We start from the raw sequence: 94,200 nt of genomic DNA on the forward strand, positions 1-94,200 counted from the left end.
GCCATCACGCGACGGGTGCGGCCGGAAGAACTTTGCCGTGTTCAAGGCCTGCGTGATTTCCCGGCGCTGCGTGCCTTGGCGCAACTGCGTTCGCACCTTGATGAGAGTGGCTGGGTCTGGGGTGTCAGCGGCAGTGCCGGGTTTGAGTTGGCCAGTGGGTTTGCCGCATTGCACGAGGGCAGCGACCTCGACCTGATCCTGCGAACGCCGCGGCCGTTGAGTCGTACCGACGCGCAGGCGCTGGTGGCCATTCTCGACACGGCCGTGTGCCGCGTGGACCTGCAGTTGCAGACCCCCTTGGGCGCCGTTGCCTTGCGCGAGTGGGCCGGCACTGCGTCGCGGGTCCTGTTGAAAAGTGCCACTCAGGCCAGTCTGGTCACTGCCCCGTGGCATCCACAGGAGCAGGCAGCGTGAGCAGCTTGCTGGTGTTCCCCGGCCAGGGTGCGCAGCAACCCGGCATGCTGGCGCGTTTGCCTCGGGAAACGTTGAACGAGGCGAGCGATTGGCTCGGTGAAGACGTGACGCAGCTGGATTCTGCCGAAGCACTGCGGTCGACGAGGGCGGTTCAGCTTTGCCTGCTGATCGCTGGCGTCGCCGCTTCACGCCAGTTGGCCATGGCCCCGGACTACGTGGCCGGCTTGTCGATCGGCGCATATCCGGCGGCAGTGGTGGCGGGTGCCTTGGGTTTCAGCGATGCGCTGCATCTGGTCAGCCTGCGCGGTGAGCTGATGCAGCAGGCTTATCCACAGGGCTACGGCATGACCGCGATCATCGGTCTGGAGCTGGCCACGGTGGAAGATTTGTTGGTGCAGGTTCACAGCGCTGATGCGCCGGTTTATCTGGCCAATATCAACGCCGATAACCAGGTGGTGATTGCCGGCAGCGACGCGGCGATGAAAACGGTCGCGGAGTTGGCGAAAGGTTGCGGGGCCGGCCTGGCCAAGCGTCTGGCAGTGAGCGTGCCGTCCCACTGCCCATTGCTTGAAGCACCCGCGCAACAGTTGGCCGAAGCCTTCGCCAAGGTGCCGCTGCAAACCCCGAAGGTGGGCTACCTGAGCGGCAGCCGTGCGCGTCCGCTGATCAAGCCTGAAGCCTTGCGTGACGACCTGGCTTTCAACATGTGCCGCATCGTCGACTGGCGCGGCACGGTACAAAGCGCCTACGAGCGCGGCGTACGTCTACAGATCGAACTGCCGCCCGGTGCGGTGCTGACCGGGCTGGCGCGCCGGGTGTTCGAGCAGGGCAGCGTGATTGCCTTTGACGGTGCGCGGCTCGATACCCTGCAGGCGCTGATGCGTGAGGAGGGAAGCCGCCACTCCTAAAACTCAGGCTTCGAACAACAAAAACAACATTCGAAATGCACTTTGAGGACTACGACAATGATTATTTACGGTGTGGCGCTGTTGGCGATCTGTACGCTGGCAGGGGTGATCATGGGTGACATGCTCGGCGTGTTGCTGGGTGTGAAATCAAACGTCGGCGGCGTCGGGATCGCGATGATCCTGCTGATTTGCGCACGGTTGTGGATGCACAGGCGTGGCGGCATGACCCGGGAGTGCGAGATGGGCGTCGGCTTCTGGGGCGCGATGTACATCCCGGTGGTGGTGGCGATGGCGGCGCAACAGAACGTGGTCACGGCGCTGCACGGTGGTCCGGTGGCGGTGCTGGCGGCGATCGGTTCGGTGGTGGTTTGCGGTTGCACCATTGCCCTGATCAGCCGGACCCACAAAGGCGAACCCTTGCCCGATGAACCGGCGGATGTAACGCCGGTTGGCGCACCGGCAGGAGGTCGCTGATATGTGGGATCTGATCAAGAGCGGTTTGGAACACAACGGTCTGGTCACCGCATTCGCCTTCGTCGGCGTGATCATGTGGGTGTCAGTGGTGATCTCCAAACGCCTGACCTTCGGACGCATCCACGGTTCGGCGATTGCCATCGTCATTGGCCTGGTGCTGGCCTGGGTTGGCGGAACGATGACCGGCGGGCAAAAGGGCCTGGCGGACTTGACGCTGTTTTCCGGCATCGGCCTGATGGGTGGCGCCATGCTGCGGGACTTCGCCATCGTCGCCACGGCATTCGAGGTGCAGGCCACGGAAGCGAGAAAGGCCGGTTTGATCGGCGTGATCGCGCTGCTGTTGGGCACTGTGCTGCCGTTTATCGTCGGCGCGTGCATGGCCTGGGTATTTGGTTACCGCGATGCGGTGAGCATGACCACCATTGGCGCCGGTGCGGTGACTTACATCGTCGGCCCAGTGACCGGAGCCGCGATTGGCGCCAGTTCCGATGTGGTGGCGCTGTCGATTGCCACCGGCCTGATCAAGGCGATCCTGGTAATGGTGGGCACGCCGATGGCAGCGCGCTGGATGGGCCTGGACAACCCGCGTTCGGCGATGGTGTTCGGTGGGTTGGCTGGTACGGTCAGCGGCGTGACCGCCGGCTTGGCGGCGACGGACCGGCGCCTGGTGCCTTATGGCGCGCTAACGGCCACGTTCCACACCGGGCTTGGCTGTCTGCTGGGGCCTTCGCTGTTGTTCTTCATTGTTCGCGGGATTGTGGGCTAGGTTCAGGGGCTGAGTTGTCGGGTCTGACGCTTTCGCGAGCAAGCCCGCTCCCACATTTGGAATGCGGTCGAATGTGGGAGCGGGCTTGCTCGCGAAGAGGGCGACACGGTTTCAAGCCTGGCGATTGGCATACATCCGACACTCCGCCAGCAATGCCAGCAGGTTCGGATCACGCTCCTTGGCCTTCAGGAACACCACGCCAATGTGTTGCTGCAAGCGGTACTTTTCCTGCAACGGGATCAGCTTCACCCGGTTCTCGTACACCGCCGCAATCCGCCCCGGCAGCAACGCATAACCCACGCCCGAACTGACCATGCTCAGCAGGGTGAAGATGTCGTTGACCTGCATCGCCACCTTCGGCTCGAACCCTGCCTGCTCGAATACCCGCTTGCCGTCCTGATGGGTGGCGAAGCCCTGGGTCAGGGTGATGAAGGTTTCGTCGCGGACTTCGGCCAGGTCGACTTCAGTCCGTTGGGCAAACTTTGAATCGGCGGGGGTGGCGAGGAAGATGTCGTCGGAAAACAGCGGGATCTGCTCGCAATCCGGATCGTTGACACTCTCGTCCAGCGACACGAGGGCCGCATCGACTTCCATGTTCTTGAGCTTGTAGAGCAGGTCGATGTTGGAGCCCAGAATCAGGTCGATGTTGAGTTCGCTGCGGCGGATTTTCAGGCCCATGATCAGTTGCGGCACGGTCTTCACCGTCAGCGAATACAGCGAGCCCAACTTGAAACGCTCGGCCGAGAACCCGGCGGCCTCGCGGGTCAGGCGCACGCTTTCGACGACATCCTGAATCAGCTTCTGCGCCCGCTCTTCCAGCACGTAAGCGCTTTCCAGCGGTGTGAGGTTGCGGCCTTCGTGCTTGAACAACGGGCAGCGCAAGGCACTTTCCAGGGAATGGATCGCCCGATGCACGCTGACATTGCTGGTCTGCAATTCGGCGGCGGCGCGTGCCAGGTTGCCGGTACGCATGAAGGCCAGGAACACCTCGAGTTTTTTCAGGGTCAACTCTTCATCGATCAGCATGGGGCGGACTCTTTTTGGTATCGGTCAATTGTGCCCGTTAAACACTGAGCGTTGTAGGAGCTGCCGAAGGCTGCGATCTTTTGATCTTGATTTTCGCTGCCCTTGAAGCTGCTGAAGATCAAAAGATCGCAGCCTTCGGCAGCTCCTACACGGGATTGCGCTATACGGAAAGATTGCGCTTTTAACCTTGAGGCCTGAGCCTTGCGCGTTGCGCTGATGAAATTTGAGGTGAGCACCACATGTATCACGGAGAAAGACTGAACGCCTGGACGCATCTGGCCGGGGCGGTGGCGGCGTTTATCGGCGGGGTGTGGCTGATTGTGCTGGCCAGTCTCGACGGCAGCCCGTGGAAGATTGTCAGCATGGCGATCTACGCCTTTACCTTGCTGGTGCTTTACAGCGCATCGACCGTGTACCACAGCGTGCGCGGGCGCAAGAAAGCGATCATGCAGAAGGTCGATCACTTCTCGATCTACCTGTTGATCGCCGGCAGCTACACGCCCTTCTGCCTGGTGACCCTGCGCGGGCCGTGGGGCTGGACCTTGTTCGGGATTGTCTGGGGGCTGGCGCTGATCGGCATCCTGCAAGAGATCAAGCCGCGTTCGGAGGCGCGGATTCTGTCGATCGTGATTTATGCGGTGATGGGCTGGATCGTGCTGGTGGCGGTCAAGCCGCTGCTCGCGGCGCTGGGCGGCGCCGGGTTTGCGTGGTTGGCCTCGGGCGGGGTGTTGTACACGGTGGGGATTATCTTTTTTGCCCTGGATCATCGCCTGCGCCATGCCCACGGGATCTGGCATCTGTTCGTGATCGCCGGGAGCTTGCTGCACTTTGTGGCGATTTTCTTTTATGTCCTTTAAGGCTGTACCGGGGCCAACCGATCCAGTTGCTCCCGGGCTCGGCGGCTGAATACCTGCAACAGGTCGTTCAAGGTATGGGGCGGCGGTTCGGCGGCACGGGTCACTGCGTACAGGGTGATGGGTAACGGCGGTGCCAGAGGGCGGATCATTGTGTTGGCGGGAGAGGCGCCAAGGGCAGTGAACGGATCGATCACCGCCAAGCCCGCGCCGGATTCCACCATCGCCCGTGCCAGTGAGTAGGTTTGCACGGCGATGCGTACCCGGGGCGGCGGTTCGACCGCTTCCAGGTAACTGTCGAGCCGCGCGGCCAGTGGGTCGGCGCTGGACAAGCCGATCAGCGGCGCATCCGCCAGCGCCATCAGCGGCAACGGTTTACCCACCTCTTCCTGAGGCCAGTAACCACTCGGCGCCAGCGCCACCAGCACGCCGGACGCCAGCGCCTGGGCCTTGAGCCCCGGGTGATCCGGGCGTTGCAGGGTCAGGGCGACATCCACTTCGCGCATCAACAGGTTCTGCACCAGTTCGCGACTGTGGGCACTGGAGAGTTCGCAAGCGATGTCCGGGTAACGCCCGGTCCATTCGTGAATGGCCGGCGGCAGCAACGACAGGGCAAGCGCCGGGGTGGCACCGATGCGCAGGCTGTGGCCCGGTTCGCGGCGCAGGCTCTGCGCCAGGCGTCGCACGCCTTGCAGGCTTTCACTGACCTTGTCCACTTCACGCTCCAGCTCCAGCGCTTCCGGCGTCGCCTGCAACTTGCCGCGTACCCGCAGGAACAGCGGGAAACCCAATTGTTGCTCGGCGTGCTGCAACACCTTGCTCACCGCCGGCTGCGAGACATGCAGCAATTGCGCGGCAGCGCTGATCGAACCGGTCTGGCGGATGGCCTGGAAAATCTCGATATGGCGAAGGCGCATGGCAAGTCCATAACCTTTGTTTATGGGTTTGCCATCTTTATGCATTGTTCAACGTCTGTCACCTGGCTCTAACCTTGGCCTCGTCTTCACAACGGTTTTAAGGACGGACATGGCTCAGCGTGTGTGCATCATCGGTGGCGGTGTGATTGGCCTGGCAACGGCCTATGCGCTGGTGCGCGACGGCTTTGAAGTGACGGTGGTCGAGGCACGGGATTCGCTGGGCAGCGAAACCAGCTTCGCCAACGGCGGCCAGTTGTCCTATCGCTATGTCGCGCCCCTGGCCGACGCCGGTGTGCCTTTACAAGCCATTGGCTGGATGCTGCGCGGCGACTCACCATTGAAGCTGCGCCCGCGCTTTGACCCGGCCCAGTGGCGCTGGATGGCATCGTTCCTCGGCGCCTGCCGGCGCTCGGTCAACCGCGAGAACGCCTCGCACCTGCTGCGCCTGGCGCTGTTCAGCCAGGACACATTGAAGTCCTGGCGCGAGGACGATGGGCTGACGGGATTCCAGTGGCGGCGCAATGGCAAACTGGTGACTTTCCGCCAGAACAGCAGCTTCGAGCGTGCGCGCCAGAGCCTGGCCGACCCGCAGCAACAGCAGGTGTTGTCGCCGGCCGAATGCGCGCAACTGGAACCGGCGCTGATCGATGCGCCCTTTGTCGGGGCGATCTACACCCCGGACGAAGAGGTGGGCGACTGCCACGGTTTTTGCCAGCAACTGGCCGCCCGGCTGCAAGCGTCCGGCCGTTGCGAGTTTCGTCTCGGGCAAGCGGTAACCGGCATCCGCCACAGCAACGGCAGCGTCAACGCCATCGAACTGGGCGAGCAAGTACTGCCGGTCGATCAACTGGTGATCGCCGCCGGTCACCGCAGTCCGCTGTTGGCGCTTCCCGGGCTGCAACTGCCACTTTATCCGCTCAAGGGCTACAGCCTGACCGTGCCGATCGGCGCCGGTCACCGGGCGCCGGACGTGAGCATCACCGACTACGACCGCAAGATCGTCTATGCCCGCATCGGCAAGCAATTGCGAGTGGCGGCAATGGTCGACATTGTCGGCTTCGACCCTGCTTTGGACCCCAAGCGCCTGGCGCTGATCAAGCGTCAGGCCCATGACACCTTTCCAGATGCCGGCGCCTATGACGAAGCCGTCGAGTGGGCTGGCATGCGCCCGGCCACCCCTAGCGGCGTGCCGTTGCTGGGCGCGACGGCGTATCGCAACCTGTGGCTCAACCTCGGCCACGGCGCGCTGGGTTTCACCCTGGCATGTGGCAGCGGGCGCTTGCTCAGCGAACTGATCGGCGAGCGCCAGCCGTCCATTGACCTTCAGGGTTTCAGCCACCGGGCCGCCTGAATACTGATTTCTGAAGAGGACACTGCAATGACCATTACCCGACTGCACAGCAACCCGCGCCTGTCTGGCGCCGTGACCTTTGGCGACCTGGTGTTTCTCTCCGGGCAGGTGCCGGGCGATGCCCGGGATGCCAGCGGCCAGACCCGTGAAGTGCTGGCGAAAATCGATACCTTGCTGGCCGAGGCGGGCAGCGACAAGGATCATCTGCTCAGTGCGACCATTTACCTGAAGAACATCACCGAGGATTTCGCCGCGATGAACGAGGTCTGGTCGGCCTGGCTATCGCCGGGGCAGGCACCGAGCCGCACCACCGTGCAGGCCGAACTGGCCCGTCCGCAGGTGCTGGTGGAAATCACCGTCATCGCTGCACGCGTCTGATAAACCAACACCCACAACGGAGAATAACAATGCAAAAAATCACGTTGCTCGCTTGTACGCTTGGCCTGTTGCTCGGCAGTCAGGTTCAAGCCAATGAAGCGCCGCTGACCGGCACCCTGAGCAAAATCGCCAGCGCCAACAGCATCACCCTGGGCTATCGCGATGCTTCGGTGCCGTTCTCCTATGTGGGCGATCACAGCGGCAAGCCGATGGGTTACTCGGTGGATCTGGCGGGCAAGATCGTCGAGCGCATCCAGCAGCAACTGGCGCTGCCGGACTTGAAGGTGAAGTACAACCTGGTGACCTCGCAGACCCGTATTCCACTGGTGCAAAACGGCACCGTGGATCTGGAGTGCGGCTCCACCGGCGTGACCGCCGAACGACAGAAGCAGGTGGCGTTCTCTTATGGTTTCATCTACGTCAAAGGCCAGTTGCTGACCGCGAAGGACAGCGGGATCAAGAGCTTCGCTGACCTGCGCGGCAAGAACGTGGTGACCACCGCCGGCACCACCAACGAGCGCTTCCTGAAAAGCTACAACGTCGATCACAAGATCGACATGTTCGTGATCAGCGCCAAGGACCACGGCGAAGCCTTCCAGATGCTGCAGTCGGGCCGGGCGGTGGCGTTCTACATGGACGACGCGCTGCTCTATGGCGAGCGCGCAAAGGCCAACGACCCGCACAAATGGGTGGTGGTCGGGGAGGAGCAATCGCGGGAGATCTACAGCTGCATGGTACGCAAGGACGATCCGCAGTTCCTGGCGCTGGTCAACGGTGCGTTGGCGGATCTGTACAGCTCGGGCGAGATCAATGGCATCTACAAACGCTGGTTCGAGCAGCCGATCCCGCCGAAGGGTTTGAACCTTGAATTCCCGATGACCAGCGAACTCAAGGCGATCATTGCCAAACCGGTGAGTGATCCGGTGCAGTAGCAGCCAGATCGGCCTCTAGACCGTGTCGCGGCCATTCGCGAGCAAGTCGGATCGCCGCACCGCCGCTCCCACAGAATGCGTTCCAATGTGGGAGCGAGCCTGCTCGCGATGAAGCCCTAGAAGTCACCCCAAAGCTGCTGAGCCACCGCCAGTGCAACAACCGGCGCCGTCTCGGTACGCAGCACTCGTGGACCGAGGCGGGCGGCGTGGAAGCCGCCGGCCTTGGCCTGATCGACTTCGGCATCGGACAAACCACCCTCCGGGCCGATCAGGAATGCCAGACTTGAAGGCTTGGCATGGCTCACCAGCGGTTCGGCCACCGGATGCAGCACCAGCTTCAACTCGGCTTGCGTCTGCTTCAACCAGTCAGCCAGCAACAGCGGTGGATGAATCAGCGGTACCCGTGAACGGCCGCATTGCTCGCAAGCGCTGATCGCCACCTGACGCCAGTGCAGCAGGCGTTTGTCGGCGCGCTCGTCCTTGAGCCGGACTTCGCAGCGTTCGGTGAAGATCGGGGTGATTTCGCTGACGCCCAGTTCCGTGGCTTTCTGAATCGCCCAGTCCATGCGCTCGCCCCGGGACAGGCCCTGGCCGAGATGGATTTGCAGCGGCGATTCAATCTGCCCGGTGAAGCTTTCATCAATCTGCACCACCACGCGCTTTTTGCCGACTTCGACCAACCGGGCGCGAAACTCCTGGCCCGAGCCGTCGAACAATTGCAACGCATCGCCCTCGGCCATGCGCAGCACACGGCTGATGTAATGGGCCTGGGCTTCGGGCAACTCGTGCTCGCCGGTGCTCAGGGGGGCGTCGATGAAGAAGCGGGACAGTCTCATGATGAATCTCTAAAAATTGGATCGGAGTCGCATTTGTGGCTGACGGGCCTCTGTGGCGAGGGGGCTTGCCCCCGTTCGGCTGCGAAGCAGTCGTAAATCGGCCATTGCGTTTTAACTGATGTAACGCAATTGCCGAATTTGGGGTCGCTACGCGACCCAACGGGGGCAAGCCCCCTCGCCACAAGGGTTCTCCGTTGGCCTTAGCCCGGATCACGGAACCCCGGATGGAAGTCCTTCGGCACCGCCACGCTGACGCTGTCACGGGTGGCGATGTCGATCCCTTCACTGGCCACTTCGGCCAGGAAGTCGATCTGTTCCGGGGTGATCACGTACGGCGGCAGGAAATACACCACGCTGCCCAATGGGCGCAGTAAAGCACCGCGCTCCAGGGCGTGCTGGAACACCTTCAGGCCACGGCGTTCCTGCCACGGGTAAGCCTCTTTGCTGGCCTTGTCCTTGACCATCTCGATGGCCAGCACCATGCCGGTCTGGCGCACTTCGGACACGTTCGGGTGATCCACCAGATGCACCGTCGACGAGGCCATACGCTGCGCCAGGGCCTTATTGTTCTCGATGACGTTGTCTTCTTCGAAGATGTCCAGCGTCGCCAGGGCCGCCGCGCACGCCAGCGGGTTGCCGGTATAGCTGTGGGAGTGCAGGAAGGCGCGCAGGGTCGGGTAGTCGTCGTAGAAGGCGCTGTAGACTTCGTCTGTGGTCATGCACGCCGCCAGTGGCAGATAGCCGCCGGTCAGGGCCTTGGACAGGCACAGGAAGTCCGGGCGGATGCCGGCCTGTTCGCAGGCGAACATCGTCCCGGTGCGGCCGAAACCGACGGCGATTTCGTCGTGGATCAGGTGCACGCCGTAGCGATCGCAGGCTTCGCGCAGCAGCTTGAGGTACACCGGGTGGTACATGCGCATGCCGCCGGCGCCCTGGATTAGCGGCTCGACAATGACTGCAGCCACGCTGTCATGGTTCTCGGCCAGGGTCTGTTCCATCGCGGCGAACATGTTGCGCGAGTGTTCTTCCCAGCTCATGCCCTCGGGACGCTGGTAGCAGTCCGGGCTCGGCACTTTGATGGTGTCCATCAACAGCGCCTTGTAGGTCTCGGTGAACAGCGGCACGTCGCCCACCGACATCGCCGCCATGGTTTCGCCGTGGTAGCTGTTGGTCAGGGTGACGAAGCGCTTCTTGCCCGGCTGACCGCGATTGAGCCAGTAGTGAAAGCTCATTTTCAGCGCGACTTCGATACAGGACGAGCCATTATCGGCGTAGAAACACCGGGTCAGGCCTTCCGGCGTCATCTTCACCAGGCGCTCGGACAACTCGATCACCGGTTGATGACTGAAACCGGCAAGGATCACATGTTCGAGCTGATCGACCTGGTCCTTGATGCGCTGATTGATCCGCGGGTTGGCGTGCCCGAACACATTGACCCACCAGGAGCTGACCGCATCGAGGTAGCGTTTGCCTTCGAAGTCTTCCAGCCACACGCCTTCCCCGCGTTTGATCGGGATCAGCGGCAGTTGTTCGTGATCTTTCATCTGGGTGCAGGGGTGCCACAACACGGCGAGATCGCGTTGCATCCACTGATTATTCAGGCCCATTTTCACTCTCCTGGAGGCGGTCCGTGACCTGCGCGGACAAACAATCGGGCAAGCCTATGCAATGCGTGCCACGGGGACAACCCATTGTGTCGAAAGAGCTACTTTGTCCTGGCCGATAGACGTTGCTGGCAGGTGCCTGATAGCTGACGTATCCTTCGCGCTTCTTGAGCCGTCTGGCTCGCAAAAACTGCTGTTTTCCTCGTGTGATTCCGGAGTTCGCTGAATGTCTGTCGGTTGGCTGCGCGCCTGTGCGCTGGTGGTGTTGGGGCTGTTCAGCGTGTCTGCGCTGGCCAAGGATAAAACCGCGATCGTGATCGGCGGCGGCCTGTCGGGCCTGACTGCCGCGTACGAGCTGCAGAGCAAGGGCTGGCAGGTCACCCTGCTGGAAGCCAGGTCAAGCCTGGGCGGTCGTTCCGGCATGGCCACCAGCGAGTGGATCGGCAACGACAAGACCCAGCCGGTGCTGAACAAGTACGTATCGAACTTCAAGCTGAGCACCACGCCGGCCCCTGAATTCGTGCGGACCCCAGGCTACCTGATCGATGGCGAGTATTTCTCTGCCGCCGATCTGGCGACCAAACAACCGGCCACCGCCGAGGCGCTCAAGCGCTACGAAAAGACCCTGGATGATCTGGCGCGCTCGATCGATGACCCGCAGAACCCGGCCGCCAACAACACCTTGCACGCGCTGGATCAAGTCAACGTGTCGAGCTGGCTCGACAAACAGAACCTGCCGGCCACCGCCCGCCAGTTGATCAACCAGCAGATCCGTACCCGCTACGACGAACCTTCGCGCTTGTCGCTGCTGTACTTCGCGCAGCAGAGCCGCGTCTACCGTGGCGTCTCCGATCGTGACCTGCGTGCTTCGCGCCTGGTCGGTGGCAGCCCGGTGCTGGCCCAGGCCCTGGTCAAGCAGTTGAAAACCATCAAGACCAACTCCCCGGTCTCGGCGATCATTCAGGATAAGGACGGCGTGACCGTCAAAGTCGATGGCGTTGGCTATCAGGCTGACTACGTGGTGTTGGCCGTGCCATTGCGCGCCCTGAACAAGATCCAGATGACCCCGGCGCTGGACGCCCAGCACCTGGCGGCGATCAAGGGCACCAACTACGGCTGGCGCGACCAGATCATGCTGAAGTTCAAGACGCCGGTGTGGGAAAGCAAGGCGCGCATGTCCGGCGAGATCTACAGCAACACCGGCCTGGGCATGTTGTGGATCGAGCCTGCCCTGAAGGGTGGCGCCAACGTGGTGATCAACCTGTCCGGCGACAATGCGCGGGTGATGCAGGCGTTCGGCGACAAGCAGATGGTCGATCAGGTGTTGATCCGCCTGCACGCGTTCTATCCACAGGCCCGTGGTTCGTTCACCGGTTATGAAATCCGTCGCTACAGCACTGACCCGTCGACTGGTGGCGCCTACCTGGCCTTCGGCCCGGGCCAGATCAGCAAGTTCTGGCGTCTGTGGGAACGCCCGATTCAGCGCGTAACCTTCGCTGGCGAACACACCGATACCCTGTATCCGGGCACCCTGGAAGGCGCGCTGCGCACCGGTCAGCGTGCAGCCAGCCAGGTTGAAGACCTGGCGGCGGGCAAGTCGTTCGAGCCGGCCAAAGTAGCCCCGGCAGCGGCTGCTGCGGCAGGCGCTGGTGCGGTGGCGGCGAAGAAGGGCAACTTCTTCAGCAACCTGTTCGGCGGCTCGGATGACGAGAAGAAGCCGGAACCGGCCAAGGCACCTGAGCCTGTTGCACCGCCAACACCTGCTCCGGCGCCAGCCTCCGCCGCGCCGGCACCGGTGGAAGCACCGAAGCCTGCGGCACCGGTAAAAACCGAGCCAGCCAAGAAGGCTCCGGCCAAAACACCAGCCAAGCCGGCCGCCAAGACCGAAGCGAAAAAAGCCCCGGTCAAGGCACCCGCCAAGAAAGCCGAGCCGGCCAAGAAGCCAGTGGCTAAACCGGCTGCGACTCCGGCAACGGATGCCAAGGCGCAGTAACGTTCAGGCGTAAAAAAAGCGCGGCTCAAGGGTCGCGCTTTTTTTTGCCTGGAAAAAGCCGGGACCAGAATCGAATAAATCTTTTGATACAGGTGTTCTCTGGTTTGTATTCACTTTTTCTCACAATTTCGACTTTAATCTTTCCTTAACTCGCAGGCTTCAGACTGTTGATCGTATTTTTCGATATTTCAAAGCAAATTTTTCCGCTTTAATTCGATAGATAACTCGATACTCTTGGGCCAGCAATTACAAGGATCCAGGCAATGCAGCTACGTAACTCTTCCTCCCGCTACGGCTGGGTCAGCATCCTCATGCACTGGGGCGTGGCGCTGGCCGTGTTCGGTTTGTTCGCGCTTGGGTTGTGGATGGTCGGGCTCGACTACTACAGCACCTGGCGCAAAGATGCGCCGGACCTGCACAAGAGCATCGGCCTGGTGGTGCTGGGTGTGATGCTGCTGCGGGTACTGTGGCGCTTCATCAGCCCGCCGCCGCCAACCCTGGCCAGCTACAGCCGCATGACGCGCCTCGGCGCAAAGTTCGGTCATGGCTTTCTGTACCTCAGTCTGTTTGCCGTGTTGATTGCCGGTTACCTGATTTCCACCGCAGAAGGTGTCGGTATCCCGGTGTTTGGCTTGTTTGAAGTTCCTGCTCTGGTATCCGGATTGCCGGACCAGGCAGATACCGCTGGCGCGATTCACCTCTATCTGGCGTGGGTGCTGGTAATTTTTTCCGGCCTCCATGCGTTGGCAGCATTGAAACACCACTTTATCGACCGTGATGTGACCCTCAAGCGAATGCTGGGTCGCAAAGCCTGAAGTTCAACCTCGACTCCCAAGGAAAACAAAGCATGTTGAAAAAGACTCTGGCCGCTCTGGCAATCGGTTCGGCCCTGTTGTCCGCTGGTAACGTAATGGCCGCTGACTACGTGGTCGACAAAGAAGGCCAGCATGCCTTCGTCGACTTCAAAATCAGCCATCTGGGTTACAGCTTCATCACCGGTACTTTCAAGGACATCGACGGCAAGTTCAGCTTCGACGCTGCCAAGCCTGAAGACAGCAAGATCGAGTTCAACGTGAACACCGCCAGCGTGTTCACCAACAACGCCGAGCGTGACAAGCACATCGCCAGCAAAGACTTCCTGAACGCCAGCAAAGCCACGTTTGTTTCCACCAGCGTCAAACCCACCGGCAAAAACGCCGCTGGCAAGGACACTGCTGACGTGGCTGGCGACCTGACGATCCTCGGTGTAACCAAGCCAATCGTGGTCAAGGCCACTTTCCTGGGTGAAGGCAAGGATCCATGGGGCGGCTACCGTGCAGGCTTTGAGGGTACTTTCAGCCTCAAGCGTTCCGATTTCGGCAAGCAGAAAGACCTGGGCCCATCGTCCGATGCGGTTGAGATGTACGTGAGCTTCGAAGGTGTCAAAGCGAAATAACTTTCGCCGCTGACAAAAAAAACGCCCGCTGCTCCCCGAGCGCGGGCGTTTTTTATTGCCGTACACATGCTCCTACACAAGCGGGTTGGTGTGCCAAAAAAAATGCCCCGGACCTTGCGGTTCGGGGCATTTTTTTATTGCAGCGATAACTCAGCGATTGCGGGTCAGCAATGCCGGTTTTTCACCACGAGGACGGCTTGGCAGTTGATCCAGCTGCTCAGGTGTCGGGAAGCGGTCGGCTTTCGATTCCTTGTGCATGATCTTCGGTGCCGGGCCACGCGGGTTCTGCACGGCCGGTTCCGAACGAGGCTGGTCGTCACGGGCCGGGCGGCGATTGCGTGAGTCTTCGCGGCGGGCCTGGCCATCGCGCGGTGCGCCACTGCGAGGACCGTTACGCTTGGCCGGCGGGGTGCCGGTGCTGGCGCCATCGCTGTTGCGCGGACCGTTCTGGCGACCTTGTGGCTTGCCGGAACGTGGAGTGCCTGCGGCGGTGCCCTGTGCCGGAGCACCCGGACGGCGACCACGGCCTTGCGCGGGTTTCTGCTGCGGTACGTAGTCGACGCGGTTACCGAAGTTATCGATATCGTCGTCCAGGAACTCGTCCGGGGCACGGTCAGCGGCGGCACGTGGCGGTTGGCTCGGACGCTGTTCGCGAGCCGGAGTGCCTTCACGTGGCTTTTGCTGACGGGCAGGGCGCTCGCCGCGTTCGCCGGCCGGTTTTTCCTTGCCCTTGTCCTTGCCTTTGTCCTTGCGACCACCGCCGCCACCGCTGCCGTTCGGGCCGTCGCCACGCGGGCCACGCGGATTGCGCGGGTTGCGCATGTCCGGTCGTTCGCGCACTTCAGGCTTTTCGGCCTCGATGGTGCTTGCATCGAAGCCCATCAGGTCGCCGTCGGCGATTTTCTGCTTGGTCATGCGTTCAATGCTTTTCAGCAGTTTTTCTTCGTCCGGGGCGACCAGCGAAATCGCCTCGCCCGAACGACCGGCACGACCGGTACGGCCGATACGGTGCACGTAGTCTTCATCGACATTCGGCAGTTCGAAGTTGACCACGTGTGGCAACTGGTCGATGTCCAGGCCGCGGGCGGCGATGTCGGTGGCCACCAGGATGCGCACGGTGCCGGCCTTGAAGTCGGCCAGGGCTTTGGTGCGGGCGTTCTGGCTCTTGTTGCCGTGGATCGCGACGGCGCTCAGGCCGTGCTTGTCCAGGTACTCGGCCAGGCGGTTGGCGCCGTGCTTGGTGCGGGTGAACACCAGCACCTGTTCCCAGGCGCCAGCGGTGATCAGGTGCGCCAGCAAGGCACGCTTGTGGCTGGCCGGCAGGCGGAATACGCGCTGTTCGATACGCTCGACCGTGGTGTTCGGCGGCGTGACTTCGATGCGTTCCGGGTTGTGCAGCAGCTTGCCGGCGAGGTCGGTGATGTCCTTGGAGAAGGTCGCCGAGAACAGCAGGTTCTGGCGTTTGGCCGGCAGGCGGGCCAGGACCTTTTTCACGTCATGGACAAAGCCCATGTCGAGCATGCGGTCGGCCTCGTCCAGCACGAGGATTTCCACGTGGGACAGATCGACGCTGCCTTGACCGGCCAGGTCGAGCAGGCGGCCAGGGCAGGCCACCAGCACGTCTACGCCACGGGACATGGCCTGAACCTGCGGGTTCATGCCGACACCACCGAAGATGCAGGCGCTGACGAACTTCAGGTCACGGGCATAGACCTTGAAGCTTTCATGCACTTGCGCGGCGAGTTCGCGAGTCGGGGTCAGGACCAGCACGCGCGGCTGGCGCGGGCCGTGACGCTGGGATTTGTCCGGGTGACCGTTAGGGAACAACCGCTCCAGGATCGGAAGGGCGAAACCGCCGGTTTTACCAGTACCTGTCTGTGCCGCGACCATCAGGTCGCGACCTTGCAACACGGCGGGAATGGCCCGCTGTTGCACCGGAGTAGGCTCGGTATAGCCCGCTGCCTCGATGGCGCGGACTAAAGCCTCGGAGAGACCGAGGGAAGCAAAGGACATGAGTAATCCTGTTTTAGTTAGGGCTTGGCCCAATGGGAGTCTTGCCTGGCGCGAATGGCGTTTAAGAGGACGCAATCCCGTCCGGTCCTGCTGGGTCTCGAAGGCTCGTCTGCAAGCGCTCGCGCGGGCTGAAAGCTGCGCAGTAGCGGGGTTGAGATGCCTTTAACGATTCCGGGCGTCCGGGCGTGAGCCTGGCGGGAAGGCCGGAGTATAACAGAGCAATCACTGCGCGCCGCTTTCCTGCTGCTCAACGGTTTTTTCCGTGGCGGCCGTGGTCTTTTCAGTTTTCATGTTGACGGCCGGTTCCGCGCCATAGCGGGCACTCAGTTCGGCGTAGGCGGGCTCGCGCTTGAAGCGTTTGAGTTCGGCACCGAAACGTTGCACCAGCAAGTCCATGCCCGCATTGCGCCGCACCGCGAGAAACTGGCTTTGCTGGCTGATGATCGTCGGGTTTTCGGTGATCTTGTCGCGGATGCCCAGTTCATCGAGCAAATGCTGGCCGACCCGGCGGTCGGTAATCAACAGGTCAATCCGCCCGCGCAGCAGTTTGCCGAAGTTGGCTTCGTGGGTGGGCGCCGGCTCGCGAGTGAACAGCGTGGAGTCGCTGAAGTCCTTGCTGTACAGGTAACCCGGCGAGGTGCCGATGGTCAGGCCGCGCAAGTCATCAAGGGTGCGAAACGGATGGGGCCGGTCATTGGCGTAGAACAACACGAACTGCACTTCAGACAGCGGTTCGCTGGGGTAGAGAAGGGTCGCATCACGCTCATCGCTGTGAAAGATGTCCAGCGCGCCGTCGGCCTGGCCTGATTCAAGCATCGACAGGCAGCGTTTCCATGGCAGGAACTGCCACTCCACTTCGATGCCCAGGCGGTTGAAGACAATGGCGGTGGTTTCGTAGTCCAGGCCCAGTGACTTGCCGTTGTCCTCGTACACATAAGGCGCCCACGGCTCCGTGACAATGCGCAACTTCTCGCCCCGGGCGGCGAAGCTCAGGCAAGTGAAGGCAAGTACGGCGATTAACTGCGTGATCAAAGGCATGGGCTTGAGATTACGACGAGAAACCGGAAAGAGCCAGAAACTCACCGCAGATGCTCTAACTCGGTGGATTGCTGCACATTTATAGTGCGTTGAAGCAAAAAAATCGCAGCCCACGAAAGCTCCTGTAGGAGCTGCCGCAGGCTGCGATCTTTTGATCTTGCTTTGCTTAACGCGGCAACTTCAGGTTGTTCCACACCGCCAGGCTCGCTTCAGCCTGGTTCAGCGTGTAGAAGTGCAGCCCTGGAGCGCCACCCTGCAGCAGTTGTTCGCACATCTCGGTGATGACCTGTTCGCCAAAGCGCTGAATGCTCTGGGTGTCGTCGCCGTAAGCTTCCAGTTGCTTGCGGATCCAGCGCGGGATCTCCGCACCGCAGGCATCGGAGAAGCGCGCCAGCTTGCTGTAGTTGGTGATCGGCATGATGCCCGGCACGATCGGGATGTCCACGCCCAATGCCCGCACGCGTTCCACGAAGTAGAAGTAGCAGTCGGCGTTGAAGAAGTACTGGGTGATCGCGCTATCGGCGCCGGCGTTGGCCTTGCGCACGAAGTTGGCGACATCGTCTTCGAAGTTGCGCGCTTGCGGATGCATTTCCGGGTAGGCGGCGACTTCGATGTGGAAATGGTCGCCGGTTTCTTCACGAATGAATTCAACCAGGTCATTGGCGTGGCGCATTTCGCCACTGGCCATGCCCATGCCCGAAGGCAGGTCACCGCGCAGGGCGACGATACGCTTGATGCCGGCGGCCTTGTACTGGGCCAGCAGACCACGCAGGTCGTCTTTGCTGTCGCCCACGCAGGACAGGTGCGGAGCGGCAGGGATTTTGACTTCGCTTTCCAGCTGCAACACGGTGTTCAGCGTGCGATCACGGGTCGAACCGCCGGCGCCATAGGTGCAGGAGAAGAAATCGGGGTTGTAGAGGGCCAGCTGACGAGCAGTGGCGAGCAGCTTTTCATGCCCAGCATCGGTCTTCGTAGGGAAGAACTCGAAGCTGTAGCGACGATCTTGGGACATGGGAATACCCTTGAAAACGCGTAAGCCTGTGAGGCTTGCATATCCCATGTGGGAGCGGGCTTGCCCGCGAAGGCGGTGGGTCAGTCGACATTAATGTTGAATGATAAACCGCCTTCGCGAGCAAGCCCGCTCCCACAGGGAGAGCAGGCAGCAGATCCGATCAGTAGCGGTAAGCGTGCGGCTTGAACGGACCTTCGACGGTCACGCCGATGTAGTCGGCCTGGGTCTTGGTCAGTTGAGTCACAACGCCGCCGAAGCCACGGACCATTTCCAAGGCCACTTCTTCGTCGAGTTTCTTTGGCAGTACTTCAACAGTCAGGCGCTCGGCTTTTTGGGCTGGCGACAGGTCGGCGTACTTCTGGCCGAACAGGAAGATCTGCGCCAGAACCTGGTTGGCGAACGAACCGTCCATGATGCGGCTCGGGTGGCCGGTGGCGTTGCCCAGGTTAACCAGGCGGCCTTCGGCCAGCAGGATCAGGTAGTCGTCGTTCTGTGGGTCGAAATCGCCAGCGCCGGTGCGGTGGATCTTGTGAACCTGTGGCTTCACTTCTTCCCATGCCCAGTTCTTGCGCATGAAAGCGGTGTCGATTTCGTTGTCGAAGTGGCCGATGTTGCAGACAACAGCGCGCTTCTTCAGGGCCTTGAGCATGTTCGAATCGCAAACATTGACGTTGCCGGTGGTGGTCACGATCAGGTCGATCTTGCCCAGCAGTGCCTTGTCGATGCTGGCTTCGGTACCGTTGTTGATACCGTCGATGAACGGCGAAACCACTTCGAAGCCGTCCATGCAGGCTTGCATGGCGCAGATCGGGTCGACTTCGGAAACCTTGACGATCATGCCTTCCTGACGCAGGGACTGAGCGGAACCCTTGCCCACGTCACCGTAGCCGATGACCAGCGCTTGCTTGCCGGACAGCAGGTGGTCGGTGCCGCGCTTGATGGCATCGTTCAGGCTGTGACGGCAGCCGTACTTGTTGTCGTTCTTGCTCTTGGTCACCGAGTCGTTGACGTTGATGGCCGGGATTTTCAGCTCGCCCTTGGCCAGCATGTCCAGCAGGCGGTGAACGCCGGTGGTGGTCTCTTCGGTCACGCCGTGGACGCGATCCAGAACCTGTGGGTACTTCTTGTGCAGCAGTTCGGTCAGGTCGCCGCCGTCGTCGAGGATCATGTTGGCGTCCCATGGCTGGCCATCCTTGAGGATGGTCTGCTCCAGGCACCACTCGTACTCTTGTTCGGTTTCACCTTTCCAGGCGAAAACCGGGATGCCGGCTGCGGCGATGGAAGCGGCGGCCTGATCCTGAGTCGAGAAAATGTTGCAGGACGACCAGCGCACTTCGGCACCCAGGGCAACCAGGGTTTCGATCAGCACGGCAGTCTGAATGGTCATGTGGATGCAGCCGAGGATCTTCGCGCCCTTGAGCGGTTGCTCTTCGGAGTACTTGCGGCGCAGACCCATCAGGGCTGGCATTTCGGACTCGGCGATGATGGTTTCGCGACGGCCCCAGGCAGCCAGGGACATGTCGGCGACTTTGTAATCGGTAAAATCTGCAGGCGTGATAACAGCGCTCATGAAGAGCCTCCATTCGTAATGTATGCGAATGGGCGCCGTTGTGCGTTTAGTGTCTGGCTTATGGCCAGGCAACGCCCCATCCGAGCCTGACAGGTCGAACCTGCTGCAGCGCCCCTCGGACAGGTGGCGGGAAAACGGTATCAAGCGATGATGACCGTTTTGAAACGGTGGCGATTATAGCGGGCTATGCCGATCTTCCAAAGCGTTTCTGTCGGTCAATGTCCGAACGGTAATCGAGACCATAGTCGATGCTCAATAGAGCTCTGGGTCGGGCTCTGCCATGATGGTCAGCATCATTCGGCAAGACGCTCAGGAGTGAACATGAATTTCCATACCCGCAAGTGGGTAAAACCCGAAGACCTCAATCCTAACGGCACGTTGTTCGGCGGTAGCCTGCTGCGCTGGATCGACGAAGAGGCGGCGATCTACGCCATCGTCCAGTTGGGCAACCAGCGTGTGGTGACCAAGTACATTTCCGAAATCAACTTCGTCAGCGCCTCGCGCCAGGGCGACATCATTGAGCTGGGCATCACCGCCACCGAGTTCGGCCGTACCTCGATCACCCTGACCTGCGAAGTGCGCAACAAGATCACCCGCAAGAGCATCCTCACGGTCGAGAAAATGGTCTTCGTCAACCTCGGTGAAGACGGCTTGCCGGCGCCCCACGGCCGGACCGAGATCAAGTACGTCAAAGATCAGTTCCAGGACGATGACGCCGTTCAGTAAGATCGGCGTCGTTTTCTTCGCGAGCAAGCCCGCTCCCACATTTGAAACGCATTCCAATGTGGGAGCGGGCTTGCTCGCGAAAGCGGTTCTGCATTCGCTGAAGATTTGTCTGGGCACTGAACAGCCGTGAACCCCGCGTGTCGTAGCTAAATAGCCCGCCACTGGTTGCGCACATCATGAACTCGGCACAAGACGGCAAGACCCCGAACCTGTCGGCGCAAGAAGAGCACGAAGTCGAAAAGAGCCAACCGCCCCGTGCCGCGGTGTTGCACGAGATCATTCGCACCCAGGGCGATCAGGAGCTGGAGCGCAGCATTGCCGCTTTGTGGTGGTCGGCGCTGGCGGCGGGGTTGACCATGGGCCTGTCGCTGATGGGCATGGGCCTGCTCAATTCGCGCCTGCCGGACGGCGAGGGATTCAAGGTGATCGCCAGTTTCGGTTATTGCGCCGGTTTCCTCGCGGTGATCCTCGCTCGTCAGCAACTGTTCACCGAAAACACCCTGACCGCCGTGCTGCCGGTGATGACCAAGCCGACCCTGGCCAACTTCGGCCGTCTGCTGCGGCTGTGGACGGTGGTGCTGATCGGTAATCTCTGCGGCACCTTGCTGGTGGCGTACGTGATGCTGGAGCTGCCGATTTTCGACAGCAAGACCGACGTCGCCTTCCTCGATATCGGCCGCAAGGTCATGGAAAACCATGCCAGCCAGATGTTCGCCAAGGGCATCGTTTCCGGCTGGATGATCGCGACCATGGTCTGGATGATTCCGTCCATGGAGAGCGCGAAGATGTGGATCATCATCCTCATCACCTACCTCATGGCGCTGGGAGACTTCACCCACATCGTCGTCGGCTCGCTGGAGGTTTCGTATCTGGTGTTTGCCGGCGAGTTGCCGTGGAAGGACTTCTGGCTGGTGTTCGCCGGGCCGACGCTGGCGGGGAACATCATTGGAGGCAGCTTTATTTTCGCGCTGATCAGTCATGCGCAGATCCGTAGCGAAAGCGGACCACCGAAAGCGTCAGCGGATCAGAGCGAAGCTGCTGATCCGAAGACGATCAAAAAACCATCAAGGTGATGCTCAGCCCACTACATTCAGCGCAGCCGCAACGCGACGCTGGCGATAGATGAAGAACAGCGCGGTCAGCACGGTCAAGCCGCTGACCAGTGCGCCGGTCCACGGCAAGTCCGCCAGATTCGCGCCGCTGGCCACTACCAGGCCGCCAATCCATGCGCCGGCGGCGTTGCCGAGGTTGAAGGCACTCTGGTTCAACGTTGAGCCGAGGTTCGGTGCTTCATGGGCCTGATCGATGATCAGCAATTGCAGGATCGGGCATAGCGCGAAGGCGAACGTCCCCCACAGCACCAGTGTAATTGCCGCAGGGATCACCGATTGGCTGGTTTGTGTGAATGCCGCCAGCACCACCAGCACCGCCAATGCCATGCCCACCAGCGATGGCAGCAAGCGGCTGTCCGCCAGGCGACCGCCGAGCATGCTGCCGGCGGTCAAGCCAACGCCGAACAGCAGCAACATGAGGGTGACGCCGTGGGGGCTGACGCCAGTGATGTCCTGCAGGATCGGCGCGATGTAGGTAAACACACTGAACAGGCTGGTCGAGGCCAGCACGCTCATGCCCAGGGCCAGCAGCACGTTGGCCTTGCCCAGCACCTTGAACTCGCTGGCCAGGTTGGCTTTATCCATCGCGATGTTTTTTGGCAGCCAGACCCATTGCGCAATCGCGGCCAGCACGCCGATCACCGACACCGCCCAGAACGTCGAGCGCCAACCCGCGTATTGCCCGAGCGCGGTACCCAATGGCACGCCGAGCACGTTGGCCAGGGTCAGGCCGGTGAACATCATGGCAATCGCCTGGGCCCGTTTGTTGGGGGCAACCAGGCCTGCAGCCACCACCGAACCGATGCCGAAAAAGGCGCCGTGGCAGAGTGCCGTGATCACCCGCGCGGCCATCAGTGTGGCGTAGTTCGGTGCCAGCGCGCAGAGCATGTTGCCGAGGATGAACATCAGCGTCATGCCCAGCAGGGTGGCTTTGCGTGGCATGTTGGCGGTGCCGACGGCGAGGATCGGCGCGCCGAACACCACACCCAGGGCGTAACCGGTGATCAGCAATCCGGCATCGGGAATGCTGACGCCGAGATCGCGGGCGACGTCGGGCAACAGGCCCATGATCACGAATTCGGTGGTGCCGATGCCGAAGGCGGCAACGGCGAGGGCAAGCAAAGCGAGTGGCATGCGCAAGGTCTCTGTCGGTAGTCTTGACGCTGTGATCAGGCATACGCAGGCCGACGACCGTTCTCGACGAGAGCGGGCGGGGCAGGATTTTTATTGGAATTGGTCTGTGCGCAACTGAGTGCGGCGTGGTCGTTTGCAGTATAAACAGCTGCTGACATATGGCGAATCAATTCTCTACCGAAATTCTGTAGGGGCGAGCTTGCTCGCGAAAGACGTCAAGGCGACGCGTTTATCCAGACAGCACGCGTTATCGTTAACGTCCATCGCGAGCAAGCTCGCTCCTACAGAGATCGTGTAGACAACAAAAGGAGTGGGCCGTGCTTGCGACGGCGTTGGTGTTGGTGGCGGCGCTGTTGCACGCGGCGTGGAATACCCTGATCAAGTTCAGTGCGGAGCGGCTGTTGGTGGTGGCCTGCATGGACAGCGTGGCGCTGCTCTTTGTCGCGCTGATGGTGCCGTTCCTGAGCCTGCCGCCGCTGGAGATCTGGCCGTGGATCCTGGCCTCGGCGGCGTTCGAACTGCTCTACCGCTACTTACTGATCCAGGCCTATCGGGTCGGCGACCTCGGGCTGGTTTATCCGCTGATGCGAGGTCTGTCACCGTTGGTGGTGCTGGCGCTGACGCTGATCTTTGCCGGGGAGGTGCTGACCCATCAGCAGATTTTCGGAATCCTGCTGATCCCGTTCGGCATGCTGTGCCTGCTCTGGCAGGGTGGCGGCGGTGCGCGTTTGCCGTGGTCGATGCTGCCGGTGGTGGCATTGATCGGCCTGTGTATCGGTTGCTACACCTACATCGACGGTCAGGCCTTGCGGCGCTGGTCCCATCCTCTGGATTACCTGGTCTGGGTCACCTTGCTCAGTGCCTGGCCGTTTCCATTGTTGGCATTGGTAAGCAAGCGCCCCGCGTTCATGCTGTTCTGGCGCGAGCAGTGGCGCCTGGGTCTGGCGGTCGGGTTTTGCGTGTTGTTCAGCTACGCTCTGGTGCTGTGGGCGATGCAATTGGGCTCGATTGCAGAAGCGGCAGCGTTGCGCGAGATCAGCGTCATTCTGGTGGTGCTGTTTGGCATGCGTTACCTCAAAGAACCTTTTGGCGGGCCACGCCTCTTAGCTTGTGGGCTGGTGCTGATCGGCATACTGGTGATGAAGTTTTGATCGCCGTTGATGGATTCGATTTTCTACAACATGAAGAAGGGACTGCGTAATGACGGTTGCTCTGTGGTGCATTTTGATTGCGATCTTCCTGCCGTATCTATGCACGGGTGTCGCAAAGATCAGTGGCGGGTTCCGACTGAAAGACAATCATGATCCACGAGGATTTCTCGATTCCCTGGAGGGTTTGGGCAAGCGGGCAAATGCGGCGCAGCTGAACAGTTTTGAAGTGACGCCGGCGTTTGCAGCTGCGGTGATCGTGGCGCACCTGGCGGGCAACGCCGAATTGGTGACCATCAATGTGTTGTCGGTGTTGTTCATCACCAGTCGTCTGCTTTTCATCATTTTCTATCTGGCGGACTTGGCGGCGCTGCGGTCGTTGATGTGGTTCGTGGGGATGGCGTTGATCGTGAGTTTCTTTGTGGTGTCCGTCTGAGTCTCAGGCGCTAATCAAGGCCTCTTCGCGAGCAAGCCCGCTCCCACATTTGATCCTCAGTGGACACAAATTCTGTGTTCGACAGTGATCCTGTGTGGGAGCGGGCTTGCTCGCGAAAGCTAACTGTCAGGCGATGCGAGACTCAAGGATTGGTTTTAACCGCATCGGCCACCTGCGGCACTTGCGGCAACGCCGCACCTTTGGGCCAGAGCATCCAGATCTGCCCCTGCTGTTTCATGTCCCCGGCCAGTTGCCCGGCTGCATCGCCGGTGCCCCAGAACAGATCCGCCCGGACTTCACCGGCAATCGCGCCACCGGTGTCTTGCGCTGCCACAGGTCGAACCAGCGCGGTGCCGTCCGGTCTGGTGGTGGACAGCCACAGCAGGCTGCCCAACGGAATCACCTTGCGATCCACGGCTGCGCTGTACCCGGCGGTCAACGGTACGTTCAACGAGCCGCGCGGACCTTCGTTGCTGTCCGGGTTACGGGTGAAGAACACATAGCTGGGGTTGCTGCCGAGCAGTTCGGGAATCCGCGACGGATTGGCCTTGGCCCAGGTGCTGATGGCGCCCATGGTCACCTCTTCTTTTTTCAACTCGCCCTGTTCCACCAGCCAGCGGCCGATCGGTCGATACGGATGGCCGTTCTGGTCGGCATAGGCGATGCGTAACTGGCGGCCGTTATCGAGCTGGATGCGACCCGAACCCTGGATTTGCAGGAACTGCAGGTTCATCGGATCGGTCAGCCAGGCCACGACCGGTGCCTTGACCCCTTTACTCTCGATGGTAGCCGCATCGTCGTACGGCTTGAGCACGCGACCTTCGAGCCGACCACGCAGGCGTTTGCCCTTGAGTTCCGGGTAAATGCTGTCGAGGGCGACGATGATCATGTCTTCGGGGACGCCATAGACCGGGACATTGGCCATGCCGGTCTGGGTCAGGCTGCCCGGATAGACCGGCTCGTAGTAGCCGGTGATCAAGCCGTTGGGGTTGTCGTTGGCGGCGCGCAGGCCATACACATCGAGGTTCTGCTTGAGAAAGCCGCGAATGTCGCTGGCGGTTTGCGGCACGTTGGCCGCCGCCGCGCAGGTGCCACCCCAGACCGGGTCGGCCTTGAGTCGGGTGCAGGCGCTGTGCCAGGAGCCGAAACCGGCGACCAGGTCGGCGTCGGACACCGCCGGCAGCGCTTCCCATGTAGCGCTGGAGTAAGTGGCCAGGGCATGGGTTTTCGGTTGTTGCTTGTCGCCACCGGTGCAGCCTGCGAGCAGGGCCATCATCGGCAGGGTCCAGGCCAGGCTGTGACGCCATGCCTTTAAACGGCTGTTCATGGAGTGATTCCTTTGCCGGTTGCCTGATCGCTCCATGCGCTCAAGCAACCCTTATTGATAATAGGGCTATTGGTCTTTGCCGATGACACGAGGATACTGGCCGCCGTTTCCCGTGACCTGAAGCCACCATGACTCTTAAAAGACTTTCTGTTGTATTGCTGGCCTGCCTGACATTGTCCGCTTGTGGCGGTGTTGACCCTAACTCGCCGCTTGGTCAGCGCAAGGCCATTTTCAAGCAGATGCTCAAGACCGGCGAAGACCTGGGCGGCATGTTGCGCGGGCGTATCCCGTTCGATGGCCCGAAATTCGCCGAGGGCGCGGTGAAGCTCGATGGGTTGTCCCGTGAGCCGTGGCAGCATTTTCCGCAGGTGCGCGAGGAGGATCACACCAGCGCCAAGAGCGATGTCTGGGAGCAGCAGGCACGCTTTCAGGGCATGGCCCGCGATCTTGAATCCGCCACCGGTGAACTGGTGATCGCTAGCCAGGTTCAACCCTACAAGGCCAGCAACCTGGGGCCGGCGGTGCAGAAAGTCGAAGATGCTTGCAGTGCGTGTCATAAGGCGTTTCGAGATCATTGATTGGCGTTGTTCGGTCTGACGCCTTCGCGAGCAAGCCCGCTCCCACATTTGATTTTCAGTGGACACAAAATCTGTGCTCGACGGTGATCCAGTGTGGGAGCGGGCTTGCTCGCGAAGGCTGCTTTAGTAGCACCAAAGATCCAAGTTCGTTGCCAGTGCTTACTTATCCAGCTCATCCAAAGCGTCCTGCAATTCCTTGCGGGCATCGGCGAGTTTGTCTTTGCGCTTGTTGATCTTCTCGGGGTCGCCTTTGCTCATGGCCTTGTCGAGGTCTGCCTGACGCTTGCTGACTTCGTGCCTGGCGTCGAGCACCTTGTTTTCCCTTTCCTTCTTCAGCGAGGCGTCGGTGCAGTTGGCTTCGACTTCGCTCAGGGCTTTTTCCAGGCCGGCCTGCTGGTCGGCGTTGCCGTGGACCTTGGCCAATTCGATCTGGTTGACGATACCTTGCTTCTTGGCGGCGCAACCGGACAGCCCCGGCGCTTCCTCGTCCGCCATCAACGGGGTGGCCAGCATGCTGCACAGGGCCAGGAGGGCGAGCGGTGAAAGAAGTTTCATAAAAGCTCCAAGTAGGAAGGCCTGCGGGCCGGTGTGGCAATGGCTTGTTGGAGCCCAGCGATCCCCAGGGGTTCCCGGTGGGCACGGGGCTGGCAGCTAAAAGCCGTCAATCCCCGTTTCACGTAACGTTTCACTCAAGGCCAGGACCTGCGGATCGCGGAAAAAAGCGCTCAGTTGCGCCGCGCGTCCCGGTCCGATACCGGCCTCGGCTCGCCATTGCTCGATGTCTCGCTGCGCCAGCGTCTGCCATGAATCGCCGAGAGGCACCGGACCTGCAGGCGGCAATCCCAGGGCTTTCAGCCAGTGCGCGAACGGGCGTTGCCGGGCCTGGTTGAAGCTGTCTGCAAGACGAGTCGCGCTGCGCTCGCCGAAACCGTCAATGGTAGCAAGCTCTTGGGCATCAAGGGTCAACCAATCCAGCAGACCGTTCAGGCGACCTGTTGCAAGAAGTTTTTCCCACGTGCCCGGACCGACATTGGGCAGCGCCAGACCCTGTTTGCCGCTGAGCCAGGTCAGGCGTGCGAGAAATTGGCCCTCACACCCCGGAGTCGGTTGCCAGCAACTCAATGAATGAAAGTCCGCTGCTTTCGGCACGCTCAATTCGACGCGCTCGCTGCTGCGCAGCACGACGCCATCAAGCCTGGGAATGGTCAGCCCGGCCAGGCTGATGGCGACCTGATCACCCGGACGTATGTCCAGCGCCCGCCAGCGTTGCAACGAGCTGACGCTGACGTGTTTGATCTGCCGGTCATCGAGTGTCACCGGGGTCAGTTCAAGTACCGGAGTGATCCGTCCGGTCCGGCCGATTTTGAAGTGAACCTGGCGGACTTCGGCCAGTGCCTGGGCGAAGGGATACTTCCAGGCGATGGCCCAGTAGGGTGGGCGGGCTTGCCAGCGTTCGGCGGCCGGGCGCTGGTTCTGGCGCAGGACGATGCCGTCGCTGGCAAAGGGGAGGGATGCGCGATACCAGTGTTCACGCCAGCGTTCAGCATCGCTGACGGAGGCGATTGGCTGGCTGTATGCCGTGGTGCTGGGGAAGCCCAGCGCCTTCAGTGCTGCGGCTTGGGCGGGTGTGCTTGCCGGCCCTTGGGGCCAGTCCCAGACAAACAAGTCGATGCCGGCGGCCTGTTCGGTGCTCAAGACCTTGCGCGCCATCAGGCCCGCCACCGTGGCGCGGGCGTTGAGGCTGCCGGCGCGGGCCTGCACATGATCGGTCAGGCGCCAATACAGTTCGCCTTGCACGAGCAAATCCCGAGGTTCGGATAGCTGCTGCGGGATAGCCGGAATCTGTCGTGCCGGAGCCGTCCAGTCCTGACCGCTCTCGCCGTCGCCGCGGCTGATGGCCTGGGCCAACAGACCATTACGGTAAACCAGGGTCACCGCGACCCCGTCGATTTTAGGCTGGGCCCAGACGTCCACCCGGTCGCGCAGCCATTTTTCGACGGCGGGCCGATCATGCAGTTTGCCCAGGCCGGTGTGGGCGATGGGGTGGGGTAGTGGGCCGCGCGCAGTGCGCAAGGGGTCTGCGGGCGGGTTCAGGTTGAAGCAGTGGCGCCATTGGGTGAGTTGCGCGCGGGACTGGTCGTAGAGTTCATCGGCGACCAGTGAGCGTCCCTGGCGGTGATAGCTGTCGTCCCATAAGTCGATTTGTTGTTGCAGTTTTTTGACTTCAATCCGGGCGCGTTCTGATGGCCAGTCCGGGCACTCGGCGGCGCTGGCGGTCAGGCAGGTAAAGGTCAGTAGGGCAGCGAAAAGCAGGCGCAGGGCGGGAAGCATCTTGAGCGTCCTTGCTCGGTGAGGTGCGTTAAGGCTAGGTCAGTATCAGTTGGCGCAGCGAGGGGGTGTTTTGCCGGGTATTTCCGGCGGCTGTGCTGGCCTCTTCGCGAGCAAGCCCGCTCCCACAGTAGACGCTGGTGTTCTGACCAACTCAATCCCCTGTGGGAGCGGGCTTGCCCGCGAAGGTTGCGACGCGGTGTAAAGCGAATCCCCAATAAAAAGCCCCGCAAGGCGCGAACCGTGCGGGGCTTCGGGTGTTGCGGGGAAGTCTTACAGGCCGGCAGCAGAACGCAGGGCGTCGGCGCGGTCGGTTTTTTCCCAGGTGAATGTGGTGAAGGTGTCGTCACCAACGGTCTTGGTCGCCGGGGTGCGACCGAAGTGGCCGTACGCAGCGGTTTCCTGGTACATCGGGTGCAGCAGGTCGAGCATGGTGGTGATCGCGTATGGGCGCAGGTCGAACACTTCGCGAACCAGTTTGACGATCTTGTCGTCGCTGATCTTGCCGGTGCCGAAGGTGTTCAACGAGATCGAAGTCGGTTGGGCAACGCCGATCGCGTAGGAAACCTGGATCTCGCAACGCTCGGCCAGGCCGGCGGCAACGATGTTCTTGGCTACGTAACGACCGGCGTAGGCCGCCGAACGGTCAACCTTCGATGGATCTTTACCGGAGAACGCGCCACCGCCGTGACGGGCCATGCCGCCGTAGCTGTCGACGATGATCTTGCGACCGGTCAGGCCGCAGTCACCCACCGGGCCGCCAATGATGAACTGGCCGGTCGGGTTGATGTGGAACTGGGTGTCCTTGCTCAGCAGTTCGGCAGGCAGCACGTGCTTGACGATCAGCTCCATCACGCCTTCGCGCAGGTCGTTGTACGACACTTCCGGGTTGTGCTGGGTCGACAGGACGACCGCGTCGATACCGACAACCTTGCCGTTTTCGTAGCGGCAGGTCACTTGCGACTTGGCATCCGGACGCAGCCAAGGCAGCAGGCCGGATTTACGGGCTTCAGCCTGGCGCTGCACCAGCTGGTGCGAGAAGGTGATCGGTGCCGGCATCAGCACGTCGGTTTCGTTGCTGGCGTAGCCGAACATCAGGCCCTGGTCGCCGGCACCCTGATCTTCAGGCTTGGCACGGTCGACACCCTGGTTGATGTCAGGGGACTGCTTGCCGATGATGTTCATCACGCCGCAGGTCGCGCCATCGAAGCCAACGTCGGAGCTGGTGTAGCCGATGTCGGTGATCACGTCACGAACGATCTGCTCCAGGTCAACCCAGGCCGAAGTGGTGACTTCGCCGGCGATGATGGCCACGCCCGTTTTCACCAGAGTCTCGCACGCCACACGGGCGAACTTGTCTTCAGCAATGATGGCGTCCAGCACCGCATCAGAAATCTGGTCGGCGATTTTGTCCGGATGCCCTTCAGACACGGACTCGGAGGTGAAAAGGGAGTATTCGCTCATCTCGATGTTTTCCTGAAATTACCGATGGTGAGTGTCGCCAGCCGGTCGCTGAAAGTGGCGGACCTGGATCTGGAAACCATTACGTAAGCCTACATAGAGGCTTTCCCCGGGAACGAGTCCCGCAGCGGTGGCCCAACGGGCCAGATCGTCCTGTTCAAACCCCAGCCAGAGATCACCGCAGGCCTCCTTGGCCCAACTCTGGTTGTGGCTACATAACTCTGTCACCAACAGGCTACCGCCTGGTTGCAGCAAGTGGGCCATGTGCTTGAGCGCATCGGCCGGCGCGGCAAAATGATGCAGCACCATGTTCAGTACCACGCAATCGGCCTTGAGGCTGACGCCGTTCAATGCATCGGCCAATTGCAGGCTGACGTTAGTCAGCTTGTCGCGTTCGCAGACCTGGCGCGCCAGTTCGAGCATCGCGGTGCTGTTGTCCAGCGCCGTGACCTGCGAGAAGCGGCGCGCCAGTTCCGGCAGGAATGCGCCATCGCCGGGGCCGACTTCGATGGCCGTGGCGTCTTTGCGCAGGCTCAACTTGTCGAGCAGGGCCACCACGCTTTCGCGGTACTGCGGCAGGCCGGCGATCAAGTCTTGCTGGGCGCGAAACTTCTCCGCTACCCGTGAGAAAAAGTCCTGGCTGGCGGCTGCTCGTTGCCCGTGGACCTGGGCGATGCGCGCCTGCACATCAGCCGGCAGCGTCAGGTTGTCGACTTCTTCGAGCAGGGCTGCGTGCAATTTGCCGCCCAGCAGTTCGGTGTGGGGCAGGGCGCGACGGTAAAAAATCGCATTGCCTTCGCGGCGTGTTGCCACCAGGCCGGCCTGTGCCAGTACCTTGAGGTGGTGGCTCATGCCTGACTGACCAATGCCGAAGATCTGCGCCAGCTCCAGCACGCCAAACGAATCGTTGGCCAGTGCGCGCAAAACATTCAAACGCAGGGGATCGCCGCCAGCCTTGCACAAGGCCGCCAGCTCATCGCAATCGTCATGCTGAATGGAGGGCACGCGTAAATTCATAAGGCCGGCAGTCTAGTCACGGGTCGAAGGCATCGCAAGAGCAATATCAAAAAGTTTTGATATTGCTCGATAGATGGCACTTCTTGACGTTAGCTTCAGTCAACAAACGAACAGCGGAAAGGTTTCATCAGGCGAATACGTCGTTATCCATTGGAAAAACGCCTTCAGATGACTATCTGTCATTGCCCCGAGGCGGCCCGGTGAGGGAAAATGCTCGCCTTTTTTCCGTTTCGTTTTATTCAAGTCCCCCAGGAGAACAGCGATGCCTAGCCGTCGTGAGCGTGCCAACGCCATTCGTGCCCTCAGCATGGATGCCGTGCAAAAAGCCAACAGCGGCCATCCCGGTGCCCCAATGGGTATGGCGGATATCGCCGAGGTACTTTGGCGCGACTACCTCAAGCACAACCCGAGCAATCCATCGTTCGCCGACCGTGACCGCTTCGTGCTGTCCAACGGCCATGGCTCGATGCTGATCTACTCGCTGCTGCACCTGACCGGCTACGACCTGTCGATCGATGACCTCAAGCAGTTCCGTCAACTGCACAGCCGCACCCCGGGCCACCCGGAACTCGGCTACACCCCGGGCGTGGAAACCACCACCGGTCCACTGGGCCAGGGCCTGGCCAACGCCGTGGGTTTTGCCCTGGCTGAAAAAGTCATGGCGGCGCAGTTCAACCGTCCTGGCCACAACATCGTCGACCACCACACCTATGTGTTCCTGGGTGATGGCTGCATGATGGAAGGCATTTCCCACGAAGTCGCTTCCCTGGCCGGTACCCTGGGCCTGGGCAAGCTGATCGCCTTCTACGATGACAACGGCATCTCCATCGACGGCGAAGTCGAAGGCTGGTTCACCGACGACACGCCGAAGCGTTTCGAATCCTACAACTGGCAAGTGATCCGCAACGTCGACGGTCACGACCCGGAAGAGATCAAGACCGCGATCGAGACGGCGCGCAAAAGCTCGCAGCCAACCCTGATCTGCTGCAAGACCACCATCGGCTTCGGTTCGCCGAACAAGCAAGGCAAGGAAGACTGCCACGGCGCCCCACTGGGTGACGCGGAAATCGCCCTGACCCGTGCGGCGCTGAAGTGGAACCACGGCCCGTTCGAAATCCCGGCCGACATCTACGCCGAGTGGGACGCCAAGGAAGCAGGTAAGGCTGTCGAAGCCGAGTGGGACCAGCGTTTCGCTGCCTACTCCGCTGCGTTCCCGACTGAAGCCAACGAACTGGTGCGTCGCCTGAGCGGTGACCTGCCAGCCGACTTCAGCGAAAAAGCCGCGGCCTACATCGCCGAAGTGGCTGCCAAGGGCGAAACCATCGCCAGCCGTAAAGCCAGCCAGAATGCCCTGAACGCATTTGGCCCGCTGCTGCCCGAGTTCCTCGGCGGTTCGGCTGACCTGGCCGGTTCCAACCTGACCCTGTGGAAAGGCTGCAAAGGCGTCACCGCCGAAGATGCCAGCGGCAACTACATGTACTACGGCGTGCGCGAGTTCGGCATGACCGCGATCATGAACGGCGTTGCCCTGCACGGCGGTCTGGTGCCTTACGGCGCGACTTTCCTGATGTTCATGGAATACGCCCGCAACGCAGTGCGCATGTCGGCCCTGATGAAGCAGCGTGTGATCCACGTCTACACCCACGACTCTATCGGTCTGGGCGAAGACGGCCCGACTCACCAGCCAATCGAGCAACTGGCCAGCCTGCGCTGCACGCCGAACCTCGACACCTGGCGTCCAGCCGACGCCGTTGAATCGGCGGTGTGCTGGAAGTACGCGCTGGAGCGCAAGGACGGTCCTTCGGCCCTGATCTTCTCCCGTCAGAACCTGCAGCACCAAACCCGTGATGCCGGCCAGATCGCCGATATCAGCCGTGGCGGTTATGTGCTGAAGGACTGCGCGGGCGAGCCTGAGCTGATCCTGATCGCTACCGGTTCGGAAGTCGGCCTGGCTGTTCAAGCCTTCGACAAGCTGACCGAGCAGGGCCGCAAGGTGCGCGTGGTTTCCATGCCGTGCACCAGCGTGTTCGATGCCCAGGACGCCGGCTACAAGCAATCGGTCCTGCCGTTGCAGGTCAGCGCCCGTATCGCCATCGAGGCCGCTCACGCGGACTACTGGTACAAGTACGTGGGCCTGGAAGGCCGCGTGATCGGCATGACCACCTACGGCGAGTCGGCGCCTGCGTCGGCTTTGTTCGAAGAGTTCGGTTTCACCCTGGAAAACATCCTGGGTCAGGCTGAAGAACTGCTGGAAGACTAAATCCGGAAATCGGGTTGTGTGAACTGACGCTATCGCGAGCAAGCTCGCTCCCACATGGACGGTGTATACCCTGTGGGAGCGAGCTTGCTCGCGATGACAATGGAACATTCAACGCTGCACTAACGGATTCACCACGGTAATCGAGAACCCCATGCCTCAACCGCGTCCCTACAAAGTTGCACTCAACGGCTACGGCCGGATTGGTCGTTGCGTCTTGCGTGCGTTGTTCGAGCGAGGCGACAAGGCCGGGTTCGAGATTGTCGCGATCAACGATCTGGCGGACATGGCCAGCATCGAATACCTGACACGCTTCGACTCCACCCATGGCCGGTTCCCCGGTGAAGTGAAGGTCGACGGCGATTGTCTGCATATTAATGGCGACTGCGTGAAGGTCCTGCGCAGTGCCACCCCCGAAGGCATCGATTGGGCATCCCTGGGCATCGATCTGGTGCTGGAGTGCTCCGGCGCTTACCACACCCGCGAAGACGGCCAGCGTTTCCTCGACGCCGGTGCCCCGCGTGTGCTGTTTTCCCAGCCGATGGCCAGCGAGACCGATGTCGACGCCACCATCGTCTACGGCGTGAACCAGGATTGCCTGACCGGCGATGAACTGCTGGTTTCCAACGCGTCCTGCACCACCAACTGCGGCGTGCCGCTGTTGCGCCTGCTGAATCAGGCCATTGGCCTGGATTACGTGTCGATCACCACCATTCACTCGGCGATGAACGATCAGCCGGTCATCGATGCCTATCACCACGAAGACCTGCGCCGCACCCGTTCGGCGTTCCAGTCGGTGATTCCGGTGTCCACCGGTCTGGCGCGTGGTATCGAACGCCTGTTGCCGGAACTTGCCGGACGAATTCAGGCCAAAGCCGTGCGGGTGCCGACGGTCAACGTGTCCTGCCTCGATATCACGATGCAGACCGCCACCGCGACTGACGCCACCGAGGTCAACCGGATCCTGCGCGAAGCCGCCACCAGCGGCCCGCTCAAAGGCCTGCTGGCTTACACCGAGTTACCCCACGCAAGCTGTGATTTCAACCATGACCCACATTCGGCGATCGTCGATGCCAGTCAGACCCGCGTTTCCGGCCCACGGCTGGTGAACATCCTGGCCTGGTTCGACAACGAATGGGGTTTTGCCAACCGAATGCTGGACGTTGCAGAACACTATCTGCAAACAGCAACTTCAAAAAAACCGTAGGAAGTGCGACCCATGACCGTGTTGAAGATGTCCGACCTCGATCTGCAAGGTAAGCGCGTATTGATCCGCGAAGACCTCAACGTCCCAGTCAAGGACGGTGTTGTCACCAGCGATGCGCGTATCCTGGCCTCGCTGCCGACCATCAAGCTGGCCCTGGAAAAAGGCGCGGCCGTGATGGTCTGCTCGCACCTTGGCCGTCCGACCGAAGGCGAGTTCTCGGCCGAGAACAGCCTCAAGCCGGTTGCCGACTACCTGAGCCGTGCCCTGGGCCGTGAAGTGCCGCTGGTGGCCGATTACCTGGGCGGTGTTGACGTCAAGGCAGGCGACATCGTGCTGTTCGAAAACGTGCGCTTCAACAAAGGCGAGAAAAAGAACGCCGACGAACTGGCCCAACAATACGCCGCCCTGTGCGACGTGTTCGTGATGGACGCCTTCGGCACCGCTCACCGTGCCGAGGGTTCGACCCACGGCGTGGCCAAGTTCGCCAAAGTCGCCGCTGCCGGCCCGCTGCTGGCCGCTGAACTGGACGCATTGGGCAAGGCCCTGGGCGCCCCGGCCCAGCCGATGGCGGCCATCGTCGCCGGCTCCAAGGTGTCGACCAAACTCGACGTACTGAACAGCCTGAGCCAGATCTGCGATCAGTTGATCGTCGGCGGCGGCATTGCCAACACCTTCCTGGCCGCTGCCGGTCACCCGGTCGGCAAGTCGCTGTACGAGCCGGACCTGCTCGACACCGCTCGCGCCATTGCCGCCAAAGTCAGCGTGCCGCTGCCAGTGGACGTGGTGGTTGCCAAGGAATTCGCGGAAAGCGCCGCTGCGACCGTCAAACTGATCGCTGACGTCGCTGCCGACGACATGATCCTGGACATCGGCCCGCAGACCGCGGCGAACTTCGCCGAACTGCTGAAATCGTCCAAGACCATCCTGTGGAATGGTCCGGTCGGCGTGTTCGAATTCGACCAGTTCGGCAATGGCACCAAAGTGCTGGCCCAGGCCATCGCAGACAGCGCGGCGTTCTCCATTGCCGGCGGTGGCGACACCCTGGCTGCCATCGACAAATATGGCGTGGCCGAGCAGATCTCCTACATTTCTACCGGTGGCGGCGCGTTCCTCGAGTTCGTCGAAGGCAAGGTGTTGCCAGCCGTTGAAGTCCTGGAAAGCCGGGCCAAGGCCTGAGGGTCGCCCGTTTGACCAGGCAAGGGAGTGTTGACATGGTCAAGACGTTAGCGTTGTTGATCGTCGCAGGTTCGCTGGTGGCGTGCGGGAGTAACCCGAAGGCCACTGCGGAACCGGCGCCGTCCGAGTCGGACAAGGGCTGCTACCAGGCTGACTGGCAGGCCGAAACCAACCCGGTGCTCAACAAGCGTTCCGGGCCGGAAGGCCTGGACAAATACGAGACCCGGACGCCCGCCAAGGAACATGGCTGCCCTTGACGGGTCTGACTCATTACTCAGGGCTGGCAGCGTGCGCCGCCAGTCGAGGGACACGGATGAAAGGTTTTATCGCCGTTACGGCGCTGGCGCTGTTGGCCGGTTGTGCTCAGCTGAATCAGTTGAACCCGTTCCAGTCGTCCGCGCCTGTGGATAACTGGACCACCTGGACCTGCGACAGCCAGGCCAAAGTGCTGTGGCGCTACACCGACGACAGCCGCAAGGACGTCGACGTGCGCCTGGGCGGTGCCGATCAGGTCTACCGCTTGAAGCAGGAACCGGGTGCATCGGGTTCGCTGTACAGCAATGACATGCTGGCGTTTCACATAAAAGGTGAGGAAGGCCTGGTTTACTGGGTCGCCACCAATGATTTGATTGGGCGCGGTTGTAAAGCGCAATAAACGGACTACGCCGTACCTGTAGGAGCGAGCCTGCTCGCGATGGTCGTTAACGATAACGCTGGGCACCTGAATGCCCGCGCTGTCTGGGCCACCATCGCGAGCAGGCTCGCTCCCACAGGGTTCCGGGGAAGTTCTTGAGATTTTCGCAACACCGAATTCGCAGCCCGGGCTCAACCCCCGATCTGCAATAACTTGAATAGCCGCCGCCGCTACGGCAGGCTGGCACGATTAACGACCCTCAACCGGGAGAGACACACACAATGGCACTTATCAGCATGCGCCAGATGCTGGACCACGCAGCCGAGTTCGGCTACGGCGTTCCAGCCTTCAACGTCAACAACCTTGAGCAGATGCGCGCCATCATGGAAGCCGCTGACAAGACTGACTCCCCGGTGATCGTCCAGGCTTCGGCCGGTGCTCGCAAATACGCCGGTGCACCGTTCCTGCGTCACCTGATCCTGGCGGCAATCGAAGAATTCCCGCACATCCCGGTGTGCATGCACCAGGACCACGGCACCAGCCCTGACGTCTGCCAGCGTTCCATTCAACTGGGCTTCAGCTCGGTGATGATGGACGGTTCCCTGGGCGAAGACGGCAAGACCCCGACCGACTACGACTACAACGTGCGCGTTACCCAACAGACCGTGGCCATGGCTCACGCCTGCGGCGTTTCGGTAGAAGGCGAGCTGGGTTGCCTGGGTTCGCTGGAAACCGGCATGGCCGGTGAAGAAGACGGCATCGGCGCCGAAGGCGTTCTGGATCACAGCCAGATGCTGACCGACCCGGAAGAAGCCGCTGACTTCGTCAAGCGCACTCAGGTTGATGCCCTGGCCATTGCCATCGGCACCAGCCACGGCGCCTACAAGTTCACCAAGCCGCCTACCGGCGACGTGCTGGCGATCGACCGCATCAAGGAAATCCACAAGCGCATTCCGAACACTCACCTGGTGATGCACGGTTCGTCTTCGGTTCCGCAAGAGTGGCTGGCGATCATCAACCAGTACGGCGGCGACATCAAGGAAACCTACGGCGTACCGGTTGAAGAAATCGTCGAAGGCATCAAGCACGGCGTGCGCAAGGTCAACATCGATACCGACCTGCGCCTTGCATCCACTGGCGCCATGCGTCGCCTGATGGCCACCAACCCGAGCGAATTCGACCCGCGTAAATTCTTCGGCGCCACTGTCACCGCCATGCGCGACGTGTGTATCGCTCGCTACGAAGCCTTCGGTACTGCCGGTAATGCATCGAAGATCAAGCCGATCTCGTTGGAAGGCATGTATCAGCGTTACCTGAAAGGTGAGTTGAACGCCAAGGTCAACTAAGACTTCGGTGCGTTCATGTTGAATTAAAAAGCCCGCAGCGATGCGGGTTTTTTATTGGCTGTCATATCTATTGTTGTGAGAAATATGGCGTCTGAGCGTTCTTTATGGCTCCAGTTTATGTAGGGGAAATAGAGCGCGCGTGAAGTGTTATTCTTTATCTTGGCGTCTTTATTGACTGCTATCGAGGTTTGCTATTTAAATTAATTCGTACGCAAATCGTGCATAAAATTTCATGGATGAAAGGAAATGCTGATGCCATTCAGAAAAATATCAAGGTGCTTCTGTTGTGTTGTTTTGATGATTTCACCGAGCCTGGGCTCAGCGGCATCGGAGGATGAAGTTTTTACTGCTTCGATCGACTCCCGGGGTAAGGTGCTGGCAAAATCATCAGAATGGATTTCTGCAGTAAAGGTAAATCCTCGTTCAGGATATTACTCCACTTATAAAATTGCTTTCGAAACAGGGGTCTTTAAAAAAGCTCCGGCCTTTTGTGCTGTATCTGTAACAGATGTTAATACGTTTGATGACATTTTTTATGCTCATGCAAAATTGGCCGGTACGCCAACTTCTAGCAGCGTTCAAGTTGTTACTCATTTGGTTGGGAGTCTGGAGAAGAATTACGATTCTTCGAAGAGTTTTATGTTGATGTGTATCCAATAGATTTGCGCGTTGCTAGAGGGCCAGGTTGACTTGGAAAACCGTCGCAGGACGGTTTTCCTTTTTGGAAGTCAAATGGAGCGGCGACGGTTCAGGAACTACTGGTTGTGATCGATATCCAGCTTGCTGAAGGTCACTTTCCCGCCTTCGGTGGTGTACCCGGTGTTGTCCTGCACATAGACCCCGGCCTTGAAGTACAGCGGCTTGTCGCGCCAGGTTGTGCTGATTTGCGTATCCCACTGATAGCCTGCCGCGCTGATGCCCAAGGCACCACCGGGGCTGAGGTGAATGAGGTAGTTGAACTCCTGGTCGAGTTTCACCCCAGTCGCAACGATGATCACCCGGCCTGTATCGTCATCGGGATGCATCCGGACCTTGGCGACGATATTGCCCGTGCCTGTACTGGTTTTGTATTGGTATTCGACCTTCACCAGCGGTTTCTGGCTTTGATAGGCATGGATCTGGCCGATGACGACTTTCCCGGAACTCGGCACCTGGTTCACTGCCAGCGTGGCATACAACAAATTGTCGGCATCCGGGTAATACCAGTTTTTCAATGTGCCGTTGCTGTAGGTTTCACGTAATTCGGTGCGCGGATAAATCGCGTTTTCGGTACGGGAGCCGGTCACGGGCGACCAGAAAAACAATGTGCCGGTGTCGGAGTGGAAGTATTGATCCTTGAAACCATCCACCAGCTTGGAGGTTTCGACAGTGTACGGCGGGCTGCCGACGGGGACGCTGAGGTTCCAGGTTGCGAGGTCGATCATGTCGGTTCTTCCGCTTGATTCATGCTGCACGGACGTGCCACTAGCTCTAGACCGCGCCTTTGGGGCGGCCTTTATAAGCGTAGCGAGGTTTTTTGTTAATGCTCGTCTGACGGGTGGCTGACGTCAACATCCTGTCGAAATGCCATCTTTACCGGTTTTCATGGGGCTGAACCATCGACCGTTAGTCGGCAAAAAGTCACAATGGTGAATGATGGCTCACTGATACCTTCTGCTTTTGCAGAACCGGGTCTAGAGTGAAGGCACAGTATTTGTCCGGTTTTCACGAGAAACCGGCCTGACGCCCCGCAATTAGAGAAGCAGCATGGAATGCGCGCAACCCACGCCAGTAGACGGCGGCTCAACCCTTTTAGTCGTAGACGATTACCCTGAAAACCTGATCAGCATGCGTGCGTTGTTACAGCGCCAGGGCTGGCGGGTCATTACTGCCACCTCGGGATTCGAGGCCCTCGGCTTGTTGCTGGAACACGATATCGACCTGGTGCTGCTGGACGTGCAGATGCCGGGCATGGACGGTTATGAAGTGGCGCGCCTGATGCGCGGTAGCCAGCGGACCCGCCTGACGCCGATCATTTTCCTGACCGCCAATGAACAGTCCCAGGACGCGGTCATCAAGGGCTATGCCAGCGGTGCGGTGGATTACCTGTTCAAGCCGTTCGACCCGCAGATTTTCACACCCAAGGTCCAGGCGTTGCTCGAACACCAGCGCAACCGCCGGGCCTTGCAGCGCTTGAGTCATGATCTGGAATCCGCCCGGGCCTTTAATGCATCGGTGCTGGATAACGCGGCCGAAGGCATTCTGGTATTGGGGGAGGACGGCCTGATTCGTTTTGCCAATCCGGCGATGTCGCGGCTGCTCAATGCCCCGGTGCAGGAACTGCAAGGCAAGGAGTTTCTGGACTATCTGCAAAAGCCCCATATCCCGGTCTGGGCCGATTCCGAGTTTTTCACGGGCTACAAACGTGGCGAAACCTTGCGCCTGCACGATGCTTTGCTGCGTACGACGCGCGGCCAGCAGGTGCCGGTGGCCTTGTCCTGTGCGCCATTGCCTGCCGAGCAACATGCAATGGTAGTGACCGTGCTGGACATGTCGGTGGTGCGCCATCTGCATCAGCAGCTGGAGTTTCAGGCGGTCACCGATCCGCTGACCGGATTGCTCAACCGCCGCGGTTTCTACCAGACCGTAGAGAACCTGCTGTTGCGCGGTGAGCGTACCGACAGTTCCTGGGTCTTGATGTATCTGGACCTCGACGGCTTCAAGCGCGTCAATGATTCGCTCGGCCACGATGCCGGCGATCGGGTGCTGCGCTGGGTCTCCGAACAGTTGAAGGCATGCTTGCGGCCCTTCGACATCCTGGCGCGGATGGGCGGCGATGAATTCACCGCGCTGCTGGATCTGGAGGTCCCCGAGCAAGCGGCGAAGATTGCCGAGAAGCTCATCGAGCGCGTGTCGATCTGTCAGCAGGTCGACGGCCTCGATATCGCCCTGGGTGCCAGCATCGGCATTGCTACGTTCCCCGATTGTGGTGCCAATCTCGACGGGATGCTGCGGGCGGCCGACATCGCCATGTACGAAGCCAAGCGTGCCGGTCGTCAGCAATACCGCTTCTACGATCACGAAATGAACGGTCGGGCGCGCTCGCGGCTGATGCTCGAGGAAAGTGTGCGCACGGCCATCGAGAACCGGGATTTCAACCTGGTGTATCAGCCTCAGGTTGCGATTGCGGACGGGCGGATTCGTGGCTTCGAGGCCTTGCTGCGCTGGCAGCATCCGAGCGTTGGCGACGTGCCGCCGGGGCTGTTTTTGCCATTGCTGGAAGAGGCGCGGCTGATCAGTCGGCTGGGCAGCTGGATCTACCACCGCAGCGCCGGGCAGCGCAAAGCCTGGGAAACCCTGTTCACCGAGGACCTGGTGCTCGGCGTCAGCTTGAGCAGTACGCAGTTCGGCATGCCCAACCTGGTCACTGAACTGCGCCAGGTGCTGGAGCGCCATGGCTTGCAGCCGCGTCATCTGGAGGTCGAGATCACGGAAGAGGCCTTGATGCATCACCCCGAGGAAACCCGCAAGCAGTTACGCCTGTTGCACAATCTGGGCGTACGAGTGGCATTGGATGACTTCGGGGCCGGCCCGTGCTCCCTGTCGCACCTGCGCGACCTGGAGCTGGACACCCTCAAGCTCGACCGGCATTTGATAGCCCGGTTGCCGGACTCGGTACGGGATGCGGCGCTGGTGCGCAGTGTGATCGACTTGTGCAAACAGTTCGGGGTGCTGGTGATTGCCGAAGGGGTGGAAACCGTCGCGCAGTATGAATGGTTGCGTGCCAACGGCTGCGAATATGTGCAAGGCTTCCTGGTGGCCCGGCCGATGATGGCCGAAGACGCCGGGGTCTTTGTCCAGCCGTTTGACTGGAGCGCGCTGCCCCGCTGAATTCGCTACACTGGCGACCTTTCAGTGACCCGTATTGCCGCCCCGATGACCGTGTTGAAATATCTCCAGGCCTATCCCGCCACTTTGCAGGATCAGGTGCGCCAGCTGATCGCCGACGGTCGACTGGGCGATTACCTGAGCCAGCGTTACCCGCAAAAGCACGGTGTGCAGAGCGACAAGGCGCTGTACACCTATGCCCTGGACCTCAAGCAGGAATACCTGCGCAATGCTCCGGCCATCGACAAGGTGCTGTTCGATAACCGCCTGGACCTCACTCACCGTGCCCTTGGCCTGCACACCACGATCTCCCGGGTGCAAGGCGGCAAGCTCAAGGCCAAGAAGGAAATCCGCATCGCTTCGCTGTTCAAGGAAGCGCCTTGTGAGTTCCTGAAAATGATCGTGGTGCATGAGCTGGCGCATTTTAAGGAATCGGAGCACAACAAGGCGTTCTACAAGCTGTGCGAGCACATGCTGCCGGGGTATCACCAGGTGGAGTTTGATGTGCGGGTGTACCTGACGTGGCGGGAGCTGCCGCAGGCTGCGATCTTTTAAGGAGAGCAATGGATGGACGTGAGCAAGACCAAGAGCAGCTTCTATCGCCGGTTGTACGTGGCGTACCTGATCGACAGCGGACTGGCCAGCAGCGTCCCGGCGCTCACCGAAGTGACCGGCATGCCCAGGCGCACGGCGCAGGACACCATCGCGGCTTTGGCGGACCTGGATATCGTCTGTGAATTCGAGCAGGAAGAAGGCGCGCGCAACCATGCGGGGCGCTATCGGATTCGCGAGTGGGGGGCGATTGATCGGGGATGGATCGAGCGTAATCTGCGGCAGATCAAGGCGGTGCTGGAGTATCCCTGAAATCTTTCAGTGGTTTGACTGACGCCTTCGCGAGCAAGCCCGCTCCCACACTGGAATGCGGTCCCCTGTGGGAGCGGGCTTGCTCCGGGCGGCGTTCCGACGAAGAGGCCCTTACGGACGACGCATGCCAATGTGTGGAATGCCATCTTCCACATACTCCTCACCCGCCACGACAAACCCATAGCGCCCGTAATACCCCTGCAAATGCGCCTGGGCCGAAAGGTAGACCGGCAGGCCGGGCCAGTACTTCTCGATCTGTTTCAACGCCTGGTCCATCAGTTCATGCCCCAGGCCCATGCCGCGTGCCTGCGGGGCAATGATCACCCGCCCGATCACCACGTCGCCACCCTGCGATTGAGGGTCAAGCAACCGCAGGTAGGCCACCAGCTGGTTACCGTCCCAGGCCATCACGTGGCAGGTGTCGCCATCCAGGTCCTGGCCATCAATGTCCTGGTAAACGCATTTCTGCTCGACGACGAACACTTGCGCGCGCAGCTGCAAAATGGCGTACAGCTGCTCCTTGCCCAGGTCGCTGTGATGTTTGCAGATCCAATCGACTGTCATGTTTTGATTCCCTGAAAACGTGGTTCCGATACTAAGCGCACTCACGCCAGAAGTCTTTATGGCGGGAGAATCTGTGACAAAGGCCAAAATGCCATCATTCATTTCTCGCGTGGATGTCTTCTTTGTGTAATCTGGATCGAAGCGCTGTGCGGTGGCTTCGATGAGCTAATGTTGAGTACCCGGGTATCGCCGGATCAGGGGCCTTGGGGTTTTGGCTGAAAACACGTCGGGCAATCGCCCGCTAAGGATTTTCTAGCATGCCGCGATTGCATCGAGCTTTTGCTTTGATTGGATTGCTGTTGCTGGTTCAGGAAGCGGCGGCAGAAAAACTGCGGTTGGTTGCCGATGCCTGGCCACCCTTTACCGATGCCACGCTCGTCAACGGTGGCCTGGCCACGGACATTGTCAGTACCGCGCTCGCCAGGGCCGGCTATGCCAGTGAATTTGAACAAGTGCCTTGGGCGCGGGCCTTGATGGGGTTGGGTGAGGGCCGATACGACGTGCTGGTCAATGCCTGGTACACCGAGGAGCGTACAAGGCTCGGCCAGTTTTCCGGCGAATACCTGCTCAATCGCGTACGTTTTCTCAAGCGTAAGGACGCGCCCATCGAATTCAATAACCTGCAGCAATTGCACACTTATCCGATTGCCATCGTGCGCGGTTACGCCTATTCGCCCGGGTTCGACAACGATGACTCGTTGCAGAAAATCCCCGTACACAGCTTCGCCATGGCCGTGCGTATGGTCGCTGCCGACCGGGTCAAACTGACGCTGGAAGATGAGTACGTCGCCCGCTATTACCTGGCCCGCGAGTCACCCAAGGTACGAAACGCCGTGGAATTCCTGCCCAAGGCCTTGAGCGAGAACAGCCTGCATATTCTGGTCAGTCTGAAGAACCCGCAGCATGAGCAGATCGTTGCCGGATTCGACCGGGAGATCGCGGCGATGAAGGCGGACGGGAGTTATGAAAAGTTGATGAAGCAGCATGGGATGTGAGTGCATTGATCCGGATTCTGTACTGTTGCTGATGGCCTCTTCGCGGGCAAGCCCGCTCCCACAGTGGGCGAGGGTGAACACAAATCTTGTGATCATCAGATAACCCTGTGGGAGCGAGCTTGCTCGCGATGAGGCCCGCTCAGACACCACAGATCTCAATCTTCGCTCGTATCCTTGATGAGATGCGCCGCCAACGTCCGCAACGGCCCGAGCTGCCGGCAGATCAATGCCAACTGCGTCTGCACCAGTCGCTGGCCTTCATCGATTTCATCCGGCATCTGTTCCAGCTCATTGGCCAGTGCTTCCTCTTCATCGCTCTGAATCGCAATCGAAGCCTTGCTCGCCAGTCCCTGGGCGATCTCGTCGATGCTGGCAGCCAGTTTCACCCCGGCCCCCTCGATCAACTGTTCACGCACGTCTGCCGGCAGTTGGGTTTCCCGGTGCGCACCCAGGCCCGACAGGTAACTGAGCAGCGTGTGCGACAGCACCAGGAAGCGAAAGCCCACGTCCGCTTCCTTTCGGAAATGCCCAGGTTCCATCAGCATATTGGCCAGCGTGGTCGACAGCGCCGCGTCGGCGTTGTGCGCGTTGCGGCGGGCCAGGCGGTAGGCCAGGTCGTCGCTTTTGCCCGCCGCGTACTGCTGCATGATCTGGCGCAGGTAAATGCTGTTGCAGGCCAGGGTGTTGGCCAGCACTTTGTTCAGGCGCCGGCCCTGCCAGTCCGGCAGGAACAGGAACACCGCCAGCCCGGCGATCAGGCTGCCGAGCAAGGTATCGAACAGCCGTGGCAGGAACAGTCCATAACCGTCACCCACCTGATTGAAGCAGAACAGCACCATCAGGGTGATTGCCGCCGTCGCCAGGGTGTAGCGGGTGGTGCGGTTGGTAAAGAACACCACCCCGGCAGCAATGGCGAAGCACGATTGGATCAGCGGGTTCGGGAACAGGTCGAACAGCGCCCAGGCCAACGTCAGGCCGATGGCGGTGCCAATGATCCGTTGACCGAGTTTACGGCGAGTGGCGCCGTAGTTCGGTTGGCAGACGAACAGCGTCGTGAGGATGATCCAGTAGCCCTGGGACGGGTGAATCAAATGCACCATGGCGTAGCCGATGCTCAACGCCAGGGGCAATCGCAGGGCATGACGGAACAGCAACGAGGTCGGCGTCAGCTGCGTGCGCAGGCGAACCCACACGTCCTTGAGGTTGCGTGGCGAACGGTCGAGCAAGCTGCTGTCGGTGGCGTCGGCCAGGGCGTCGGGGTTGCTGGCATCGCTGAGCAAGCGGTCGAGGGTGCCGAGGTTGGCCGCCAGTGCCCGCAGCGAACGCAGCAGGCCGCGCCAGGCCGGGTTGCTCTGGATGCGCAGGTGTTCGAGAGAGGCATCCAGATCGCTGAGGGCCTCGGTGAAACTGGCGTCATAGGTGAACGGTTGACGCATCTGGATCGATTCTGCCAGGGCACGGCAGGCTTTGCCTTGCTGACGCAACAGGCGTTGGCAGCGGAACATGACGTCACTGTGGAAAAACGCTTCTGCGAGTGCGTTGTACGGATAGTGTGAAGAGCTGGCGCGTTCGTGGATGTCCTGGGCGAGGAAGTACAGTTTCAGGTAGCGGCTGACCTTCGACCCCGGGCGCCCGTTGCCGACTCGGTGCAGGATGATTTCCTTGGCGGCATTCAGGGCCGCCACTACCCGGCCGTTCTGCTGGGCCAGTTCCAGGCGCCGGGCTTCCACGTCCATCTGCCGGATCGGCTCGAACAGCGAGGATTTCAGCTTCAGGTAAAAGCCCAGTTCGCGGAACAGCCGCGCAAGGCTCTGCTGCACCGGCTGATTGGAAAACAGCGCCTGCCACAACACCGACAGCAGGCCATACCAGGCGGCACCGGCCACCAGCAGCACCGGCTCGTGCCAGACGTCGGTCACCGCGCCGCCACGCTGGTCCACGCCGATCATGGTGTAGACCGACAGGATCAAGGTTGCCGAAGCAATCGCGCCATAGCGCTCGCCGAGGGCACCGAGCATGGTCAGGCAGAACGCGGCCAGGGCGAAAGCGATGATAAACAGCGAGGGGTAGGGGAAGAGCAGTTCGACGGACAGGGCGGCAACCGCGAAACACACCAGCGTCACCGCCAGCGCGTTGAGACGGCCCTGCCAGCTGTCGTCGGTCTCGGCCAGGGCACTGGCGATAATCCCCAGGAACAACGGGATCAGCAGGCCCATTTCGTCCTGATACCAACACAGCGCCATGGTGCCGGTCAGGGCGATGAATACCCGCACGCTGTAGCTGAATTTATCCAGCGCCCAAAGGCGCCGCAGAGACTGGCGGAACGAAGTCGATGACATGAAGTGCGAAGGCCTTCCGAGGCAATGACGCTAAATTGAGCCACTAATGACGCCGACGCAATGGCGCCGATCACATCAGACAGCAAAATCTGTTCCTTTGAGCATTGGTGATCTGGGTTGATCACAAGTTTTGTGGCTGGCCGAGAAGCCTGTGGGAGCGAGCTTGCTCGCGATGAGGTCATAACATTCAACAGAGATGTTGACTGATAGGCCGCCATCGCGAGCAAGCTCGCTCCCACAGGGGGATTGTGTAGGTTTCTGAATCAGACGTACTGCGCCGCCGCGTAGCCCGAAGCCCAGGCCCACTGGAAGTTGAATCCGCCCAGATGCCCGGTGACATCCAGCACTTCACCGATGAAATACAGGCCCGGGCTTTTCAGCGATTCCATGGTCTTGGACGACACTTCATTGGTGTTGACGCCGCCCAGGGTCACCTCGGCGGTGCGATAACCTTCGGTGCCCGCCGGCACGACTTTCCAGCTCGCCAGTTTCTCGGCGATGTCAGCCAGTTCCGCGTGGGTGTACTGCTTCATCGGTTTGGAGACGAACCAGTTGTCCGCCAGCAGGTTGGCCATCTTCTTGGTGAAGATTTCACCGAGCAGGGTTTTCAGCTCGCTGTTGGGGCGTTCGGCCTGTTGCTGTTGCAGCCAGCCCGGCACGTCGTGATCCGGCATCAGGTTGATCTCGACGGTATCGCCGGACTCCCAGAATGACGAGATCTGCAAAATCGCCGGGCCGCTGAGGCCGCGGTGGGTAAACAGGATGTTCTCGCGGAAGCTCTGGTCGTTGCAGCTCACCAGGCAATCCACCGAGGTACCGGACAACTCGGTGCACAACACCTTGAGTTGATCGGTGATGGTGAATGGCACCAGGCCGGCGCGGGTCGGCAGCAGCTCGTGGCCGAACTGCCTGGCCACCTGGTAACCGAAGCCGGTGGCGCCCAGCGTCGGGATCGACAGACCGCCAGTGGCGATCACCAGGGATTCGCAGGTGATCTGGTCGAGGGTCGTGTCCAGCAAATAGCCCTTCTCAAGCTTTTCGATGGTCTGGATAGAGGTGTCCAGGTGCAGGTTGACGCCGACCTGGTCGCACTCGTTCAGCAGCATTTCGAGGATGTCGCTGGATTTGTTATCGCAGAACAGCTGGCCGAGTTTTTTCTCGTGATACGGCACGCCGTGCTTGGCCACCATGCCGATGAAATCCCACTGGGTATAACGGGCCAGGGCGGATTTGCAGAAATGCGCGTTCTGCGAGAGAAAATTGCTTGGTTCCGTGTACATGTTGGTGAAATTACAGCGACCACCGCCGGACATCAGGATTTTCTTGCCTGCCTTGTTGGCATGGTCGAGCAGCAGCACCTTGCGCCCGCGCCCGGCGGCAGTCAGCGCACACATCAACCCTGCGGCGCCAGCGCCAATGATCACGACTTCGGTAGAGCGCAAAACGGTGTCCTCTTGATGACTCACCACAAAACAAACCTGTAGGAGCGAGCCTGCTCGCGATGGACGTCAACGATAACGCGGGGTGTCTGATACCCAGCGGTGTTCTGTCGTCCATCGCGAGCAGGCTCGCTCCTACAGGGGGCAATGCGTTTTTACAGGATACGCACGCGCAACGAGCGGCCCTTGATCTTGCCGTCGTTCAAACGCTGCAAGGCCTGTTTGGCGACGCCGCGCTCAACGGCCACATAGGCCTGGAAGTCGAAAATCGCGATCTTGCCGACCTGGGCGCCGGGGATGCCGGCGTCGCCGGTCAGTGCGCCAAGAATGTCGCCCGGACGGACTTTGTCCTTGCGGCCGCCAGCGATGCACAGGGTGCTCATCTGCGGCAACAGCGGACCACCGCCCTTGGAGGTGAGGTTGTCCACCTGATCCCAGGTCAGCGGTGTTTTCTGCAATTGCTCGATGGCTTGCGCCCGCTGTGCTTCGGACGGCGCCACCAGGCTGATCGCCAGGCCTTTCTCACCGGCGCGGCCGGTACGGCCGACGCGGTGGATGTGGATTTCCGAATCGCGGGCCAGCTCGACGTTGATCACCATATCCAGGGAATCGATGTCCAGGCCACGGGCAGCGACGTCGGTGGCGACCAGTACCGAAGTACTGCGGTTGGCGAACATCGCCAGCACCTGGTCGCGGTCGCGCTGTTCCAGATCACCGTGCAGGCCAACGGCGGAGATGCCTTTGGCGGTCAGGTGATCGACGGTTTCCTGAACCTGCTGCTTGGTGAAGCAGAAGGCTACGCAGGACGCCGGACGGAAGTGGCCAAGTACCTTGGTCACCGCACTCATGCGGTCATCCGGAGAGATCTCGTAGAAGCGCTGCTCGATCTGCGTGTCGTCGTGGAACGCTTCGGCCTTCACTTGCTGCGGGTTGCGCATGAACTTCGAGGCCAGCTGCTTGATGCCCACCGGGTAGGTCGCGGAGAACAGCAGGGTCTGGCGACGCTCCGGGGCCTGCATGATGATTTCTTCGATCGAGTCGTAGAAACCCATGTCGAGCATGCGGTCGGCTTCGTCGAGGATCAGGGTGTTGAGGCCGTGAAGGACCAGCGAGCCCTTGCGCAGGTGCTGCTGGATGCGCCCCGGCGTGCCGACGATGATGTGCGCGCCGTGCTCCAGCGAAGCGATCTGCGGGCCGAGGGACACGCCGCCGCACAGGGTCAGGACCTTGATGTTGTCTTCGGCACGGGCCAGGCGACGGATTTCCTTGGCGACCTGGTCGGCCAGTTCGCGGGTCGGGCACAGGATCAGTGCCTGGCAACCGAAGTAACGCGGATTGATCGGGTTCAGCAGGCCGATGCCGAAGGCCGCGGTCTTGCCGCTGCCGGTCTTGGCCTGGGCGATCAGGTCCATCCCTTTGAGGATCACCGGCAAGCTTTGCGCCTGGATCGGCGTCATCTGGGCATAACCGAGGGATTCGAGGTTAGCCAGCATGGCGGCAGACAGCGGCAAAGTATTAAATTCGGTGGCGATGGTGGTCACGGGACTGGCCTGCAAAACAAAATGTCGCGCAGTGTACCAGTCCGATGGCCATTCGCCCTAAGGCTCGATGTGTTCTTCCGGACGTTTGACGCGCCGTCCGTCATTCTTTGACAGTTGCGAGAAGATTGTCGCGGCCAGCATCGCCATGATCCCGACAGTCACAAACGTCAGCTGGAATGCGCCCAGCACCGTCTCCACGCCATCATTGCCGATTTCCGCCGTGAAGCCCCCGAGCAACGCACCGGCGCAGGCAACGCCCAGGCTCAGGGACAATTGCGCGACCACCGACAGCAGGCTGTTGCCGCTGCTGGCGCTGGCGTCGTCGAGGTCGATCAGGGTCACGGTGTTCATCGCGGTGAACTGCAGGGAGTTGATCGCACCAAGGATCGCCAACAGGCACAGCAGTAGCCAATAAGGCGTCTGCTCGCTGACCAGGCCCATGCTCGCCAGCATGATGCCCAGTGCCAGGGTGTTGCCGGTCAGCACGATGCGGTAACCCAGACGCTCGATCAGCGGCCGTGCCACCCACTTGGCGATCATCGCCGCAGCGGCCAGCGGCAGCATGCTCATCCCGGCCTGGGACGGCGAGTAGCCCAGCGCCACTTGCAGCAGCAAAGGCACCAGAAAGGGCAGGGCGCCGCTGCCGAGACGGGCGAACAGGTTGCCGAGGATGCCCACGGCAAAAGTCCGGGTCTTGAACAGCGACGGCGCGAACAACGGGTTCTCGATATGCCCGGCGCGCAACCAGTACGCCGCCAGGCACGCCATGCCGCCGAACAGCAGCAACATCACCCGCAGGTGCGGCAAGTGCAATTCGCCCAGGCCTTCCATGGCGATGGTGATCAGAATCATCGCCGCGCCGAACAGCACGAAGCCCAGGCTGTCGAAACGCGTGCGTTCCGAGCCGCGCAGGTCCGGGATGAATTTCCACACGGCGTAGCATCCCACCAGCCCCACCGGTAGGTTGATCAGGAAGATCCAGTGCCAGGTCAGGTATTGCACCATCCAGCCGCCCATGGTCGGGCCGATCAAGGGGCCTAGCAGCCCGGGAATGGTGATGAAGCCCATGATCCGCACCAGTTCCGAACGCGGGTAGGCACGCAGTACCACCAGCCGCCCGACCGGCAGCATCAACGCTCCGCCAAGGCCCTGGATCACCCGGGCGCCGATCAGCAGGCTCAGGCTGCTCGACAATGCGCAGAGCAACGAGCCGAGGCTGAACAGCAGGATTGCGCTGAAGAAGATCTTCCTGGTGCCAAAACGGTCGGCGATCCAGCCCGAAGCCGGGATCAGCAAGGCGACCGTGAGCATGTAGGCGATGATCACCCCTTGCATGCGCAATGGGTCCTCGGCCAGGTCGCGGGCCATGGCCGGCAGGGCGGTGTTGAGGATCGTCCCGTCGAGGGACTGCATGAAGAAGGCAATGGCGACGACCCAGGGTATCCAGCGGGCGGTGACAGCGTCGAGAGGCGGGCGGTTGGGCATGGGACCTCTGTTGGGTTGGCTGGGACCATTGTGGCGAGGGGGCTTGCCCCCGTTGGACTGCGAAGCAGTTCCAGCTCAGCAAATGCGTTGCGTCAGAAAATACGCATTCGCTGGATTTACGACGGCTTCGCCGCCGAACGGGGGCAAGCCCCCTCGCCACAGGACTCTCGGTGTGTTGGAGTGTTGTATTTACAGAGTCAAAGTAAGTCGACTGACCAACGCCCCCGGTAGCAACGCCGAAGCCGTCGCCCGCTGGCTGTACGTACTCGCCGACAACAACAACTCCCGCTCCGTGGTCAACGCTTCCAGCCGCGAACCGAGCAGGCTGAAGGCGCTGTCATCAAAGCGCATGGTGTTGACCGGTGCTTGAATCTCGCCGTTCTCGACCCAGAACGTGGCAAAGCGGGTCATGCCGGTCAGGCGTGCGGCCGGTTGATCCGAAAAGTTCAGGTACCACAGGTTGCTGATGTACAGCCCCGTACCCAACTGCTTGAGGATATCCGCGTCAGGCAATGCACCGGCCTTCATGTTCAGCGCGCTCGGGGATTCACCGCCGCTGGCGCCGTTGGCAGTCAAACCGTACTCCGCGGCGCTGCGCGAGCTGACCAGTTGTGCCCCGGCCTTGCCGTTGACGATCAGCCCCAGGTCACTGCGCGGATAACCTTCATCGGAAAACGCCGGGCTGAGTGAGCCGCTGACTTTTTCGTCCAGCGAAACCAGCGGGCTGAACGCGCTGTCGCCACCGTAGAGCCTTTGCAGCGGGCTGCTTTTGCTGGCAATCGACTGTGCCGAGAAACCACCCCAGCACAGCATGCCCATGATTTCTTCCAGCGCCGCCGGTGCCAGGTAAGCGCGGTACTCGCCGGGCGCCAAAGTGCGTAGCGGCCGTCCCAGAAACTCAAGCTGCTCGCGGGCTTGCTCGAAGCGTTTGGCAAAGCCTTCGCTGTTCCAGTCTTGCCCGGCATAGCTGGCCTTTACCGCCTGGCCGTTCTCGTGGAACAGGCTGAAGTCGAAATTGAAACTGTTGGCCTGATGCCAGCCGAAGGCGCCCGAAGAACTGGCAAATCCACGACTGATCGGTCCGGCAGCGTAGAAACCGACAAGATCCAGGCCTTCGGCGGCCTGGGTGATTTGCGCGACCACCTGTTCGGTGTCCGGCAGCGGTTGGGCCTGCACGTTGTTGCTCTGCCAGCCATTGTGGTTGAGCAGCAGATACGGGTCCGGAGGTAGCAGCGGCAAGGTGTCGCGCAGCTGTTGCAGGCCTTCGTTCAAACGTTGCAGATCAACCTGAGGATCGCCGGCCAACGTGATTTGCAGGTCGGCATGGCGGCCTTCGTTGATCAGTTTCAGGCCGATGCTCGCCTGCTGCACCTGACCGGCCTGACGCACCTTGGCGTGGTTGAAACGTATGAAGGCCGAAGATTCGGCGGCGTAGCTGAGGGTGAACTGTTCGGGCTCGTGAAGCGCTGCACGCAGGCTGTTGACCAGCGCCTTGAACGATACGGACTGGCTGATTGACGGATGCATCAGGCGTCTCCTCCGAATACATCAACGTTGCTGAACACGCAGGCCGGTGATGCGTGGCCGACGCGGATCACCTGGTTCGGCTCGCCCTTGCCGCAATTCGGTGTGCCGAGGACCTTGAAGGTGCTGGCATCGCCGACAGCGCTGAGGCTTTTCCAGAACTGCGCGGAGATGCCCCTGTAATTGGGATTCTTTACCACTCCCTTGAGTTCGCCGTTTTCGATCAGTTGGCCCCATTCGCAGCCGAACTGGAATTTATTGCGGGCATCGTCGATCGACCAGGAACGGTTGGTCGACATCAGCACGCCGTGTTCGATACCGCCGATCAACTGCTCGATGGACTGATCGCCCGGCTCGATGTTGAGGTTGGCCATGCGATCGATCGGCGGACGATTCCAGCCGCAGGCGCGGCTGTTGGCGACGCCGTCCATGCCGGCCCGGAATTGCGACAACGCACCGCCCAGCGGGCGCAGCAACAGACCTTCGCGGATCAGGAACTGTTTGCTGGCGGGCGTGCCGTCGTCGTCATGGCCATAGCTGGCGAGTTCTTCGGGGATGTCCGGGTCGAAGGTCACGTTGAGCAGGCCGGAGCCGTATTGCAGTCGGCCGAAATCTTCGGCTTTGACGAAACTGGTGCCGGCGTAATTGCGCTCGTCTCCCAGAATGCGGTCCAGCTCCAGTGGGTGGCCGATGGATTCGTGGATTTGCAGCATCATCTGGTCGGGCATCAGCAGCAGGTCGCGCTTGCCTTGCGGTGTGTTTGGCGCCAGCAGCAGTTGCAGCGCCTGATCAGCCACCTGGGCACCGGCACCGATCAGGCCGCAGCGGCTGATGACGTCTGCCGCGCCTTGCTGGCCGAAGTTCTCGCGACCCAGGCTGCGGGTCTGGCTGTCGTTGCCGTCGTAGGCCGTGACGTCCAGGCCAGGGTACACAAAGCGTTGCGCCTGGCGCAGTTCGGCACCGGCGCTGTTGAGGTAAATCTGCTCGACGTGAGTGATGCCGAGGCTGACCTGCCAGTTCACCAGCCGCTCGTCCCTGGGCACGGCGGCCGACTCGGCGCCGAGCAGTTGGTAGCAGTCGCTCAGGGACGGGAAAGGCTGGTCGAGGTTCGGCGAAAAGTAATCGGCACGGTCGCTGGAAACAGCCTGTTCACGCAGGTCCAGCAAGGCGTGGGGCTTGAGTCGACGGGCCTGGTGTTCGGCGCGCTCGAGGGCGGCCTGCAGGCCTTGTTGCGACAGATCGTTGGTCGCCGCATAAGCCTCGACGCCGTTGACCCGCACGGTCAGCATCGCCCCTTCGTCACGGCTCAGGCTCGGCGGTTCGGCGACGTTCTTGCGCACCGACAGGTACTGCCCGGATTCGCGCACATAACGCAGGGAAAAGAATTCAGCACCCGTGCGCAAGGCAGCGAAGCGCTGCTTGAGCTGGGGGTAGAAGTCGAACATTCGTGAACCTCCTGGTTATGGAGTGGCGATGGCGCGGTGCTGCGAGGGGAAGGGGTGAAACGATTGCGTGGCGCTAGATTAGGCCTGCGAGGGGGGAGGATCAAGGGTGAAGCGGTGGAGGAACGGATTGCAAAGTGCAGAGGACGAGTGACGAGTTGGCTGATGATTGAGTTCGCGAACAGCCATTGCAGCTTGCTCGCGAACAACTTCTTGGTCAGGTAAAGTACTGCGTTCAGCCGTTCAAATAAATGAAAGCCGCAACATAAATGAATAGGCTTGCAAAAAAAGCAGGCAGGATCTTTCTTGTTTTGGCGACCGCAATGAAGGTGCCGATCAGCAAGAATAGCTTCAGTGCATCCAGCGTTTCAAATTGCTGTATCAGTGTCAGAGCATCCTTTTTGTTGAATGCAGTGTCGTAAATGATGACGCCCAACATTGCTTGCGCGCTGTAGCTAATAAACCGATAAAAGGAACCCTGGGTTTGCGTAAGTGCGGTGCTGTTTTTGAATGCAAAGGGAAGGGCACGAAATGCAAAGGCGGTAATGGCGGAAAATGCGATAAGAAACCAGATTGTCATGGAGCTACACCACCTCGTTTCTTGTAATTGTTTTCAATCAGCACGATCAAGCCGCCGATTATAAAAGGCGTGCAGAGCAAGCTGTAATCCTTGAATAGATAGACCAGTAATGGTGCGCCGACAAAGCCAAGCCAGTAACTCGATACTTCCGAATAGTGAGGCCAATGCTTGCCGGCCAAAGCGGTGAATTGTAAGGGTAATAGAAGTGTCATCGCTGCGTAGATGGCCGGTGAGGTGAATTCCGCGCCGGCGATGAAACCGATGTAGGTGCAGATTATCGATACACCAAATATTGGAAGACCAAGGCCAATCATGTAAGTGAAGGGGTGGTCGGTTTTGTGTTTGAATCGAGTGACACACCCTGTGAATATCGATGGCGTGATCAGAATCAAGGAAGCCATGGTTTTTGTAGTGGAAGTGCTTCTTATGTAGGGGGCAAGTGTTGCGGAAAGTAGTACGAAGCGAGCGTTGAGTGCCACGATGATAGGGAGCAATATCCATCCGTCGTTATAGCTTTGAATTAGCAGGAATTGCAGCGGGGTGGAGAATATTAACAGGGTCGTTGCGAGCGCTTGGCTTAATGATAATGATTGCGTCGCGCTTAAGATACCGATGGATAAGTACAGAAAAATGAATGCGACGCCAAACGTGATTGCATCGCGTGCACCTTCAATAAAAACATTGGCGACCGAAGATCGAGTGGATGTACCTGAAGTCATCATCAATGGGCCACCCGCGTATAGCTGCTTTCATCCAGCGGGAAGTATTGTTTTCTAGGGCCCTTGCTTCGGAACAGTAATCGGGGCGTTGTGTTGAATGTCGAGTTGTGCGCTTGTTCGCGAGCCTCGCTGGTGTCGATATTCAGCATCGGCCGGGCATGCAGAGTTTTGTGGTTGGCTACAATCAGGAACGTACCGGTTTCAGCTGTTGAAACATGATGTTTTGCGTTTGGCAGGCCGGTCCGGATTTTGTCCAGGACGTGCTGGCCGCCATTTTTTGCGCGCATCCGCTCACCGTTCTCCGAATCAATGCGAAAATCCAGCGAAAAAAGAAAACCGTAGAGTTCGGAAAACTCAACTACGTGACGAACCCGTTTTTTTAAGCCACTGACGTTTTTGCCGGAAATGAACGTTGCTTGCATCGTCAATAACTCGCGTATGTCCTCATCGTTTAAAACGCAAAGTAGATCGCTTGGGAAATAATAGGCGGTGGGGGTTTTTGTGACGTCACGGCAAACGGTCAGGGCCAGAAAATCAACATTCAGGTTCTCATACAAGTCATCGGAGTGTGGGGTGATATCTCCGTGACCATTGCCCCACTCCCGATATTTTTCCGCGGAGGGTTTTAGATACAATGCTTTGTGTTCTTCGTATTCGTATTTAATGTCAGTGAGATAAAACAGGTCGGCCAAGGCCTCGTGCACCGTTAAAGCGAGTTTTGGCGAGTCAAGGCTGAATACATTTTTGATGCAGACGGCCGCGCATCCATTTGCCAGTCCTACTTTGTCAAAATAATAGGTGTCTTCAGTGCGCAGGTAAGTTAGAAAAAGGTTAACCAATTGTGTTTTCAAGACGTGCGTATCGTGGTGGATGTTTTTTTTCCACCAGGACTCAACAACGCCAGCCAAATAGCTGAAGTCCAGAGTTATTGTTTTTTTTTTTTTGGATATTCTGTCTCGAAAGTAACTTGGATCCTTGGATAGGTCGATGTCTGGCATGTCCTTGATCTCCATTGAAACTGCTCGCGTCCGGCTGAAACGGGGCGCGGATAGTAATGGAGGTTTTTAAGCTCGTGTGAATACATGTGTAACGAGTTTTGTTGTGGGTTTTAAAATTGATTTTAGTTACTTTGTGTGAAGATTGTTGTTTGTTTTAAGCAGCTTGTGTTAGCCGAAAAAAAACCGCCAACCCCGAAGGGCTGACGGTTTTGTGTGAAGCAAGTGCGAGAGTTGTTACAGAGCAGTCTGGCTCACTTCCCGCACTGGCTTGCCCTTCACCGGCGCTTCACCGGCCACGTAGTAAGTGGCTGTGCTGCGCGGCAATGGCTTGCGACCACGGATCTTGTCGGCGATTTTCTCGGCCATCATGATCGTGGGTGCGTTGAGGTTGCCGGTGGTGATGATCGGCATGATCGAGGCATCGACAACCCGCAGGCCTTGCATGCCATGCACGCGACCTTCGCCATCGACCACGGCCATGTCGTCGGTGCCCATCTTGCACGAGCAGGACGGGTGGAAAGCGGTTTCGGCATGTTCGCGGATGAACTTGTCCAGTTGCTCGTCGGTTTGCACCTCGATGCCCGGACTGATCTCGCGACCACGGAAAGCGTCCAGCGCCGGCTGCTGCATGATTTCACGGGTCAGGCGGATGCCGTCGCGGAATTCCTGCCAGTCCTGCTCGGTGGCCATGTAGTTGAACAGGATGCTTGGGTGCTGGCGTGGGTCCTTGGACTTGGCCTGGATGCGCCCACGGCTTGGCGAACGCATGGAGCCCATGTGCGCCTGGAAGCCGTGCTCTTTCACGCCGTTGCTGCCGTTGTAGTTAATCGCCACCGGCAGGAAGTGGTACTGGATGTTCGGCCATTCGAATTCCGGACGGGTGCGGATGAAACCGCCGGCTTCGAACTGGTTGCTGGCGCCGATGCCGGTGCCGTTGAACAGCCACTCGGCACCGATGGCCGGCTGGTTGTGCAACAGCAGCGACGGGTACAGCGAGACTGGCTGGGTGCAAGCGTATTGCAGGTACAGCTCAAGGTGGTCCTGCAGGTTTTCACCGACGCCCGGCAGGTCGTGGACCACCGGAATGTCGAGCTTGTTCAGCAGCTCGGCCGGGCCGACGCCGGAGCGTTGCAGGATCTGCGGCGAAGCGATGGCGCCGGAGCACAGCAGCACTTCCTTGCGTGCTTTGACTTCAACGCGCTCTTCAGCCGCGCCCACCAGGTAACGCACGCCGACCGCACGCTTGCCTTCGAACAGGATCTTGTCGGTCAGGGCGTGGGTGACGATGGTCAGGGTCGAACGCTTCTTGGCGACGTCCAGGTAACCACGGGCGGTGGAGGCACGACGACCTTTCGGTGTCACGGTGCGATCCATCGGGCCGAAGCCTTCCTGCTGGTAGCCGTTCAAGTCTTCGGTGCGCGGGTAACCGGCCTGCACGCCGGCTTCAACCATGGCGTGGAACAGCGGGTTGTTGCCGGCTTTCGGCGTGGTCACGCTGACCGGGCCTTCGCCACCGTGGTAGTCGTTCGGGCCGATGTCGCGGGTTTCCGCCTTGCGGAAATAGGGCAGGCAGTCCAGGTACGACCAGTCTTCCAGGCCTGGCAGTTTCGCCCAGCCGTCGTAGTCCATGGCGTTGCCGCGGATGTAGCACATGCCGTTGATCAGCGAGGAACCGCCCAGGCCCTTGCCGCGACCGCACTCCATGCGACGACCGTCCATGTGTGGCTCAGGATCGGTTTCGTAGGCCCAGTTGTAGCGACGGCCTTGCAGCGGGAACGCCAGGGCGGCCGGCATTTGCGTGCGGAAGTCGAAACGGTAGTCCGGACCGCCGGCTTCCAGCAGCAGGACGGTGACGCCGGCGTCTTCGGTCAGACGGGTCGCCAGGGTGTTACCGGCCGAGCCGGCACCGATGATGATGTAGTCGAATTCTTGGGACATTGAATGCACCCTCTTTGATGGTGGTCAGGTCGGGCCTCGGCGAGTGCTGCGCACTCGATTCGCGAGCAAGCCCGCTCCCACATTTAATCTCTGGTGTACACAGGGTCTGTGTGCGCCGCGGGTCCCTTGTGGGAGCGGGCTTGCCCGCGAAGAGGCCCTCGCAGGCAATACAGGACTCGGGTCTTAGAACACCGAGACGTAATCGCCCAGCTCGACCTGTACCGATTTGATGCGGGTGAAGTTGTTCAGGGAGCTGATGCCGTTCTCACGGCCGACACCCGACTGCTTGTAGCCGCCAACCGGCATCTTCGCGTCGGACTCGCCCCAGGCGTTGATCCAGCAGATACCGGCTTCCAGTTGGTGAATCACGCGGTGTGCGCGGTTCAGGTCGCGGGTGACGATACCGGCGGCCAGGCCGAATTCGGTGTCGTTGGCGCGACGGATCACTTCTTCTTCGGTTTCGTAGGTGAGGATCGCCATCACCGGGCCAAAGATTTCTTCACGAACGATGGTCATGTCGTCGGTGCAGTCGGTGAACACGGTCGGGGCCACGAAGGCGCCTTTGGCGAATTCGCCGTCGGTCAGGCGCTCGCCGCCGCACAGTACGCGGGCACCTTCTTCCTTGCCCTTGGCGATGTAGCCCAGCACGTTTTCCATGTGGGCGAAGCTGACCAGTGGGCCGAAGTTGGTGTTTTCGTCTTCAGGGTTACCGACGCGGATGCGCGCAACGCGCTCAACGATCTTGGCTTCGAAAGCGGCTTTCAGGTGGGCCGGTACGAACACGCGTGTGCCGTTGGTGCACACCTGACCGGAGCTGTAGAAGTTGGCCATCATCGCGGTGTCGGCAGCGCGATCGAGGTCGGCGTCGTCACAGATGATCAGCGGCGACTTGCCGCCCAGTTCCATGGTCACTTCCTTGAGCGAAGAGCTCGAAGCGCTGGCCATGACTTTCTTGCCGGTGTCGGTGCCGCCGGTGAACGAGACTTTCTCGATGCGCGGGTGCTCGGTCAGCCAGGTGCCGACTTCACGGCCGCTGCCGGTCAGGACGTTGAACACGCCGTTTGGCACGCCGGCTTCGGTGTAGATCTCGGCCAGTTTCAGGGTGGTCAGCGAGGTGACTTCGCTTGGCTTGAAGATCATCGCGTTACCGGCCGCCAGGGCTGGCGCGGATTTCCACAGGGCGATCTGGATCGGGTAGTTCCACGCGCCGATACCGGCCACGACGCCCAACGGCTCGCGACGGGTGTAGACGAACGAGGTGGTGCGTAGCGGAATCTGCTCGCCTTCGATGGCCGGAACCAGGCCTGCGTAGTACTCCAGCACATCGGCGCCAGTGACGATGTCGACGTAGCGGGTTTCGGAGTACGACTTGCCGGTGTCCAGGGTTTCCAGGGCGGCCAGTTCGTCGTTGCGCTCACGCAGGATTTCCACGGCGCGACGCAGGATGCGCGAACGCTCCATGGCGGTCATGGCAGCCCAGATTTTCTGGCCCTTTTCGGCACTGACGACGGCGCGCTCGACGTCATCGAAGGTGGCACGTTGTACTTTTGCGAGGACTTCACCGTTAGCCGGGTTGATGGCTTCGAAAGTGGCGTCGCTGCTGGCGTCAGAGTAAGCGCCATCGATGTAGAGTTTTTGCAATTCGAAACGGGCCATAAAGTCCTCGCAAGTGCATCAGTGATTGGCGCGGTCCGGTGGTTGAGCGTTCTGTGTGCTCTAACTCACCTGCTTGGCCAGTTGGAAATCCATGTATTCGTAAGCGATCTGGTGCGCCTGCCCGGTGTCGAAAGCATCTCCCGACAGCGCGCCGCGCAACCACAAACCGTCAATGAGGGCTGCCAGGCCACGGGCTGCACTGCGCGCATCGTCGAGCGGCAGTACGCGACGGAACTGGCAGCACAGGTTGGAATACAGACGGTGATCGTTGATCCGCTGCAACCTGTGCAAAGACGGGTGGTGCATGCTGGTGGCCCAGAAGGCCAGCCAGGTTTTCATTGCCGGGCCATTGACCTGGCTGGCGTCGAAGTTGCCTTCGATGATCACCTGCAGATGCGCCCGCGGGCTTGCATCTGTCAGCGCCTGACGGCGCGCGGTGACGTTCTCGCTGAGGACACTCATCAGGTACTGCGCCGTGGCAGCGATCAGGCCGTTCTTGTCCTGAAAGTAATGACTGATGATGCCATTCGAGACACCGGCCAAACGGGCGATCAGCGCAATGCTGGCGTCCCCCATTCCGACCTGGTCGACCGCCAGCAATGTGGCTTCGATCAACTGTTGGCGGCGGATGGGTTGCATACCGACCTTGGGCATCTTGCACATCTCCTTAGGCCTTCCGGCAGACGTCAAACGACTACCGGCTTGAGGGCCAGTCTATTTTGTTTTGATTGAACGTTCAATCAACAAAGAATAAGATCTGCGACAAATCGTCGCTGCCTTCAGATTTTTCCTACATGTAGCGGCGGAAAAAATGACTTCCGAATCTGCTCGAAACCTACGCGCTGTGGCGCTCAAGGGGTTTCGGGCTTTTTTCGGGCTGTCTTTATATCACCCGCTGGTCGGCTGCCCACTAACCGATTGGTCGGGTAACTCGTTTGCCTTGCGTTCTTCTCTCGCACTGCCCGGAGCATCTGTGCCATGAGTTCTGCCTCGCTAATAAAGACCCCACCGCAGAAGGTGTCGGTCAACGGTTGGGTGTTCTACACCTCTACCGCGTTGATTCTGTTGTTGACCGCCATTCTGATCATCGCCCCGCAAGAGGCCGGCAGAATGCTGGGTACGGCGCAAGCCTGGTTGTCCCGCAGCTTCGGCTGGTACTACATGGTGGTGATTGCCGCCTATCTGATTTTCGTCGTCGGCCTGGCGTTTTCGTCCTACGGCAAACTCAAGCTGGGCAGCAAGGATGACACCCCGGACTTCAGCTACGGCGCCTGGGCGGGGATGCTGTTCTCTTCGGGTATCGGCATCTCGTTGTTGTATTTCGGCGCGTCCGAACCGCTGGACCACTACTTCAACCCGCCGGAAGGCGTGGCCGGCAGCAACCTCGCGGCACGTCAGGCAGTACAACTGACGTTCCTGCATTGGGGCCTGCACGGCTGGGCGATTTACGCGCTGGTCGGTTTGGCGGTGGCGTACTTTGCCTACCGCCATAACCAGCCGCTGGCGTTGCGTTCGGCGCTGTATCCGCTGGTGGGTGAGCGCTGGGTCAAGGGTGCGGCCGGTCATGCGGTGGACGGCTTCGGCATGTTCGTGACCCTGCTGGGTCTGGTGACCAACCTGGGGATTGGTTCGCTGCAGGTGTCATCGGGCCTTGAAAACCTGTTCGGCATGGAGCACAGCAACACCAACCTGCTGATCGTGATCATCGTGATGAGCACCGTGGCGACCATCGCCGCTGTGTCGGGCGTGGAAAACGGCATCCGTCGTCTGTCCAACCTGAACATCGTATTGTTCAGCGGCTTGCTGATTTTCGTCCTGCTGTTCGGCCCGACCCTGCACCTGCTCAACGGCTTCGTGCAGAACGTCGGCGACTACCTGAACGGCGTGGTGCTGAAGACCTTCGACCTCTATGTGTATGAAGGCGACGCCGAGAAATCCGACCGCTGGTTGGGCCTGTGGACCCTGTTCTACTGGGCCTGGTGGATTTCCTGGGCACCATTCGTGGGCATGTTTATCGCACGTATTTCCCGTGGCCGCACGGTGCGTGAACTGGTGGCCGGCGTACTGCTGATTCCGCTGGGCTTCACCCTGGCGTGGCTGTCGATCTTCGGTAACTCGGCCCTGGACCTGGTGATGAACCATGGGGCGGTGGAGCTTGGAAAAACGGCGCTGGAACAGCCGTCCATGGCGATCTACCAGTTGCTTGAGCATTACCCGGCGTCGAAGGTGGTGATCGGCGTATCGATCTTTGTCGGTTTCGTGCTGTTCCTGACCCCGGCGGATTCCGGCGCGGTGATGATGGCCAACCTGTCGTGCAAGGGCGGTACCGTCGATGAAGACGCTCCGCACTGGCTGCGGATCTTCTGGTCGGCGGTGATCACCCTGGTGACCATTGGCCTGCTGTTCGCCGGCAACTTTGAAGCCATGCAGACCATGGTGGTACTGGCTGGTCTGCCGTTCTCGGTGGTGCTGGTGTTCTTCATGTTCGGCTTGCACAAGGCCATGCGCCAGGACGTGCAGATCGAACAGGAGCAAGCGGAACTGGCTGCGCGCGGTCGTCGTGGTTTCAGCGAGCGTTTGACCCAGCTGGACCTGCAGCCAAGCCAGTCGGTGGTGCAGCGCTTCATGGACAAGCAAGTGAGCCCGGCGCTGGAAGATGCGACGGCGCAAATGCGTGCTCAGGGCCTGAAGGTTCAGACGCTGCTGGGCAAGTCCAAGCGTTGCATGGGCGTGCGCGTCGAGATGGAAGAGGGCAACCCCTTTGTCTACGAAGTCAGCCTGGACGGTTACCTGGCCACGCCGACTGAATCGGCACAGTCCGATGAGGCGCGTCAGCGTTTCTATCGCGCCGAGGTTTACCTGCATAACGGTAGCCAGGACTACGACTTGATGGGTTTCACCCAGGATCAGATCACCCGTGACGTGCTCGATCAGTTTGAAAGCCATCGGCAGCTGCTTGGCCGGGTTTACAGCTAAAGCTTGGGTCTGCGGTGTACGGAATGGACCGCAATCCCTGTGGGAGCGAGCTTGCTCGCGATAGCGGAGGGACAGTCAACACTCATGTTGAATGTTAAGCCCTCATCGCGAGCAAGCTCGCTCCCACAGGTTGTTCACCGTACATATGGGAGCGGGCTCGCCCGCGAAGGGGTCATCAGCATCAACGCTGCATTACCCGATACCCCATAAACAAAAACGCCGCGATTCTCTCGCGGCGTTTTTGTGTCTGTTGCCTTACCCCAGGTTCTTGCCGAGCAGTGCGTGATACAGCTCGCTGTCGCCCAGAATCCCCACCACCTTGTTGTTGTCATGCAGCACCAGCTTGTTGCCGGTCTGATAACGAATCTGCAGCGCATCGCGCATGCCGATGTTCGAGTCCACCAGGGTTGGTCGACGACCCAGGCCTTCAACGGCCTGACCCGGTATCCAGTTCTGCAAGTCCAGCGCAGAGCCGTTCTGGCGAGCGCCCTTGATGGTGTTGCCTTCGGCCAGGTCCAGCCACGAATCACCGCCTGGATCCAGGCACACCGAACCGTTGATGCGCTTGCAGTTGTCCAGGGTGCGCATCAGGCTGCGGCCGCACAGTACGTTCAGCGGGTTGGTGTGGGCCACGAAGGTCCGCACGTAATCGTCCGCAGGGTTGAGGACGATTTCTTCCGGTTTGCTGTACTGGATGATCCGGCCGTCTTTCATGATCGCGATACGGGAGCCCAGTTTCAGGGCTTCGTCGAGGTCGTGGCTTACGAACACGATGGTCTTGCTCAGCTTGCGTTGCAGCTCCAGCAGTTCGTCCTGCAGACCCTGGCGGATCAGCGGGTCGAGTGCCGAGAACGGTTCGTCCATCAGCAGGATGTCCGCGTCCATCGCCAGGGCGCGGGCCAGGCCCACACGTTGTTGCATACCACCGGACAGCTCGTTGGGTTTCTTGTTGCGCCACTGGGTCAGGCCCACCAGCTCAAGCTTGTCGTCCACCAGTTTGCGTCGTTCTTTCTCGGGCCGACCCTGCATTTCCAGGCCAAAGCTGATGTTCTCGCGAACGGTCAGCCAAGGCATCAGGGCGAACTTCTGGAACACCATCGCGATGCGTTTGGTGCGCATCATTTTCAGTTCGGCCGGGGTGCAGGAGGCGATGTCGATCTGCTTGCCTTCGTGCTCGACGAACAACTTGCCACGGCTGACGGTGTTCAGGCCGTTGATGCAGCGCAGCAGGCTGGACTTGCCGGAACCTGACAGACCCATCAGTACGCAGATCTCACCTTTTTCGATATCCAGGCTGGCTTTTTCAACACCGACGATCTGCCCGGTCTTTTTCAGGATCTCGTTGCGGGTCATGCCCTGATCCAGCAGCTTGAGCGCCTCGCGTGGGTCTTTGGAGAAGATAACGTCAACGTTATCGAAGCGAATAATGCTCATGCGTCACCCCCTACTTTGGCGTCGGGTTGTTTGCAGATACGGTCGAGCATGATCGCCAGCAGTACGATCGCCAGGCCTGCTTCGAAGCCCAGGGCGATATCAGCAGTGTTCAGTGCGTTGACCACCGGTTTGCCCAAACCATCGGCGCCCACCAGTGCCGCGATCACTACCATCGAAAGAGACAGCATGATGCACTGGGTGATGCCTGCCGCGATGCTTGGCATGGCGTGGGGCAGTTCGATTCGCGAGAGCAGCTGACGCCGGGAGCAGCCAAAAGCCTTGCCGGCGTCCATCAGTTCTTCCGGAACATCGCGGATACCCAGGTAGGTCAGGCGGATGGGCGCGGCAATCGCGAACACCACCGTCGAAATCAGGCCCGGGACCACACCCAGACCGAAGAGGGTCAGGGTAGGAATGAGGTACACGAAGGTCGGTACGGTCTGCATCAGATCGAGTACCGGACGCATTACAGTATAGAACATCGGCTTATGCGCGGCGACGATGCCCAGGGGCACGCCAATGAGCACGCAGACCAGGGTGGCGAACAACACCTGGGCGAGGGTTTCCATGGTTTCCTGCCAGTACCCCAGATTGAGGATCAGCAGAAAGGAGGCAACGACAAACGCGGTCAGGCCCCATTTGCGTTGAATGAAGTGTGCCAGTAGCGCGATCAGGCCGATCAGTACCAGCGGGTTGAACCAGGTCAGCGCAAACGTCACGCCGTGGATCATCGTTTCCAGTGTCACGGCGATTGCGTCGAAGGTGCTGGCGCCGTGTTGCGTCAGCCATTCAACGAAGCCCGCGATGTACTGGCCTAAAGGGATTTTCTGATCAATCAGCATGGTAGTGAACGTCCGCATGCAAGGAAATAAACAGCCCGGACGGCCGGAGCCGTCCGGCATAAGCGATTACTGGTTGAGCTTGGCTTTCACGGCTTCCAGGCCAGGTTTACCGTCAGTGGTGGTTACGCCAGCGAGCCAGGTATCGAGCACCTGTGGATTCTTTTTCAGCCAGGCCTTGGCGGCCGCGTCAGGCTTCATCTTGTCGTCCAGGATGTTGCCCATCAGTTCGCTTTCCATGTCGACCGTGAACTCCAGGTTTTTCAGCAACTGACCGACGTTGCTGCATTCCTCGGCGTAGCCCTTGCGGGTGTTGGTCGCCACAGTGGCGGCGCCAAAGTCGGGGCCGAAGAAATCGTCGCCGCCGGTCAGGTATTGAATCTTGAAGCGCTTGTTCATCGGGTGCGGCGCCCAGCCCAGGAACACCACGGCGGTGTCGCGTTTCTGCGCACGGTCGACCTGCGACAGCATGCCGGCTTCGCTGGACTCGACGACCTTGAAGCCCGCGTCCTTGAGGCCGAAGGCGTTCTTGTCGATCATCGACTGGATCAGGCGGTTGCCGTCGTTGCCAGGCTCGATGCCGTAGATCTTGCCGTCGAGCTCTTTCTTGAATTTGGCGATGTCAGCGAAGTCATGCAGCCCCTTGTCGTACAGCGCTTGAGGGACGGCGAGGGTGTACTTGGCGCCCTTGAGGTTGGTGCGCACGGTATCCACGGTGCCGGCATCGCGGTAGGCCTTGATGTCGTTTTCCATGGTCGGCATCCAGTTCCCCAGGAACACGTCCATGTTCTTGCCGTCGGCCAGCGACTTGTAGGTCACGGGTACGGAAATCATGGTGGTCTTGGTCTTGTAGCCGAGGGCGTTGAGCACGACGCTGGTGGTGGCGGTGGTGGCGGTGATGTCGGTCCAGCCGACATCGGAGAAGTTTACGGTATTGCATTGCGCCGGTTCTGCGGCTTGCGCCAGAACCGGCAGACTAAGCATGGCGGCCAACAACAACGACGGGGAACCTTTCATGGATGGACTCCTTGGTGTTTTTTTTGGCAGTGTTCCGACTGGACCACCGCACTTATAGGTTGCGGTTGGATGGCGTTCTGGAGACAGCTCTACCACGGCGCCTTGCAATCGAGTCGATATGATCATGTACCAGTGAAAATCTGACGCCTACAGGGCGCGTCGTATCCAGTACAGGGATGGTCGCATCCAGTGTCGGTGACGTCGTTTACAGATTTTTTCAGCCCTTTTTTCCCCTCTGAACCGCAAAAAAACGGCGAAAACACGGCGTAAAAGACACGCGGCGTTGGTGGGCATGAGTGCGTCGGTTAGAGACGTCGAACAACAGGACAAAAGCTTGATGATGCGCTCATCTCGGCGGATTGCAGCTTCAGCGTAGCAGCTCCGTCACCGTGCGCTTTGGCGTGCGCAGTGGGCCCATTCAGGAGTTCGTCAGTCATGGCTATCAGTGTTTTCGACCTGTTCAAAATCGGCATCGGCCCTTCCAGTTCGCACACCGTGGGGCCCATGCGGGCAGCGGCGTTGTTTGTGCAGGGCTTGCGCGAGCGGGGGCTGCTGGAACAGGTACGGCGTGTCGAAGTTCAGCTGTTTGGCTCATTGTCGGCCACGGGCATCGGCCACGGCAGCGACAACGCGGTGATCATGGGCCTGATGGGCGAGTGGCCGGATGCGATCGATCCGTCGCAAATCGGCATCCGTATCCAGGCCCTGCGCGAAACCCATACGCTGTTGCTCGACGGTCGCCTGTCGGTGCCGTTCGTCTGGGCTCGGGACATGCGCCTGATTGACGAAAACCTGCCGTTCCACCCCAACGCCATGACCCTGGTTGTCGAAGGCGATGACGGCGAACTGCATCGCGACACCTACTATTCGGTCGGCGGCGGTTTTGTCGTCGATGAGGCGCAAGCCTCCAGCGGTGTCGTGGATCTGGATCGCACCGTACTTCCTTATGACTTTTCCAGCGCCGCCGAGCTGTTGCAGCTGTGCAAGAAGCACAACCTGCGCGTGGCTGAATTAATGATGGCCAACGAGAAAGTCTGGCGCAGCGAAGAGGAAATCCGCAGCGGCCTGATGAAGCTCTGGCGCGCCATGCAGGATTGCGTCGAGCAGGGCCTGAAACACGAAGGCATCCTGCCCGGCGGGCTGAACGTGCGCCGCCGCGCGGCCAAGCTGCATCGCAGCCTGCAGGAACTGAACAAACCCAACGTGATCGGCTCGACCTTGAGTGCCATGGAATGGGTCAACCTGTTCGCGCTGGCGGTCAACGAAGAAAACGCCGCTGGCGGGCGCATGGTCACGGCACCGACCAATGGCGCGGCGGGGATCATTCCAGCGGTGCTGCACTATTTCATGAAATTCAGCGAGGCCGTGACCGACGCCAATGTCGTCGACTACTTCCTCGGTGCGGCGGCGGTGGGCATCCTGTGCAAGAAGAACGCCTCGATCTCCGGTGCCGAAGTCGGTTGCCAGGGCGAAGTCGGTTCGGCCTGCGCCATGGCGGCGGCGGGACTGGCGGAAATCCTTGGCGCCACGCCAGAGCAACTGTGCAACGCGGCGGAAATCGGTCTGGAACACAACCTCGGCCTGACCTGCGATCCGGTGGGTGGACTGGTCCAGGTGCCGTGCATCGAGCGCAACGCGATTGCAGCGGTGAAGGCGATCAACGCCGCGCAGATGGCGTTGCGGGGCGATGGTCAGCACTTTATTTCGCTGGATCGGGTGATCCGCACCATGCGCGATACCGGTGCCGACATGCATGACAAATACAAGGAGACATCGCGGGGTGGGTTGGCGGTGAGTGCGGTGGAGTGTTGAGACCGCGTCGGCCCCATCGCGAGCAAGCTCGCTCCCACAGGTTTTGCGTCGGTCACAAAAATTGTGTTCACCTTGATCCCTGTGGGAGCGAGCTTGCTCGCGATAGCGCCAGACCAGTCAAAACTGCGCGCTAAGTGAACACCCGGATTAAAACGCGCCTCCTTTTAGCGCGTCGCTCACAGATAAATTGTCTTGCCACTGATCGAGGGCCAACCAGCCCTCGACCGCTCGTCACCCGTGCCTGCGGTGACACTCCTTTCCAGTGCGGCGCAACGCCGTTCCCACAAGTGCTACCGAATTGCTCACCGCTCGTGAGCCGGGGCGCTTGCCAGTCCTGATGGCCATTTAAATCCCCACGCCTTGCAAGACATATATAGACACATTCCGACGTCGTTTTTAGGAGTTATTGAACGCACATTCAAAAATAGGCATGGCAATTGCTCTGTCATTACAAAGCCCGTCTCCCACGCGAGATCGATGGCAATAAAAAGAGCCTCCGCCTGAGGCCATCACCCGCTTTGTGTGAGGAGATACCGCGATGACGACGTTCAACTCCGGGGCCCAACCCCAGAACCGTGCGCCTCAATCCATCGGCTTTCTGCTGCTGGACAATTTCACGCTGATTTCTCTGGCCTCCGCAGTGGAACCCCTGCGCATGGCCAACCAGTTGTCCGGTCGCGAACTGTATCGGTGGACTACTCTCACCGTCGATGGCGGCCAGGTCTGGGCCAGTGACGGCCTGCAGATCACCCCTGACGCCTCCATGCACAAAGCCCCGCCAATGGACACGGTCATCGTCTGCGGCGGTATCGGCATCCAGCGCACTGTGACCCGTGAACACGTGTCATGGCTGCAAAGCCAGGCTCGCCAGTCCCGCCGCCTTGGCGCGGTGTGCACCGGCAGCTGGGCCCTGGCCTGCGCCGGCCTGCTCGACGGCTTCGATTGCAGCGTGCACTGGGAATGCCTGGCAGCCATGCAGGAAGCTTTCCCGCGGGTGGCCATGAGCACCCGCCTGTTCACCCTCGACCGTAACCGTTTCACCAGCTCCGGCGGCACCGCGCCGCTGGACATGATGCTGCACCTGATCAGCCGCGATCACGGCCGTGAACTGTCGGCGGCCATTTCGGAAATGTTCGTCTACGAGCGCATTCGCAACGAGCAGGATCACCAGCGTGTGCCGCTCAAGCACATGCTCGGCACGAATCAGCCAAAATTGCAGGAAATCGTTGCGCTGATGGAAGCCAACCTCGAAGAGCCAATCGATCTCGACGAACTGGCCGTCTATGTCGCGGTATCCCGTCGTCAGCTCGAGCGCCTGTTTCAGAAATACCTGCACTGCTCGCCGTCGCGTTACTACCTCAAGCTGCGCCTGATCCGCGCCCGGCAACTGCTCAAGCAAACGCCGATGTCGATCATCGAAGTGGCGTCGGTGTGCGGTTTTGTGTCCACGCCGCACTTCTCCAAGTGCTACCGCGAATACTTCGGCATTCCGCCGCGTGACGAGCGTGTAGGCTCCAACACTACCCAGCAAGTGGCGATGATGCCGTTGCCGCAAGCCTTGGTGCTGTCGCCGTTGTCCGGGCCGTTGTCGGCGCTGAGCCAGGCGCGTAATGAGTCGACGTTTGCCAGCGTAAGGCTTTAAACCGAGGCGCCTTCATTCGCGGGCAAGCCCGCTCCCACAGGTTTTGTGTCAGAGCATTAATTTTGTGCTCGACACAAAGTCCTGTGGGAGCGGGCTTGCCCGCGAAGGTTTTTTATCGGCCTGTGTGGCTCTGCTGATACTCCGCCAACGCTGGCAACAACTGCTTGTCGATCGCCTGGCGCACCGCTGGCAGGATCGTCGCGCTGCTGGTGTACATCTGCTTGACCATGGTGCGCAGCACTATCGCCCGTTCATTGTTCAAACCTCGTACCGCGCACTCGCAAGCCTGCTCGGCCGTGGCGCCGTTCGGCACTTGAAACCCCAATGACTTGAGCTGGCCCAACAGGTCTTCCTGGTCTATCAAATCGGCGTGCATCATGACGCAATCCTTCTTCAGGGAACGGTGTCGTGGCTCGATTCTGGTAGGGCCACGCAGTAGCAGCAAGGGCGAAATGTCGCAATGGCCGCAATGGCTATGAACAGGTCGTTTTCGACTAACTTGCCGTGGGCAGGAGTGGGCACACTGGGCTCAGCTCGCTTCACGAAGGTTTGGTCACCCTCGCACGGCGGCTCCTCAACAGTACCCTCTGCCTCGATCCTGTCACGGCTTGATCGGGGCTTTTTTTGTCTGTGAATCAATGGGTTTTGTGTCGATAAATAGACCGCTTTCGCGAGCCCGCTCCCACAGTTGACCGAGTCCCATCAGGGGAATGCGGTCGAATGTGGGAGCGGGCTTGCTCGCGAAGAACGATGACGCGGTCTAGCGCTGTAATACGAGGATGCGCGACAACAACTCATCCCGGTCGACATAGCAACCCTGGAAGTGCCGCGCCCCGGTAGCGGGGTCGAAGGCGTTGCGGGCGTGCAGGGTGCGGCGGTTGTCGAAGCACCACAGCTCACCGGGATTGAGCCGCTGCATCAGGCGGAACCGGGGCTCGCGCGTCATCGCGATAAAGCGCCGGTAGGCGTGATAGAGCTTGGGCATCTGTTCCACCGAGGTGTCGAACGGTCCACGCAGAAAGTTCGCCATGCGGATTTCCGATACCTGTCCCAGCGTATCCAGGGCGATGATCGGCGCGAGGCAGCGGTAGTCACTGTGGCGGTCCTTGTTGCGAAACTCCACGGGGATTTCGCAAAGGCTTTTGAATGACTCCGGGTCTTCGCGACGCAGCGCATCGGCGATGGCAAAACCGTCGACAAAAATGCTTTCGCCGCCCTCTGCGTCATTGACCAGGCAATGCAGGAATTGCAGCCCCGGTTGCAACTCCCGGGTCGGCAAATCGCTGTGCAGCGGCAGGTTGAAGGCGGTGTAGGCGTTACTGTCGGCATCGGCCTTCGATTGCACGTTGAACAGCACGCCGAAATTGCTCTCGCGAATGAAGGAAATCCGTTGCGCGATCAGCTTCAGAGAGCCGGGCTCGGTGGGCACGCCACGAACCTGGGTCAGGCCGACATCGCGAACCGCCAGCAGCCATTGCAGCAACGCCTGCGGGTCGTTCATCAGGGCTTGATATTCGAACACCGGCAACTGCAAATCACTGTGCCAGAGCCTGGCTTTGGGCTTGCGTGCCAGGCGTTCGGCGCGGGATTCATCGTCATAAGCGTGGGCGCGCAGCCAGCCGGGATCGAAGCGGCTGGCGTGGCCATCCTGCCAATCCACCGACAGGCAACCATCGGTGTCGAGGTGTACGGCGTCAGGCATCAGGTCTTGAGCCACATCGACGATTTCCAGCACTTGCTCGCGGGTCACGGTGTAGACGCACTGCGGGCACGGGCAGTTATCCCGCAGCCATTGATGGTGGAAAGGGCTGACGCGATCGTCGGCCCACTTCACCAGAACCCGGTCCGCCAGTGTCTGCACGCCAGCCAGTGCGCTGATCAACGGATAGGTACGAAAGTCGGCAAATGCAGCGGCGGTGTTCATGGCGATCTCCTTGTTATTTTTTTGGGGGTAATGCGATCACTCGGCCAATGTACCCGGGCGTTGGCAGGTCCGCCTGTTCGGCGACGATGGCTTGCAGCCGATTCAAGGATTGTTCGCTGAACGGGGCCGAGCGCGGTCCGGCGAGATCCACGTGCAGCAGCATCTGTTCGTTGCCTGCAAGCTCCTGGGCATCACCGACCCGATGCAGGCTGTGATAGAGGTGCAGGCGTTTGCTGTCGTGGGCAATGATTTGGGTGTGCACTTCGACCTGGGCGTCGAGTTTCACTTCGTGCAGATAATTGAGGTGCAGTTCGAGAGTGAACAGCGAGTTGCCGCTGGCTTCCCGGCTGTCGCTGTCCAGGCCCAGGCGATCCATCAGGGCATCGGTGGCGTAGCTGAAAATCAGCAGGTAGAAGGCGTCGCGCAGGTGGCCGTTGTAGTCGACCCAGTCGGGGATGATGGTGGTTTGGTAGGTGGTGAGGGTGGGCATGGTTTCTGATCCAATTTGTGTGGTGACTGGACTGCCGCTATCGCGAGCAAGCTCGCTCCCACAGTGATGTGCAGTGTGAATACAATCTATGTCACTCAGCAGATCCCCTGTGGGAGCGAGCTTGCTCGCGATGGGGCCAGTGCTGCTGGCCCCACAGCCTGGGCTTACTCGCTGAAAGCCATCCCATGCTTCTCTTTGGTGGTCTTCACCGCCTCGAGCACTGCCAGCAGGCAGTCATCACGATAGCGCTCCAGCGCTGAAATGCTGTGTTTACCCAGTTGATCGCTGGTGCCGTCGACCACGTCGTCGATCAGTTTGTCGGTCAGTTCCGGCGCCGGCAGGTAAGTCCACGGCAACTGCAACGCCGGGCCGAACTGCGCCATGAAGTGACGCATGCCGGCATCACCACCGGCCAGGGTGTAGGTCAGGAAGGTGCCCATGAACGACCAGCGCAAGCCTGCGCCGAAACGGATCGCATCGTCGATTTCACCGGTAGTCGCCACGCCGTCGTTGACCAGGTGCAGGGCCTCACGCCACAGCGCTTCGAGCAGGCGGTCGGCGATGAACCCCGGCACTTCCTTGCGCACGTGCAACGGGCGCATCCCCAGGGATTCATAGACTTTCATCGCCGCTTGCACGGCTTCGGGCGCGGTGTTTTTACCGCCGACCACTTCGACCAGCGGCAGCAGGTAAACCGGGTTGAACGGGTGACCGACCACGCAGCGTTCCGGGTGCGTGGCGCTCTCGTAGAACTCGCTCGGCAGCAGGCCAGAGGTGCTGGAGCCGATCAATGCATTGGGCTTGGCCGCAGCGCTGATTTTGCTGTGCAGTTCCAGTTTCAGCTCAAGGCGTTCTGGGGCGCTTTCCTGGATGAAGTCAGCGTCGCGAACGCATTCTTCGATGGTCGCGACAAAACGCAGGCGATCCTGCGATGCACCGGGCGCCAGGCCTTGTTTCTCCAGTGCGCCCCAAGCGTTGGCGACGCGTTTGCGCAGGGCTGCTTCAGCGCCTGGTGCCGGGTCCCAGGCCACTACATCGAGGCCATGGGCGAGGGCGCGGGACACCCAGCCGCTGCCGATGACACCGCTGCCCAGGGCGGCGAAGGTTTTGATTTCGGTAATAAAGCTCATGGTCACGTCCTAAAGAGTTCAAAAAAACCTGTGGGAGCGGGCTTTTGTGGCGAGGGGGCTTGCCCCCGTTGGGTCGCGAAGCGGCCCTAAACCAGCAACTGCAGTGTTTCAGACACACCAAACTCAATGGTTTACGACTGCTTCGCAGCCGAACGGGGGCAAGCCCCCTCGCCACAAAAGCCCGCTCCCACAGGGTTGGGTGTAAGTTCTATTAACCGCGCTGGGTCAGGCCCATCTTTTTGCGGCCTTCAGCGGGGGTGAGCACGCGGGCACCGAGGCGGCTGAGGATTTCCGTGGCGCGTTCGACCAGTTGGCCGTTGGTCGCCAGCACGCCCTTGTCCAGCCACAGGTTGTCTTCCAGCCCGACTCGCACGTTGCCGCCGAGCAACACCGCTTGTGCCGCCATCGGCATCTGCATGCGACCGATACCGAAGCCGGCCCAGACCGCGTCGGCGGGCAGGTTGTCGACCATGGCCTTCATGGTGGTGGTGTCCGCCGGCGCGCCCCACGGGATGCCCAGGCACAGCTGGAACAACGGGTTGTCGAGCAGGCCTTCCTTGATCATCTGCTTGGCGAACCACAGGTGTCCGGTGTCGAATATTTCCAGCTCGGCCTTCACGCCCAGCTCTTGAATGCGTTTGGCGCCAGCGCGCAGCTGGGCCGGGGTGGAAACGTAAATGGTGTCGCCGTCGCCGAAGTTCAGGGTGCCGCAATCGAGGGTGCAGATTTCCGGCAGCAATTCTTCGACATGAGCCAGACGAGTCAGTGGCCCGACCAGATCGGTGTTCGGGCCGAACTCCATCGGATTTTCGCCGGCACCGATTTCCAGGTCGCCGCCCATGCCGGCGGTGAGGTTGACGATGATGTCCACGTCCGCCTCGCGGATACGCTCCATCACCTCGCGATACAGCGCCACATCACGGCTGAACTTGCCGGTTTGCGGGTCGCGTACATGGCAGTGAACCACGGTGGCACCGGCCTTGGCGGCCTCCACGGCGGCAGCCGCGATCTGTTTTGGGGTGACCGGCACGTGTGGGCTCTTGCTGGTCGTGTCGCCAGCACCGGTGAGTGCGCAGGTGATGATGACGTCGTGGTTCATTTGGCGGTTCCTTACAGGCGAGATTTTGGTTTTGGCCAGGCGTGCTGGTCCCGTTCGCAGCCCCTTGGGGCTGCGAGACGGTGGTGGGTTCGGGTTTATTTACTGGTCAGTTGCAGGTTTTCAGCGGCTGGTTTGCCATCGAAGGTGGTGACGCCTTCAAGCCAGCGTTTTTTGTCCTGCGGGTGATCCTTGAGCCATTGTTTGGCCGACTCGAGAGCGTCCTTGTGATCCAGCAGTGGCTGCATCATCCGGCTCTCGTCTTCGGCGGTGAACGTCAGGTTGCTCAGCAAGCGACCGATGTTCGGGCATTGCTCGGCGTAGGTCGGCGCGGTGACGGTCCACACGGTGGCCTTGCCTTCGTTCGGGCCGAGGGCGTCGTCGCTGCCGGTGAGGTAGGTCATTTTCACGTTGACGTTCATCGGGTGCGGCGCCCAGCCGAAGAACACCACGGCTTCGTTGCGACGCACGGCGCGATCCACCGCCGCGAGCATGCCGGCTTCGCTGGATTCGACCAGCTGGAACTTGCCGAGGCCGAACTGGTTCTTGGAGATCATCGCCTTGATCTGGGTGTTGGCGCCCGAGCCAGGCTCGATGCCGTAGATCTTGCCGCCCAGTTCTTTTTCGAACTTGGCGATGTCAGCGAAGGTTTTCAGGCCCTTGTCGGCGAGGTAGGTCGGCACGGCGAGGGTCGCGCGAGCGTCTTGCAGGCTTGGCGCTTCAAGCACCTTGACCTGTTTGGCATCGACGAAGGGGGTGATGGTCTGGGTCATCAGCGGGTTCCAGTAGCCGAGGAACAGGTCCAGACGCTGGTCGCGGATCCCGGCGAAGATGATTTGCTGGGAGGCGCTGGTTTGTTTGGTGCTGTAGCCGAGGCCATCGAGCAATACCTGGGTCATGGCACTGGTGGCGATCACGTCGGTCCAGTTCACTACACCCATGCGCACGTTCTGGCATGCGGCGGGTTCGGCGGCCATGACACTGGCGCTCAGTAACGCGGTACCACTGAGTGCAAGAACACAGCTGCTGATCAGTCGTTTCATTCTCAGGTTCCTCGGCAGTTCGTTTATTGTGAGTTCCGGTGTCTGATGCGCCGGTGATGCCAAGTTACGCAGCAAAGCACCGATGAAAGCGCACTGCGGCGACCAGCTCTTGCACTGCAGCGACCTGTGCGCTTGAAAGCCGCTTGCAACTGGCGTATCAACATCCTCACGCTACCCGCCCTCTCGTTACCCGGCCTCTTGTTACCTGCTAAGCGAGTGCGCTCCATGTCCCAGGATTACTACTTCTTGTTGATGCCGGGTTTCTCGGCCATCGGATTCATCTCGGCCATCGAGCCGTTGCGGGTCGCCAATCGCTTTCGAGGCGAGCTTTATCGCTGGCATGTGTTGAGCGCGGACGGCGGGGCGGTGCTGGCCAGTAACGGTATGTCGGTCAACGCCGATGCGGCGCTGGAGCCGCTGAAGAAAGGCGCGACCTTGTTGGTGGTCGCCGGCTTCGAACCGCTGAAATTCGCCACCCCGGCGCTGGAGCACTGGTTGCGTCGGCTGGACAACGAAGGCGTGACCCTCGGCGCCATCGACACCGGCAGCTTCATCCTCGCCGAGGCAGGCCTGCTCGACGGCCATCGCCTGACTCTGCACTGGGAAGCCATCGACGCCTTCAAGGAGTCTTATCCACAGCTCAGCGTCACCCAGGAATTGTTCGAGATCGACCGCCGGCGCATCACCTCCGCGGGTGGCACCGCTTCCATTGATTTGATGCTGGATCTGATCGCCCAGGCCCACGGTCCTGATCTGGCGATCCAGGTCAGCGAACAATTTGTACTCGGCCGCATCCGCCCGCGCAAAGACCACCAACGCATGGAAGTCGCCACGCGCTACGGCATCAGTAACAAGAAGCTGGTGCAGGTGATCGGTGAGATGGAACAGCACAGCGAACCGCCGCTGAGTACGCTGGAACTGGCGGAATCGATCAAGGTGACGCGGCGGCAGTTGGAGCGGTTGTTCCGGTTGCACCTGAACGACACGCCGAGCAATTTCTACCTGCGGTTACGGTTGGAAAAAGCGCAGCAATTGCTGCGGCAGACCGACATGAGCGTGCTGGAGGTGAGCATAGCCTGCGGGTTTGAGTCTCCGTCGTATTTCACCCGCAGTTATCGGGCGAAATATGCGCGGTGCCCACGGGAGGATCGACGTACTGCTAAAGCGTAAAATCAAAAGATCGCAGCCTTCGGCAGCTCCATGGGGTCTCCTGTAGGAGCTGCCGAAGGCTGCGATCTTTTGATCTTGGCGGTATTACTTCTTCAACAGCGCCGAACAAGCCGCTTTAAACGCCTCATGCTGATACTTGTTCAGCGTATCCGGCAATTCGACATTGAATTTCTTGCACTGCGCCGTGATGGTCTGCGGCGACAGCAGCGTCACTTCGCAATTCTCCAGCAACTGGAAAACCCCTTCGATCTTGAACGTGGTCGGACCACCGGCAAACTCACCTTTCTTGCTGCGCTTCTTGATCGCGATACGGTCGATGGAGTTCTCGCGCACAAACGAAGCGACCTGGGCTGCGAACACTTTGACGTTGGCGGCTTCGTCGTCATCGTCCAGGGCAATTTTCTTGGTGGCGAGCGCGACATGGCTCAGCGCCAGACCGTCCAGCGTGGCCACGGCGATGATCGCTTCGCTGCCTTTGATTTCGATGCCGCAGACTTTCATGTTGAATCCCTTTACTGGCTGAAGCGTGCAGCTTACAGCTCAAGTTGAGTGGCGGTGATACCAAACGCCGCGGCGATCTTTTCGCGGGTGGCCTTGCGAGGCTTGGCGACCGTTTCCTGTTGGGCAAATGCCGGCTGGGATATACCCATTCGTTTGGCCACTTCATCCTGGGTAAGGTTCAAGTGTTCGCGCCAGGCGCGGATTGGGGTAGCGCCATCGACAATGCGGCTCACCACCTCATGGGGGATCAAATCGGGCTCGATTTTCTGCGCCACGTATTGCGCATAGGGAATGACAACAAAGGCTGGATTGCCTTCGGCGTCGTTGATGATTTGGATGTCAGTAGGTGCGTTCATCGCGGAAAAATATAAGTCTTTTATAAGGTTTCGAATCTTTGCTTATATTTTTATGGTTGGCTATCAACAACATTTTTCGGCATGTTGCGTGAAAAGCTCGCAGAACAACGGCTTTGGACAGACGCTGTAGGTCAGATCAAAGTGCTTTGGGGGAAAGGGCTTTTTGGCGATTGAAAGCTGGAAGTAGTGCCAGCTTTCACCGGAATATTCAGGACTATTCCTGCCCAATCGACTCCAAAAACTCCGACCGTTCATCACTCATCCGCGCAATGCAGTCGTTCTGGGCAATGGTGAACGCCTTGCTGCCACTCGTGGCCGGAAAGGCTTCGACGGCGCAGTCGGCATCCCGGGTCTTCAGCCATTGCTGTTGGGCGGCCTTGAGCTTGGCGGTGATGTCGGCCAGTTGCGACGGGTTTTTGCCGTATTGCGACTGCATGCGGTCGGCCAGGCCCTGGAGGTTTTCCTTGAGCAGGTCTTCGGCGGTGGTTTTGCTGAAGGCCGAGCACTCGAGGGTCTGGACGTCGTTTTCGACTTTATCGCACGGGTTGTCGTCGGACTCCTCCGCTGCGTGTACGCCGGTCGCAATCAATGCCAAAGCCAGAAGGATGGATTTCATTCAGGTCGCCGCTCTATTCCAGTGATGCAGCGAATTCTGGCCCAAGCCGAGGGCCTTGAACAGGTCGCTGATTGTGCCTGGCGACGACCCTTTGTCGCGGATTGACGCTTTCGGCAAACCCCCTGTCGTTTTTGCACCCGGTCGCCGAGGCACCGAGGCATATGCTGGCCCCAAAGCGCCGGCAGACGATTCGGCGCATGAATCGCTAATAAGGGGACAGCCTGATGAGCCCAGCCGAATTGCACGCCGACAGCATCGTTATCGACGGGCTGATTATTGCCAAGTGGAACCGTGAACTGTTCGAAGACATGCGCAAGGGCGGTTTGACCGCAGCCAACTGCACCGTGTCGGTGTGGGAGGGCTTTCAGGCCACCGTCAACAACATTGCCGCGAGCCAGAAGCTGATCCGCGAGAACAGCGACCTGGTGATGCCGGTGCGTACCACCGCCGACATCCGCAAGGCCAAGGAGCAGGGCAAGACCGGCATCCTCTTCGGCTTCCAGAATGCCCATGCCTACGAAGACCAGATCGGCTATGTCGAGGTGTTCAAGCAGCTCGGCGTGGGCATCGTGCAGATGTGCTACAACACCCAGAACCTGGTGGGCACCGGTTGCTACGAGCGTGATGGCGGCCTGTCGGGCTTCGGTCGCGAAATCGTCGCCGAGATGAACCGCGTTGGCGTGATGTGCGACCTGTCTCACGTCGGCTCCAAGACTTCCGAAGAAGTCATCCTCGAGTCGAAAAAGCCGGTTTGCTACTCCCATTGCCTGCCGTCGGGGCTCAAGGAGCACCCGCGCAACAAGTCCGATGAAGAACTCAAGTTCATTGCCGACCACGGCGGCTTTGTTGGCGTCACGATGTTCGCGCCATTCCTCGCCAAGGGTATCGACTCGACCATCGACGACTACGCCGAAGCCATCGAGTACGTGATGAACATCGTCGGCGAAGACGCCATCGGCATCGGCACCGACTTCACCCAGGGCCATGGCCAGGATTTCTTCGAATACCTGACCCACGACAAGGGCTACGCCCGCCGCCTGACCAGCTTCGGCAAGATCATCAACCCGCTGGGCATCCGCACCGTGGGCGAGTTCCCGAACCTGACCGAGACCCTGCTCAAGCGCGGCCACTCCGAGCGAGTGGTGCGCAAGATCATGGGCGAAAACTGGGTAAGCGTCCTCAAGGACGTCTGGGGCGAGTAAGCCACTGCACCTCTGAATCCTTTCCCCCGGCCGCCCGCGCCGGGGGCAACAACAAAATTTTTCTGGAGTTAAGTTTCCATGGCCAAGATCGCCCCGCAATTGCCAATCGAAGTCGACAGCGAGACCGGTGTCTGGACGTCCGACGCCCTGCCGATGCTGTACGTGCCACGGCATTTCTTCGTCAACAACCACATGGGCATCGAGGAAGTGCTGGGCGCTGAAGCCTATGCCGAAATCCTCTACAAGGCCGGCTACAAGTCCGCCTGGCACTGGTGTGAAAAGGAAGCCGAATGCCATGGCCTGGAAGGCGTCGCGGTGTTCGAGCACTACATGAAGCGCCTGTCGCAGCGCGGCTGGGGCCTGTTCAAGATCCAGGACATCGACCTCGACAAAGGCACCGCCAGCGTCAAGCTCGAACACTCGGCGTTCGTCTACGTGTACGGCAAGGTCGGGCGCAAGGTCGACTACATGTTCACTGGCTGGTTTGCCGGCGCGATGGACCAGATCCTCGCCGCTCGCGGCAGCAAGATCCGCACCGTGGCCGAGCAAGTCTACGGTGGCTCCGAAGAGGGCCACGAAGACGGCTTGTTCATCGTCAAGCCGTTGTAAGTCGAGGAACCCGCCATGGCTTTCGAAGCAATGTTCCAGCCGATCCAGATCGGCAAACTGACCATCCGTAACCGCGTGCTCAGCACCGCGCACGCCGAGGTTTATGCCACCGACGGCGGCATGACCACCGATCGGTACGTCAAGTACTACGAAGAGAAAGCCAAGGGCGGGATCGGCCTGGCGATTTGCGGCGGTTCGTCCGTGGTGGCCATCGACAGCCCGCAGGAATGGTGGAGTTCGGTGAACCTGTCCACCGACCGCATCATTCCGCACTTCCAGAATCTGGCCGATGCCATGCATAAGCACGGCGCCAAGATCATGATCCAGATTACCCACATGGGCCGTCGCTCGCGTTGGGACGGCTTCAACTGGCCGACGCTGATGTCGCCGTCGGGTGTGCGCGAGCCGGTGCACCGTGCCACTTGCAAAACCATCGAGCCGGAAGAGATCTGGCGGGTGATCGGTAACTACGCTCAAGCGGCTCGCCGCGCCAAGGCTGGTGGCCTGGACGGTGTTGAACTGTCGGCGGTGCACCAGCACATGATCGACCAGTTCTGGAGCCCGCGGGTCAACAAGCGTACCGACGAATGGGGCGGCACCTTCGAAGGCCGGATGAAGTTCGGTCTGGAAGTCTTGAAAGCCGTACGCGCCGAGGTCGGTGACGATTTCTGCGTGGGCATGCGCATCTGTGGTGACGAGTTCCACCCGGACGGCCTGTCCCACGAAGACATGAAGCAGATCGCCAAGTATTACGACGATACCGGCATGCTCGACTTCATCGGCGTCGTGGGTTCGGGTTGCGACACCCACAACACCCTGGCCAACGTGATTCCGAACATGAGTTATCCGCCGGAGCCGTTCCTGCATCTGGCTGCCGGCATCAAGGAAGTGGTCAAGGTCCCCGTGCTGCACGCGCAGAACATCAAGGACCCGAACCAGGCCACGCGTATCCTGGAAGGCGGTTACGTCGACATGGTCGGCATGACCCGCGCGCACATCGCCGACCCGCACCTGATCGCCAAGATCAAGATGGGCCAGATCGACCAGATCAAACAATGCGTCGGTGCCAACTACTGTATCGACCGTCAGTACCAGGGCCTGGATGTGCTGTGCATTCAGAACGCCGCGACTTCTCGTGAATACATGGGCCTGCCGCACATCATCGAAAAAACCACTGGCGTGAAACGCAAGGTGGTGGTGGTCGGCGCCGGTCCTGCCGGGATGGAGGCCGCCCGCGTGGCCGCCGAGCGTGGCCACGACGTGACCCTGTTCGAGAAAAAGGAATTCATCGGCGGGCAGATCACCACCGCATCGAAAGCCCCGCAACGGGACCAGATCGCCGGTATCACCCGCTGGTATCAACTGGAACTGGCACGGTTGAAAGTCGACCTGCGCCTGGGTACCGCGGCTGACGCGCCAACCATCATGGACCTGCGTCCGGACGTGGTAGTGCTGGCAGTCGGCGGTCATCCGTTCATCGAGCAGAACGAACACTGGGGCGCGGCTGAAGGCCTGGTGGTCAGCAGCTGGGACATCCTCGACGGCAAGGTTGCACCGGGCAAGAACGTGCTGGTCTACGACACCATTTGCGAATTCACCGGCATGTCGACCGCTGACTTCATCGCGGACAAGGGCAGCCAGGTCGAGATCGTTACCGACGACATCAAGCCGGGCGTGGCCATTGGGGGCACATCGTTCCCGACTTACTACCGCAGCATGTACCCGAAAGAAGTGATCATGACCGGCGACATGATGCTGGAGAAGGTCTACCGCGAAGGCGACAAGCTGGTGGCGGTGCTGGAAAACGAATACACCGGTGCCAAAGAGGAGCGGGTGGTTGACCAGGTGGTCGTGGAAAACGGCGTGCGTCCGGACGAAGAAATCTACTACGCGCTGAAGGAAGGCTCGCGCAACAAAGGCCAGATCGACGTCGAAGCCTTGTTCGCGATCAAGCCGCAACCTTGCCTGGAACAGAGCGGCGACGGCTACCTGCTGTTCCGCATCGGCGACTGCGTGGCCCAGCGTAACGTACACGCGGCGATCTATGACGCGCTGCGGTTGTGCAAGGATTTCTAAAGGCTGCACTTGACCCTGTGGGAGCGGGCTTGCCCGCGAATGCAATCTGTCTGCCGACATTGATGTCGACCGACCCACCGCTTTCGCGGGCAAGCCCGCTCCCACAGGAACCGCTGACCGCGTTTCTCCAAGATGTTCTGGTGGGAGCTTCACCATGTTGAACACCCTTCTTCCAATCCTGTTGTTCGCCGCCCTGGGCCTTGGTGTCCTGGGCGCGTTGCGGCGGGTGGCCATGTGGCGCCGGGGCCGGGCTTCGAAAGTCGACCTGATCGGTGGACTGTTCGCCATGCCCAAGCGCTACATGGTCGACTTGCACCATGTGGTGGCGCGGGACAAATACATCGCCAACACCCACGTCGCCACGGCCGGCGGTGCGGTGGCGTCCATCGTACTGGCGATTCTGGTGCACGGTTTCGGCCTGCATAACCGCTTCCTCGGCTATGCGCTGCTGCTGATGACGGCGGTCATGTTCGTCGGCGCGATCTTCGTTTACCTGCGTCGGCGCAACCCGCCATCGCGCCTGTCGAAAGGTCCGTGGATGCGCCTGCCGAAAAGCCTGCTGGCATTCTCGGCCTCGTTCTTCCTGTTGACCCTGCCGGTGGCGGGCATCCTCCCGGAAAACTTCGGCGGTTGGCTGTTGGCAGCGATTCTCGGGGTTGGCGTGTTGTGGGGTGTGTCGGAGCTGTTCTTCGGCATGACCTGGGGCGGGCCGATGAAGCACGCCTTTGCCGGCGCCTTGCACTTGGCCTGGCACCGTCGCGCCGAGCGTTTTGGCGGCGGCCGTTCCACCGGTTTGAAGCCGCTGGATCTTGGCGACCTGAGTGCGCCACTGGGTGTGGAAAAACCCAAGGATTTCACCTGGAACCAGTTGCTCGGCTTCGACGCCTGTGTGCAGTGCGGTAAATGCGAAGCCGCTTGCCCGGCCTTCGCTGCCGGCCAGCCGCTGAACCCGAAAAAACTGATTCAGGACATGGTCGTCGGCCTGGCCGGTGGCACCGATGCCAAATTTGCTGGCAGCCCATATCCCGGTAAAGCGATTGGCGAGCACGCTGGCAATCCGCATCAACCGATCGTCAACGGTCTGGTGGACGCCGAGACCCTGTGGTCCTGCACCACCTGCCGCGCCTGCGTCGAGGAGTGCCCGATGATGATCGAGCACGTCGATGCCATCGTCGACATGCGCCGTCACCTGACCCTGGAAAAGGGCGCGACCCCGAACAAGGGCGCCGAAGTCCTGGAAAACCTGATCGCCACCGACAACCCGGGCGGCTTTGCGCCGGGCGGGCGGATGAACTGGGCGGCGGACTTGAACCTCAACCTGCTCAGCGAAAAGAAATCCACCGACGTGCTGTTCTGGGTCGGCGACGGCGCCTTCGACATGCGCAACCAGCGCACCCTGCGCGCCTTCGTCAAAGTGCTCAAGGCGGCGAAAATCGACTTCGCCGTGCTCGGCCTCGAAGAACGCGACAGCGGTGACGTGGCCCGGCGCCTGGGCGATGAAGCAACGTTCCAATTGCTGGCCAAGCGCAACATCCAGACCCTGGCCAAGTACAGTTTCAACCGCATCGTCACCTGCGATCCGCACAGCTTCCACGTGCTGAAAAACGAGTACGGCGCCTTCGACGGCAACTACCTGGTGCAGCACCACAGCACCTACATGGCGGAAATCATCGATGCTGGCGCGCTCAATCTTGGCCAGCACAAAGGCGACAGCGTGACTTACCACGACCCGTGCTACCTCGGCCGCTACAACGGCGAATACGAGGCGCCGCGCCAGGTGTTGCGCGCGCTCGGGATCGAAGTGAAAGAGATGCAACGTTCCGGTTTCCGCTCCCGCTGCTGCGGCGGTGGTGGCGGTGCGCCGATCACCGACATTCCGGGCAAGCAGCGCATTCCTGACATGCGCATGGAGGACATCCGCGAAACCGGTGCCGAACTGGTGGCCGTGGGTTGTCCACAGTGCACCGCGATGCTTGAAGGCGTGGTCGAACCCCGGCCGCTGATTAAGGACATCGCCGAACTGGTGGCCGACGCGTTGCTCGACGACGCCGCGCCCGCCAAGACACCCGTCAAGCGCGAACCAGCGGAGGCCCACTGATGAGCGACATTATCCGCCGCGACCCGCGGGCCGAATGGATCGCCCGCAACCGTCTGCATCCATTGCACGCGGCCATGCAGCCGGCGCAGCACAGTTGGATGGGGCCTAACGGTGTCATCCGCAAGAATCCCCATGGCATTGGCTTTATCGGTCCCAATGGCATCAAGCGCATCGACCGCAGCGGCGCCCAGCAGGGCGGGACGACTAAACGTTCAGCCGCGGTTGAAGTGCAATTGCCATTGCATCAGGTGGCCGCACCGGCGTTTTACATCAGCGTGGTGCCGGACATGGTCGGTGGCCGCTTGAGCAGTCACGACCGCGATCTGCTGGGCCTGGCCCATCAACTGGCCGGCAAGGACGGCGCAGTGCTGGCCGTGGTGTTCGGTGAGCACAAGGAAAGCGCTTTCGCCACGGCGGGCGTCGACCGCCTGCTGGTGCTGGAAGGCGAAGCATTCAGCGGTTATGCACCGGAACAACGGGTCCAGGGCTTGCGGGCTGTGGATAACCAGTTCAGCCCACGTCACTGGTTGTTGCCGGACAGTCGCACCGGTGGCGGGGAACTGGGTCGGCGCTTTGCCGCCGCCCTGGGCGAACGCCCGGCCACACGGGTCTGGCAGGTCAAGGATCAGGAGTGCATCGGCCGCGCCGGTGCCGGTCTGCAAGACCTTGCCCGACCGCTGGCGCGCTTGATTCTGGCGGCTGCCGAGTGCGCCGAACCGGTCAGTGAAACCCGTCATGAAGCATTGCCGGTGGAGTTATCCACAACCGTGGCGCGCAGCCTGTCGCGGATCGAAGATCTGGGCGCGGTGGCGGTGGACCCGGCGGCGATTCCGATGGCCGAAGCCGAGTTCATTTTCTCCGGCGGCAACGGGGTCAAGGACTGGGGACTTTTCCACAGGACCGCCGAAGCCCTCGGCGCGACCGAAGGCGCATCGCGGGTGGCGGTGGACGACGGTTTCATGGCCCGCGATCGTCAGGTCGGGGCGTCCGGTACCTGGGTGACTGCACGGGTCTATGTGGCCGTGGGGATTTCCGGGGCGATCCAGCACCTGCAGGGCATCGGTGCCTGCGACAAGGTGGTGGCGATCAACCTCGACCCTGGCTGCGACATGATCAAGCGTGCCGACCTCTCGGTGATCGGCGAGAGCGCGGAGATTCTTCAAGCCTTGATCGACGCGGTAGAGGCTTACCGCAACGACGCCAAGCGCGATGCGGCTTAAGGGAAGGAAAGGGTTATGAGCACGAAAATCATCAGCCTGGTGTCCATCGGCGCCCACCCGACGTCCGGTCGGCCGCGTCGTGCGGAACAGGATGCGCGGGCGGTGGAACTGGGCCTGCAACTGGCTGGGGATAACTTGCAGGTGCTGCATGCCGGCGATGTCGCCGAGCCTGCGCTGCGCGCTTACCTGGGCATGGGCCTGGAACAGTTGCATGTGCTTGAGCAGCCCGAGGGTGCCGATGCGCTGCCGGCATTGACCGAGTATCTGCGCGATGCCGGTGCTCAGGTGGTGTTGACCGGCAGCCAGGCGGAAACCGGTGAAGGTTCGGGCATGTTGCCCTTCCTGCTGGCTGAAAGCCTGGGCTGGCCGCTGGTGGTGGGGCTGGCACAGGTCGAGTCCATCGATGGCGGTTCGGCGCTGGTGCTGCAAGCCTTGCCGCGCGGTCAACGTCGTCGGCTGAAGGTGCGCCTGCCGTTTCTGGCAACGGTGGACAACGCCGCGCCCAAGCCTCGCCAGAGCGCGTATGGCCCGGCCCGACGCGGCGTGCTGCAAGCGCAGGACGTTGAAGTCATCGATGATGAGCTGCTCGCGGTCGCCAGCCTGCAACCGGCCAAGCCACGGCCCAAGCGCCTGAAAGTAATCAAGGCCAAGAGCGGCGCCGACCGCATGAAAGCCGCGACGGCCAAGGCCAGTGGTGGGGGCGGGCAGGTGCTCAAAGGCGTGACGGCACAAGCGGGGGCTGAAGCGATCCTCAAGTTGCTGATTGAAGAGGGTGTGGTCCGCTGACAAATAGTCACCCTGGATCAAATGTGGGAGCGGGCTTGCTCGCGAAGGGGGCGTGTCAGTCGACATGAATATCGCCTGGCCCGCCGCTTTCGCGAGCAAGCCCGCTCCCACAGAAAAGCTTCATCTCACCGACATTCATGGGGGAACAATGGCCGTTGAATTTCGTTCGGCAGTGCGCGCCGATGCGCGTGAGATTGCGCGGTTGTTCCAGATTTCATCCGAGGGCGCTTCAGATTACATCTGGAGTCAGATCGCAGAGCCCGGGCAGGATCTGTTGGACGTCGGTGCCATTCGCTATGCCCGGGACTACGTCGATTTCTCCTACCAGAACTGCCTGATTGCCGAGGCCGATGGCCAGGTCATTGGCATGATGCACAGTTACGCGATGCGCCAAGATCCACTGGCGGTCCCGACGACCGACCCGGTGCTGGCGCCTTATGCCGACATGGAAGTGCCCGATACCCTGTATATCTCCAGCCTGGCCCTGCATGAAGGCTGGCGTAACCGGGGGCTGGGCAAGCAGTTTCTCGCCCATGCCCAAGAACGTGCCGACCGGCTCGGGCTCAATGGCCTGAGCCTGATCGACTATGCCGCCAACACGGGCGCCCGGCGTTTTTACGAGCGACACGGCTTCGCGGTCATCAAGACCTGCCAGGTCATCCCTCATCCCATGATCCGCGTCACAGGTGACGCCTATCTTATGCACAGACCCTGAGCTGGTTCGGGGGGTGTTCGAGTCGCGACAGTTATCCACAGCGCCACGCATCATTTATCTGGCTCCACGCTGACAAGGGCGGTGAGCTACAGTTTTCTATGCGCTGATCAAGGGTGCGGCACGCGTTCGGGAGTTTTCAGACATTCAGCGCTGACTCATAAAACCCGGTTTTATGACTGGCTTGAATATGAAGACTTTCGCTCTTTTGGCGCTCTTTTTTACGGCCATGTGGGTATCCACAGGCTTGGTGTCTGCCGTCCAGACAAAAGCACCCGCGGCCGATCAGGACTTTTATCAGTGGGTCGAGACCGAACAGGGGCGTAACGCGTCCCTGGCTCAGCTGCGGCAACAGTGCGACAAGGTGCCGGATGCCGATAAGCACCTCGACTGTTCGGTGACGGTCCTGGCCAGAATGCTCGAAGCCAAGGTCGCCAACCAACTCCCCGAATACTATCTGGCGATCAAGGGCAGGCATGCCCGGGCGATAGAGGCCAGCGCCGATCTGAAACCCCTGTTCTCCATGTTCGGCGACAAATCGCTGGCTATCCTGGCGACGACTGGCAATTTCTCGGTCAGCGGTTCGGTGCGGCATCAGGTACTGCCGCTGCATCCGTATGCCAACGACTTTTACATCACGCAGGAAGTGCTGCCGTTTATCGATGTCGACGCGGCCAACGGTGTCTCGGCGCGTTTTGTACTGGACACGGGGGCACCGCAAACTCGGGTCAACATCGACACTGCGAAGCAGATGGGCATCAGGTTGTTGCCCGATGCTCAGTATCGCTACAGCACGTTTTATGGCGAAAAAGGCCTGGCCGCCAGGCTGGGCATTCTCCGTTCACTCAAAGTCGGCACCCGCGAGTTCAGGAATGTCCTGGTGTTTGTCAGCGACCGGGATAATTTGTTGGGGCTGGACCTGATCAGCAAATTGGGGCGCTTGAAGATCACCAGAAGCGCCCTGGAACTCAATCCTGCGCCTGTCAGGCGCTGTGATGCGTTCATTGCCTTTAGCCGCCAGGATCTCAACCAGCGGCTGGTGGTGGCCGCTCAGCTGGATCGCAGGAGAACGCAGGCCATCATCGATACGGGAAATGTCGACTACCTGACGGCCGCGTCACCTGGCAGGCAGGTCAATGCCGTGCAGGCACTGGCACCAGGAAGCTCGAACGGTTACACCGGCGACAAGAGGCACTTTCAACGCTTCGACGGCGTATTGGTCATGCAAGGCAACATCATGGCGGTCAGCTACAAATACTACCCGGGCTTCACCATCCCGCCGTCGCTGCTGGGCGGGCAATACGTGCCGTCGATATTGCTCGGTTGGCGCGCCTTCAAGGACTTTGAATTGAACCTGGACCTGGAATCAGGTCGCTCATGCTTCAATAAAGTCTGAATCGTTGGAGTTTACCCACAATCCCTGTTGGTGGTTCTGTGGATAACATGTTCGCCCCTCGCTGCACCCCATACAAATCAAGACCTGCAGGGCGTCGTTCAAAAAACAACCAGCCTGGTTCGTGGTTTTTCCAAGCTTTTTCAAGGGGATAAGTGCTGCTGTTAACGCAGACTTGCCCCCAATCTCTGTTGGCGCTTCTGTGGATAAGATGTTTGCTATCGGCTGCAGGCCTTATAAATAGCGGTGCGCAGGCGTCTGATCATAAAGTGATCAAAAGGTGGTTTTGCATTGCCGGCTTTCACGCAAACGCTGGATTTTTCAAGGTTTCAGCGGTTTTCCACAGAGCCTTCCAAGTTAACCCCAAAGTCTGTTGGCGCTTCTGTGGATAAGGTGTTTGCTATCCTCTGAACGCCATGCAGGCCGTGGCTTTCAGGGTTTCGATCAAAAAACGACCAGTCCATCCGTAGGAGCAGGCTTCTGGATAAGTCACGGTTTTTCTTTGGTTTTCGTGAAGAAAATTCCCAGCATTTCCACAGTTGTCCCCAATAGCTGTGGGTGGAGATGTGGATAACTTGTTTGCGGAAGGCTGGGAGGTGCGGCGGGCATAGGTCTGAACGAGATAGCTCATATTTCGTACAGTTCTATGAATGACGGGCAAGCCCCCTGTAGGAGCGAGCCTGCTCGCGATGGACGTTAACGATAACGTTGGCAACCTGACACCCGGCGGCGTTCTCAGGCTCATCGCGAGCAAGCTCGCTCCTACAGGGAGTGGATTTAGCCTTGGACTGGAACGCCTTTGAGGTACGGCGCAGGCTCGGCCCCCAGGTTGCTCAGCAGGCGCTCGCTGTACCAGTCCACGAAGTTCACCACGCCGAACTCATAGGTCTTGGAGTACGGGCCTGGCTGGTACGCGGTGGAGTTGATGCCGCGCTGGTTCTCTTCGGCCAGGCGACGGTCCTGGTCGTTGGTCGCATCCCAGACCTGGCGCATGCGCTCCACGTCGTAGTCCACGCCTTCGACCGCGTCCTTGTGCACGATCCACTTGGTGGTGACCATGGTTTCCTGGGCGCTGATCGGCCACACGGTGAACACGATGATGTGGTCGCCCATGCAGTGGTTCCAGGAGTGCGGCAGGTGCAGGATGCGCATCGAGCCCAGGTCCGGGTTCTTGATGCGGCCCATCAGCTTGGCGCAGCCCTGTTTGCCGTCCATGGTCATCGACACGGTGCCCTTGAGCAGCGGCATGCGCACGATGCGGTTGCGCAGGCCGAAGCTGGCGTGGGCGTAGGGGATCTTCTCGGCTTCCCAGGCGGCGGCGGAGGCGGCCACGTGGTCCTTGAACGCCTGGTCGGCGCGCGGGTCGGTGACGTCGTCCCATTCCAGCAGGGTTTTCAGCAGTTCCGGGTGCGATGCGTTGCAGTGGTAGCACTCGCGGTTGTTCTCTAGCACCAGCTTCCAGTTGGCCTTTTCCATCAAGGTGGTTTGCACCGCCACCTTGGTGTTTTCCATGTCGTACGGTTCCATGTAGTGGTTGAGCGTCGACAGGAAGTCATCGATGGCTGGCGGGTTCTCCGCCAGGCTGATGAAGATGTAGCCGCCGGCAGTCTTCACGTTCACCGGTTTGAGGCCGTACTGATTCATGTCGAAGTCGGCGCCCATTTCGGTGCCGGCGAACAGCAGGCGCCCGTCGAGCTCGTAGGTCCATTGGTGGTAGTGGCAAACCAGCTTGGCGACCTTGCCCTTGTCGCTGGTGCACAGGCGTGAGCCACGGTGGCGGCAGACGTTATGGAACGCATGCACCACGCCTTCGGCGCCACGGATCACGATGATCGGGTTCTTGCCGACCTGCAGGGTCAGGTAGTTGCCCTTGGTGGGGATCTCGCAGGTCATGCCGGCGATCAGCCACTCTTTCTGAAAGATTTCCTGCATGTCGATATCAAACAGGCGCTCGTCGGAGTAAAACGGCTGCGGCAGCGAGAACGTGCGCTCGCGCTCCTGCAGCATCTGCGCGGTGGCCTTGCGTGCGGGTTCCAGCGGATCGCCCAGGCTCAGGGTAGTAGTGACGTCCATCGTTTAATCCTCAAGGCCATTCTGTGTGGCCGGCGAAAGTGGCTAATCAGGGTTGCTACGCAAGGTGTAATGGTTGTGTCTTGGTATGGGGCGAGTGTGGGGCCGGCGCAGGCCAGAACCTTATCCATGGGCGACATGGTGCAATCTGTTCCCGACGCGCAAGCCCCGGTCGTTGGGGGCTGGTCGCGATAAGCATGTCAATGTCGCAGATAGGTAAATGGGTGATCCGCGCTATACGCAGAATCGCCAACATGAAGGCCGGCAGTCGGCCGTGGAGATCAGCATGTCCAACAGCTTCCTGAATCCGGTAACCACCCAGACCTGGGCCAATGGTCGACACATTGTCCGTTGCGTCAAAGTCATCCAGGAAACCTGGGATGTGCGCACCTTTTGCTTCATGGCCGACCAGCCGATCCTGTTCTTCTTCAAGCCGGGGCAATTCGTCACCCTGGAGCTGGAAATCGAAGGCCAGCCGATCATGCGTTCGTACACCATTTCCAGTTCGCCGTCGGTACCCTACAGCTTTTCGGTGACCATCAAGCGTGTGCCGGGCGGCAAGGTCTCGAACTGGCTGCACGACACCCTGCACGAAGGCCAGGAGCTGGCGGTGCACGGCCCGGTCGGGCTGTTCAATGCCATGGACTTCACCGCGCCGAAGGTGCTCTACCTCAGCGGCGGCGTTGGTATCACGCCGGTCATGTCCATGGCGCGCTGGTTCTACGACACCAACGGCAATGTCGACATGGTGTTTATCCACAGCGCCCGTTCGCCTAAAGACATCATTTACCACCGCGAGCTGGAGCACATGGCGTCGCGGATCGAAAACTTCAACCTGCACCTGATCTGCGAGAAGCACGGCATGGGTGAGCCCTGGGCCGGTTATCGCGGTTACCTGAACCACAGAATGCTTGAATTGATGGCGCCTGACTTCCTTGAGCGCGAAGTATTCTGCTGCGGCCCGACACCCTATATGAACGCGGTCAAGCGCTTGCTGGAAGGCGCAGGTTTCGACATGTCGCGTTACCACGAAGAATCCTTCGGTGCGACTCCGCCAGAGGCGCGCGCCGATGCGGTAGAACATGCAGAGCAAGCGGCCGAGGCACCGGAAGTCGATGCGGCGGACCTGCATCAGGTGGAGTTCACCGCCTCCGGCAAGAGCATCCGCGTGGCCCCGGGCGAGACCGTGCATGCGGCGGCGGCCAAGGTTGGCCTGATGATTCCGAAAGCGTGCGGCATGGGCATCTGCGGCACCTGCAAGGTGTTGAAGCTGGGTGGCGAAGTGGAGATGGAACACAACGGCGGGATCACCGAGGAAGACGAAGCCGAAGGGTTCATCCTGTCGTGCTGCAGCGTGCCGAAGGGCGACGTGCGGATCGAATTCTGACAGCCGCGAATCCCCTGCAGGAGCGAGCCTGCTCGCGATGGACGTCAACGGTGACGCTGGCAACCTGGCGCCCCGCGGCGTTCTCAGGTTCATCGCGAGCAGGCTCGCTCCTACAGGGGAGGGTTTTAGTCAATAAACAGATCTGTCATCAGCTTGTCGCTGCTGTCGGGCGCGAACCGGTAGTGTTCGAACTCGGTAATGCCGCTCTCCCGCAGTATCTCCTCATCGATCAACAACCGCCCGGTCAGGCTGCGGTTTGTGCTGCTCAAAATTACATGCGCCGCATCCGCCATGATCGCAGGCGTTCGCGCATGCTTGAACGATTCCTTCGACCCCAGCTGAAACTCGATGGCCGCGGTGGCAATCATCGTCTGTGGCCACAGCGAGTTGACGCTGATGCCGTAATTCCTGAATTCCTCACTCATGCCCAGGGTCAACATGCTCATGCCGTATTTGGTGATGGTATAGGGGCTGTATTGGGCGAACCACTTGGTGGCCAGGTTCAGCGGCGGAGACAGGTTGAGGATGTGGCCACCGGACTTCTTCAGGTACGGCAGCGCAGCCTGGCTGCACAGCAATACGGCGCGGGTGTTGATCTGGTGCATCAGGTCGAAGCGTTTCAGTTCAAGGTGCTGGACCCCGGTCAGCTTGATCGCCCCGGCGTTATTGATCAGTGCGTCGATACCGCCGAAATGTTCGTTGGCCCGGGCCAGCGCTTCACGTACGGCATCCTCTTCACGTACATCCACCTGCAAGGCCAGCGCCTGGCCGCCTGCGGCTTCCACTTCCCGGGCCACGCTGAAAATCGTGCCTGGCAGCTTGGCATGGGGTTCGGCGCTTTTGGCGGCGATCACAATGTTGGCCCCATCGCGTGCGGCTCGCAGGGCTATCTCGCGGCCGATGCCGCGGCTGGCGCCGGTGATGAACAGGGTTTTGCCTTGCAAGGACATGTTGACGCTCCTGATTGTTGTTATGTGAGCGGATCGGCTCGACAAACAATGTAGACGAAGTCGTTCAGGCGCAGCGGCAAGAGATGTGACTGAATGTGGGCAGGGAAGAGGTGAGCGAACCTGTGGCGAGGGGGCTTGCTCCCGTTGGCCTGCGCAGCAGGCCCATAGCCTGAGCACGCGACCTGGCAGGCAGATCGCATGAGTCGGTTTTACGACGGCTGCGCGGCCGAACGGGGGCAAGCCCCCTCGCCACACAGGATCGCGGTTATGCCATGACTTCTCGGATGTCCTTCGCCAGCTCGCGCACGCGCGCTTCTTCGGTATCCCACGAGCACATGAAGCGTGCGCCGCCGTTGCCGATGAAGGTGTAGAAACGCCAGCCCCTGGCGGTCAGGGCGGCGATGGCCGGTTCCGAGAGTTGCAGGAACACGCCGTTCGCCTGCACCGGGAACATCAGCTCCACGCCAGGAATGTCGCTGACCAGTTCGGCCAGCAATTGGGCGCAGCGGTTGGCGTGGTTGGCGTATTTGAGCCATGCGTCGTTTTCCAGGATGCCGACCCAGGGTGCCGACAGGAAGCGCATCTTTGAAGCAAGCTGCCCGGCCTGTTTGCAGCGGTAATCGAAGTCTTCGGCGAGTTTGTGGTTGAAGAACAGAATCGCCTCGCCCACTGCCATGCCGTTCTTGGTGCCGCCGAAGCACAGCACGTCGACGCCGGCCTTCCAGGTCAGATCGGCCGGGGAGCAGCCGAGGAATGCGCAAGCGTTGGAGAAGCGTGCGCCGTCCATGTGCAGGTTCAGGCCCAGCTCCTTGCAGGTGGCGCTGATGGCGCGGATTTCGTCCGGGGTGTAGACGCTGCCGACTTCGGTGGCCTGGGTCAGGGTCACCACACGAGGTTTTGGGTAGTGGATATCCTGGCGCTTGAGCGCGACCTCGCGGATCGAGTCCGGGGTCAACTTGCCGTTTTCAGTGCGGGCGATCAGCAGCTTGGAGCCGTTGGAGAAAAATTCCGGGGCGCCGCATTCGTCGGTTTCGACGTGAGCGGTTTCCGAGCAGATCACGCTGTGGTAACTCTGGCACAGGGAGGACAGTGCCAGCGAGTTGGCGGCAGTGCCGTTGAAGGCGAAAAACACTTCGCAGTCGGTTTCGAACAGTTTGCGGAAATCGTCGGAGGCGCGGGCGGTCCATTCGTCGTCACCGTAGGCGCGCTGGTGGCCGTGGTTGGCCTGTTCCATGGCAGCCCAGGCTTCAGGGCAGATGCCGGAATAGTTGTCGCTGGCGAATTGTTGGCTCTTGTCGGTCATGGCCTGCTTCCGTGGTCGAGATGCCTATGGTGAAGCGTCCCGTGGTCAATGAGGGTGCGCACTGTACCCAAGATCGTCAGGTGGAGCGCACAGGATGTCGCTGTGGGGAAAATACAGTGTCGAAGGGCAATTATGCACGTGACAACGCAGGAGATCATGCACAAGACCATGCACAAGGCCATGCACTTAAAGCAGCGCGACGGGGCACTGGATCTGCTCAAGTGGCTGGCGCTTTTGAGCATGGTGCTCGATCACCTGCGATATGTCGGTTATTCCGCCGATTGGTTGTATGTGCCGGGACGCCTGGCGTTTCCGTGGTTCTGCCTGGCGATGGCGGCCAATCTGGCGCGCGAGCGGACTGCGACGACCGGTGGCCAGTGGCGCTATCTGGGGTGGTTGTTGCTGTTTAGCGCGGTGAGTGAAGTTCCTTACCGGATGTTCATTCCCCATCCCGACACCTTGAACGTGCTGCCCACCCTTGCCCTGGGCTTGCTGGTGGTTCGTGGCTGGCAGCAGCCGGTGCCAGCATCGCGACTGCTGGCAGCTGGCGCATTGGTGCTGGCGGGCATTTTCTCAGAGCGACTGATGTTCGGTTTCTTTGGCGTGTTGTTGCCGTGGGTGATGCTGCTGGTGTTTCGACGACCCTGGTATTTCGGGCTGTTGGCGGGGTTGGTCTGTCTGGCAGCCAATCAATGGCATGTGCTGTATTACGCGGCACGGCTGGGCAATCACGCGGCCATTCCGGCTATCGCCGCTTGTCTGATTGGGCCATGGCTCGGGCTGTTCTTGTTGCGACACGTCCATGACGTAAAACCACCCCCGATGCGCCGCTGGGCGTATGCGCTCTATTCCCTGCATTTCCTGGTGTTGCTCGCAGTGCGACAGGCCATCGCCTGACCTGTGGGAGCGAGCTTGCTCGCGATGGCGGCGGGTCAGTCGACATCAATGTTGAATGTGATGCCGCTATCGCGAGCAAGCTCGCTCCCCCA

At 60.4% G+C, this 94,200-nt stretch carries 83 protein-coding genes, 1 pseudogene and 1 riboswitch (1 of these 85 running past the window's edge); of the genes and pseudogenes, 41 read left to right on the forward strand and 43 right to left on the reverse strand.

Annotated elements, in window-relative coordinates; translation table 11 throughout:
- The 4 genes in view from PMI26_RS12880 to madM are tightly spaced (at most 57 nt apart) and all read left to right on the forward strand, a layout consistent with a single transcriptional unit that may run on beyond the window.
- A protein-coding gene (locus PMI26_RS12880; RefSeq protein ID WP_007975428.1) for a malonate decarboxylase holo-ACP synthase crosses the window boundary here: on the forward strand, positions 1 to 414 show its 3' portion. The gene continues 207 nt to the left of window position 1, outside the view; 414 of the gene's 621 nt are visible here — the last part of the coding sequence; its start codon lies off the left edge, out of view; its stop codon occupies positions 412 to 414.
- On the forward strand, positions 411 to 1,322 hold the full coding sequence (gene mdcH, locus PMI26_RS12875; RefSeq protein ID WP_007975429.1) for a malonate decarboxylase subunit epsilon: 912 nt from the start codon (positions 411 to 413) through the stop codon (positions 1,320 to 1,322). Before PMI26_RS12880 ends, mdcH begins: the two co-directional genes overlap by 4 nt.
- 57 nt (positions 1,323 to 1,379) lie before the next feature.
- Positions 1,380 to 1,796, forward strand: coding sequence for a malonate transporter subunit MadL (gene madL / locus PMI26_RS12870; protein ID WP_007975430.1), 417 nt, complete (start codon positions 1,380 to 1,382; stop codon positions 1,794 to 1,796).
- 1 nt (position 1,797) lies between these two features.
- Complete coding sequence (gene madM, locus PMI26_RS12865) at positions 1,798 to 2,562, forward strand: malonate transporter subunit MadM (RefSeq protein WP_007975431.1); 765 nt, start codon at positions 1,798 to 1,800, stop codon at positions 2,560 to 2,562.
- A gap of 111 nt (positions 2,563 to 2,673) precedes the next feature.
- On the opposite strand, the gene PMI26_RS12860 is transcribed toward madM, so the two are convergent.
- On the reverse strand, positions 2,674 to 3,588 hold the full coding sequence (locus tag PMI26_RS12860) for a LysR family transcriptional regulator (RefSeq protein WP_007975432.1): 915 nt from the start codon (positions 3,586 to 3,588) through the stop codon (positions 2,674 to 2,676).
- A gap of 239 nt (positions 3,589 to 3,827) precedes the next feature.
- On the opposite strand from PMI26_RS12860, the gene trhA reads away from it, so the two are divergent.
- A complete protein-coding gene (trhA, locus tag PMI26_RS12855) occupies positions 3,828 to 4,445 on the forward strand; it encodes a PAQR family membrane homeostasis protein TrhA (RefSeq protein ID WP_007975433.1) in 618 nt (205 codons plus the stop codon).
- Here the strand turns inward: trhA and PMI26_RS12850 are convergent.
- Complete coding sequence (locus PMI26_RS12850) at positions 4,442 to 5,359, reverse strand: LysR family transcriptional regulator (RefSeq protein ID WP_007975435.1); 918 nt, start codon at positions 5,357 to 5,359, stop codon at positions 4,442 to 4,444. The two genes, trhA and PMI26_RS12850, sit on opposite strands and share 4 nt — an antisense overlap.
- A gap of 109 nt (positions 5,360 to 5,468) precedes the next feature.
- On the opposite strand from PMI26_RS12850, the gene PMI26_RS12845 reads away from it, so the two are divergent.
- From PMI26_RS12845 to PMI26_RS12835, 3 genes are read left to right on the forward strand one after another with little or no spacing between them, the layout of a single operon-like run.
- Positions 5,469 to 6,710 carry a D-amino acid dehydrogenase gene (locus PMI26_RS12845; protein ID WP_007975436.1) on the forward strand — a complete coding sequence of 414 codons (1,242 nt, stop codon included), beginning with the start codon at positions 5,469 to 5,471 and terminating at the stop codon, positions 6,708 to 6,710.
- 27 nt (positions 6,711 to 6,737) lie between these two features.
- Positions 6,738 to 7,088, forward strand: a complete 351-nt coding sequence (locus PMI26_RS12840; RefSeq protein WP_007975437.1) for a RidA family protein — start codon at positions 6,738 to 6,740, stop codon at positions 7,086 to 7,088.
- 29 nt (positions 7,089 to 7,117) lie between these two features.
- On the forward strand, positions 7,118 to 8,020 hold the full coding sequence (locus PMI26_RS12835) for a transporter substrate-binding domain-containing protein (protein ID WP_007975438.1): 903 nt from the start codon (positions 7,118 to 7,120) through the stop codon (positions 8,018 to 8,020).
- A 116-nt stretch (positions 8,021 to 8,136) separates the two neighbouring features.
- Here the strand turns inward: PMI26_RS12835 and PMI26_RS12830 are convergent, their stop codons facing one another.
- Together PMI26_RS12830 and PMI26_RS12825 are read right to left on the reverse strand one after the other, a co-directional pair.
- Positions 8,137 to 8,856, reverse strand: coding sequence for a 16S rRNA (uracil(1498)-N(3))-methyltransferase (locus tag PMI26_RS12830; protein WP_007975439.1), 720 nt, complete (start codon positions 8,854 to 8,856; stop codon positions 8,137 to 8,139).
- A 200-nt stretch (positions 8,857 to 9,056) separates the two neighbouring features.
- On the reverse strand, positions 9,057 to 10,463 hold the full coding sequence (locus tag PMI26_RS12825) for an adenosylmethionine--8-amino-7-oxononanoate transaminase (RefSeq protein WP_007975440.1): 1,407 nt from the start codon (positions 10,461 to 10,463) through the stop codon (positions 9,057 to 9,059).
- Positions 10,464 to 10,686: 223 nt separating this feature from the next.
- Between PMI26_RS12825 and PMI26_RS12820 the strand changes: the two genes are divergently transcribed.
- From PMI26_RS12820 to PMI26_RS12810, 3 genes are all read left to right on the forward strand, one after another.
- The gene (locus tag PMI26_RS12820; RefSeq protein ID WP_007975442.1) at positions 10,687 to 12,453 is read left to right on the forward strand and encodes an FAD-dependent oxidoreductase; all 1,767 of its coding nucleotides are present in this window, start codon (positions 10,687 to 10,689) and stop codon (positions 12,451 to 12,453) included.
- Positions 12,454 to 12,716: 263 nt separating this feature from the next.
- On the forward strand, positions 12,717 to 13,268 hold the full coding sequence (locus tag PMI26_RS12815) for a cytochrome b (RefSeq protein ID WP_007975444.1): 552 nt from the start codon (positions 12,717 to 12,719) through the stop codon (positions 13,266 to 13,268).
- A 32-nt stretch (positions 13,269 to 13,300) separates the two neighbouring features.
- Positions 13,301 to 13,888 carry a YceI family protein gene (locus PMI26_RS12810; RefSeq protein WP_007975445.1) on the forward strand — a complete coding sequence of 196 codons (588 nt, stop codon included), beginning with the start codon at positions 13,301 to 13,303 and terminating at the stop codon, positions 13,886 to 13,888.
- 150 nt (positions 13,889 to 14,038) lie between these two features.
- Here the strand turns inward: PMI26_RS12810 and PMI26_RS12805 are convergent, their stop codons facing one another.
- The 4 genes from PMI26_RS12805 to ahcY form a co-directional block, all read right to left on the reverse strand.
- On the reverse strand, positions 14,039 to 15,901 hold the full coding sequence (locus PMI26_RS12805; protein ID WP_007975446.1) for a DEAD/DEAH box helicase: 1,863 nt from the start codon (positions 15,899 to 15,901) through the stop codon (positions 14,039 to 14,041).
- Positions 15,902 to 16,123: 222 nt separating this feature from the next.
- The gene (locus PMI26_RS12800; protein WP_007975447.1) at positions 16,124 to 16,939 is read right to left on the reverse strand and encodes a substrate-binding periplasmic protein; all 816 of its coding nucleotides are present in this window, start codon (positions 16,937 to 16,939) and stop codon (positions 16,124 to 16,126) included.
- A 166-nt stretch (positions 16,940 to 17,105) separates the two neighbouring features.
- Entirely contained in the window at positions 17,106 to 17,951 is an 846-nt protein-coding gene (gene metF / locus PMI26_RS12795; RefSeq protein ID WP_007975449.1) for a methylenetetrahydrofolate reductase [NAD(P)H], read from the reverse strand.
- 160 nt (positions 17,952 to 18,111) lie between these two features.
- Positions 18,112 to 19,521 (reverse strand): adenosylhomocysteinase, encoded by a 1,410-nt coding sequence (gene ahcY, locus PMI26_RS12790; RefSeq protein WP_007975450.1) that lies wholly within the window; start codon positions 19,519 to 19,521, stop codon positions 18,112 to 18,114.
- Between the two features lie 23 nt (positions 19,522 to 19,544).
- Positions 19,545 to 19,644: riboswitch (S-adenosyl-L-homocysteine riboswitch) on the reverse strand.
- A 198-nt stretch (positions 19,645 to 19,842) separates the two neighbouring features.
- Between ahcY and PMI26_RS12785 the strand changes: the two genes are divergently transcribed.
- Together PMI26_RS12785 and PMI26_RS12780 are read left to right on the forward strand one after the other, a co-directional pair.
- Complete coding sequence (locus PMI26_RS12785; RefSeq protein WP_007975451.1) at positions 19,843 to 20,247, forward strand: acyl-CoA thioesterase; 405 nt, start codon at positions 19,843 to 19,845, stop codon at positions 20,245 to 20,247.
- Positions 20,248 to 20,423: 176 nt separating this feature from the next.
- On the forward strand, positions 20,424 to 21,320 hold the full coding sequence (locus tag PMI26_RS12780; RefSeq protein ID WP_007975452.1) for a formate/nitrite transporter family protein: 897 nt from the start codon (positions 20,424 to 20,426) through the stop codon (positions 21,318 to 21,320).
- Positions 21,321 to 21,323: 3 nt separating this feature from the next.
- Here PMI26_RS12780 and PMI26_RS12775 read toward each other — a convergent pair whose 3' ends face one another.
- Positions 21,324 to 22,493: an MFS transporter gene (locus PMI26_RS12775; RefSeq protein ID WP_007975453.1), complete on the reverse strand. Its 1,170-nt coding sequence runs from the start codon at positions 22,491 to 22,493 to the stop codon at positions 21,324 to 21,326.
- A 317-nt stretch (positions 22,494 to 22,810) separates the two neighbouring features.
- Between PMI26_RS12775 and PMI26_RS12770 the strand changes: the two genes are divergently transcribed.
- A complete protein-coding gene (locus tag PMI26_RS12770; RefSeq protein ID WP_007975454.1) occupies positions 22,811 to 23,644 on the forward strand; it encodes an EamA family transporter in 834 nt (277 codons plus the stop codon).
- A 49-nt stretch (positions 23,645 to 23,693) separates the two neighbouring features.
- On the forward strand, positions 23,694 to 24,077 hold the full coding sequence (locus PMI26_RS12765) for an MAPEG family protein (RefSeq protein WP_007975455.1): 384 nt from the start codon (positions 23,694 to 23,696) through the stop codon (positions 24,075 to 24,077).
- Between the two features lie 142 nt (positions 24,078 to 24,219).
- Here PMI26_RS12765 and mltA read toward each other — a convergent pair whose 3' ends face one another.
- The gene (gene mltA / locus PMI26_RS12760; protein WP_007975456.1) at positions 24,220 to 25,404 is read right to left on the reverse strand and encodes a murein transglycosylase A; all 1,185 of its coding nucleotides are present in this window, start codon (positions 25,402 to 25,404) and stop codon (positions 24,220 to 24,222) included.
- Positions 25,405 to 25,532: 128 nt separating this feature from the next.
- Between mltA and PMI26_RS12755 the strand changes: the two genes are divergently transcribed.
- Positions 25,533 to 25,982: a c-type cytochrome gene (locus PMI26_RS12755; RefSeq protein WP_007975457.1), complete on the forward strand. Its 450-nt coding sequence runs from the start codon at positions 25,533 to 25,535 to the stop codon at positions 25,980 to 25,982.
- A gap of 159 nt (positions 25,983 to 26,141) precedes the next feature.
- Here PMI26_RS12755 and PMI26_RS12750 read toward each other — a convergent pair whose 3' ends face one another.
- The 4 genes from PMI26_RS12750 to PMI26_RS12735 form a co-directional block, all read right to left on the reverse strand.
- Positions 26,142 to 26,537, reverse strand: coding sequence for a DUF1090 domain-containing protein (locus tag PMI26_RS12750; RefSeq protein WP_007975458.1), 396 nt, complete (start codon positions 26,535 to 26,537; stop codon positions 26,142 to 26,144).
- Positions 26,538 to 26,633: 96 nt separating this feature from the next.
- Positions 26,634 to 28,313 (reverse strand): NAD-dependent DNA ligase LigB, encoded by a 1,680-nt coding sequence (ligB, locus tag PMI26_RS12745; protein WP_007975459.1) that lies wholly within the window; start codon positions 28,311 to 28,313, stop codon positions 26,634 to 26,636.
- A gap of 270 nt (positions 28,314 to 28,583) precedes the next feature.
- A complete protein-coding gene (metK, locus tag PMI26_RS12740) occupies positions 28,584 to 29,774 on the reverse strand; it encodes a methionine adenosyltransferase (protein ID WP_007975460.1) in 1,191 nt (396 codons plus the stop codon).
- A gap of 18 nt (positions 29,775 to 29,792) precedes the next feature.
- Entirely contained in the window at positions 29,793 to 30,788 is a 996-nt protein-coding gene (locus tag PMI26_RS12735; protein WP_007975461.1) for an ArsR/SmtB family transcription factor, read from the reverse strand.
- Between the two features lie 262 nt (positions 30,789 to 31,050).
- Between PMI26_RS12735 and tkt the strand changes: the two genes are divergently transcribed.
- The 7 genes from tkt to PMI26_RS31430 all read left to right on the forward strand — a co-directional run bounded on the left by tkt (position 31,051) and on the right by PMI26_RS31430 (position 38,068).
- Positions 31,051 to 33,048, forward strand: a complete 1,998-nt coding sequence (gene tkt, locus PMI26_RS12730; RefSeq protein WP_007975462.1) for a transketolase — start codon at positions 31,051 to 31,053, stop codon at positions 33,046 to 33,048.
- 151 nt (positions 33,049 to 33,199) lie between these two features.
- On the forward strand, positions 33,200 to 34,252 hold the full coding sequence (gene epd / locus PMI26_RS12725) for an erythrose-4-phosphate dehydrogenase (protein ID WP_007975463.1): 1,053 nt from the start codon (positions 33,200 to 33,202) through the stop codon (positions 34,250 to 34,252).
- A gap of 12 nt (positions 34,253 to 34,264) precedes the next feature.
- Positions 34,265 to 35,428: a phosphoglycerate kinase gene (locus PMI26_RS12720; RefSeq protein ID WP_007975464.1), complete on the forward strand. Its 1,164-nt coding sequence runs from the start codon at positions 34,265 to 34,267 to the stop codon at positions 35,426 to 35,428.
- 35 nt (positions 35,429 to 35,463) lie between these two features.
- Positions 35,464 to 35,685 (forward strand): hypothetical protein, encoded by a 222-nt coding sequence (locus PMI26_RS12715; RefSeq protein ID WP_007975465.1) that lies wholly within the window; start codon positions 35,464 to 35,466, stop codon positions 35,683 to 35,685.
- Between the two features lie 56 nt (positions 35,686 to 35,741).
- Positions 35,742 to 36,083 carry an MliC family protein gene (locus PMI26_RS12710; RefSeq protein WP_007975466.1) on the forward strand — a complete coding sequence of 114 codons (342 nt, stop codon included), beginning with the start codon at positions 35,742 to 35,744 and terminating at the stop codon, positions 36,081 to 36,083.
- A gap of 260 nt (positions 36,084 to 36,343) precedes the next feature.
- Complete coding sequence (fba, locus tag PMI26_RS12705; RefSeq protein WP_007975467.1) at positions 36,344 to 37,408, forward strand: class II fructose-bisphosphate aldolase; 1,065 nt, start codon at positions 36,344 to 36,346, stop codon at positions 37,406 to 37,408.
- Between the two features lie 246 nt (positions 37,409 to 37,654).
- The gene (locus PMI26_RS31430) at positions 37,655 to 38,068 is read left to right on the forward strand and encodes a hypothetical protein (RefSeq protein ID WP_157222273.1); all 414 of its coding nucleotides are present in this window, start codon (positions 37,655 to 37,657) and stop codon (positions 38,066 to 38,068) included.
- Between the two features lie 95 nt (positions 38,069 to 38,163).
- On the opposite strand, the gene PMI26_RS12700 is transcribed toward PMI26_RS31430, so the two are convergent.
- A complete protein-coding gene (locus tag PMI26_RS12700) occupies positions 38,164 to 38,832 on the reverse strand; it encodes a polysaccharide lyase family 7 protein (RefSeq protein WP_007975468.1) in 669 nt (222 codons plus the stop codon).
- Positions 38,833 to 39,154: 322 nt separating this feature from the next.
- Here PMI26_RS12700 and PMI26_RS12695 point away from each other — a divergent pair, with 322 nt between their 5' ends.
- Genes PMI26_RS12695 through PMI26_RS12685 form a run of 3 tightly spaced genes read left to right on the forward strand, consistent with a single transcriptional unit; the run spans position 39,155 to position 42,139 of the window.
- Complete coding sequence (locus tag PMI26_RS12695) at positions 39,155 to 41,278, forward strand: putative bifunctional diguanylate cyclase/phosphodiesterase (protein ID WP_007975470.1); 2,124 nt, start codon at positions 39,155 to 39,157, stop codon at positions 41,276 to 41,278.
- 45 nt (positions 41,279 to 41,323) lie between these two features.
- The gene (locus PMI26_RS12690; RefSeq protein WP_007975471.1) at positions 41,324 to 41,830 is read left to right on the forward strand and encodes a YgjP-like metallopeptidase domain-containing protein; all 507 of its coding nucleotides are present in this window, start codon (positions 41,324 to 41,326) and stop codon (positions 41,828 to 41,830) included.
- A 12-nt stretch (positions 41,831 to 41,842) separates the two neighbouring features.
- Positions 41,843 to 42,139 (forward strand): winged helix-turn-helix domain-containing protein, encoded by a 297-nt coding sequence (locus PMI26_RS12685; protein ID WP_007894945.1) that lies wholly within the window; start codon positions 41,843 to 41,845, stop codon positions 42,137 to 42,139.
- Between the two features lie 111 nt (positions 42,140 to 42,250).
- Here PMI26_RS12685 and PMI26_RS12680 read toward each other — a convergent pair whose 3' ends face one another.
- Positions 42,251 to 42,703 carry a GNAT family N-acetyltransferase gene (locus tag PMI26_RS12680; protein ID WP_007975472.1) on the reverse strand — a complete coding sequence of 151 codons (453 nt, stop codon included), beginning with the start codon at positions 42,701 to 42,703 and terminating at the stop codon, positions 42,251 to 42,253.
- Between the two features lie 257 nt (positions 42,704 to 42,960).
- Here PMI26_RS12680 and PMI26_RS12675 point away from each other — a divergent pair, with 257 nt between their 5' ends.
- Complete coding sequence (locus PMI26_RS12675) at positions 42,961 to 43,698, forward strand: substrate-binding periplasmic protein (protein ID WP_007975473.1); 738 nt, start codon at positions 42,961 to 42,963, stop codon at positions 43,696 to 43,698.
- A gap of 155 nt (positions 43,699 to 43,853) precedes the next feature.
- Here PMI26_RS12675 and yccS read toward each other — a convergent pair whose 3' ends face one another.
- The 12 genes from yccS to betI all read right to left on the reverse strand — a co-directional run bounded on the left by yccS (position 43,854) and on the right by betI (position 60,013).
- The gene (gene yccS / locus PMI26_RS12670; protein WP_007975474.1) at positions 43,854 to 46,037 is read right to left on the reverse strand and encodes a YccS family putative transporter; all 2,184 of its coding nucleotides are present in this window, start codon (positions 46,035 to 46,037) and stop codon (positions 43,854 to 43,856) included.
- A 263-nt stretch (positions 46,038 to 46,300) separates the two neighbouring features.
- Complete coding sequence (locus tag PMI26_RS12665) at positions 46,301 to 47,479, reverse strand: NAD(P)/FAD-dependent oxidoreductase (RefSeq protein ID WP_007975475.1); 1,179 nt, start codon at positions 47,477 to 47,479, stop codon at positions 46,301 to 46,303.
- A 152-nt stretch (positions 47,480 to 47,631) separates the two neighbouring features.
- Positions 47,632 to 48,969 carry an ATP-dependent RNA helicase DbpA gene (gene dbpA, locus PMI26_RS12660; protein WP_238540823.1) on the reverse strand — a complete coding sequence of 446 codons (1,338 nt, stop codon included), beginning with the start codon at positions 48,967 to 48,969 and terminating at the stop codon, positions 47,632 to 47,634.
- 105 nt (positions 48,970 to 49,074) lie between these two features.
- Complete coding sequence (gene mdtD, locus PMI26_RS12655; RefSeq protein ID WP_007975478.1) at positions 49,075 to 50,502, reverse strand: multidrug transporter subunit MdtD; 1,428 nt, start codon at positions 50,500 to 50,502, stop codon at positions 49,075 to 49,077.
- A 189-nt stretch (positions 50,503 to 50,691) separates the two neighbouring features.
- Positions 50,692 to 52,029 carry a TldD/PmbA family protein gene (locus PMI26_RS12650; protein ID WP_007975479.1) on the reverse strand — a complete coding sequence of 446 codons (1,338 nt, stop codon included), beginning with the start codon at positions 52,027 to 52,029 and terminating at the stop codon, positions 50,692 to 50,694.
- Entirely contained in the window at positions 52,029 to 53,471 is a 1,443-nt protein-coding gene (locus PMI26_RS12645; protein WP_007975480.1) for a TldD/PmbA family protein, read from the reverse strand. Before PMI26_RS12645 ends, PMI26_RS12650 begins: the two co-directional genes overlap by 1 nt.
- Before the next feature lie 232 nt (positions 53,472 to 53,703).
- On the reverse strand, positions 53,704 to 54,048 hold the full coding sequence (locus tag PMI26_RS12640; protein WP_007975481.1) for an AzlD domain-containing protein: 345 nt from the start codon (positions 54,046 to 54,048) through the stop codon (positions 53,704 to 53,706).
- Positions 54,045 to 54,770 carry an AzlC family ABC transporter permease gene (locus PMI26_RS12635; protein ID WP_007975482.1) on the reverse strand — a complete coding sequence of 242 codons (726 nt, stop codon included), beginning with the start codon at positions 54,768 to 54,770 and terminating at the stop codon, positions 54,045 to 54,047. Before PMI26_RS12635 ends, PMI26_RS12640 begins: the two co-directional genes overlap by 4 nt.
- On the reverse strand, positions 54,770 to 55,765 hold the full coding sequence (locus PMI26_RS12630) for a hypothetical protein (RefSeq protein ID WP_007975483.1): 996 nt from the start codon (positions 55,763 to 55,765) through the stop codon (positions 54,770 to 54,772). The genes PMI26_RS12635 and PMI26_RS12630 overlap by 1 nt, the downstream gene beginning before the upstream one ends.
- Before the next feature lie 234 nt (positions 55,766 to 55,999).
- A complete protein-coding gene (gene betA / locus PMI26_RS12625; protein WP_007975484.1) occupies positions 56,000 to 57,703 on the reverse strand; it encodes a choline dehydrogenase in 1,704 nt (567 codons plus the stop codon).
- Positions 57,704 to 57,886: 183 nt separating this feature from the next.
- Positions 57,887 to 59,359: a betaine-aldehyde dehydrogenase gene (gene betB, locus PMI26_RS12620; protein WP_007975485.1), complete on the reverse strand. Its 1,473-nt coding sequence runs from the start codon at positions 59,357 to 59,359 to the stop codon at positions 57,887 to 57,889.
- A gap of 60 nt (positions 59,360 to 59,419) precedes the next feature.
- A complete protein-coding gene (betI, locus tag PMI26_RS12615) occupies positions 59,420 to 60,013 on the reverse strand; it encodes a transcriptional regulator BetI (RefSeq protein ID WP_007975486.1) in 594 nt (197 codons plus the stop codon).
- A 381-nt stretch (positions 60,014 to 60,394) separates the two neighbouring features.
- On the opposite strand from betI, the gene PMI26_RS12610 reads away from it, so the two are divergent.
- On the forward strand, positions 60,395 to 62,335 hold the full coding sequence (locus PMI26_RS12610) for a BCCT family transporter (protein WP_238540824.1): 1,941 nt from the start codon (positions 60,395 to 60,397) through the stop codon (positions 62,333 to 62,335).
- Positions 62,336 to 62,590: 255 nt separating this feature from the next.
- On the opposite strand, the gene choV is transcribed toward PMI26_RS12610, so the two are convergent.
- From choV to PMI26_RS12595, 3 genes are all read right to left on the reverse strand, one after another.
- Positions 62,591 to 63,769 carry a choline ABC transporter ATP-binding protein gene (gene choV, locus PMI26_RS12605; protein ID WP_007975488.1) on the reverse strand — a complete coding sequence of 393 codons (1,179 nt, stop codon included), beginning with the start codon at positions 63,767 to 63,769 and terminating at the stop codon, positions 62,591 to 62,593.
- Positions 63,766 to 64,611: a choline ABC transporter permease subunit gene (gene choW, locus PMI26_RS12600; RefSeq protein WP_007975489.1), complete on the reverse strand. Its 846-nt coding sequence runs from the start codon at positions 64,609 to 64,611 to the stop codon at positions 63,766 to 63,768. The genes choV and choW overlap by 4 nt, the downstream gene beginning before the upstream one ends.
- 66 nt (positions 64,612 to 64,677) lie before the next feature.
- Positions 64,678 to 65,625, reverse strand: a complete 948-nt coding sequence (locus PMI26_RS12595; protein ID WP_007975490.1) for a choline ABC transporter substrate-binding protein — start codon at positions 65,623 to 65,625, stop codon at positions 64,678 to 64,680.
- A gap of 435 nt (positions 65,626 to 66,060) precedes the next feature.
- On the opposite strand from PMI26_RS12595, the gene PMI26_RS12590 reads away from it, so the two are divergent.
- Together PMI26_RS12590 and PMI26_RS12585 are read left to right on the forward strand one after the other, a co-directional pair.
- Positions 66,061 to 67,437 carry an L-serine ammonia-lyase gene (locus tag PMI26_RS12590; protein ID WP_007975491.1) on the forward strand — a complete coding sequence of 459 codons (1,377 nt, stop codon included), beginning with the start codon at positions 66,061 to 66,063 and terminating at the stop codon, positions 67,435 to 67,437.
- A 538-nt stretch (positions 67,438 to 67,975) separates the two neighbouring features.
- Entirely contained in the window at positions 67,976 to 69,079 is a 1,104-nt protein-coding gene (locus PMI26_RS12585; RefSeq protein WP_007975492.1) for a GlxA family transcriptional regulator, read from the forward strand.
- Between the two features lie 112 nt (positions 69,080 to 69,191).
- On the opposite strand, the gene PMI26_RS12580 is transcribed toward PMI26_RS12585, so the two are convergent.
- The 6 genes from PMI26_RS12580 to PMI26_RS12555 form a co-directional block, all read right to left on the reverse strand.
- A complete protein-coding gene (locus PMI26_RS12580; protein ID WP_007975493.1) occupies positions 69,192 to 69,458 on the reverse strand; it encodes a hypothetical protein in 267 nt (88 codons plus the stop codon).
- Between the two features lie 381 nt (positions 69,459 to 69,839).
- A complete protein-coding gene (locus PMI26_RS12575) occupies positions 69,840 to 71,003 on the reverse strand; it encodes a gamma-butyrobetaine dioxygenase (protein ID WP_007975494.1) in 1,164 nt (387 codons plus the stop codon).
- Positions 71,004 to 71,016: 13 nt separating this feature from the next.
- Positions 71,017 to 71,493 (reverse strand): thioesterase family protein, encoded by a 477-nt coding sequence (locus PMI26_RS12570; RefSeq protein ID WP_007975495.1) that lies wholly within the window; start codon positions 71,491 to 71,493, stop codon positions 71,017 to 71,019.
- Positions 71,494 to 71,657: 164 nt separating this feature from the next.
- Complete coding sequence (locus PMI26_RS12565; protein ID WP_007975496.1) at positions 71,658 to 72,623, reverse strand: L-carnitine dehydrogenase; 966 nt, start codon at positions 72,621 to 72,623, stop codon at positions 71,658 to 71,660.
- 211 nt (positions 72,624 to 72,834) lie between these two features.
- Entirely contained in the window at positions 72,835 to 73,722 is an 888-nt protein-coding gene (locus PMI26_RS12560) for a 3-keto-5-aminohexanoate cleavage protein (protein WP_007975497.1), read from the reverse strand.
- Between the two features lie 95 nt (positions 73,723 to 73,817).
- The gene (locus PMI26_RS12555; RefSeq protein ID WP_007975498.1) at positions 73,818 to 74,762 is read right to left on the reverse strand and encodes a choline ABC transporter substrate-binding protein; all 945 of its coding nucleotides are present in this window, start codon (positions 74,760 to 74,762) and stop codon (positions 73,818 to 73,820) included.
- A gap of 225 nt (positions 74,763 to 74,987) precedes the next feature.
- Between PMI26_RS12555 and PMI26_RS12550 the strand changes: the two are divergent.
- Positions 74,988 to 75,978 (forward strand): annotated as a pseudogene (locus PMI26_RS12550) (GlxA family transcriptional regulator).
- A 38-nt stretch (positions 75,979 to 76,016) separates the two neighbouring features.
- On the opposite strand, the gene PMI26_RS12545 reads toward PMI26_RS12550, so the two are convergent.
- The 3 genes from PMI26_RS12545 to PMI26_RS12535 form a co-directional block, all read right to left on the reverse strand.
- Positions 76,017 to 76,433: a DUF3010 family protein gene (locus PMI26_RS12545; RefSeq protein ID WP_007975500.1), complete on the reverse strand. Its 417-nt coding sequence runs from the start codon at positions 76,431 to 76,433 to the stop codon at positions 76,017 to 76,019.
- Between the two features lie 32 nt (positions 76,434 to 76,465).
- Positions 76,466 to 76,789, reverse strand: a complete 324-nt coding sequence (locus tag PMI26_RS12540) for a helix-turn-helix domain-containing protein (RefSeq protein WP_007975501.1) — start codon at positions 76,787 to 76,789, stop codon at positions 76,466 to 76,468.
- A gap of 214 nt (positions 76,790 to 77,003) precedes the next feature.
- On the reverse strand, positions 77,004 to 77,405 hold the full coding sequence (locus tag PMI26_RS12535; RefSeq protein WP_007975502.1) for a lysozyme inhibitor LprI family protein: 402 nt from the start codon (positions 77,403 to 77,405) through the stop codon (positions 77,004 to 77,006).
- A gap of 224 nt (positions 77,406 to 77,629) precedes the next feature.
- Between PMI26_RS12535 and PMI26_RS12530 the strand changes: the two genes are divergently transcribed.
- From PMI26_RS12530 to PMI26_RS12495, 8 genes are all read left to right on the forward strand, one after another.
- Positions 77,630 to 78,607 (forward strand): dipeptidase, encoded by a 978-nt coding sequence (locus PMI26_RS12530; RefSeq protein WP_007975504.1) that lies wholly within the window; start codon positions 77,630 to 77,632, stop codon positions 78,605 to 78,607.
- A 78-nt stretch (positions 78,608 to 78,685) separates the two neighbouring features.
- Positions 78,686 to 79,216: a DUF5943 domain-containing protein gene (locus PMI26_RS12525; RefSeq protein WP_007975505.1), complete on the forward strand. Its 531-nt coding sequence runs from the start codon at positions 78,686 to 78,688 to the stop codon at positions 79,214 to 79,216.
- 15 nt (positions 79,217 to 79,231) lie between these two features.
- Positions 79,232 to 81,292, forward strand: a complete 2,061-nt coding sequence (gene dgcA, locus PMI26_RS12520) for a dimethylglycine demethylation protein DgcA (protein WP_007975506.1) — start codon at positions 79,232 to 79,234, stop codon at positions 81,290 to 81,292.
- Positions 81,293 to 81,446: 154 nt separating this feature from the next.
- Positions 81,447 to 83,390, forward strand: coding sequence for a dimethylglycine demethylation protein DgcB (gene dgcB, locus PMI26_RS12515; RefSeq protein ID WP_007975507.1), 1,944 nt, complete (start codon positions 81,447 to 81,449; stop codon positions 83,388 to 83,390).
- Positions 83,390 to 84,610, forward strand: coding sequence for an electron transfer flavoprotein subunit alpha (etfA, locus tag PMI26_RS12510; protein ID WP_007975508.1), 1,221 nt, complete (start codon positions 83,390 to 83,392; stop codon positions 84,608 to 84,610). The genes dgcB and etfA overlap by 1 nt, the downstream gene beginning before the upstream one ends.
- Before the next feature lie 15 nt (positions 84,611 to 84,625).
- Positions 84,626 to 85,396 (forward strand): electron transfer flavoprotein subunit beta, encoded by a 771-nt coding sequence (gene etfB / locus PMI26_RS12505; protein ID WP_007975510.1) that lies wholly within the window; start codon positions 84,626 to 84,628, stop codon positions 85,394 to 85,396.
- Positions 85,397 to 85,544: 148 nt separating this feature from the next.
- Entirely contained in the window at positions 85,545 to 86,111 is a 567-nt protein-coding gene (locus PMI26_RS12500) for a GNAT family N-acetyltransferase (protein ID WP_007975512.1), read from the forward strand.
- Between the two features lie 226 nt (positions 86,112 to 86,337).
- Positions 86,338 to 87,504 (forward strand): retropepsin-like aspartic protease, encoded by a 1,167-nt coding sequence (locus PMI26_RS12495; RefSeq protein ID WP_086776975.1) that lies wholly within the window; start codon positions 86,338 to 86,340, stop codon positions 87,502 to 87,504.
- 774 nt (positions 87,505 to 88,278) lie between these two features.
- Here PMI26_RS12495 and gbcA read toward each other — a convergent pair.
- Positions 88,279 to 89,574: a glycine-betaine demethylase subunit GbcA gene (gbcA, locus tag PMI26_RS12490; protein WP_007975514.1), complete on the reverse strand. Its 1,296-nt coding sequence runs from the start codon at positions 89,572 to 89,574 to the stop codon at positions 88,279 to 88,281.
- Positions 89,575 to 89,857: 283 nt separating this feature from the next.
- Between gbcA and gbcB the strand changes: the two genes are divergently transcribed.
- Positions 89,858 to 90,958: a glycine-betaine demethylase subunit GbcB gene (gene gbcB, locus PMI26_RS12485; protein WP_007975515.1), complete on the forward strand. Its 1,101-nt coding sequence runs from the start codon at positions 89,858 to 89,860 to the stop codon at positions 90,956 to 90,958.
- A 125-nt stretch (positions 90,959 to 91,083) separates the two neighbouring features.
- Here gbcB and PMI26_RS12480 read toward each other — a convergent pair whose 3' ends face one another.
- Together PMI26_RS12480 and PMI26_RS12475 are read right to left on the reverse strand one after the other, a co-directional pair.
- Entirely contained in the window at positions 91,084 to 91,908 is an 825-nt protein-coding gene (locus tag PMI26_RS12480) for an SDR family oxidoreductase (protein WP_007975516.1), read from the reverse strand.
- 265 nt (positions 91,909 to 92,173) lie between these two features.
- Complete coding sequence (locus tag PMI26_RS12475; RefSeq protein ID WP_007975517.1) at positions 92,174 to 93,211, reverse strand: threonine aldolase family protein; 1,038 nt, start codon at positions 93,209 to 93,211, stop codon at positions 92,174 to 92,176.
- Between the two features lie 132 nt (positions 93,212 to 93,343).
- Here PMI26_RS12475 and PMI26_RS12470 point away from each other — a divergent pair, with 132 nt between their 5' ends.
- Positions 93,344 to 94,108, forward strand: a complete 765-nt coding sequence (locus tag PMI26_RS12470; protein WP_007975518.1) for a TraX family protein — start codon at positions 93,344 to 93,346, stop codon at positions 94,106 to 94,108.
- The last annotated feature ends 92 nt before the right edge of the window (positions 94,109 to 94,200 follow it).

It is taken from the genome of Pseudomonas sp. GM33, assembly GCF_000282295.1.
Lineage (GTDB): Bacteria > Pseudomonadota > Gammaproteobacteria > Pseudomonadales > Pseudomonadaceae > Aquipseudomonas > Aquipseudomonas laurylsulfatiphila.

What these genes read in the sequence shown, in the direction of transcription:
- dgcA (WP_007975506.1), top strand. Translation starts at nt 79,232, where the DNA reads ATGGCTTTCGAAGCAATGTTCCAGCCGATCCAGATCGGCAAACTGACC.
- PMI26_RS12580 (WP_007975493.1), bottom strand. Translation starts at nt 69,458, where the DNA reads ATGATGCACGCCGATTTGATAGACCAGGAAGACCTGTTGGGCCAGCTC.
- PMI26_RS12565 (WP_007975496.1), bottom strand. Translation starts at nt 72,623, where the DNA reads ATGAGCTTTATTACCGAAATCAAAACCTTCGCCGCCCTGGGCAGCGGT.
- PMI26_RS12850 (WP_007975435.1), bottom strand. Translation starts at nt 5,359, where the DNA reads ATGCGCCTTCGCCATATCGAGATTTTCCAGGCCATCCGCCAGACCGGT.
- PMI26_RS12630 (WP_007975483.1), bottom strand. Translation starts at nt 55,765, where the DNA reads ATGCCAGACATCGACCTATCCAAGGATCCAAGTTACTTTCGAGACAGA.
- PMI26_RS12735 (WP_007975461.1), bottom strand. Translation starts at nt 30,788, where the DNA reads ATGAATTTACGCGTGCCCTCCATTCAGCATGACGATTGCGATGAGCTG.
- PMI26_RS12690 (WP_007975471.1), top strand. Translation starts at nt 41,324, where the DNA reads ATGACCGTGTTGAAATATCTCCAGGCCTATCCCGCCACTTTGCAGGAT.
- PMI26_RS12710 (WP_007975466.1), top strand. Translation starts at nt 35,742, where the DNA reads ATGAAAGGTTTTATCGCCGTTACGGCGCTGGCGCTGTTGGCCGGTTGT.
- PMI26_RS12540 (WP_007975501.1), bottom strand. Translation starts at nt 76,789, where the DNA reads ATGAACGCACCTACTGACATCCAAATCATCAACGACGCCGAAGGCAAT.
- PMI26_RS12645 (WP_007975480.1), bottom strand. Translation starts at nt 53,471, where the DNA reads ATGTTCGACTTCTACCCCCAGCTCAAGCAGCGCTTCGCTGCCTTGCGC.
- PMI26_RS12840 (WP_007975437.1), top strand. Translation starts at nt 6,738, where the DNA reads ATGACCATTACCCGACTGCACAGCAACCCGCGCCTGTCTGGCGCCGTG.
- metK (WP_007975460.1), bottom strand. Translation starts at nt 29,774, where the DNA reads ATGAGCGAATACTCCCTTTTCACCTCCGAGTCCGTGTCTGAAGGGCAT.
- PMI26_RS12755 (WP_007975457.1), top strand. Translation starts at nt 25,533, where the DNA reads ATGACTCTTAAAAGACTTTCTGTTGTATTGCTGGCCTGCCTGACATTG.
- madL (WP_007975430.1), top strand. Translation starts at nt 1,380, where the DNA reads ATGATTATTTACGGTGTGGCGCTGTTGGCGATCTGTACGCTGGCAGGG.
- PMI26_RS12585 (WP_007975492.1), top strand. Translation starts at nt 67,976, where the DNA reads ATGACGACGTTCAACTCCGGGGCCCAACCCCAGAACCGTGCGCCTCAA.
- PMI26_RS12675 (WP_007975473.1), top strand. Translation starts at nt 42,961, where the DNA reads ATGCCGCGATTGCATCGAGCTTTTGCTTTGATTGGATTGCTGTTGCTG.
- epd (WP_007975463.1), top strand. Translation starts at nt 33,200, where the DNA reads ATGCCTCAACCGCGTCCCTACAAAGTTGCACTCAACGGCTACGGCCGG.
- PMI26_RS12800 (WP_007975447.1), bottom strand. Translation starts at nt 16,939, where the DNA reads ATGCCTTTGATCACGCAGTTAATCGCCGTACTTGCCTTCACTTGCCTG.
- etfB (WP_007975510.1), top strand. Translation starts at nt 84,626, where the DNA reads ATGAGCACGAAAATCATCAGCCTGGTGTCCATCGGCGCCCACCCGACG.
- ligB (WP_007975459.1), bottom strand. Translation starts at nt 28,313, where the DNA reads ATGCTTCCCGCCCTGCGCCTGCTTTTCGCTGCCCTACTGACCTTTACC.
- betA (WP_007975484.1), bottom strand. Translation starts at nt 57,703, where the DNA reads ATGTCCCAAGAATTCGACTACATCATCATCGGTGCCGGCTCGGCCGGT.
- PMI26_RS12750 (WP_007975458.1), bottom strand. Translation starts at nt 26,537, where the DNA reads ATGAAACTTCTTTCACCGCTCGCCCTCCTGGCCCTGTGCAGCATGCTG.
- PMI26_RS12545 (WP_007975500.1), bottom strand. Translation starts at nt 76,433, where the DNA reads ATGAAAGTCTGCGGCATCGAAATCAAAGGCAGCGAAGCGATCATCGCC.
- PMI26_RS12495 (WP_086776975.1), top strand. Translation starts at nt 86,338, where the DNA reads ATGTGGGTATCCACAGGCTTGGTGTCTGCCGTCCAGACAAAAGCACCC.
- PMI26_RS12805 (WP_007975446.1), bottom strand. Translation starts at nt 15,901, where the DNA reads ATGTCCTTTGCTTCCCTCGGTCTCTCCGAGGCTTTAGTCCGCGCCATC.
- PMI26_RS12695 (WP_007975470.1), top strand. Translation starts at nt 39,155, where the DNA reads ATGGAATGCGCGCAACCCACGCCAGTAGACGGCGGCTCAACCCTTTTA.
- dbpA (WP_238540823.1), bottom strand. Translation starts at nt 48,969, where the DNA reads ATGCTGGCTAACCTCGAATCCCTCGGTTATGCCCAGATGACGCCGATC.
- PMI26_RS12500 (WP_007975512.1), top strand. Translation starts at nt 85,545, where the DNA reads ATGGCCGTTGAATTTCGTTCGGCAGTGCGCGCCGATGCGCGTGAGATT.
- gbcA (WP_007975514.1), bottom strand. Translation starts at nt 89,574, where the DNA reads ATGGACGTCACTACTACCCTGAGCCTGGGCGATCCGCTGGAACCCGCA.
- PMI26_RS12555 (WP_007975498.1), bottom strand. Translation starts at nt 74,762, where the DNA reads ATGAAACGACTGATCAGCAGCTGTGTTCTTGCACTCAGTGGTACCGCG.
- PMI26_RS12650 (WP_007975479.1), bottom strand. Translation starts at nt 52,029, where the DNA reads ATGCATCCGTCAATCAGCCAGTCCGTATCGTTCAAGGCGCTGGTCAAC.
- PMI26_RS12775 (WP_007975453.1), bottom strand. Translation starts at nt 22,493, where the DNA reads ATGCCACTCGCTTTGCTTGCCCTCGCCGTTGCCGCCTTCGGCATCGGC.
- PMI26_RS12685 (WP_007894945.1), top strand. Translation starts at nt 41,843, where the DNA reads ATGGACGTGAGCAAGACCAAGAGCAGCTTCTATCGCCGGTTGTACGTG.
- PMI26_RS12680 (WP_007975472.1), bottom strand. Translation starts at nt 42,703, where the DNA reads ATGACAGTCGATTGGATCTGCAAACATCACAGCGACCTGGGCAAGGAG.
- betB (WP_007975485.1), bottom strand. Translation starts at nt 59,359, where the DNA reads ATGGCCCGTTTCGAATTGCAAAAACTCTACATCGATGGCGCTTACTCT.
- PMI26_RS12700 (WP_007975468.1), bottom strand. Translation starts at nt 38,832, where the DNA reads ATGATCGACCTCGCAACCTGGAACCTCAGCGTCCCCGTCGGCAGCCCG.
- dgcB (WP_007975507.1), top strand. Translation starts at nt 81,447, where the DNA reads ATGTTGAACACCCTTCTTCCAATCCTGTTGTTCGCCGCCCTGGGCCTT.
- PMI26_RS12475 (WP_007975517.1), bottom strand. Translation starts at nt 93,211, where the DNA reads ATGACCGACAAGAGCCAACAATTCGCCAGCGACAACTATTCCGGCATC.
- PMI26_RS12820 (WP_007975442.1), top strand. Translation starts at nt 10,687, where the DNA reads ATGTCTGTCGGTTGGCTGCGCGCCTGTGCGCTGGTGGTGTTGGGGCTG.
- gbcB (WP_007975515.1), top strand. Translation starts at nt 89,858, where the DNA reads ATGTCCAACAGCTTCCTGAATCCGGTAACCACCCAGACCTGGGCCAAT.
- PMI26_RS12830 (WP_007975439.1), bottom strand. Translation starts at nt 8,856, where the DNA reads ATGAGACTGTCCCGCTTCTTCATCGACGCCCCCCTGAGCACCGGCGAG.
- etfA (WP_007975508.1), top strand. Translation starts at nt 83,390, where the DNA reads ATGAGCGACATTATCCGCCGCGACCCGCGGGCCGAATGGATCGCCCGC.
- choV (WP_007975488.1), bottom strand. Translation starts at nt 63,769, where the DNA reads ATGAGCATTATTCGCTTCGATAACGTTGACGTTATCTTCTCCAAAGAC.
- PMI26_RS12860 (WP_007975432.1), bottom strand. Translation starts at nt 3,588, where the DNA reads ATGCTGATCGATGAAGAGTTGACCCTGAAAAAACTCGAGGTGTTCCTG.
- PMI26_RS12640 (WP_007975481.1), bottom strand. Translation starts at nt 54,048, where the DNA reads ATGACAATCTGGTTTCTTATCGCATTTTCCGCCATTACCGCCTTTGCA.
- PMI26_RS12530 (WP_007975504.1), top strand. Translation starts at nt 77,630, where the DNA reads ATGAGCCCAGCCGAATTGCACGCCGACAGCATCGTTATCGACGGGCTG.
- PMI26_RS12845 (WP_007975436.1), top strand. Translation starts at nt 5,469, where the DNA reads ATGGCTCAGCGTGTGTGCATCATCGGTGGCGGTGTGATTGGCCTGGCA.
- PMI26_RS12575 (WP_007975494.1), bottom strand. Translation starts at nt 71,003, where the DNA reads ATGAACACCGCCGCTGCATTTGCCGACTTTCGTACCTATCCGTTGATC.
- PMI26_RS12535 (WP_007975502.1), bottom strand. Translation starts at nt 77,405, where the DNA reads ATGAAATCCATCCTTCTGGCTTTGGCATTGATTGCGACCGGCGTACAC.
- metF (WP_007975449.1), bottom strand. Translation starts at nt 17,951, where the DNA reads ATGTCCCAAGATCGTCGCTACAGCTTCGAGTTCTTCCCTACGAAGACC.
- PMI26_RS12720 (WP_007975464.1), top strand. Translation starts at nt 34,265, where the DNA reads ATGACCGTGTTGAAGATGTCCGACCTCGATCTGCAAGGTAAGCGCGTA.
- ahcY (WP_007975450.1), bottom strand. Translation starts at nt 19,521, where the DNA reads ATGAGCGCTGTTATCACGCCTGCAGATTTTACCGATTACAAAGTCGCC.
- PMI26_RS31430 (WP_157222273.1), top strand. Translation starts at nt 37,655, where the DNA reads ATGCTGATGCCATTCAGAAAAATATCAAGGTGCTTCTGTTGTGTTGTT.
- PMI26_RS12595 (WP_007975490.1), bottom strand. Translation starts at nt 65,625, where the DNA reads ATGAAAGGTTCCCCGTCGTTGTTGTTGGCCGCCATGCTTAGTCTGCCG.
- PMI26_RS12635 (WP_007975482.1), bottom strand. Translation starts at nt 54,770, where the DNA reads ATGATGACTTCAGGTACATCCACTCGATCTTCGGTCGCCAATGTTTTT.
- PMI26_RS12785 (WP_007975451.1), top strand. Translation starts at nt 19,843, where the DNA reads ATGAATTTCCATACCCGCAAGTGGGTAAAACCCGAAGACCTCAATCCT.
- PMI26_RS12570 (WP_007975495.1), bottom strand. Translation starts at nt 71,493, where the DNA reads ATGCCCACCCTCACCACCTACCAAACCACCATCATCCCCGACTGGGTC.
- mdtD (WP_007975478.1), bottom strand. Translation starts at nt 50,502, where the DNA reads ATGCCCAACCGCCCGCCTCTCGACGCTGTCACCGCCCGCTGGATACCC.
- PMI26_RS12525 (WP_007975505.1), top strand. Translation starts at nt 78,686, where the DNA reads ATGGCCAAGATCGCCCCGCAATTGCCAATCGAAGTCGACAGCGAGACC.
- PMI26_RS12715 (WP_007975465.1), top strand. Translation starts at nt 35,464, where the DNA reads ATGGTCAAGACGTTAGCGTTGTTGATCGTCGCAGGTTCGCTGGTGGCG.
- yccS (WP_007975474.1), bottom strand. Translation starts at nt 46,037, where the DNA reads ATGTCATCGACTTCGTTCCGCCAGTCTCTGCGGCGCCTTTGGGCGCTG.
- choW (WP_007975489.1), bottom strand. Translation starts at nt 64,611, where the DNA reads ATGCTGATTGATCAGAAAATCCCTTTAGGCCAGTACATCGCGGGCTTC.
- PMI26_RS12765 (WP_007975455.1), top strand. Translation starts at nt 23,694, where the DNA reads ATGACGGTTGCTCTGTGGTGCATTTTGATTGCGATCTTCCTGCCGTAT.
- PMI26_RS12815 (WP_007975444.1), top strand. Translation starts at nt 12,717, where the DNA reads ATGCAGCTACGTAACTCTTCCTCCCGCTACGGCTGGGTCAGCATCCTC.
- PMI26_RS12590 (WP_007975491.1), top strand. Translation starts at nt 66,061, where the DNA reads ATGGCTATCAGTGTTTTCGACCTGTTCAAAATCGGCATCGGCCCTTCC.
- fba (WP_007975467.1), top strand. Translation starts at nt 36,344, where the DNA reads ATGGCACTTATCAGCATGCGCCAGATGCTGGACCACGCAGCCGAGTTC.
- PMI26_RS12780 (WP_007975452.1), top strand. Translation starts at nt 20,424, where the DNA reads ATGAACTCGGCACAAGACGGCAAGACCCCGAACCTGTCGGCGCAAGAA.
- PMI26_RS12835 (WP_007975438.1), top strand. Translation starts at nt 7,118, where the DNA reads ATGCAAAAAATCACGTTGCTCGCTTGTACGCTTGGCCTGTTGCTCGGC.
- tkt (WP_007975462.1), top strand. Translation starts at nt 31,051, where the DNA reads ATGCCTAGCCGTCGTGAGCGTGCCAACGCCATTCGTGCCCTCAGCATG.
- madM (WP_007975431.1), top strand. Translation starts at nt 1,798, where the DNA reads ATGTGGGATCTGATCAAGAGCGGTTTGGAACACAACGGTCTGGTCACC.
- PMI26_RS12560 (WP_007975497.1), bottom strand. Translation starts at nt 73,722, where the DNA reads ATGAACCACGACGTCATCATCACCTGCGCACTCACCGGTGCTGGCGAC.
- PMI26_RS12825 (WP_007975440.1), bottom strand. Translation starts at nt 10,463, where the DNA reads ATGGGCCTGAATAATCAGTGGATGCAACGCGATCTCGCCGTGTTGTGG.
- PMI26_RS12470 (WP_007975518.1), top strand. Translation starts at nt 93,344, where the DNA reads ATGCACGTGACAACGCAGGAGATCATGCACAAGACCATGCACAAGGCC.
- mltA (WP_007975456.1), bottom strand. Translation starts at nt 25,404, where the DNA reads ATGAACAGCCGTTTAAAGGCATGGCGTCACAGCCTGGCCTGGACCCTG.
- PMI26_RS12810 (WP_007975445.1), top strand. Translation starts at nt 13,301, where the DNA reads ATGTTGAAAAAGACTCTGGCCGCTCTGGCAATCGGTTCGGCCCTGTTG.
- PMI26_RS12480 (WP_007975516.1), bottom strand. Translation starts at nt 91,908, where the DNA reads ATGTCCTTGCAAGGCAAAACCCTGTTCATCACCGGCGCCAGCCGCGGC.
- trhA (WP_007975433.1), top strand. Translation starts at nt 3,828, where the DNA reads ATGTATCACGGAGAAAGACTGAACGCCTGGACGCATCTGGCCGGGGCG.
- betI (WP_007975486.1), bottom strand. Translation starts at nt 60,013, where the DNA reads ATGCCCAAGGTCGGTATGCAACCCATCCGCCGCCAACAGTTGATCGAA.